We start from the raw sequence: 112849 nt of genomic DNA, 5'->3' as shown, positions 1-112849 counted from the left end.
GACGACCTCTCCGGCGTAGCGCACCTGCACGGTGGCCACCCGTCGCGTGGCCATCACCGTCAGGTCGGTCACCCATTCGGTGTCGGGCTTGTCGAGCCGGGCCGACAGGTCCACCAGGTGGTTGCCGCGCCAGTCGGGCAGCGGCTCCTCGGGCCGGTGCAGCACCCATTCCGGCATGCCACCCCCTCCCGAGGTGGGTGGCGGGTACTGCCACTGTCCTGCTGGGGAGCGCACTACCAGGTAGGTGTCGTCGTAGAGTTCGCTGTCTTCGTGATCGCGGAACAGGACGACGATCGATCCGTAGCGACCCCACCGGCCTGCCGCGGCGATCGCGGCCGAGCCGGGCGGGAGAGTCGCCGGAAGGGGCGGTGGGCCGTGGTCGAGGGCGGCGGACACTTCCTCTTCATCGATGAACCGGTAGGACTCGTCAGAGATCTCCTGTTCTTCGTCTTCCATGTGTCTCAGCGTAACGACGCCCAGGTCACGCGGTCAGGCAGGCTGCGTCTCCCCGCCGTCGCCGCCGCGCGGCGGCAGCCGTACGGCACCATCGCCGAGGGACTGTCGGGATGTCTGCTTGAGCCGTCACGGAACGGGCGCTGCGGGAGCTTTCGTACGGCGGGCGGGCGCTGCTGGTGTGCTGGGATCTGAACGGGCCGCGTGATCTCGGATACGCGGTCAACGGTGAGCACGTCACGGGGCTCGGCGTCACCGTTCCCGGGAAGCGCTGGGGACGTGATCCCCGGATGTCGATGCCGGAGTCCTAGACCGCGTAGACGGGTGCGAGGTCGACGAATATGCGGTAGTCCGAGATCAGGCCGTCGTCGCGGGTGCGCCAGATGGATACGGCTACGGCGCTGACATCCTTGCCGTCGAGCCGCTGATAGGTCACCTCGGTCTCGGCGATGATGTCGGCGTCCACCTGCCAGTTCCTGACGACCCGGTGCCGCAGGCCGCCGATGGTGGAGAAGAACGCCCGCAACCCGGCGGCGATGGCCTCGCGTCCCACCTGCGGTTCGGCATTGCCGAACCGCAGCGTGGCATCCTCGGCCAGCAGGCGGGTGAACTCGTCGGGGTCGAACGAATCGACTGACTGGAAAACGCGTCGCACCATCTCGTCGGTCATGCCGCCCCCTTCTCGCGCGGCCGGGATCACTGGTGGGGACGATACGGGGCGGAGGACGGCGTACAACTATCGCAAGGGTGGGGATCCCGTCGCCGTAGGACTCGTCGAAGCCCTCCGGCTCCGGGCTCGCCCCTCGCGAGGATCCTCGCGGGAATCTAGGTGCGGGGGCCGGTGCGCAGGACGGCGAACAGCCCTCGCGGGCGGGTGCCGTCCGGCAGGCTCCAGGAGCCGGCGACGTGGCCGGTCGCCTCCGGGGGGAGAGGCGCGTCGTCCGGGGCGGGACGCAGGACCCGGTGCAGACGGAGGGCCGCGCCCTGCGATGCGGGCAGCTCGGTGCCCTCCCGGTCGTCGACGGCCGTGACGGTGAAGTCCGCGGGGGTGAGGCCGTCGCCGAGGTAGGAGCGGGTGACCTCCCGGTCGGGGGCGTCGCTGACGTTCTGGTCCTGGGCCTGGACCCGGCCCTCGATCAGGGCCAGCAACTGGGCGACCAGCACCGGGTCGTGGCAGCCGTCGTAGGCCCAGCGCCGTCCCAGCACCCCGTGCTCCATGGTGCCGACGAGGGCGTGCTCCGCCCCGTCGAGCGGGGCGCCGCGATAGGTGAGCGGCACCAGGTAGGCGGCCGGGTGGGCGCCGGAGGTGTCGGTGACCACCATGAACTCGATCCCGACCTCCCCTTCCGGGTCGTCCAGCCGGAAGCCGCCAGCCTTGGCCAGCGCGGGTTCGCCGGCGCCGCCGAGATACCACGGCCGGGAGGGCAGCCAGGAGGTGAGAAGTTCCAGCTTGGTCGGCGTGAGGGTGGTGCGGTGGATGACGGCCATGCCCAGGATTCTCTTCCGTTGATCGGGACGATCTTCGTATCTTTCCATCTGCCTTCGGGGCGGATCGGCGAGGGGTACGGCAGCCGCGCAGGCGGTGCGCGGCGGGGACCGCATAAATAGAGCAATTAGCAAGAAAAGGAAATGGTTGACATTCACGGCGTCGAATGTCGATTATTTCGTTGATCACCTGAATGCTTCGACCAGTCGGCGAGTACTCTCCGGCGCATGCCGGAGACGGAGGAAACGTGCCGCACATCACTCTGGGCTCCGACGAGCCCGGCATTCGAGGGCTGTTCCGCTACCGGCCGGAGACCGCCGGTCCGTTGAACGAGCTGGCCGAGGTGCTGCTGCGCGGGGACAGCACGCTGTCACGCGGGGAACGGGAACTGATCGCGGCATACGTGTCGGGATTGAACCAGTGCCGGTTCTGCTGCTCCTCGCACTCGGCCTTCGCGGCCGCCCAGCTGCCCGAGGGAGCGGCGCTGGTGGAGGAGGTGTGCGCCGACCCCTCGGCCGCGCCGATCCCGGCCAAGCTCCGAGCCCTGCTGGCGATCGCGGCCGCCGTACAGCAGAGCGGGCGGAACGTCACCGGCGAGCATGTCGCCGCCGCGCGGGCGGCCGGCGCCACCGATCGGGAGATCCACGACACCGTGCTGATCGCGGCGGCGTTCTGCATGTACAACCGCTACGTCGACGGCCTGGCCACCGTCGCCCCCGACGACCCGGCCGCCTACGCGCGAGCCGCCGAACAGATCGTGGCGGTCGGTTACACCGGTACGGCGCGGCCCGCCACCTCCTGATCACCGGCGCCGCGTCCGAGAACCAGCCCTCCAGCTCCGGGAGAAAGGCCGCCGATGGCGTCTACCGTCCCCGTTCCCGTCCCCGATTCCCCTCCCGCCGACCTCCCCCGCCGCCGAGGATTGATCATCGTCGCGAGCGTGCTGGCCGGAGCGGCGCTGGCGGCGCTGTGGTCCTTCCACTTCGTCGACAGCGTGATCGGCGACAACGTCGCCAACACGCTGCTCGGCTACGACGCCAAACAGGCCGCGATCGACGGTCTGGCGGCCGGGACGCTCTTCGCCTTCGTCTCGGGGCTGGCCGGCACGTTCACCGCGTGCAACATCGCCGCGTTCGGTGCGATCGCGCCGATGGCCCACGTCCGGAGCGGTGGGGGATCCGCTGCGGCGTGGCCGGGCGGGATCGGGGCGACCCTGCGGCCGATCGGATGGCTCGCCCTGGGCATGACCGCGGTCTCGGCGGTCTACGGCGCGTTCGGCGCGCTCGTCGGGCAGCAGCTGCCCCAGCTGTCGGAGACGCCGGCCGGCTCGGGGATCTCCCCCCGGCTGCTGCAGGCGTCGATCGTGTTCGGCGTGATCGGCCTGGTCTTCGTCTATCTGGGTCTGGCCGCGCTGCGCGTGGTCCCCGATCCCTTCGCCCGGCTGTCGCGCCGCTTTCCCCACCTCCGGCTGGTCGTGATCGGCGCGCTGATCGGCGGGTTCCTCGTCGGACGGCCGTTCCCGCTGTTCCGCAAACTGTTCGAGTACGCGGTCGAGACCCACAACCCCTTCTACGGGGCGGCGGTGTTCGTCCTGCAGTCGCTGGGCAACATCACGCTGGTGGCCCTGCTGTTCATCGTGCTGATGCACGCGACCGGAGGCCGCTTCGCCCGCTGGATGACCGCCTCGCCGTCCCGGGTCGTGACGATCACGGCGGTGGCGTTCATCGCCTTCGGCGCGTTCACCTTCCTGTACTGGGACCTGCGTCTGCCCGCTCGCTTCGGCTACGGCTGGTTCCCCACGGCGCCGTGGCAGTGAAAGCAGCGGCGCCCTGGCGGTGAAAGCAGCGGAGAGGCACCGGCGCGATCGGCGCCGTGACAGCGCTCGCGATCTTGATGGTGAGGTGGAGATGCCGACCCCCGCACGATTTTCGTCCTCCGGGCCGCCCGACACGGCCCGCCCGACGATGGGAGTGGAAGAGGAGTACCTCGTCGTCGATCCGCGGACCCGGGCCGCGGTTCCTCACGCGGCGGCGGTGGTGAAGCGGGCCGAGGCGCTGCTCGGCGATCAGGTGGGTACGGAGATCACCCGGTTCCAGGTGGAGACCAAGACGCTGCCGTGCGCCGATGCCGGGGAGCTGGAGCGGCAGCTGCGGGAGCTGCGGCTGGCGGTGAACGCCGCGGCCCGGGAGGAGGGGCTCGCGCTGGTCGCCTCCGGCACACCGGTGATGGGCGCCGTCGTCCCGCCGCCGATCACCGACCATCCGCGCTACGGGGTGGGGATCGCCACCTACCGGTCGTTGCACGACGAGCAGAGCATCTGCGCCGGTCACGTCCACGTGCACCTGCCCGACAGGGAGCGGGCGGTGCTGGTGGGCAACCATCTGAGGCCCTGGCTGCCGGTGCTGATCGCGATGACGGCCAACTCCCCGTGGTGGGAGGGCCGCGACACCGGGTACGCCAGCTGGAGGACGCTGTGCTGGGGCAAGTGGCCCGTGGCCGGGCCGCCGCCGTACATCGGGAGCCTCGCCGAGTTCGACGAGCTGATCGGTGCGCTGACGGAGTCCGGTGCGCTGGTGGACCCTGGGACGATCTTCTGGGATGTCCGGCCCTCGGCGCGCCTGCCGACGCTGGAGGTGCGGGTGGCCGACGTCCCGCCCACGGCGGCGGAGTCGGCGCTGCTCGCCGCCGTCGTACGCGCGCTGGTGACGGTGTCGTCGGCGCGCGTCGAGAAGGGCGACCCGGGCCCGCGGCTGTCGGGAGAGCGGTTGCGGGTGGCGTACTGGCGGGCGGCCCGCGACGGCCTGGACGGATGCGGCGTCGACCCGGTGACCGGCGGGCTGCGGCCCGCCGCCGACCTGGTCTCCGACCTGCTGGAGCACATCGGCCCGGCGCTGGAGGAGACCGGCGACCTGGACGCGGTGACCCGGCGCTGGGCGTGGCTGCGCGCCGCGGGCACCGGCGCGGCACGCCAGCGGGCCGCCTACGAGCGGCGAGGACGGCCCGCCGACGTGGTCGACGATCTGATCGGGAGGTTCCTGGACTCAGCGCCGTAGCGCCCCGGTCCGCACCGGCTCCAGCTGGGCGGTCAGGAACTCGCGCAGCGGTTGCGCGTGCCGGACCCGATCCTTCCACTCGGCCAGGAGGTCTTCCAGCAGGTGCCGTTCGGCGAGCGGCTCGCCGTGCCGCCAGGCCCGGATCACCGGGTGCAGGAAGGCGCATTCATGAGCCCGGTCCGGAGTGGGATGCCGCTGGATGGCGAACACGTCGGGGTACTCCTGGCGGCCCCAGCGCAGCGTGAGGGTGAAGTACAGGCCGTGGCCGGAGAACCGGTCGCGGGCGTAGTCCTCCGGCAGGTCCTCGTAGTGGTGGATCACCCCGGTCGCTTCGTCGACCGCGTACGCGTCGCACAGGTACTCGAACTGGGTCCACAGGGCCGAGCTGTGGTTGACCCGCCGCAGCATGGCGTCGGTCAGCGCGTCGGGGTCGATCGGGAGCTCCTGCCGGGGCAGGGGCGTGCCGTCGTAGCGCTCGGCCAGCAGGGCGGACATCGTGCGCAGGTTGTACCGGAACCCGTCGATGAACGCCGAGGAGGCGCGCTTGAAGTCGCGCGCCTGCATGAGGGTTCCGGCGAAGTACAGGCCGTCGACGTTGACCGACTGGAAGTCCGGGCCGATGGCCGGGATGCGGCCGCCCGGGGCGAGCTCGGGTCGGCAGGATTCGTCGAAGAGGGTGGTGTCCATGGTGAAACCGGTGCAGCGCAGCACCCGGTCGTACTGCAGGACCGTCTGCTCCCCGTCGGCCAGGGTGTAGGTGATGGCGACTTTGAAACGCCCGTCCTCGCGCCAGATGCGATCGATGTCGCACTCCAGCACCCCGTGCAGGGTTTTGAACCAGTAGCTGTCCAGGAAGGCGCCGTACTGGCCGCGCACGTGGCCGGGGTGTTTGCTCGTCCAGGACAGGCGGACCGGGCGCGGGCTGGCCAGGTGTATCACGGCGGCGTGCGGGAGCAGCTCCTGGGAGGTCTCGAACGCCGAGTTGCCCTTACCGATGATCAGCACGTGCTGGTCGGTGAAATCCTCCCCCCGCAGGGACACGTCCTCGTATCCGGTGGAGAGCTCGATGCCGGGAATGTCGGGTATGTAGGGTCCGCCCCACCCGGTAGCGAGGATGACGCATTCAGCGTGGAAGGTCTGGCCGGCGGTGTGGACGGCGAAGCGGTCGCCGAGCTTCTCGATCCGCTCGACGGGGGTGGAGAAGCGCACGTTGAGACCGTGATGGCGCTGGAAGTCGCCCAGATAGCGCACCAGGTCGTCGGCGTGCGGGAAATACTCGCGAGAGTAGCGGGGGAACAGCAGCTCGGGGGCGTCGTTGAGCAGGGAGTTCCAGTCCCAGCGCAGCGCGATCTCCGGGTCGTCCTGGGCGGTGTGGACTTTGTTGAGCGAGATCAGCCGGCGGTGGCGCGGGTAGTGCCGGAAGAAGGCGCCCGGGGCGCTGTCGCGCTCCAGGGTCAGATAGTCGGCGCCGGCCCGATGCAGGAAATAGCTGATCTGCAGTCCGCCGGGACCGGCGCCGATGACGAGGTAGCGGTGGACGTGGGAATCGGTCTCCGTCGCGGTCACCGGCCCGCACGCTCCGTCGTGGCCGGTGCTGTGGCCGGTGCTGTGGTCGGTGCTGTCAGGCGAGGTCGAGAAGGAATGCGGTCCACCGGCCCGTCGGATTGCAGCACGGACGCTCCTCTGCGAGAGAACGAGGTATATACCGGGGAAGGGCGGGGGCCCGGCCCGTGCACATGATTGTCGCGCTCCCGTCGCGATGTCAACGGCTCGATTCCCCGGCCGGGAAGATTTCTGGAGCGCATTTTTCTCAAGCCCTTTCCTGAAATACCGATGACCTATATGATCTCCGCGGAGTAGTTATCCCTCTCGCCGATTCTCGTTGACAAGTATTGGTTTGCCGAGGTCATCGCGTTAAGGAGTGAACATGCTCGACCACCCCAACAATCTCCTCGCCCGTGAGAGCTACGACGCGCTCGCAAAGGGTGACGTGGCCCATATCCGCGACAACCTTCTCGCCGATGACGTCGTCTTCCACGTTCCGGGCGGAGGCCCGCTGGCCGGCGAATACCGCGGCAAGGACGAGGTGGCGGGCTACCTGACGCGGCTCGTCGAGCTCGCCGGCGGCGCGCTGCGGATGGAGCCCGAGTCGTTCCTCGTCGACGAGGAGCACAGCGCGGCGCTGCTGCGCATCCGGGGGGAACGCGACGGTCGCGTCCTGGACGAGAGGGGGGTCCAGGTGTTCCGGTTCCGCGACGACAAGATCGTCGAGCGCTGGAGCTATCCGCCGGACCCCCGCAGCGGCGACGAGTTCTTCGCCTGACGGCGCACATCCCGCCCACCGCCCGCCGGTACGGCGTGCGGTGGGCGGGATGCGCCGGCCCTCCTTCGCTCGGTTCTCCTTCGTCGGCTCCTCTTGCGTTCGTTCCTCCTTCACCGGGTCCTCTTGCGTTCGGCCCTGCTTCGCTCGCTCCTCCTTCAATGGGTTTTCTCGCGTTCGGTTCTCCTTGGCCGGGTCCTCTTCCGTTCGCTCCTCCTTCACTGGGTCCCGCTTCGTTGGGTTCTTCTCGTTCGGTCCTCCTTCGCTCGGTCCCGCTTCACTGAGCTCTTCTCGTCCGGTCCTCCTTCGTGGGGATGCCGCCGGTACGGCGGTGCGGACGGGCGGGGCGGGCGAACCTCCTTTCCGGAATCGTCATACGGGCTGGAGTTGCACGACCGGAGTCGTCATACGGGCTGGAGCGGAGTCGTCACGCGGGCTGGAGCTGCGCGTCCGCCAGGACGGCCAGATAACCTCCCGTCAGTTGCGCCCGCTCGGCGTAGTGGTCGGGATCGTCGGAGGCCGCGGTGCCCAGTCCGTCGACGTAGCGGTTGAACATGCAGAACGCGGCCGCGATCAGCACGGTGTCGTGTATCTCCAGGTCCGTGGCGCCCGCCTCCCGCGCGGCGGCCACCTGTCGCGCCGTGACCCGCCTCCCGCCCTGCTGCACGGCGCCGGCGATCTCCAGCAGAGCTCTCATCTTGTCCGACACCGGCGCCGCCTCCAGGTCCGTGTGGACCTGCTCGACCAGGGTCATCCCCTCCGGCAGCCGCAGGGCGGCGAACGCGGCGTGGGTGAAGTAGCAGAACCGGCACCGGTTCAGCGCCGAGACGTACGCCGCGATCAGCTCCCGTTCTCCGCGGGACAGGCTGTTCTCCCCGCGCAGCAGCACGTCGCACAGCTGGTTCAGTGGAAGTGCGGTCTCCGGACGGAACCGGAAAAGACCTCGGATTCCAGGTTCATCGGATTTCAAAGTGATGTACGGGCCGCCGGTTCTCCTCTCGTCGTTGTCCGGCCAGGTGGTCGAAAGTGTCATCTTCACTTCTCCTCGGTGTCGGGAAAGGCGGTCGCGGTCCGGCCGCCCGGTGGATCGAATTTATTTCCCTTTCTTTTCCGTGTGTTCAATCTCTGTGTATTAAATATGCGTCACCGCCGGTTTCCGCACCAGCGGCCTGCGATTCATCATGTTGACCGGAGGTGGCCGGTTCCTGCCGTGCGGAAGGTTTGACAGCCGATCGGGATCCAGCCCGGCCGGCGTGTAGAGAACGGGCGGACGGCTCCGACCTCATGGTGAAGGCGGCGCCGGACGGGCGCTGGGAACGCGGGAGGCAGTGAGATGAGCAAGGTCACCTGTGACATGGCGGTGTCCGTCGACGGCTTCGTGGCGGGGCCGGGCCAGAGCCTGGACAAGCCGCTCGGCGAGGGTGCGGAGGAGCGTCTGCACCGATGGATGTTCGACGAGCCCGAGCGGCACGCCGCGGTGATCGAGGACATCACCGCGGCCGGGGCCTTCATCATGGGCCGCAACATGTTCGGTCCCGGCCGCGGCGCCTGGGACATGGCGTGGCGCGGCTGGTGGGGTGAGGAGCCGCCGTACCACGCTCCGGTCTTCGTCCTCACCCACCACCCGCGGGAGCCGCTGCCGATGAAGGGCGGCACGACGTTCTTCTTCGTCACCGACGGGATCGAGGCGGCGCTCGCCCGGGCGCGCGAGGCGGCGGGCGAGCGCGACGTGGCCGTGGCGGGCGGCGCGCAGACGGTGAACCGGTACCTGGCGGCGGGGCTCATCGACGAGCTGCGCCTGCACGTCGCGCCCGTGATCCTCGGCAGGGGCGAGCGGTTGTTCGACGACGTCGGGGACGTCACCCTCGAGCCCGTCGGCGACCCCTCGGGCACCGGTCTCGTCACCCACCTGACGTACCGGGTGATCCGCTAGAGGGCCGCGTCCGGATCAGGTCCGGTCGATCGTCACCGGGTCGTGCAGACGGTCCCGTTGAGGGTGAAGACGGCGGGCAGCACGTTCGGGCCGCTGTAGTTGCCGACGAAGCCGATCGTGGCCGTCGCGCCGGTGGCCAGCGAGCCGTTGCCGGGCTCGTTGACGACCTTGACCTCCCGCCCGTTCTGCGTCCAGACGGCGCTCCAGCCGCTGCCCAGACTCTGCCAGGTCGTGGGCCAGCCGAAGGTCAGGGTCCAGCCGTTGACCGGCGCACCGTGGTTGGTGATGTCGATGGCGCCGACGTAGCCGCTGGCCCAGTCGGTCTGCTTGGTCAGCCGTACCGAGCAGGAACTGGAGGCGGGGGTGCCGGTCGTGAACGTCAGCGGCGCGGAGGGCGCGGAGACGCCGCCGCCGCCGTCCCGCGCGATCACGTTGACCGTGTGGCGGGTGCCCGGCTTCAGGTTGGTCGCGGTGAGAGAGGTGCCGGTGGTCTCGCCGATCTGCTCGCTGACGGCTCCGTTCTGGCGGTAGACCTCGTACTTCACGATCGGGCGCGCCCCGGCGGGGGCGGCGGGCCAGGAGATCGTGGCGTTCTTGTCCGTCACGTCCGAGGCGCTCGGCTGTCCCGGCGCGCCCGGCAGTCCCGCCGGAGCGGAGGCGGGACGCAGGACGATCGTGGTCAGGGAGAGGGGCGGCAGCGTCCGGCCGGTCGCGCTGCCCGTGGCCGAACGGGTGATGCTCGTGGCGCCGTTGGTGTGGGTCAGCACGGTGGGCGCTCCGGACGCCGGGCTGAAGCCGGAGTAGTCGATCTCGACGGGGTAGGAGGCGTCGGACGACGTGTTGATCAGCAGGACGGCCAGATCGCCGTTCGCGCGGCGTACGGCGTGCGCGGTGACCTTCGCCTGGTCGGTCGCGGCCCGGACGAACCGGTCGCCGGGGCGGGCGAACTCGCTCACCATCTGCAGCGCGTAGTACGGCGCGAAGGGCGTGTTCAGCGGCGGTTCGCAGACGCCGCCGTCGGAGGTGCACGTCCCGCTCGACAGCAGGCCGAAGTCGCCGTAGTCGGTGTGTCCCTCGACCTGCGTGACGTTGCCGATGCCGTTGTGGACGTTCCACCAGTCGACGGTGAACACCCCGTTGGCCAGCAGCGTCGCGTAGGCGTCGGCGGCGGCCAGCGCGCCGGGCTGGGTGTTCGTGCCGTTGCTGCTGCTGCCGGTGTTGAACTCGGTCATCGCGATGCCGACCCGCTCGGAGCGGGCCCCGGTGTGCTCGGCGATCTGCCGGCGGACGAGGTGGATCATTTCGGGGATGTGCGCGGTCTTGTCCAGGGCGCCGGGGTACCAGTGCAGGATCACGAAGTCGATCTTCTGTCCGGCGGTGGACAGGACGACCTCGTTCCAGCTTCCGGCGTCGTCCCCGGCGACTATCCCGTCGGGCCAGTTGGCCGGGGTGGTCAGCACCGCGCCGATCTTGATGGTCGGGTCGACGGCCTTCATCGCGTCGGAGTAGGCCACGACGTGGCGCGCGTACTCGGCCGGGCTCTTGTCAGCGTGGTCGTCCGCCTCCCAGGCGGTGCCGTAGTGGCCGTTGCCGTAGTTCTCGTTTCCGATCTCCCAGTACTTGACGCCGTAGCCCTTGGTGACGTTGGCGTGCCGCACCCAGGCCGCGGCCTCCTCCGCCGTGCCGGTGCCGTAGTTGGCGGTCACCATCGGCTGCGCCCCGGTGCGCCGTACGCCGCGCATGAAGGCGTCGAAGTCGGTGTCGGGCGCCACGTAGCCGCCGGGGGCGGTGTGGTCGGCCCAGTGGTAGATGTCGGAGTACGAGCCGCCGGGGTAGCGCAGCAGCTTCATGCCCGCGTCCTTGAGGAGGTCGGCGGTCGCGTCGGTGCCCAGATTGCTGTCCCAGATGGCATGGTTGGTGCCGATGCCGGTCTCGGGGACGGGGGCGAGCGCGGCGCGGGCGTTGACGGTCACCCCGACCGGGGCGACCTCCTCGGCGTACGCGGCGGGGACGTTCAGAACGGCCAGTGTCAGCAGGACGGCGGACGCGGCCCGTAACGGAGATCGTGGCATCGGCGCACCTCGCAACGGATAGCGGTATTCACTCGACGCCCCCCTGACCGAGGCACCATGATCATGGGCGGTCGCCCTCTATCCGTCAACAAACGGTGAAAGTTTCACGCCGGCCGGTCGGCTACGTGTTGCCGGCGTCCGGCGGGATGGGCTCGTTCAGCTCGCGGACGTACTCCAGCAGGTCGGCTTCGTCGATGACCTCGTCGGCGGGCGGGGCGGCGATGACGAGACGGAATCCCCAGCCGGTGTAGCGCGTGTCGCTCCGCTTGACCAGCGGATCTCTGCCCTCTCCCACGGTGTCGGCGGTGATGAGGCGCTTGAGCAGGCCGTCACGACCGGTCCAGAGCTGCCAGGAGACTTTTCCCTTGCTCTTGCTGCCGACGGGCCGGCCCGAGGCCCAGCTGATGAAGGCGCCTCCGGAGATCTTCCTCATCTCCTGGTAGCTCATGGAGCCCCGGTAGAGGAAGCCGCCGGGGACGGGCTTGCCGGTCGAGCACTTCAGCACGGCCTTCAGCACGGACGGGGTGTACACGTCGATCGGCTGCTGGCTGGCGTCCCGGGCCATGTCCCGGGCGGCGGCTCCCCTGTGGTGGTTCGGGAACCTGATCCACTTCTTGCCGTCCGGAACCGGCCCGGGGTACTGGTCGCTGTCGTCGTACACGTCTGCGCCGACGCGGATCACGCGGTAGGACTCGGACTTCTTGGACGGGAGCCCCTTGCCGCCCGGCGGGGGAAGGGTCCGCCAGGTGAAGTCCGCGGCCGCCGGACCCGACGGGGCGAGCTGGAGCCTGCCGTTGATCCGGGTCCCGCTCCCGGAGACCGCCGACTTCCTGCCGAAGAAGTAGCGGTTGGTCTCGGAGATCCGGACGCCGTGCTCGCTCCGGAGCTGCCGCTTGATCGCGTGCGCCGGATCGGGGGGCCCCGTCTGCGCGGTGGCGGGACCCGCGGCGACCGGTACGGATGCGATCAGCACGGTGATCGCCAGGGCAGCCCATCGCCTCATGGGGATTTATCCTTATTTCCGGGCTTTTGGGGGATTTGTTAAAAGCATTCACTGGGATCGAAGCGCGAAACCTGTCGTATCCGGTCTACCAGACCGGCCCGCGCATCCGCACGAACAATCCCTGATGATCCCCGTTCTCGTCCGCCCGCTTCCCCGTTCTCGTCCGCCCGCTTCCGCGCGCCCGCCGCTCCCTACGCGGGCACGAGGCGGGGACGGAGCAGGGCCAGTTCCCTGCGGGAGGATACGCCCAGCTTCGGATAGGCCTTGTAGAGGTGGTACTCGACGGTCCTGGGACTGAGGAAGAGCTGGGCGGCGATCTCCCGGCTGCTGTGGCCCTCCACGGCCAGCCGTACGACCTGGAGCTCCTGCGGCGTGAGGCGGTCGAGCAGGTCGGCGGCGGCGGTCCCGGCGGGCGTGACCGACTCCCCGGTGGCCTTCAGCTCGGCGCGGACGCGCTCGGTCCAGGACGTCGCGCCCAGCCGCTCGAAGGCGCGCAGCGCCGAGTGCAGCGGGATCCTGGCCTCGCTGCGCCGCCTGGCCCGCCGCAGCCACTCCCCGTACAGCAGCTCGGTGCGCGCCCTCTCGAACGGCCTGCCCCCTTGCTCGTGCAGTTGTACGGCCCGCGCGTAAAGGTCGCCGTCGTCTTCCACGAGGGCCTGGCAGCGCAGCGCCACGGCCCGCGCCCACGGCCTGCCGCCCGCCCGCGCCCATTCCCGGAACCTGGCCAGCGGTCGCGCGGCGCGTTCGGGCTCGCCGAGCCGTACGGCGGCCTCGACCTGGTCGGGAGCGGAGGTCATCAGGACCGTGGTGTGGCGGCCGGGGCCGAGCCAGGCGCGCTCCAGCCGTTCGAGGGACGGCCGGTAGCGGCCCAGGCCGAGGTCGAGGAGGCTCAGCCCGCAGTCGGCGGGCACGCCCCCGGCGTCGGGGCGGTTCTCGGTGAGCTCGCGCAGGCGCGCCTCGTCCCCCTCCATCGCGGAGATCCTGGACAGCGTGGTGTTGATCCGGCCGATGCGCCGGTGCTGCCCGGTGTCGGCGGCGATCGCGATCCCCTCGGCGGCGGTGGCCTCGGCGTCGCGGCGCAGGCCGTTGAGGAGCTGGGCCTGCGCGAGCTGGTGCAGGACCCGGGGGAGCCGGCCCGCCAGCCCCAGCCTGCGGCAGCGCGCCGCCTCGGCGGCGGCGAGCTCCTGGGCGACGTCGTCGGCGCCGAGGATCACGGCGGCGTGGACGCGGTGCATCCAGTCCGTGTCGTCCCGGGCCATCAGCTCGGCCAGGAGCGGCAGCCCGGCCGCGTAGTCGTCGTCCACCAGGCGGGCCAGCCCCTGGACCAGGGGGTCGGCGGGGGACAGGACGGACGCCGCCTGGACCGACGGGGCGTCGCCCGCGAACCAGGCGTAGGTGGCGGCGGTGCGCGCCATGGCCTGCGCGCCGTCCGGGGATTCCCGCCCCGCCTGATCGGCGTGGTCGAGGAGGAGACGGGCGGCCGCGAGCGGGTCACCCTGCTCGAACTCGACCGTCGCGTTCACCAGCGCCAGCCGGGCCCGTTCCGCCGGGTCCCGGCTCAGGGCCGTGGCCCGTCCGGCCAGTTCGGCGGCGCGGCGCATGTCCCCGGCGCGCAGGGCCAGCTCCGCCGCGTCGCCCAGCCGCCGGGACCGGGCCGCTGGGGCGGGGGTGAGCTCGGCCGACAGCTCGTACAGCCTGGCGGCCTCGGCGAGGCCGCACTTGGCCCGGGCCCGGAGCGCGGCCCCCTCCAGCTCCGCGGCGACGCTCTCGTCGGGGGCCGTCGCCGCGGCGGCCCGGTGGCGGGCCCGGCAGTCGGGGTCGGTGGCGGCCGCGGCGAGCGCCTCGTGCACCGCCACCCTCCGCGCGAGCGGCGCCCCCTGGTAGGCGGCGGCGAGGATCAGCGGGTGCCGGAAGACGGCGGCGGTGTCCGTGACCCGGCCGGAGATCCGTACCAGCCCGGCCCGCTCGGCCTCCCCGAGGTCTTCCAGGCCGACGCCCATGACCGCGGCCGCGCCCAGGACGCTGGGCAGGTGACCGCGGGCCTCGGCGGCCAGGATCAGCAGCATGAGCCGGGCGCGCTCGGAGAGGCGGCCGATCCTGCCCTGGAAGGAGGCCAGCACCCGGTCGGTCACCGGCAGCCGGCCCAGGGTCCGCGGCTCCTCGCGCTGGGCCGCGCCGAACTCGATGAGGGCGAGCGGGTTCCCCGCGGACTCGGCGATGATCCGGTCGCGTACGGCGGGCGGCAGGGACCGCCCGCCCCGCTCGTCGATGAGCATGCGGGCGTCCTCGGGGCCCAGCCGGGAGAGCGTGATCTCAGGCAGGCCGGAGGCGGGGAATGCCTCGTCATCGCGCGCCGCGAAGATCACGACCACCCCCTCGGCGGCGAGGCGGCGGGCGACGAACGGCAGGGTCTCGGCGGTGGCCCTGTCGAGCCAGTGGGCGTCGTCGATCAGGCAGAGCACCGGGCCGTCCTCGGCGAGGTCCGCCAGGAGCGTCAGGACGGCCAGCCCGATGAGGAACAGGTCGTGCCCGCGGGCGGCGCCCGAGCCGAACGCCTCGTGCAAGGCCCCGGCCTGGGACGGGGGCAGCCGGTCGAGGCGGTCGCGCACCGGCCAGAGGAGCTGGTGGAGTCCGGCGAAGGCCAGGGTCGACTCGGCCTGGACGCCGGTGGCCCGCAGGACGCGCATGCCGTCCCGCGTCTCCGCCCGCACGCCCGCCGGCGTGTTCTCCGGCGTGCCGTCCCGCATGTCCGCGGACATGTCCGCCACGTGTTCGAGCAGCGCCGACTTGCCGATGCCCGCCTCGCCCAGGATGACCAGCGCACCGCTGCGGCGGTGCTCCCGCGCCTCCGCGATCAGCTTGGTGATCGCCGCCAGTTCGGTGGTCCGCCCGTACAACACGGATCAAAGGTACGTGGTTCAGTACCGAAAGATTACGGATTCGCCCGGTAGCTTCCCGCTCGTACCTTCATGACCTGCCGGAACACCACAGGAGGCATGAAGTGAGCGAGTTGTTCGAGCCGCTGACCGTCGGCAAGCTGGACCTGCCCAGCCGTCTCGTGATGGCCCCGATGACCCGCAGCAGGGCGTACGGCGGGCGGGTGACCGAGCTGACCGCCGAGTACTACGCGCAGCGCGCGGGCGCCGGCCTGATCGTCACCGAGGGCACCCAGCCGAACGTGATCGGCCAGGGGTACATCCATACTCCGGGCATCCACTCCCCCGAGCAGATCGAGGCCTGGCGGGCGGTGACGGACGCCGTGCACGCGAAGGGCGGCAGGATCTTCCTGCAGATCATGCACACCGGCCGGGTCGGGCACCCGTCCCTCTACCCGGACGGCGCGCTCCCGCTCGGTCCCTCGCCGATCGCCTCGGGGGAGAAGCTGTTCACCGGCGAGGGGCTGGTCGACCACCCGGTTCCCCGGGAGATGACGCTCGCCGACATCAGCCGGACCATCGAGGACCACGCGGCCGCGGCGCGCAACGCGATCGAGGCCGGGTTCGACGGGGTGGAGTTGCACGGCGCCAACGGCTACCTGATCCAGCAGTTCCTCGCCGACGGGAGCAACCGGCGCACCGACGCCTACGGCGGCCCGGCCGAGAACCGGATCCGCTTCGCCGTGGAGGTCACCGCCGCCGTGGCCCACGCGATCGGGCCCGACCGCGTGGGCCTGCGGATCTCACCGGCGAACACCGGCAACGGCATCACCGAGAGCGACCCCGGGGAGGTCTATCCCGCGCTGGCGCGGGCCCTGGCGCCGTACGGCCCGGCCTACCTGCACGTGATGGAGACGGGCCCGCGGGAGATCACCGAACTGGTCCGGGCCGCGTGGCCCGGCGTGCTCGTCCTCAACCCGGTCACCGCGCCGGACGCCGCCCCGCACACGTCCGTCGAGGCGGGAACGGCCGCGCTGCGCGAGGGCCTGGCCGACGCGATCTCCCACGCCCGGCTCTGGCTGGCCAACCCGGACCTGCCCGAGCGGATCCGTGCGGGCGGGCCGTTCAACGACGCCGATCCCGCCACCTTCTACGGCGGCGACCGGCGCGGCTACACCGACTACCCGGCGCTGGAGGAGTCCCGCGACAGCCGGTGAACCGGTCGATCCACCCGTGTCCCGGCCGCCGGGTCACTCCGGCATCCGGGCGCGCAGGGCCCGGATGGTCCAGTCGAGCACCGGGGTCAGGCTCTCCGGGGCCGGCCAGTCGTTGATCACCGCGAGGCTGCGGAGATACCGCTCCCTGCGGGGATCGTTCGCGGTCTCCAGCCGGGTCAGCAGCCGGCGGCGGAGGGCGGCGTCGTCGGGATGGCCGCAGTCGTGCGCGTACCGGGCCATGACCGCCTCGACGACCGGATCGGCCTGGGAGGAGGACGGGTCGACGCCGGCCGCCAGGACCGGGCCGACCTGTTCACGGACCGCCGCGACGGGGTCGCGGCGCAGGGCGTCGCCGTCGCCCCGCGCCCGGTCGTCCGCGTACTGCTCGACCACGCGCCGCATGACGGCGCGGAAATCCGGGTCCTGGGACAGCCCGGCCAGCTCCACCCACGCCTCGACCTGCTCGGTCCCGGGGTCGTCGGGCAGCTCAGGGGTCATCGAGCGGGCGACCCCCCCGAGCCCCCCGAGTCCGGGACCGGCGTCCAGGTCGCCGAAGACGGCGTCGAGGAAGTCGGCGACCAGGCGCCGGCGTTCGTCCTCGGAGAGCCCGACCAGCTTGTGCATGAGATCCATCTCCTCAGGGGTGGGGTCGCGCCCGGCCACCGCCGTCAGCACCGCGCGCCGCAGGTTCAGCGTGCGGATCTGCACCGTCAGCGCCGCGGCGTGCGCCGCGGCGACCTCGGCGAGCGAGACCTCCCGGTCCAGGACCTTCCGGACGGTGGGGAGGTCCAGGCCCAGAGCGCGCAGTGTCCGCACGAGTTCCAGGCGTGCCACGGCCTCGGCGTCGTAGCGGCGGTAGCCGGCCGGACTGCGGTCGGTCGGCGGCACGATCCCGCGGTCGGAGTAGAACCGGACGGCCTTCACCGTCAGCCCGGTCCGCCGGGCCAGCTCGCCGATCGAGTAGAGCGTGTCGCCGTTCATGCCCCCACCCTCGCGCCTCCCCTTACGGGAGACTCAACCCCGCTCCCCGGACCCCCGGGCCCGCGGACCCCCGGGCCCGCGGGTCGCCGGGTGCCCGGCGAGACGACGGGACTACAGCCAGACGCCGGCGATCGTGCCGAGCACCAGCAGTTTCACCAGCCAGTCTCCGGCGTGGATCACCGCGAGGCGCCACGGGGTGTTCTCGTGGACGATGGCGCCGGTCCACAGGACGGCCGGGAAGCCGATCCACAGGACCAGCCCCAGGGCCAGGCCGCCGGGCCAGGTGTCGATCCCGGCCTGTACGGCCAGGCCGGTCACCACCCCGGCCAGCACGAGGCAGCGTCCGGCCTCGGCCGCGAACGTCCACGGTGGAGCCTTCACCGGTGGAGCGGTCGCCGGGGCGGCGGTCGGATCGGTGGTGGCCGGGCCGGTGGTGGTCCGGCCGGCGGTGGCCGCCGTACGCGCCGCCGTCAGCCGGTCGCCCAGGACGGCGTAGTAGAGACCGCCCAGAACGAACGCCACGACGGTCATGACGGGGACGATGAGGAGGACGGACTCAGGCATCGACGCCACCGCCCTCCGGCGCCGACGCGAGCGCGGTCAGGCGCTCACGCCACCACCGCTCCTCCCGTACGGGGGCCGCGCCGGGGCCCGAGCCGTCCGGGCCCGAGCCGTCCGGGGCCGTGCCGGAACCGGGACCGTCCGGGCCGGGACCGTCCGGCCGGTGGGCCGACAGGAGTACGGCGCGTGTTGTGGTGTGACTCTCGTCCGTCTTGGCCGTGCGCATCCGGACGAGTCGTTTGGAAGATCGTCGCGCAGTCAACGTCTGCTCCTCGTTCACGGCGGCGACCCGCGACTCACGCTCACGAGACCCCGCCGGAAAGGGCATGACATGACCGGCGTCCCGAGGGCTCGCGCCCCCTTTGCCCCCGCTCGGCCGGTGGCGTGAGCACCGGAGGTGGGAGTTGGGCGCGGGACGGCGCCCGATACCGAATATACCCGCGAGCCGCCCGGCGGCACAGTGCTCCGAGCTTCCCGCCGTCGGGCGGCACAGCGCGCCGGACCTTCCGCCGTCAGGCTTCCCGCCGCCGGGCCGGGTGAGGACCGCGCCCTGCCGTACGGGGAGCGCGCCTGCCAGTCGGTCACATGTGGCCTTCAAGCGCCGGGCTCCAGAGTGGGCGGCGTGACCCGCGCGAGGAAGAAGACGAAGAACGCGACGCCGACCCGGTCCCCGAAGGGGGACGCCGCCGGCCGTCCGTCCGGGAAGACCGCCGTGCACGGGCGGCGGGACCGGCCCGGGAAGGCCGGCGCGCCGGATCGGGCGCCCGCTGCGGAGTCGAGGCGTTCCGAGCTCGGAACGAACATCGGGGTGGTGCTGTGCCTGGTCATCCCGCTGGGCCTGCTGGTCTGGGTGCTGGTCGCGGTCGTCGACGTGACCGCGTCGGAGACGAAGACGGTGCTCGACGACGCGGGCGTGACCGGGACCGCGACCGTCGTGTCCTGCGAGGCCTACACCGTGGGGTCGGGACGGTCGAGGCGCACGAACTACGACTGTGAGGCCCGTTTCGTGTTCGATGACCGGTCGAGGGAACCGGTCGTCATCGACACCGTCCCGGAGGTGGAGGTGGGCGAGGTCTTCCCGGCCGTGCTCACTCCCGAGGGGGACCGGGTGCTGCCCTCGGGGGCGCGGGGCGTGTGGCGGGCGATCCTGCCGGTCAGTGCGTTACCGCTCACGTTCGCCCTCGTCGCGTTCCTCACCGCGCTCGTGACGCGCTCCAGGAAGGCGATCATCTGGACAGGCGTGGTGCTGGCGGCCTTCGGCGCCGTGATGATCGTGGGAATCGTCGTCGGGACGTGAGCACGCGGGACGGTGTCCCCGGGGTCAGCGGGCGGGGACGACCGCGCGGGCCAGGCGGCACAGGTCGGTGGGGCGCAGGGGGTCGGAGCGGCGCCACAGTGCGGGATCGAGGCTGTCCGCCTGCCGTACGTGCCCGGCCGTCTCAAGACCGTGCCGCTTCAGTACGGCCGACAGGTCCTCGGGAGCGAAGAAGGTCAGCCAGGGCTCGCCCCGCTCGGCGGCGGCGGGGAGGGCGAAGTCCGCGTAGGCGCTGCTCCGCTCGTCGCGGAGGCCGGGAGGCAGGGCGTACTCCATGATCAGCTCCGTGCCGGGGGCGGAGCGGCCGAGGGCGGCCAGCGTGGCGTCGATCGCGTCGCGCGTGAGGTACATGGACACCCCGAGCCAGCTCACCAGGGCCGGTCCGGACGGGTCGAACCCGGCGGCGGACAGGCTGGACACGAGGTCGTCGGTCTCGAAGTCCACGGGTACGAAGGTCAGGCCGTCCGGGCGGGAGATGCCCGCGGCGGTGAGCAGTTCGCGTTTCCACCGCTGCGTGGCGGGATGGTCCACCTCGAAGACCCTGATCCGGCGGGTCGGCCGGGGGCGGAGGGCGAAGGTGTCGAGGCCCGCGCCGAGTATCACGTACTGCTCCACGCCGTCGCGGGCCAGCTCGGCCAGGCGGCGCTCGGTGTAGTGGCTGCGCGCCGTCACCTGCGCGCGGACGCCGGACAGGATGAGATGGTCGCCGTGTACCCGGTGATAGCCGATGATCTCCTCGGCGAGCGCGCCGAGGAGGGGTGCGGCGACGGTGTCGCGGAAGATGAAGGGCTCGCGGTCCACCACGAGGTGGGCCGCGCGGGCGGCCGCCGCCATGACCGCGGTCTGGCTCGGCTGCGCTTCATGCATGGATCGTCGTTCCTTTCATGGCATTTCACGGTGCCTGGAACGATGATGCTAAATGCATTTTCAGCCTATTCGTCGCCATCATATCAAATGCAAATAAATTTCAAATCGCCGATCGGTGAACAAGCAATCACGGAATTTCTCGTCTTCCGTCGGCGGTCGCACCCGTTTCCCGGGCGGGGGCCGCACACCGGTCGGCGGCGCCGGCATGCGGAGATCGTGGAGATCTAGGATGGGGACTCCGATGAACCCTGAGACGACGCCGGGCCGGACGGCCGCCGAGCACATGATCGAGATCCCCGCCGGAGTGATCTTCCTGCGGGACGAGGGCACGAAGAGGGTCTGGAAGGCTGAGGTGAGGGCCTTCCGGCTGGCGTCGTGTCCCGTGACCCGCGAGCTGTACGGCGCCGTCCGCGGACAGGCGCCCGAGAGCCCGGCCGGGCCGCGGACGCCGGTGACCGACGTCTCCTGGAAGGACGCCGTGCGGTTCTGCAATCTGCTCTCGCAGGAGGCGGGGCTCGACCCCTGTTACTCGACGGGCGACGACCCCGACGGGCACGACGTGGTCTGGGACCGGGAGGCCGACGGCTACCGCCTGCCGTCCGAGGCCGAGTGGGAGTACGCGTGCCGGGCCGGGACCCCGGGCGACCGTTACGGAGAGCTGGACGAGATCGCCTGGCACCGCGGGAACTCCGGCGGCGAGGCGCGCGACGTCGGCACCAGGGCGCCGAACGCGTGGGGCCTCCACGACATGATCGGCAACGTGTGGGAGTGGTGCTGGGACGTCTACGACCCCGAGGTCTACGGCCCGTACCGGGTGTTCCGCGGCGGAGGCGTGCACGACCACCCGAGGGGATGCCGGGCGTCGTGCCGCCGTAAGAGCCACCCGTCCTTCCGCATCGACGACCTCGGATTCCGGCTCGCCCGGTCGTCGTGAGGGGTGCGGCTCCCCCGCCGTCCGGCGGCGGATGGACGCGGCCGGGTGGTCAGCCCCGGGAGACCGGAGCCGCGGAGGGGCCCGCGAGGGTCTCGGCCAGGCGGGAGAAGCTGTCCCCGCCGTGCCCGGCCTCGACCGCGCGCCGGGCGGCGGCCCGGGCGGCGTCCATCACCCCGGTGTCCAGGCCGCGGGCGTGGGAGACGTGGGCGATGTGCTCCATGCTCGCCAGGGCCGAGGCGATGGTGGACGCGTCGCCCGGGTGGACGCCGTCGTCGATGTGCCGCGCGAACTCGTCGATGACGCCCGGCATCAGATCACTGATCCCCCGGGCGAACGGGGCGAGCTCGGCGGCCGTGACGCCCTCGGCCCCGGCCAGGGCGAAGGCGTGCACGAGGCCGCTCATGGACGTCCAGAACAGGTCGAGCAGGGCCACGTCGTACGCGGCCGCCCGGCCCGGGTCGGAGCCGAGGTGGGCGGCGGTGCCGCCCAGGCTCGCCAGCGTCGGCCGGTGCTCGCGGTAGAGGTCCTCCGGGCCGCTGTACAGGACGACGGCCGAGGGACCCCCGATGGTCTCGGTCGGGGACATGATCGCGCCGTCGAGGTAGCCGATGCCGTGGTCGTCGGCCCAGGCGGCCGTACGGCGGGCGCGCTCGGGCGAGTCCGCGGTGAGGTTCACCAGGGTCCGTCCCTTGAGCGCGTCGGCGGCGGGCTCGACGATCGTGTGCACGGCGTCGTAGTCGATCACGCAGGCGATCACCAGCGGGCTCGCCGCGATCGCGTCCGCGGCGGTGAGCGCGCGGGCGGCGCCCTGGGCGACGAGGGCGTCGGCCTTGGACGCCGTACGGTTCCACACGGTGGTGGGGTGGCCGTCGCGCAGGAACGCGCCGGCCAGCGCCCGGCCCATCGGGCCCAAGCCGAGAACCGTCACCGGTGAGCGGTCGCCGTCAGTCATGTGCTTACTCCAAAGAGGTCGTCCGGATGGCCGGAGCCGTCCGGCCAGGAGAGGCCGTTCGGCCGGGGAAGTCGTCAGGTCGGGAGGGGGCGCCCGGTCGCGGGGCCTCAGTTCCCGGCGTGGTCCGTGTGCAGAAGGTCGATCAGGCTCGAGACGGCGCCGGCGCCCCGGCCGGCGGCGACGGCCCGCCTGAGCAGCGCCCCCATGGGCTCCACCAGCTCGGTGCTGACCCCCTGCGCCCTGCTGGCGTCCAGCAGGTTGACGTAGCTCGCCGCCTGCATCTCCACGTTCGAGTCGTCGGCCGAGTGGTCGCCGGAGTCGAGCGCCGCCGCCATGGCGGGAAGGCCGGCGATCATGGCGTTGAGCCACGCGACCACCAGGGGCGTGAACTCCGCCGCCGGGACCTTCTCCGAGCCGGTCATGGCGACGGCGTGGAAGAACCCGCCGAACATCCCGTACATCGCGCTGAGCAGCGCCAGGTCGTACAGCGATGCCCGACCGGCGTCCTCGCCCAGGTAGGTGGCGGTGCCCAGGGCGCCGAGGGTCCGCTCGTGGGCGGTGAAGGCCTCCTGCGACCCGCTGTAGAGGATCAGCGCCCCGTCCTGGCCGATCATCGGGGGCACGGCCATGATGCCGCCGTCCACGTAGTCCACGCCGTGCCCGGCCGCCCACCCGGCCGTCGTGCGGGCCTGCTCGGGCGTGCCGTTGGTGAGGTTCACCAGCGTCCGGCCCGTCAGAGTCCCGGCCACCGGGTCGAGGGTCTCGCGCACCGCCTCGTAGTCCAGCACGCAGATCACCGTGACCGGGCTCGCGGCGACCGCCTCGGCGGCGGTGGCGGCCACCGTCGCGCCCCGGGCCGCGAGCTCTCCGGCCCTGCCCGCCGTACGGTTCCACACGGTCGTCGGGTGCCCGCGGTCCAGGAGGGCCCCCGCCAGCGCCCGGCCCATCGCCCCCAGCCCGATGACGCTCACCGGTGAGCGGTCGCTGTCAGCCATTCCACGCTCCAGTTCGGTTCAGTCGCGCCGCATCGACGTGCGGGCGGCCCGGACCGGGAGATCGGCCGGGCATGTCGATGTTCACGCTTTACTGAACTTCTCTCAAGTACCTACTATTTTTTCAGGTACCCACCTTTTTGTAAGTATGGAGAGCGGGATGAAGAAGCGAAGCTACAACTGCGGGCTCGACGCCGCCGTCGACGTCGTGGGCGGGAAGTGGAAGGCGCTGATCCTGTGGGCGCTCCACCATGAACCCCTCCGGTTCGGGGAGCTCAGACGGACGGTGTCGGGAATCAGCGAGAAGATGCTGATCCAGCAGCTCCGGGAGATGGAGACGTACGGCCTGGTGCACCGTGAGGTCTACCACCAGGTCCCGCCGAAGGTGGAGTACTCGCTGACCGAGTTCGGCCAATCCCTCAACACCGCGCTCATTCCCCTCGGCGACTGGGGCGAGAGGCACATGGAGACCATCGAGGCCATCCCCCGCGACTGACCGGGTACGGCCGCGCCGGCGAAGAGGCGGGGGGCAGTCCGGCGGCAGGCCGGTGGAGGGACCGGCGGACGGGAAATCCCTTCGCGGGATTTGCGTGAATCTGGGACCCATGGGACCGGTGGGAATCCGGGATCCACGGAACCGGCGGGAACCCGGGCACCCAGGAATCCTGGTTCCGCGAGGACGGGGGATCTCTCGTCAGAGCCGGCCGGCGGTCGCGCTCCGGACGGCCCGGACGACCGCCGCGCTTCCGACGGGACCGAGTGTGATCGTGTAGTGGTTGACGCCGTCCACGGTGGACTCGGCGACGCCGGGCAGCCACTCGGCGGCCCGGCCGGGGGAGTACAGCGGCGCGTCCGGTTCGTCCAGCATGCCGCGGGCCGCGCGGAGGAAAACGGCGGGCGCCGGCAGGGGCCGGGGGAGGACGCCGGGCAGCGCGTACACCTCCGGGGCGTCGGCGAGCGCGGCCTCCAGGCGGCACGCCGCCACGAACCCGCTCCCCACGCCCGCCGCCTCCACCAGGTCGTAGTCCGCGTAGGCGGCGCACGCCTCGGTCCAGTCGGCGAACGCCGGATGCGCGCGCCACAGGTCGCGATACTCCTCCCGGGTCGCGAAGGTCCGCCGCAGCCGGGCCAGCACCGGTCCCACGGTGCGCTCGATCGCCTCCGGCACGTCGCCCGCGCCGGGCGGCAGGGGCAGCGGCGCGCCGCCGTCCACCAGGACCAGCCGGTCGGCCAGGTGCGGGTGGCGCCGGGCGGTCTCGGCCACGACGAACCCGCCCATCGAGTGCCCGGCCAGTACGGCGGGCCCGCCCCCGTAGCGGCGGATCACCGCCGCGAGGTCGTCGGCGTGCGCGGCCATGCCGTACGGCGCGGGCAGGTCCCTGCTGCCGCCCCGGCCGCGCAGGTCCACCGCGACGAACCGGTGGTCGCCTCCCAGCTCCGGGCCGACCAGCGTCCACGCCATGTGCGAGGAGGTGATCCCGTGGGCGGCCACGACCAGCGGTCCCCGGTCCCCCCACACGCCGACCCGGAGGTCGCCGCCCCGGACGGGGACGGTCTCCATCCGGTGGCCCGGCTCCCGGCGGCGGCCCGGCGTCGCGTCGCCGCCCCACGGCACGACGTCGCCGCCCCACGGCATCACGTCGTCGCCCGATGGCGCCACACGTCACCACCCCGCGGCACCGCGTCACCGTCCCACGGCGGCGCGCAGCACCTCGGCGAAGTCGGCGGCGCGCTCGATGTGCGGGCTGTGCCCCACCCCGGCGTAGACGATCTCCTCGTAGGCCCCGCCCGCCGCGGCGTACCGTTCGAGCACCTCCCTGGTCTGAGCGACCATCGGCTGCGGCGGGCACAGCTCCTCACCCGGCCAGCCGGGCACCGCGCCGAGTTTGCCCAGGTTGGCCAGGTCGAACAGGGACGCGTCCGAGACGATCTGGTCGGCGTCGCCGCGGACCCAGGTCACCTTCGGCTTGACGGGGACCGTGACCAGGTCGTCGGCGATGCCGAACCAGCGCGGCGCCATGGCGTTGAGCACGCCGTGCTTCCCGGCGCCGACGCCGGGCCACTCCTCGGCGGCGGCCGCGTCACCGGGGTAGTTGCCCTCGGCGACGGCGGTGGACAGCACGGTGTCGAGCAGCAGTTCCTCGTCCGCGCCGAGGCTCGCCGGGTCGGCGACGTAGTAAGTCCGCAGGATCGTGCGGGGGCTGGCGGGGGAGTCGGCGGTGCGGTCGCCGGAGACCAGGCGCTCCACGAACTCGGGGTTGGCCGCGCCCGCCCCGCCCAGGCCGAAGCCGTACGGCGACAGCGGCGCCTCCAGCACCAGTCCGGCGACCCGCTCCGGGGCGTCGATCAGCAGCTGCATCGCCACGCCGCCGCCCATCGAGTGCCCCACCACCACCGGGCGCGCACCCGCCGGGAAGACCTCCTCCGCGTCCAGCAGCGCGGCCAGGTCGTCGGCGAAGTCGCGCAGCCCGCGGGTGGCGTCGACGGGGACCGTGTCGGTCTCCCCGTAGCCGCGCAGGTCGGGGGCGACGATTCGCCAGTGCGCGGGCAGCAGCCGTACCAGCGGCTCCCAGAACGCCCCGGAGGAGCAGTTGCCGTGGACCAGCAGCACGGGCGGGCCGTCGATCGGCCCCCGGACCAGCAGGTTGTGCCGGAGGCCACGTGCGGTGAGTTTCATGTACGGCATCCTGGCAGGCGCGTTCCGGCGGGCAATGTGGCCGGACGCCATAGTTTTCCCGTTCCGATGTCGTTCTCCCCCGGGTCCGGCGGGCCCGGCCGGTGTGTCCGGGGGCGCCTGTGCCCGGAGGGCGGCCGGCGCGCTGCGGGACCAGCCGGCGCGCGGTCGGGTCAGGCGCGCTGCCGCTGGGCCGCGTCGGCGCTCAGAACGCTTTCGAGCAGGCCGGGGAAGAGGGCGTCGAGATCGCCGCGGCGCAGCGCGTTCATCTTCGCGGTGCCCTGGTAGACCTGGCTGATCACCCCGGCCTCGCGGAGCACCCGGAAGTGGTGCGTGGTGGTCGACTTGCTGATCGCCAGCTCGATGGCCGAGCACGCCGCGCCCTCCCCCTCGCCCAGCTCGGCGAGGAAGCGCACCACCTGCAGGCGCATCGGGTCGGACAGCGCGTGCAGCACGGCCTCCAGGCGGATCTCCTCGCGCTCCGGGTGATCCAGGGCCCGGGTGGGTGAGGTCGACACGGCGGCTCCTCCTGTTGCTCCGTCCAATTGTACGACGACCATCGTAGTTTGACACATGCCGTACTACGATGTTTATCGTATTAGGACGCGGATGCACTCGGGGCATCCATCCCCCCTCCCGATCAAGGAGCGTGACCGTGAGCGCGTTGTTCGAGCCCCTGAGGCTGCGGAGCCTGACCATCCCCAACCGGGCCTGGATGGCTCCCATGTGCCAGTACTGCGCGGCGGTCGACGGTCCCGACCAGGGAGTCCCGACCGACTGGCACCTCACCCACCTGGGCGCCAGGGCGGTGGGCGGGGCCGGGCTGATCCTCACCGAGGCCACCGCGGTGACGCCCGAGGGCCGGATCAGCCCCGCCGACCTGGGCGTCTGGAACGACCGTCAGCAGGAGGGGTTCGCCCGGATCACCCGCTTCCTGCGCGAGTACGGCGCGGTGCCGGGCATCCAGCTCGCGCACGCCGGGCGCAAGGCCTCCACCGACCGCCCCTGGCGTGGCGGCGCGCCCGTCGGCCCCGACCAGCACGGCTGGCAGCCGGTCGCCCCGAGCGCGATCCCCTTCGCCGAGGGCTATCCCGTCCCGGCGGAGCTGAGCGTGGACGAGATCCACAAGCTCGTCGAGGCGTTCGGCGCCGCGGCGCGGCGGGCGCTGGCCGCCGGTTTCCAGGTGGCCGAGGTCCACGGCGCGCACGGCTATCTCATCAACGAGTTCCTGTCGCCGCACAGCAACCGCCGCACCGACGCCTACGGCGGCTCCTACGAGAACCGCACCCGGTTCGCGCTGGAGGTCGTGGACGCCGTCCGCGCGGTGTGGCCGGACGAGCTGCCGGTCTTCTTCCGCATCTCGGCCACCGACTGGCTGACGGAGAACCCCGAGGACGACCGGGAGGGCTGGACCGCCGACGATACGGTGCGCTTCGCCAAGGACCTGCTCGCGCACGGGGTCGATCTGCTGGACACCTCCACGGGCGGTGTCGCCCCGGCGGCGCGCATCCCCGCCGCCCCCGGCTACCAGGTCCCGTTCGCGGCCCGGGTGAAGGCCGAGACCGACCTGCCGGTGGGCGCCGTCGGCCTGATCACCGAGGCCCGGCAGGCGGAGGAGATCGTCGCCTCGGGGCAGGCCGACGCGGTCCTCCTCGGCAGGGAGCTGCTGCGCAACCCGTACTGGCCGAACCTGGCCGCCCGCGAGCTCGCGGAGTCCGCGGAGCTCGCGGGCGGCGAGGCCCGGTGGCCCGACCAGTACCACCGGGCCGTCTGACCCGTCCCCGTCCGCGGCGGACCGCGGGGTCGTCCGTTCCCGCCGGATCACGGGACCAGGACGATCTTGCCCCTCGTGCGGCCGCCCGAGACGAGCTCGTGCGCCTTGGCGACCTCGGCCAGCGGCAGGCTCTGGTCCACGTGCACCCGCAGCTTCCCGGCCTCCGCCAGCGCGACCAGCTGCGCCAGGTCCGCCGCGGAGGGGCGCACGGACACCACCTCCAGCCGCACCCCCAGCTCGGCCGCCCGCTCCGGGGTGATGCCCCCCATCGGGCCGCCGAGCGCGCCGACGAGCAGGCCGCCGGGCTTGAGGGCGGCGGCGGAGCGCTCGCCGTACTCGCCGCCCATCAGGTCGAAGACCACGTCCACCGGCCCGGCCTCGGCCACGAAGTCCGCCGTGGTGTAGTCGATCAGCCGGTCCGCGCCGAGGTCGCGGAGGAAGGCGTGGTTGTCGGCCCGGGCGGTGCCGATGACGTACGCCCCGCGTGCCTTGGCGATCTGCACGGCCAGGTGGCCGACGCCACCGGCGGCGCGGTGGATGAGCACGCTCTGGCCGGCCTCGACGCGCGCGATCCCGACGAGCGCCTGCCAGGCGGTCAGGCCCGCCAGCGGGAGGGCGCCCGCCTCCTCGACGGTCAGGGCGGCGGGCCTGCGCACGATCTCGTTGGGCGAGACGAGCACGTAGTCGGCGTGGGCGGCGGCCTCGGCGGGGAAGGCGGGCATGCCCAGAACCTCGTCACCGGGGGCGAACGCCGAGATCCCGGAGCCGACGGCCTCGATCGTGCCCGCGACGTCCCAGCCGAGCGTGAACGGAGGCTCGCCGAGGATCGGGTAGGCGCCGGACCGCACGGCCGCGTCGACCGGGTTGATCCCGGCGGCGCCGAGCTTGATCAGAACCTGTCCGTAGCCCGGCTCCGGGCGCTCGACCTCGACGATCTCCAGTACGGACGGGTCACCGACAGTGGACTGGGTGACAGAACGCATCACGATCTCCTCATCAGGGGTTCAGCACGAACCGTGCGAGGTCAATCGTGAAGGGAACCGGTATCCCTAGGAAAGAAGGCACCTTTCCGATATATAGGTACCTTGTGGATACCAAGTGTGATGCGGGAAACTGGAGCGTCGACGCCTACCTGAGGGGCTGCGCCTCGCGGACGGTCCTGGAGGCGCTCGCCAACAAGTGGACCTGCCTGCTGATCGACGCCCTGCGGCACGGTCCTCTCCGGTTCGGCGTGCTGCGCCGCAAGCTCGACGGGATCACGCAGAAGAGCCTCACCCAGACGCTACGCGTCATGGAGCGCGACGGCATAGTGATCCGCACCGTCTACCCGACGATCCCGCCCCGGGTGGAGTACGAGCTGAGCGACCTCGGGCGGAGCGTGGCCGGGCTGATGGAGGGCGTCAAGCGCTGGTCCGAGGAGCACGTGGACGAGATCCTGACCGCCCGGGAGGCCTACGACCTGCGGGCGCAGGAGGAGCCCCGGCCGGTGCCCGTGGCGTGACGGACGGCGGGAGGGGCGGCGGGCGGTGCGGCGGGTGGTGTGTCGGACGGCGCGTCACGAGCGCGCCGTCTCGCCGAACAGCGAGGCCGGGGGTGTGGTGTAGAGGGCCAGGGCGTCGGCGGCGCCGGCCATGTCGGTCACGGGGTGGCGCTCCTCGGCGGACTGCCAGCAGAAGAACGCGCCCCCGTAGCCGACGAACACCCAGACCGGCAGGTGGGACGCCGGTGGACGGACGACCAACGCCTCCCCGCGCAGATCGGCGGAGATTCCGCGCTCGGCCAGGTGGACGCGGAGGGTGCGCAGCGATTCGACCTCGTCCATCCCGCCATTATCCATCACGGAGCGCTCATGTCTCGTTACCTGGAGTCACAAAACGAGAGTCGGGCGCCGGAATATCGCGACAGTCCCCCAGGCGTACGGCCCTTCAGGCGTCACGGCGCCGCAGCGTCAGGTAACCGCCGACGAGGGCGGCGGCGGCCCAGAGGGTGACGATGCCCATCCCGGCCCACGGGCCGTACGGGCGGCCGAAGTTCGGATCCCCGGACGGGCCGGTGAGATGCATGATCACCATTCCCGCCTGATCCGGCAGATACTGCGTGACGGCCTTCACCTGCGGGATGTTGCCGAGCCCCTGGGAGCCGAGGAAGAGCAGCGGGAGCAGGATGCCGAGCGAGAACGTCGAACTGCGCAGCATCGCCGTCACTCCCGCGGCGAAGACGCAGATGAGCGTCAGGTAGAGGCAGGAGCCGAGGATGGCCTGCGGCACCCCGGCCGCGTCCAGGGACATGCCGTAGGGGCCGAGACCCGCCTGCGCCGCGAAGAAGGTCGCCGGGACGGCGACCGCGGCGACGCCCAGCGCCGTCAGCGCCACGGCGAGCATCTTGCCGCCGTAGAACGCGCCGCGCCGGGGCACCGCCGTCAGGGAGGCGCGGATCGTTCCCGAGGCGTACTCGCCGCCCACGGCCAGGACCGCGAACGTCACCAGGGGAAGCTGGCCGATGGTGAGACTGTAGAAGGTGGCGAAGAGCAGGTCGGGGGAGTCGGGCCGCTCCCGGGACATGCCGGCGAAGTTGCCGCTGAAGCTGAGGCCCAGCAGATAGCCGGGACCGGCGCTGAGGGCGGCGCCCAGCAGCAGGATCGAGACCGTCGATCGAAGGGTTCTGATCTTGACCCATTCGGCGGCGAGGACCGCGCGCGCGGCGACCACGCTCATCCCCGCCTCCCGGCCCGGCGTTCCCCGGAGCGTGGCCCCGCGGCGCGGTGGTCCGCGCGGTCTCCGGTGTCCGATCCCGTGGCGCGGTGGTCCGCGCCGTCTCCGGTGTCCGATCCCGTGGCGCGGTGGTCCGCGCCGTCTCCGCTGTCCGGCGCCGCCGTCCCCTCCCCGGTGAGCCGCATGAACGCCTCCTCCAGCGACGCCGTCTCCATGCCGATCCCGTGCACCGCCAGGCCGCTCGCCGCGGCCAGATCGCCGACCCTCGCGGCCTCCGTCCCGTACGCCTCCAGCGTTCCGTCCGCCGCCTGCCGTACCCGGACGCCGGCCGCGGCCAGCGCCCGGCGCATCCGCTCCGGCTCGGGCGTGCGGATCCGGACGCGGGAGTGCGAGTTGGCCTCGATGAACTCCCGCGTGGAGGTGTCGGCGAGCAGCCGGCCGCGGCCGATCACGACGAGGTGGTCCGCGGTGAGCGCCATCTCGCCCATCAGGTGGCTGGAGACGAACACCGTCCGGCCCTCGGCGGCCAGCCCTCTCATGAGGTTCCGGATCCACCGGACCCCCTCGGGATCCAGCCCGTTGACCGGCTCGTCGAGCAGGAGCACCGGCGGGTCCCCCAGCAGCGCCGCGGCGATGCCGAGCCGCTGGGTCATGCCGAGCGAGAAGCCCCGGACCCGCCGGCGGGCGACCTTCTCCAGCCCGACCAGCTCCAGCACCTCCCGGACGCGGGAGGCGGGGATCCGGTTGCTCCGCGCCATCCAGAGCAGGTGGCCGTACGCGCTGCGGCCGGGATGCACCTCCCCCGCCTCCAGCACGGCCCCGACCCGGCGCAGCGGGTCGGCCAGCTCGCGGTAGCGGCGGCCGTCGATGAGGGCCCGGCCCCCGGTGGGGTGGTCGAGGCCCAGGGCCATCCGCATCGTGGTGGATTTGCCGGCCCCGTTCGGGCCGAGGAACCCGGTCACCCGGCCCGGCCGCACGGTGAAGGAGAGCCCGTCGACCGCGACCGTGTCCCCGTACCTCTTGCTGAGGTTCTGTATGTCGATCACGCGGCCCACGCTAGGAATCGGGACCGCTCCCGCGCAGTCCTCGAAAGTGCCCGGTTCCCGCCGACGAAAGTCGACGGGGCGGCCGGCACGGCGACCGGGAGCGGACCGGGACGTAGTCTGCGCGGTATGGGCCGATACCGCAGCATGGGCCGACATCTTCTCGCCGTCGTCGTGGTCCTGGGCGACACGGCGCTCGTGGTGGCCGCGGGGCGGGGCGCCCCGCTCTCGTGGGGGACGGCGGGGTACGCGCTGGCCGTGGGGCTGGTGATCATGCTGTGCCGGCGGTCCCCGGCGGGAGCGTTCGCGTCCGCGCTGACTCTCGCCTCGCTGGCCGGCGGCACGTATCTCCTCCTGCTGTGGACCGCCTACCACGCCGGGCGCGGGATCACCTCGCCGCGGAGCCTGGCCGTGGCCGTCGGCGCGGCGTGCGGCGGCCTCGCCGTGCAGTTCGTGCTCCTGCCCCCGTCCGTGGCGGAGGCTCCTTTCTTCGTGTACGCCTACCTCGTGTTCGTCGCGCTGCCGCTGCTGGCCGGCCGGTACCTCGCCCAGCACGAGCGGCTGGTCTCCACGCTCGACCGGCACAACCGGCGGCTCCGGCAGGAGCGGGAGCTCCTCGCCGAGCGGGAGCGGCTGCGCGAGCGGCTGCGGATCGCCCGGGACATGCACGACTCCCTCGGGCACCGGCTCAGCCTCGTGTCGGTCCAGGCGGCGGCGCTGGAGGTGTCGCCGCTGCCCGCACCGGAGCGGCAGGCGGTCCGGCAGCTGGCGGGAGCGGCGCGCGCCGCGATGGACGAACTGTACGAGCTGGTCGGGACGCTCCGGGCGCAGGACGAGCCGCCGGTGCGGTCATTCGGCGCGGAGACGCTCGGAACGCTGCTGGAGGAGTTCCGGGCGGCGGGGGTCACGGTGGTGGAACCGCGGTGGCGGGGGGAATCCCGGGCGTTGTCCCCGGCGGCCGGGGAGGCGGTGTACCGGGTGGTCGAGGAGGGGCTGACCAACGCGGTCAAGCACGCTCCGGGCCTGCCGGTCACGGTGAACGTCGCGTGGGAGCCGGACGCGCTGCTGGTCACCGTGTCCAACCCCGTCCCGGACGGCCCGGCCGCCGTGAGCTCCGGGAACTCCGCGAGCTCCGCGGGCTCCGGCGGTTCCGGACACGGTCTGGCCGGGCTGGGTGAGCGGGTGCGGCTCGCCGGCGGTTTCCTGGACCACCGCCGGTCGGCCGAGGAGTTCCGGCTCTTCGCGATGGTGCCCGCCAGCGGTGCGGAGACGGCCGTCACGGAGGCCCCCGGAGAGATCCCCGGCGACGGGCCGTCCGGGGCGGAACGCGTCCGGACGGTCGCGCTCGGTCTCGCCGCGGCGATCGCGATGATCGGGATCCTGTCCGCGGGCGTGGTGGTGGGGGTGAGATGAGTTGATCAAAGTCCTGGTCGCCGACGACGAGCCGCTGATCACGGCCGGCATCCGCACCGTGCTGGAGTCGGCGGGCGACATCGAGGTGGTCGCCGAGGCGGCGGACGGCAGGGCGGCCGTCGAGGGGGCGATCAGGCACCGGGCCGACGTGGCGCTGGTCGACATCAACATGCCGGTGCTGGACGGCCTGGGCGCGGCCGAGGAGCTGCGCCGCCGGATGCCCGGCCTGCGGACCGTGGTGCTCACGGCCTTCGGCGCGGAGCCGAACGTGCTGCGTGCCGTGCAGAACGGCGTGGCCGGCTTCGTGCTCAAGAACTGCACGCCCGATGAGCTGATCCGCGCGGTCCGGGCGGCGCACCGCGGGGACGCCTACCTGTCCCCCGCGGTGACCCGGACGGTTCTGGACATGGTCACGCCGGCAGAGGCCCTCCGCCGGAAGGAGGCGGCCGACCGGCTGGCGGCGCTGGCGCCCCGCGAGTCGGAGGTGGTGGGCCTGCTGGCCGAGGGGCTGTCCAACGCCGAGATCGGCCGCCGGCTGTACATGAGCGAGACGACCATCAAGACCTACGTGAGCCGGATCCTGGCCAAGCTCGGCTGCTCGAACCGCGTGCAGGCCGCGCTGCTCGTCCGCGACGCCGGTCCGCGCGGCTGACGCGGCGTCGGTTCGCGCGGCTGACGCGGCGGGCGGGCGAGAAGCGGGCGGGGCTGGCGCGGGCGTCAGGCGGGGATGGAGATCCCGACTCCGCCGCGCGTGCGCGCGCCGTACCGCTCCTTCTCCCCGGCGATGTCCAGCGGCTTGATGCGTGAACGCCCGGCGAGGGTCTCCTCGGTGATGAGGTGGGCGGGGACCAGCCAGGAGACCTCGAACTCCAGGCCGTCGGGGTCCTTGGCGTACAGCGCCTTGGTGGTGGAGTGGTCGGAGGCGCCGACCAGCGCGCCGAGCGCGCCGAGCTTGGCGGCGATCCGCTCCAGTTCCTCCAGCGTGTCGACCTCCCAGGCCAGGTGGTAGAGCCCGACGGTGGAGCGGCCGGCCGCGGAGGGGCCCGCCTGGGCGCCGATCTGGAACAGGCCGAGGTCGTGGTCGTTGGTGGATCCGGACGCCTGGAGGAAGGCCGCGCCGGGCATGCCCATGACGGCCTCGAAGCCGAGGGCGTCCCGGTAGAAGGCGACGCTGCGCTCGACGTCGCGCACGTACAGGACCGCGTGGTTGAGGCGCTGGATGGGCATGGTTCCCCCTGGAGCCGACAAGAACTTGAACTCTCAAGTACCGTACCTCGTAGAACTTGAGAGTTCAAGTAAACTGGTGTCATGACGAGATGGCTGGATGAGGACGAGCAGCGGACCTGGCGGGCCTTCCTGGCGGCCTCGCAGCGGATCCAGGAGGATCTCGACCGCCAGTTGCAGCGGGACTCAGGCATGCCGCACGCCTACTACGCCATTCTGGTACGGCTGTCGGAGTCGCCCGAGCGCAGGATGCGGATGAGCGAACTGGCTGCGGCGGCCAACTCCTCGCAGAGCCGGCTCTCGCATGCGGTGGCGCGGCTGGAGGAGCGCGGCTGGGTCCGGCGCGAACCGTGCCCCGCCGACCGGCGGGTGAGCTGGGCCGCGCTCACCGACGAGGGGTTCGCCGTGCTCGCCGCGGCCGCCCCGGGCCACGTCGGAGCGGTGCGGCAGAGCCTGTTCGACCGGCTCTCCGCCGATCAGGTCGAACAGCTCGCCACGATCTGCGCGGCAATCCTGCGGGAGCCCGGCTCCTGACGTACCGTTGCCCCCGACCATTCGACCCAGCCGACTCGACAGGGGGAAACGGCGAATGACGGAGGCTTCTCTCGCCCGGACGGAAGTGATCGGGAGGGACACCGGATACGACGCGGAGCGCGCGCTCTTCCGGATCGTCCACGAGGTCGCGGTGGAGTACGCCGGGGCGGCCGTGCCCGAGGTGGTCGCCGTGCTCCGGCGCCGGCTGGGCGGGGTGCCCGGCCTGGACGGGCCGGACCTCCGCCGCGTCGCCGAGGAGATCAGCGTGGGCCGGGACCCCTCCGGCCTGTAGTCATGTGACCGCCCGGGTCGGCGATGACCCGCTGCAGGACGCTCCCTGCGGCGCCGAGGGCCGCCGCGTCGGCGCCGAGCCGTGAGACGGCCAGCTCCGGCACGGCCCGGCGCATCGCCCCCAGCCGGTCGGCCAGGGCGGCGCGGGCCGGGCTGGAGATCCAGGGGAAGAGCGGGGCGAAGACGCCGCCCAGCACGATCGTGCCGGGGTCGAGCAGGTTGATCGCCGAGGTGAGGGCGATCCCCAGCGCGTCCCCGGCGCGCTCGCAGGCCAGCAGCGCGGCCGCGTCGCCCTCCTGGAGGCGGCGGACCAGCTCGGCCAGGGCGGGGGAGCCGCCGGGCCCCGCCCCGGGCGCGGCGGGGGGGAGGGCGCCGGGCGCGGAAGAGGGCGGCAGGTCCAGGCCGGCCGTGGAGGAGGCCGACAGGTCAAGGCCGGTCGCGGGGGAGGGCGGCAGGTCCAGGCCGGCGGTGCGGAGCAGGGCCTCTTGACCGGCGTACTGCTCCAGGCAGCCCCGGCCGCCGCAGCGGCAGGCGGGGCCGTCGGGGGTGACGATCACGTGGCCCAGCTCCCCGGCGAGGCCGCGGGCGCCCCGGAAGAGCGTCCCCCCGACCACCAGCCCGGCGCCGATGCCGATCTCGCCCGACACGTGCAGGAAGTCGTCGGGCCCCGAGCCGAACCAGAGCTCGCCCAGGGCGGCGAGGTTGGCCTCGTTCTCCACCTCCACGGGGAACTTCCCGCCCGCCTCCACAGGGAGGCCGTCCAGGAGGTCGCCGACGCGGACGTCGCGCCAGCCGAGGTTCGGCGCGCTGTGCAGCAGGCCGCCGTCCACGGGGCCGGGGACCGCGAGTGCGGAACCGGCGATCACCAGGCCCGCCGTGCGCGCTTCATCCACAGCCCTGTGGATAAGTTTCCGCAGGTGGGTAAGGGTCTCCAGGGGTGTGCACGCCCTGTTGTCCACAGCCTGTGCATAGCGCAGCCGTACGGTGAGCGTGAGGTCCACGACGCACACGGAGAGGTAGTCGACGTTGATCTCCAGTCCGAGTGCCGCGACCCGCTCGCCGCTCAGGGCGAGCGTCGTGCCCGGCCGGCCGCGCTCGCCGTCCCGCAGCGTCCCCGTCTCGGTCACCATGCCCGCCGCGATCAGGTCGCCGACCATCTTGGAGACGGTCGTCTTGGTCAGCCCGGTGATCTCGGCCAGCGCGGCGCGGGTGACGGGCCCGCTCCGGCGCACCTCGGACAGGACCACCCCGAGATTGCGCGCGCGCATCGAGTCGTGCCGTACGGCCTGCGTCATGGAACCCCGCGTCGTCATGGAACCCGTCGTCATCGCATCCGGTGTCATGGAACCACCTGTGGAACCCGGCCGGGTCATCCGGAACCCGACCCCTTGACGTTCTCACTCCCTGGACTCATATTAAATCCATAAAGTGGATTAAATCGGAGGAACGCCTCATGAACGCCTACACGCCCACCCCGCAGGACCGCTTCACCTTCGGCCTGTGGACGGTCGGATGGCAGGCCCGCGATCCGTTCGGCGACGCCACCCGGGCCGCGCTCGACCCGGTGGAGACCGTCCACAGGCTGGCCGAGCTCGGCGCGTACGGCGTCACCTTCCACGACGACGACCTGCTGGCCGTCGAGCCCGACCGGGACAAGGCGATCGAGCGCTTCAAGGGGGCGCTGGCCGAGACCGGGCTGAAGGTCCCGATGGCCACCACGAACCTGTTCACCCACCCCGTCTTCAAGGACGGCGCGTTCACCAGCAACGACCGCGACGTCCGGCGCTACGCGCTGCGCAAGGTGATCCGCAACATCGACCTGGCCGCCGAGCTGGGCGCGACCACCTACGTCTGCTGGGGCGGCCGGGAGGGCGCCGAGTCCGACGCCGCCAAGGACGTCAAGGCCGCGCTCGACCGCTTCCGGGAGGGCTTCAACCTGCTGACCTCCTACGTGATCGACAAGGGCTACGACATCCGGTTCGCCATCGAGCCCAAGCCGAACGAGCCGCGCGGCGACATCCTGCTGCCGACCGTCGGCCACGCGCTGGCCTTCATCAGCGAGCTGGAGCACCCCGAGCGGGTCGGCCTCAACCCCGAGGTGGGCCACGAGCAGATGGCCGGGCTGAACTTCGTGCACGGCATCGCCCAGGCCCTCTGGCACGGCAAGCTCTTCCACATCGACCTCAACGGCCAGCACGGTCCCAAGTACGACCAGGACCTGATCTTCGGTCACGGCGACGTGAAGAGCGCGTTCTTCCTGGTGGACCTGCTGGAGAACGAGGGCTACGACGGCCCCCGGCACTTCGACTACAAGCCGCTGCGCACCGACGACGCCGCCGACGTCTGGGAGTCGGCCGCCGCGAACATGCGCACCTACCTGATCCTGAAGGAGAAGTCGAAGGCGTTCCGCGCCGACCCCGAGGTGCAGGCGGCGCTGGCCGCCAGCCGGGTCGGCGAGCTGGCGCAGCCGACGCTGGCCCCGGGCGAGACCCTCGAGGACCTCGCCCGCGACGACTTCGACCTCGACGCCGCCGCCGAGCGCGGCTTCCACTTCACCCGCCTGAACCAGCTCGCCCTGGAGCACCTGCTCGGAGTGCGCGGATGACGCTCGTGGCCGGGGTGGACTCCTCCACCCAGAGCTGCAAGGTGGTGATCCGGGACGCGGACACGGGCGTCCTGGTGCGGCAGGGCAGGGCGGCCCACCCCGAGGGCACCGAGGTCGATCCCGAGGCGTGGTGGACGGCGCTGGGCGAGGCGGTCGACCGGGCGGGCGGGCTGGACGACGTCGCGGCGGTCAGCGTGGCGGCGCAGCAGCACGGCATGGTCTGCCTCGACGAGTCCGGAAACGTCGTGAGAAAGGCGCTGCTCTGGAACGACACCCGGTCGGCGCGCGCCGCCGTGGACCTGGTGGACGAGCTGGGCGGGCCGGCGAAGTGGGCCGAGGCGGTCGGCAGCGTGCCGGTCGCGTCGTTCACGGTGAGCAAGCTGCGCTGGCTGGCCGAGCACGAGCCGGACAGCGCCCGCCGCACCGCGTCGGTCTGCCTCCCGCACGACTGGCTGACGTGGCGGCTGGGCGGGGCGGCCGGGGAGCTCGTCACCGACCGGGGTGACGCCTCCGGGACCGGCTACTGGTCCCCCGCGACCGGGGACTACCGGACCGACCTGCTCCAGGCCGCCTTCGGCTCCGTCCCGCAGCTCCCCAGGGTGCTGGACCCCCGGGACGGCGCGGGCGAGGTCCGCCTCGCCCGCGACCCCGGTCCGGACGCGCGGCTCGCGCCCGGCACCGGGGACAACATGGCCGCCGCCCTCGGGGTCGGGGCCCGGCCCGGGGACGTGGTGGTCTCGATCGGGACGTCCGGGACGGCGTTCGCGGTGGCGGAGAGCCCGAGCGCGGACCCGACCGGGGCCGTGGCCGGGTTCGCCGACGCCACCGGGCGGTTCCTGCCCCTGGTGTGCACGCTCAACGCGGCCCGGGTGCTCGACGCCGCCGCCCGGCTGCTGGGCGTGGACCTCGACCGTCTGGGCGAGCTGGCGCTCTCGGCCCCCGCCGGAGCCGGGGGACTGGTCTGCGTGCCGTACCTGGAAGGGGAGCGCACCCCGAACCTGCCCGACGCCACCGGGTCGCTGCACGGGCTGACCCTGGCCACCTCGACCCCGGCCCACCTGGCCAGGGCCGCGGTGGAGGGCATGCTCTGCCACCTGGCCGACGCCTTCGACGCCCTGGGGCTGGACCCGGCCCGGGTGCTGCTCATCGGGGGCGGGGCCAGGTCGGAGGCGGTACGGCGGATCGCCCCCGCCGTCTTCGGGCGGCCGGTGGCGGTGCCCGAGCCCGGGGAGTACGTCGCCGACGGCGCGGCCCGCCAGGCCGCCTGGCTGCTGGCCGGGGGCGACGAGCCGCCCGCCTGGGAGACGAGCCCGGCCGGGCATTACGAGGCCGACGCCGTCCCCGAGATCAGGGCACGCTACGCCGAGGCCCGCGACCGGGGCTGATCCCCCGGAGCCGCCTCCGGACCCTCCACACCCGACTGGTGCGCGGGGGTCCCTGCCCGGGACCTCGGTGCCTGGCTGGTTTCGGGGGGTTCCCGCACCCCCGTCCTCGGCGCTTGGCCGGTGTGGGGGTTTCCGAGGCCGGGGCCGAGGGCGGGCGGGCGGGTGCGCGGGGCCGCTGCGGCGGGTCTCGGGGTCACGGGGGTCAGGGGTGGGATCAGGGTCGGGTCAGGGGTCACTCCGGATGTTCGGAGGGGCCTTTCCGGGACAGGGTTAGATCATGCTCCGGTTGAAGACGTTCCTCCCCCTGATCGCCTGCGCGGGAATCGTGGCGGCGGCCGTCGCGGCCGTGGTCGGACAGATCGACCCCGACCCGTACCTCGACCCGCTCAACCTGACGGTCAGCGAGTACGCCGTGCTGGACCGGGGCGGGGCCACCGAGTTCTCCATGATGGCGCTGGGCGTCGGATCGCTCGCGCTGGTGGCCGGCCTGCGGATGGCGCAGGCGCCGGTGGGGGCCCTGGCGGAGCGGCTGATGCTGGTGTGGAGCGGGGCGCTCCTGCTCATCGCGATCGTGCCCACCACCGCACCGGGCCTGGCCCTGGACCTGCCCGCCCAGGTCCACCGCTACGTGTCGATCACCGCGTTCGTGGTGATGCCGGTGGCGGGGGCGCTGATGGCGGCGCGGTTCGGCCGGGACGAGCGATGGCGGGCGGTGGCCAGGCCGCTGGAGTGGCTGGCGCTGGCCGGGGGGTTCGGGCTGCTGGCGATCACCTACGTGGCGCTGCCGGGTGACCGGGTGCTGATCGGCCTGGTCGAGCGGGTGCTGCTGGGCACCGAGGTCGCGCTGGTGGGCGTGCTGGCCGTACGGCTCGCACAGCTGACCTGGCCGCGGGCCGTCCGCCTGCCGTGGAACGTGCGGGCCGTCCGCCTGCCGCGGGGAACGCGGGGCTCGCGGAGCTCGCGGATCGCCGTGGGGTGACCCCGGCCCGTCCCGGGTCGACTCACCCGTGGCTCGTCTGATCCGTAGCTCGCCTCACCCGTCGTGGCTCAACTCACCCATGGCCCGTCTGATCCGCAGCCCGCCTCACCCCGCGACTCGCCGCGGGGTGATTCACTTGTGACCCGCGGCGTGACGACCCGCCCGTCCTTCAGCGTTCACCCCGGGATCGCCCCGTCGTGGCCTGCCGTTCAGACCCGTCCGCTCCGTTTGTGCCCACCGGCACCCTCAGGCCGACTTGTCACTTTGCATGACTATTTCATGACATGTCACAAATAGGACACAGATATCTGGACTAGTCAGTGCTATCCTCATCGCCGATCTAGTGCCGCGAGCGGGGCACTCACCGATCGCCCGGAGGGGTCCCCTCCTCCGGGGCTTCCGGACCGAACCGTCGAGGTGACATGGCATCGAGCAGGTCCATCCGGTTCAAGGTCTCCGCGCTCCTGGCGATCCCGCTGACCTCCCTGGTGGCGCTGTGGGCCTTCGCCGCCACCACGACCGTGGGGGCCGCGGTCGAGCGGTTCGACGTGGTCGCGCTGAACGGGGCCATCATCAAGCCCGGCGACGCGCTCCTGGGCAACCTCCAGCGTGAGCACCTCCTCTCGGCCGAATACCTGGCGACCCGATCGGAAGCGGACCGCTCCACGCTCATCGGCCAGCGCCTGGCGACCGACCAGGCCCGCACCCGCCTCCGCGAGGAGTCGTCGGACGAATCGGTGCAGTCGTCCCTCCCCCCGCACCTGAAGAGCCTCCTCGACACGATGATGGAGCACGTCGAGCGGCTCGACGTCGTCCGCGCCCGGGTCGACGAGGGCCGGATCGGGATCGTCGAGCTCTCCGAGGAGTTCGGGAAGATGCCCGACGTGTTCCAGCGGCTCACCACCGGGGTGACGATCGGGAACGCCGTCGAGGCACGCGCCGTGATCTCGCTGGCCTACGCCAAGGACTACCTCACCAGGCAGCGCGCGGTCGCGGCCGGGGCCCTGGCGATGGAGCGGCCGCTGACGAAGGAGGAGGCGGACCTGTTCGCCCGGCTCTCCGTCACGCACGGCTTCCTCATGCGGCAGGGGCTGGCGGACCTGCGCACCGAGGAACTGCGCGCCCCCTTCGTCGAGGTGGCGAACTCGCCGCTGCACTCCCGCTTCGACGCCCTTCAGGAGCGCCTGCTGGCCGGCGACGCCGTACGGCACGGCGAGTGGCGCTCCGTCACCGACCAGCTGGATGCGGCCTTCCAGACCCAGATCAGCGTGGCCAACGCCCTGATGGTCGAGCGGGCGACCCCCGCGGCCGTCTCCATCTTCGTCAGGGCCGGCGTCGCGGGCGTCGTCGGGCTCATCGCGGTCGTCGCATCGCTGATCATCTCCTACCGGGTGGGCCGCGGGCTCACCCGGGAGCTGGCCGGGGTACGGCGGGCGGCGGCGGAGATGGCGGAGGTGCGGCTCCCCCGCGTCATGGAGAAGCTCCGCCGCGGCCAGGAGGTGGACGTGGAGGCGGAGGTGTCCGTGCTGGAACGGCTGGGCAGCACCGCCGAGGTCCACGACGTCGCCGCAGCCTTCGACAGCGTCCAGCGCCGCGCCCTGGACGCCGCCGTGGAGCAGGCCAAGCTGCGCGAGGGCGTCGCCCAGTCCTTCCAGAACCTGGCCCGGCGCAAGCAGAGCCTGCTGCAGCGCCAGCTCAAGCTGCTCGACGCGATGCAGAAGCAGGCCGAGGACCCCGAGACGCTGGAGAACCTCTTCAAGCTCGACCACCTCACCACCCGCATGCGCCGGCACGCCGAGGGCCTGGTGATCCTGGCCGGTGGGGCGGCGGGCCGCAAGTGGCGCGCGGCGGTCCCGATGGAGGACGTGCTGCGCGGCGCGGCCGCCCAGGTCGAGGACTACGCCCGGGTCCGGATCTACCCGATGCCGGACAGCGCGCTGACCGGCGGCGCGGTGGCGGACATGATGCACCTGTTCGCCGAGATCATCGAGAACGCGGCGGTCTTCTCCCCGCCCGGCAGCGAGGTGTCGGTCCGGGGCGAGCGGGTGAGCCGGGGCTTCGCGGTCGAGATCGAGGACCGCGGGCTCGGCCTGGACCGGGAGAAGCGCGACTCGATCAACAAGCGGCTGGCCACCCCGCCGGAGTTCGATCCGGCGGAGACCGATCGCCTGGGCTTCGCGGTGGTCGGCCTGCTGGGGGCGCGGTACGGAGTCAGCGTGGCCCTGCGGTCCTCGCCGTACGGAGGGACCGCGGTGGTCGTCCTGATCCCCGAGACGCTGCTGGGCGAGCGGGAGCCGGCGCGGCCGGGGACCGGCGGGCTCACGAGGCGCTCGGAGAGGGCGGGGAACCCCGGGAGAGGGGAGTTCCCGAAGGTCGTGGAGGACGCCGACGGGCCTGCGGCGGAGCCCGGGAGGGGTCCGGGGAACGGCGAGGACCCCGGGCGCACCGAGCACCGCGAGCTCGCGGAGCCCGTCCCGCTGACCGGGCAGCTCCCGGCGCGGGCGCACTCCGCGATGGACGGCCGGCGGGTGCCCCAGCGGCGCGGCGGCGGGCTGCCCCGCAGGGTGCGCCAGGCGAACCTGTCGCCGCGGTTGCGGCAGGGACCCGAGGCGGTCGCCCCGGCCGGGGACGAGGCGCAGGCCTCCGCTCCCGTGGTCGAGGCGGAGCGCCCCGGGTCCGGAGAAAGATCGCCTGAAGAGGCGAGGGCATTGCTGAGCTCGCTGCAGTCGGGGTGGCGTCGCGGGCGGTCGGAGAGCGAACACACTGGTGGGGAAGGGGCTTGACCACGTGCCGGGTGAGCTGTACTGGCTTCTGGATGATTTCGTCACGAGCGTGGCGGACGTCTCACACGCGCTGATCCTGTCCAACGACGGGCTGAAGGTGGCCTCGTCGAGAGGGCTGAGCAAGGAGGACGCCGACCACTTGGCGGCGGTGGCCTCTGGTTTCCAGAGCCTGGCCAAGGGGACGAGCCTGCAGTTCGGCGGTGGTGCCGTACGGCAGACCATGGTGGAGATGGACTCCGCGTTCCTGTTCGTCACCGCGGCGGGTCAGGGCAGCTGCCTGTGCGTCATGACCACCGGCGCGGCGGACGTCGGCCTGATCGCCTACGAGATGGCCCGGCTGGTCGGCAGAGTCGGGCAGCACCTGGCCACCGAACCCCGGAAGGCGGGCCAATGAGCGGCGAGTTCGAGTGGATCGACGAGGAGGCCGGACCGGTCGTCCGCCCCTACGCGATGACCGGCGGGCGGACCAAGCCGTCCTCGACGGCGTTCGACCTGCTGTCGATGGTGGTGGCGACGGGGGCGGAGATCTCGCCCCGGGCGCACCTCAGCTCGCAGCACCGGCAGCTGCTCGGGCTGGTCAGCCGGGCCCGGCCGCTCGCGGAGATCGCCTCGGACATCGAGCTGCCGGTCGGGGTGATCCGGGTCCTGCTGGGAGACCTGCTGGACCAGGGACTGATCCTGGTCCGCCCGCCGATGCCCGCGGCGACCTCTCCCGCGGAGAGCCTGCTCCTGGAAGTGATCAACGGTCTCCGCGCCCTGTAGGGCGGCTCGGCGACGGTCCGCGGCGGTTCCGGGTCCGGGTTCACCGGGCCCGCGCTGCGCCGTCACGCGGCGCCCGCGGGGTGGTGCGGGGGCGTCCCCGATCGGGGGGACCGAGGACGCCCCGCGGTGGCCCTGAGGCCCGCGGCCGTCAGGACTGGTTCGCGGTCAGCACCTTCAGGGAGTGCTCCACGAGCGTGACCAGCACGGTCTTGGCCGACGCGCGGCGCCGTACGTCGCACATGAGGACCGGGACGTCCGGGTCCAGGTCGAGGGCGGAGCGCACCTCCTCGACGTCGTACCGATCGGCCCCGTCGAAGCAGTTGACCGCCACGATGAACGGCGTGCCGCGCTGCTCGAAGTAGTCGATCGAGGGGAAGCAGTCGGTCAGCCGCCGGGTGTCCGCCAGCACCACCGCGCCCAGCGCGCCGTAGGACAGCTCGTCCCACATGAACCAGAACCGCTCCTGGCCGGGCGTGCCGAACAGGTAGACGACCAGCCCCTCCCGGATGGTGATGCGGCCGAAGTCCATCGCCACGGTGGTGGTCGTCTTGCCCTCCACCCCCTCGACGTCGTCGATGCCGATGCCGCGGTCGGAGAGCACCTCCTCGGTGCGCAGAGGGCGGATCTCGCTGATCGCGCCGACGAGCGTGGTCTTGCCCACACCGAAGCCGCCCGCGATGAGAATCTTGAGCGCGACGGGCTCGTCAGAGGGCTCGAAGTCCATTGATCACTTCCTTGAGAATGCGCTCACTCGCCGAGGCGCGTCCGATCGAGATGAGACCGTGGTCCTGCAGGTCGCCCAGGAGGACGCGGACCACGCCGAGGGGCAGGTCGAGTTCCGAGGCGACGTCGGCGACCGGGGTCGCGGTGCCGACCATGGAGAGGATGCGTTCCTGTTCCGGGCCGGGGACGAAGTCCCCGCGCGGAGCGTCCCCGGTCGCGACGACCAGGGCGACCAGGTCCAGCGTGTCGCCGGAGGACCGGGTCCGGCCCCCGACGAGCGCGTACGGCCGGACCACGGGCCCGGCCTCCTCGTCCATCCAGCGTGTCATGACGGGCCTTGGCGTGGGCTGGTCGAGAGGTGCTGGCCGACCCGCTTGACCAGCATCGCCATCTCGTAGGCGATGTGGCCGACGTCGGCGTCGGAACTGCTGAGCACGGCGAGGCAGGTTCCCTGCCCGGCCGCCGTGACGAAGAGGAACGCCGACTCCATCTCCACGATGGTCTGGCGGACGTCGCCGCCGCCGAAGTGGCGTCCGGCGCCGCGCGCCAGGCTCTGGAACCCGGCGGCGACGGCCGAGAGGTGCTCGGCGTCCTCGCGGCTGATGCCCGAGGAGAAGCCCATGGCGAGCCCGTCGGTGGACAGGATCACCGCCTGCCGCACCGCGCCTACCCGGCCGGTCAGGTCGTCGAGGAGCCAGTTGAGTTCGCCGGTGTTGCTTACTTTTCCGGCCATATGACCTCCTCCGTAGGACTCATGACCGTGATGCCGTCTTTGACGCCCTCGCTGCGTCTGGTCACTTGTCCTCCTTTTCGCCTGTGCTGTGCTGTGCGAAGTCGTTCCCGTACTCCTCGCGCCCCCGCCGCGTGCCCGCCTGGAAGGCCGAGAACAGCGCGCGAGCCTGCTCCGGGCAGCGCTCGGCCGTCCCGGACTCCCCCGAGCTCCCGGGCTCCGCGAGCTCCGGGGAACCCGCCGGGCCTCCGGACCCCTCGGAGCCGTTGGAGCCGTTGGAGCCGTTGGAGCCGTTGGAGCCGACCGTGGGCTCCGCGGGCTCCGGTCGTGCCGCTCCGGCGGGCGTGGGGGCGTCCTGGAACGTCTCCGCGCCCCGGTCCTGGGAGTCCTGGGGGTCCTGGGGGGATTGTGAGGCCTGGGCGCCCTGACGGAGCTGCGGGGCCAGGTTCGCCTGCCGTACGCGCCGGGGCAGCCTGCCGGGACCGGTGGTCTCGCGGGCCGGGGCGTCCGTTCCTGCCCCCGGGCCGGCCGTCACCGCGTCGTCGGCCACCGGGTCGACCGTCGTGCCGGCCGTTTCGATCGCCGTGTCGCGGGCCGTCGTGCCGGCCACCACGGTGAGCGTCGGCGCCGCCAGGGGCTGGGCGCCCTGCGCCGCGGGGGTGCGGGAGACCGTCCTGGTACGGCGCGGCAGGCCGCCGGACCGGCCGGGGAGCAGCGCGGCCGCGGGGGCGGACTCGGCGAGCGCCCCGCGCCGTCCCGCGGACGGCTCGGTGAGCCGCTCGGCGGTGACGGACAGCGCCGCGGGCTCGGCGAGCACCGCGCGGGGCAGGAGCATGATGGCGGTGGTGCCGCCGAACGGCGAGGCGCGGAGCACGACCCGGATCCCGTGCCGGGTGGCCAGCCGGCCCACCACGAACAGGCCGAGCCGGTCGCTGTCGGCCAGGTCGAACTCGGGCGGGTCGGCCAGCCGCGCGTTGATCTCCGCGTACTCCACCGGGCCCAGCCCCAGTCCCCGGTCCTCCACCTCGACGGCGAACCCGTTGGCGACCAGGTCGCCGCGTACGGTGACCATGGTCTGCGGGGGAGAGTAGATCGTGGCGTTCTCGACGAGTTCGGCGATCAGGTGCGTGATGTCGGCGACGGACTCCCCGTCGAGCAGGACGTCGGGCAGCGGCGCCACGCTCACCCGCTTGTAGTCCTCGACCTCGGCGATCGCCGCCCTGACGACGTCGATCACCGGAACCGGCCTGCGCCAGGCGCGGCCGGGCTCGGCGCCGGACAGGATGATCAGGCCCTCGGCGTGCCGGCGCATGCGGGTGGTCAGGTGGTCCAGGGCGAACAGGTCGTCGAGGTTGTCGGGGTCGGTCGCCCGGCGCTGCATGTTGTCCAGCAGGGAGAGCTGGCGGTGGAGCAGGCTCTGCTTGCGGCGGGCCAGGTTGACGAAGACCTGGCTGACGCCGCGGCGCAGGTTGGCCTGGCCGACGGCGGCCTCGATCGCGGTGCGCCGCACCGAGCCGAACGCCCGGGCCACGTCGCGGACCTCCGCCGAGCCGCGCTCCTCGATGAGCGGCGCCTCGGTCTGGACGTCGACCTCCTCACCGCGCCGGAGCCGCTTGACCAGGCGCGGGAGCCGTACGTCCGCGAGATCGAGCGCGGCGGAGCGCAGCCCGGCCAGCTCGTCCGCCAGGCGGCGGCCGAAACGCACCGAGATGACGATCGAGGTGATCACGGCGATCAGGCCGACGCCGGCCGCCACCGCGATCCGGACCACGATGCCGGTGGCCAGCGCCCCGGACTGCTCCGCCAGCCTCCCGGCGGACTCGGTGGCGAGCTCGTCGAGCCGGGCGGACAGCGGGTTCGCGGTCTCCCGCCACTTCTCGGCCTCGACGGGCAGCCGGTCGCCGGTCCCCGAGACGATGGCCTTCTCCATCGTGGTGAAACGCTCGAAGTCGGGGGAGTTGAAGGTCTGCCGATACGGCCCGCCGAGGGCGGCGTCCAGCGCGGACAGGGCACGTTCGTGGAGGAAGGCCCGGTTCGCGGCGTAGTCGGCGAAGGCGGCGCGCTCCTCGGGCGAGAGCCGCAGGTCGATCAGCGCGCCGTTGATCAGCGCGTTCTCCCGGGCCATCATCTCGCGGGCGTTGCCCATCGACTGCATCGCCGTGGCCTGCTGGAAGATCATCAGATCGGGGACGGCGACCAGCTGGTCGTACAGGAGGAAGACCGCGTCCAGGATCTGGTTGTAGCCCGTCAGCACGGCCAGCCGGGTGCTGCGTCCCTGGTCGATCCCGGCCCGGATCTCCGCGAGCCCGCCGAGCCTGCGCTCGGTCTCGTCCAGGGCGGCGCGGAGTTCGGGGGAGCTGCCCGCCCGGTGCTCGGCGAGAACCTCGCGGAACCGGGTGACCGCCTGGTCGGTGCGGCCGCGCTGCTGGCCGAAGCCACTGGTGATCAAGCGCGAGGTGATGGCCACCGACGACTGCGCCCGCTCGGCCTGGAGTTCCGTCCCCAGTTCGGTGGAGGCGACACCGACCGTCTCGTAGAGGCCGTTCGCGCGCAGCAGCGCGGTGCCGTCGCCGACGGTGATGTTGAGCACGAATCCCCACAGCGCGCTCAGGGTGAGAAGGGGCAGGAGCAGCAGCAAGAAGATCTTGAACCGAATCGAGCGGTTTCCAGAGCCCATGCCCACTCGTCCCAACTTCTGAGTGTGTGGAGGCTTGTGTGGTTAGGGGATGGAATGTGCCTCCGGAAGATCGGACAGGAGACTAGCACTGATAACGCTGCGGCGCAGGTGACGGATTGGCATCCGCGGCGTTTCCGCTGACGGCCGGGGCGTCTGTTCATCGCTTCCCGACCTGTTCCGAACCTCGCCGGGCGGTCTCCGGGAGGAGGAGTTCTCCGGGCTTTCATCCCACGTTGGCCGGTGATTCGCGGCGGCATCGTTAGAGTCCGGGGGCTGTGAGCGTCACCGCACCCGTCCGGATGGCCTTTCCCCGGGAGTCCGTCCGCGATCCGTTCTTCGACAACGCCAAATTCCTGGCGATCACGCTGGTGGTCTCCGGGCACCTGATCGAGGACCTGCGGGACGTGCCGGTGGCACACGCGGCGTACTTCTACGTTTATGTGTTTCACATGCCGTTGTTCATCGTGCTCAGCGGCTACTTGTCGAGGAATTTCACCTTTTCCTCGGGTAAGGCGCGCAAGCTGATCAGCGCGCTCGCCGTGCCGTACGTCATCTTCGAGGTGGCCTACGCCCTGCCCCGGCTGATCATGTACGGCAAGCTCGACATCAGCCTCCTCGACCCGTACTACCTGACCTGGTTCCTGATGTCGCTGTTCCTGTGGCGGCTGTCCACACCGGTCTGGCAGCAGCTCAGGTGGCCGCTGGCGATCGCGGTGGGGCTCTCGCTGGTGTCCGGGACGAGCGCCCTGCCCGACGAGCTGTCGATGAACCGCACGTTCGGGCTGCTCCCCTTCTACGTGCTCGGCCTGATGCTCCGGCCCGACCACTTCGCCTGGCTCAGGCGGCGGGCGGTGCGCGCGGCGGGGGCGGTCACGCTGGCGGCCGGGGCCGCGGTGGCGCTGCTCGTGCACACCGAGGTGAGGACCGAGTGGATCCGCTGGCGGCACGCCAACGAGGCGATCGGGGTGGACGACCTCACCGGGAGCCTGATCCGGCTGGGCATGCTGGCCGCGGGCGCGCTGCTGGTCGCCGCGTTCCTCGCGGTCACCCCGTCCCGGCGGACCTGGTACTCCGGCCTCGGCGTGGCGACCATGTACGCCTACCTGCTCCACGGCTTCGTGGTGAAGATCGCCGAGCGGTTCTACGGCGACTGGGCGGTCACTCCCTGGGGCGTGGCGGTCGTGGCGCTCTCCGGGGTCGGGCTCGCGGCGGTGCTGTGCACGCCGCCGGTGCGCGCGGTGACCCGCTGGGCGGTGGAGCCCAGGATGAGCTGGGCCTTCACCCGGCTGCGGCGGCCCGCCTGAACCGCGTGCCCCGAGGGGGCGATTCCAGGAACGCGGGGACGGACCCACTCGTTGTCGGGGCGAAGACGAAGAAAGCGGGCCGAGACGGGGGTCGGCCGTGCCCGTGCTCTCCGCCGTACCGTTCCACGGTAGGTGGTGAAGTCGGACATGTCGGAGTAGCGTCCGCATTCGGGATTCCGTTCGGTGACGTGGCGGGGAGTTGCGTGTGATCGGTAAGCAGGGCAGGGTCACCGGCAAGATCGGCCCTGGTCTGGTCGGAGAGGTGATGATTCCGATCCGCGGGGGCGTCGAGGCGTTCTACGCGCATCCCACCGTCCCCGACGAGGAGATCACCGTCGGCTCGATCATCGTCGTCGTCGAGTACTTCCCGCCCCGGACCGTCTACGTCGCCCGCGCCCTCGTCTGACTCCCCTCTCCCGCGCCGTGGAGGTCGCGATGCCTACGGAGTACTTCATCATCGGGGGTGCGGTCCTCGCCGCAGTCCTTCTCCTCATCATGTTGTTCAAGGCCATCTGGCGGGTGGCCGAGCCCAACGAAGCGCTGATCATCTCCGGCCTCGGGGCCCGGGGGAAGAGCGAGACGGCCGACAGCCTGGGATTCAAGATCGTAACCGGCAAGGGCACGGCCGTGCTCCCCGGCTTCCAGACCGCCCGCAGGCTCCGCCTGGACAGCCGCGCCGCCAACCTCCAGGTCTCCTGCGTCACCCAGCAGGGCATCCCGGTGGTGGTGAAAGGCGTCGTGATCTACAAGGTCGGTGACGACCTGCACTCCATCGCCAACGCCGCCCGCCGCTTCCTCGACCAGCAGGACTCGATGAACGGCGCCATCCACGAGCTGTTCACCGGCCACCTGCGCTCCATCATCGGCAACCTGACCGTCGAGGACCTCATCCTCAACCGCGAGCGCCTGACCGGTGAGACCCGCGCCTCGGCCGCCGACGAGATGATCAAGCTCGGCCTGATCGTCGACTCCCTGCAGATCCAGGAGATCGACGACGAGACCGGCTACATCACCAACCTCGGCAAGCCGCACGCCGCCAAGATCGCATCCGCCGCCCGCATCGCCGAGGCCCAGCGCGACCAGGAGGCCACCGAGGCCGAGCAGGTCGCCGCGGCGAACAAGGCCGCCGCCTGGCGCGACTCCCAGATCAAGCAGGCCTCCTACCAGGCCGAGATCGACCAGGCCCAGGCCCGCGCCCGCCAGGCCGGTCCGCTCTCGGAGGCGTCGGCCCGCCAGGAGGTCGTGGTCCAGGAGACCCGCGCCGCCGAGCTGGAGGCCGCCCTCGCCGAGCAGCGTCTCCAGGCCCAGGTCCGCAAGCCCGCCGACGCCAAGGCGTACGAGACCGTCACCCTCTCCCAGGCCGAGCGCGACGCCCGCATCGCCCAGGCCGAGGCCGAGGCCCGCGAGACCGAGCTCCGCGCCACCGCCCAGGCCTCCCAGGTCAAGCAGGCCGCGGCGGCCGAGGCGGAGTCGGTGCGGCTGCGCGGTGAGGCCGCCGCCGCGGCGACCAAGGCCACCGGTCTCGGCGAGGCCGAGGCCGCCAAGGCCCGCGGTCTGGCCGCCGCCGAGGCCGCCAAGGCCCAGGGACTCGCGGAGGCCGAGGCCGCCCGGGCGAAGGGCCTGGCGGAGGCCGAGGCGATCCGCGCCCGCTCCGAGGCGCTCACCGAGAACCAGGAGGCGGTCATCGCCCAGCAGCTCGCCGAGAACTGGCCGCAGATCGTGGAGGCCGGATCCAAGGCCTTCGGCAACGTGGATCACATGGTCGTCCTCAACGGCGCCCAGGGCATCGAGGAGATGCTGGCCAAGGCCCTGACCCTCGGCGGCACCGGCCTCGGCCTCGCCCGCTCCCTCCTGAACGGCGGCTCCCCGGTCCCCGCCCCCGTCCCGAACGGCTCCACCCCCGAGGTCGCCCAGAAGGCCGCGGAGGGCTAGAACCTGCCGAACACGACGGGATGGCCGGCGTCCTCCTCGACCTCCACGGGGCGGACGTCGCCGCTCTTGACGTCGATCAGGCGGTAGCCGCCGTGGTGCATGCCGACGATACAGATCTTGTGTGTTATGCGGTAGATCACTCATTTGCGACCGAAAATTGATGTCCGAAAGCTTCCATAATGGGGCGTCTGATTCCCGCGAGTATGCGGGGAAGTGCTCGGACTACCTTCGTGATCACAACGAGAGCGAAGGGAAAATTCCTATGGATATGCAGCTTTCCGGCAAGGTGGCCGTCGTCACCGGGGCTTCCAAGGGGATCGGCCTGGCCGTGGTGCGCACGTTGCTGGCCGAGGGGGTCCGCGTGGTGGCGGCCTCCCGGAAGACCGCCGCCGGGCTGGACGCGCTGGCCGGTGCGGACCTGGTGCACGTGCCCGTCGATCTGATGGACCCCGAGTCGCCCGGCCGGGTCGTGGCCCGCGCGGCCGAGGAGTTCGGCGGGCTGGACATCCTGGTCAACAACGCCGGGGGCCCGCCGCCCGGGGTGAGCCTGCCGCGCTTCGGCTTCCTGACTCCGGACGACGCCGCCTGGCGGGAGATGTTCGAGTTCAACCTCTTCTCCGCCGTCCGCGCGATCCGGGCCGCCGTCCCGCTCATGCTCCGGCGGGGCGGCGGCGCGATCGTCAACGTCTCCTCGGTCCTCGCGCGGCAGCCCGCCCCGATGAACGTCGACTACAACGCGGCCAAGGCCGCTCTGAACACCCTCACCAAGGCGCTGTCCGAGGAGTACGGGTCCCAGGGCATCCGGGTGAACACGGTCTCCCCGGGGCCGGTGCGCACGGCGTGGTGGACCGAGGAGGGCGGCGCGGCCGACATCCTCGCCGCGGCGACGGGCGCCGACCGCGACGCCGTGATGGAGAGCGTGGCGCCGGAGATGATGAAGCTGACCACCGGGCGCCTGGTGGATCCGCAGGAGATCGCCGACGTGGTCGCCCTGCTCGTCTCGCCGCGCTCGGCCAGCACCACCGGCGCCGAGTTCGCCGTCGACGCCGGTTTCCTCAAGGCCGTCTGACCGTACGGCGGCGGCGGCCCGGCGGGCCGCGGCCGGCCACGTCCCGCCGGGCCGCCCGCGGTCACGTCCCGGCGGGGCCGAGCCGGGTCTGCAGGCCGTCGAGGAGGCGGTCGAGGCCGTAGACGAACTTCCTCTCGCGGATCTGCCGGGGGTCGTCGTTCCGCCAGGCTTCCAGCAGGGGGTGGCCCGGCGCGGCCTGCTGGGCGGCAGCCCGCAGTTCCTCGGCCATTTCCTGCTCGGTGCGGCCGCTGCGGGCGAGCATCGACAGGTAGGCCGCCTCGTTGACGGTCATCCCGACGACGTAGGCGATGAGGGCGCTGATGGCCTGATCGGCCTCGTCGGGGGCGAAGCCCGCCGCCTGGAAGAGGGCGAGCATGCGCTCGGACTGCCGCGTCAGGTTCGGCCCGAGCTCGATGAGGCCGACCTGGCCGAGCACGGAGGCCACCCAGGGGTGGCGCAGGATCATCGAGCGCAGGCTGTGGGCGCACTCGGCGACGGCGGCCCGCCAGGCGTCCGGGCCGCCGTCGGCGTCGGGCACCCGCACCTCGCCGTAGACCTCGTCCACGACCAGCTCGATGAGCTCGTCCTTGTTGGCCACGTGCCGGTAGAGCGAGGTGGCGCCGGCTCCCAGCCGGGCGCCGAGGCCGCGCATGCTGAGGGCGTCCATGCCCTCCTCGTCCAGGAGGCGGACGGCCTCGGAGACGATCCGGTCCTGGCTCAGCGCCGGCTGGTCGCGCCGTTGCCGCCGGCGGGCCCAGACCGAGGGGATGGGCGGTTTCTCGGCTGACATGGGATCTCCTCTCGCGGCCACGGTAGCGCACGGTGTGCGCAATTGCGTACAGGCAGCCTCACAGGAAGGGGCGACGGGTGGAGTACGTCGTACGCCATTGCGCACACTGTTCCCTATGCGTACAGTGTTCGCATCAAGAGCACGACGTACGCACCGTCCGCTGAGAGGTCCCGATGGAGACGACACAAGTCCGCAACCCGCGCCGCTGGCTGATCCTGGTGGTGCTGTGCCTGAGCACGCTGGTGCTGGTCATCGACAACATGGTGCTCACCGTGGCGATCCCGCCGCTGGCCGCCGACCTCGGGGCCGGCGCCCAGGACATCCAGTGGATCCTGGACTCCTACATCCTGGTCTTCGCCGGTCTGCTGCTCACCTCGGGAAGCCTGTCGGACCGGTTCGGCCGCCGGAGAATCATGGTCATCGGGTTGGTGCTGTTCGGGGTGGCCTCCCTGGCCGCGGCCTTCGCCGCCGACGCGGCCCAGCTGATCGCCGCCCGTACCGCCATGGGGGTCGGCGGAGCGCTGATCATGCCCAGCACCCTGTCCATCCTCATCACCGTCTTCGACGAGGAGGAGCGGCGCAAGGCCATGGGCGCCTGGAGCGCGGTCGCCATGCTCGGCCTGATCGGCGGTCCGATCCTGGGCGGTGCGCTGATCACCTGGTTCTGGTGGGGCGCGGTCTTCCTGATCAACGTTCCCGTGGCGGTGCTGGCGATCATCGCGGCGCTGGCGCTGATGCCCGAGTCCAAGGGGCCGTGGAGCAAGCCCGACCCGCTGGGCGTGGTCCTGTCCGTGGTCGGCATGACCGCCCTGGTCTGGACGATCATCGAGCTGCCGCACGGGCTCTCCCGGCCCGGCCTGGCCGTGACCGTCGTCGCCCTGGCCGCCTTCGTGGTCTGGGAGCTGCGCACGCCGTACCCGATGGTCCCGCTCCGCCTGTTCCGCGATCGCACCTTCAGCGGCGCCAGCCTCTCCCTCACCCTGGTCCAGGTCGGCAACGGCGGCCTGCTGCTGGTCCTCACCCAGTACCTGCAGTACGTGCTCGGCTACACCCCCACCCAGGCGGGCCTGGCGTTCATCCCCATGTTCGTGTCCTCGCTGGTCTTCAACGGGCTCGGCGCCACCCTCGGCGCCAAGATCGGAAACCGGGCCATGGTCGTCACCGGGCTGGCCGTGATGGCCGCCGGGTTCGGCCTGCTGACCACCCTCTCGCAGGACACCGGCTTCACGACGGCGGCCGTCGCGCTGGCCGTCCTGGGCGCCGGCGGCGGGCTGGCGATGCCCGCGGCCATCGCGGCCCTGATGGGCACCATCCCGGCCGAGCACGCCGGTGTCGGCTCCGCGCTGAACGACACCATCCAGCAGGCGGGCGCCGCGCTCGGGGTCGCCGTCCTGGGCAGCATCCTGTCCGGCGCCTACGCCGGCGCCATCCCCGCCGGCGCGCCCGAGGCGGCCAGGTCGTCGATCGGCGACGCGCTCGCCCTCGGTGACGGCGGGATCGCCCGGGCCGCCCGCGAGGCCTTCACCGCGGCCATGTCCTCCGCCTTCACGATCTGCGCGAGCGGGGTGCTGGCGGCGACCCTCCTCGCCTTCCTGGTGATGCGCGGCGGCAAGCCCGGAGCGGCGCAGTCCGGTACGGCGCAGCCCGGTACGGCCACCGAGCAGGGGCAGCCCTCCACGGCCGCGACCTCCTGAACCCGGGCCGTGACCCGATCCGGGTCCGCGACCTCCTGACCCGAGAGCCGAGCCCTCCGGATCGTGCCCGGCGCACGACCCGGAGGGCTCGGGCGTGTCCGGGGATGGGCGGAATCCCTTGACGGCTGCCTAACGCCGTACGAGACTCCTAATTGTGTTAGGAGAAACGATGAGAGATAGGAAAGCCGAACGTCATCAGAGCACCAAGGCCGAGATCCTCGGGGTGGCGTGGGAGATCGCGCGCGCCGAAGGCCTGGCGGGGCTGACCCTGCGTGACGTGGCACACCGGGTGGGGATGCGCCCTCCGTCGCTGTACTCGTACTTCGCCTCCAAGGACGCCGTCTACGACGCGATGTTCGCGCAGGGCAGCCGGGAGTTCCTGGAGTGGCAGGCGAAGGTCGAGCTGACCGGCGACACGCTGACCGATCTGAAGCTCATCGCCCGCTACTTCGTCGACTTCTGCACCGAGAACCCCACCCGCTACCAGCTGCTGTTCCAGCGGACCGTTCCGGGGTTCGAACCGTCCGCCGAATCCTTCGCCGTCTCCGTGGAAGGACTGGAGGAGCTCCGGCGGACGCTGGCCGGGATCGGAATCACCGGCCCGGAGGCGCTGGACCTGCTGACCGCCCTGGTCACCGGCCTGACCGACCAGCAGATCTCCAACGATCCGGGAGGCGATCGCTGGATCCGGCTGATCGACCAGGCCATGGAGATGTACTTCGCCCACGTCTCGAAACGCATGAAAGCAGGTGATGAACCATGACCATCACACAGGCTCCTCGGATCGAGCACCGGCATGCGGCGGTCATGACCGCCGCCGAGAACGACCGCTTCGTCGAGCTCGCCCGCTCGCTGAGTCCCGGCGACTGGTCCGAACCGACCGACTGCCCCGCCTGGGACGTCCGCGCGATGGCCGGCCACGTGCTCGGGATGATGGAGTTCACGTGTTCGGTGCGGGAGTTCGTCCACGTCCTGCGCGCCGGCGGCAAGGCGGCGGGCGACCGGCCCGCCATCGACGGCATGACCGAGGTGCAGGTCGCCGAGCGCGCCCACCTGACCTGCGGCGAGCTCCTCGACCGGCTGGCCGGCGCGGCCCCGCGCGCCTCGCGCGCCCGCCGGAGGCTGCCCGCGCCGCTGCGGCGGATCCCGACGCCGCAGGAGTTCGACGGCGCCAAGGAGAGCTGGCGGCTGGGCTACCTGTTCGACGTGATCCTCACCCGCGACACCTGGATGCACCGCGTCGACATCTCCCGCGCGACCGGGCGCGAGATGGTCCTCACGCCGGAGCACGACGGCCGCATCGTGGCCGACGTGGTCGAGGAGTGGGCGCGCCGCCACGGCCGGCCGTACGTCCTGACCCTGCACGGCCCGGCGGGAGGTGACTTCCGCGGCGGCGACGGCGGCGAGGAGATCTCCCTCGACGCCGTCGAGTTCTGCCGGATCCTGTCCGGCCGCGGCACCGGCGCCGGACTGCTCGGCCAGCCGGTTCCCTTCTGACGAGCCCGAGCCCGAGTCCGAGCCTGCGTCCGAGCCCGAGCCTGCGTCCGAGCCCGATCCCGAGCCCGCACCAGGCTCCGTGTCCACGGGCTGAGCCGCCTCACATGAGGCGTCTCACGCGTCGCGGGAGCCGACCAGCAGCAGCGACTTGCCCACCGTGGCGCGTTCGGCCAGCGCGCGGTGGGCGTCGGCGGCCCGCTCCAGCGGGTAGGCGGCGCCGATCGCGGGCCGGAGCCGTCCCTGTGCGGCCCGTTCCAGCGCCAGGTTCATCAGCCCGTCCACGGTCTGCCGGTCCGGAGGGCCGTCCATCAGCGGGGTGAACACCCGGATACCGCGGCGCGCGACCAGTTCCGGGTCGGGGGCGGCGAAACCCTCGGCGGTGCCGTAGGTGACGAACCTGCCGCCGTCGGCCACCGCGTCCACGGCGGCCGTGCCGAGCGGGCCGCCCGCGCCGTCGTAGACCAGCGCGGCGCCGCCGCCGGTCGCTTCCCGCACCCGCTCGATCCAGTCCGGCCGCGTGTAGTCGACGGTCGCCTCCGCGCCCAGGTCGCGGGCGAGCGCCAGCTTGGCGTCACTGGAGGCGGCGGCCACCACCCGGGCACCGGCGTCGACGGCCAGCTGCACCAGCAGCGACCCGGCGCCGCCGGCCGCCGCCGACACCAGCACCCATTCCCCCTTCTCCGGCGCGCCCAGCCGGTCCAGGCTGAGCGCGGTCACGCCGTCGTGCACCAGCGCCGCCGCCGTCTCGTCGGCCAGCCCGCCGGGGATCGGCGTGATCTCTCCGGCGTCGGCGACGACCCGTTCGGCGTAGCCGGTGCCGGTCCGTACGACCACGCGCCGGCCGACCCACGCCGGGTCCACCCCCGCACCGGTCTCCAGCACCTCACCCGCTCCGCCGCCGCCCGGTATGTACGGCAGCTCCCGCGGGAAGAAGTCCTGGCCCCAGCCTCCGCGCAGCAGGGTGTCGAGGAAGATGACGTCCGCCACGGTCATGCCGACGACGACCTGGCCGGGGCCGGGTGCGGGGTCGGGCAGTTCCACGGGGGACAGGACATCGGGGCCGCCGAACGAGGCCACCTGGATCGCACGCATGGGGAGCGCCTTTCGCGAGACAACGTCCCGATCAGTGTTCAACCTCAAGCAATATCGAGGTCAAGGCGCGCGACGACGTTTTCCCGGTATGACGGGTCCGCCCGCGGAGTGGCGCTGATCACGCTGGATGTGTGGATTTCTGCACAGTTGATCGTCGGGCTTCTCCCTAACGTTCAGGGTGCCGCCGGGGGGACCGGCGGCACCGACCAACGGAGGAATCCCGATGCGCAAGACCCTCACGACCGCCGCCCTGGCCGGCGCGATGGCCCTGACCGCCCTCACCCTCGGCCCGGCCGCCGCCCAGGCGGCTGCGCAGCCGGCCGCGCAGCCCGCCGCCTCCGCCGCGACCACGGTCGTGAAGTGGGGCAAGTTCTTCTCCGGCGACCGCAAGGCCTACACCTTCGGCAAGACCTGGAAGGCGCACGGCAAGGTCTACACGAAGTGGTACGGCGTGGACCGGGTCGGCGGCAAGAAGGGCTGGGTGTGGTTCGAGGTCTACCGGAACGGCGGCTGGCACAAGTTCAACAAGTCCTGGGACGGCAAGACCGTCGGCACCTGGAGCGGTCACGGGATCGAGAAGGTGTACACCTACACCTGCTGGGCCGGGAAGTTCGAGAACTGCGGCAAGAAGTACCGCATCTACTAGGCCCGTGCGGACTCCGGATCCCCGGGCGGGTCGAAGGCTCCGGATCCGTGGGACGGATCCCCGCGGATGCAGGCCGGCTCATCAGGTCTTGCCGGCCTGCTCCCGGATCGCACGGTTGATCCGGTTGAAGAAGTTGGTCAGCGCGATCTCCAGATCGATCGCGGACAACTGCTTCTCGTCGAAGTGGGCGTGGGTCTCCCACTGATCCACAAGCCGCCCACCAGTAGCGACTCCTAATCTCTCCTGCGCGCCTCACGCCTGAAACGAGGCGGCGGGAGCGAATCAAGGTACATGCGCGACTTCGGGAGGAGCGGCTTTGAAGAGGCTCGGATACGACGAGAAGGTCGTCAGAGACGAGATCGAGAGGTGCCTGAGCACCGGGTCGACCGTGCTCGACCTCTCCTGGCAGCACATCGACGTGTTGCCCGAGTCGGTGGACGACGACCTCACCCATGTCACCGAGCTGAACCTGAACAACAACCGGCTGACGGTCCTACCCGAGTGGATAGGCGACCTCACCGGCCTCATAGAACTGGACCTGAGCCTCAACCGGCTGACGGCTCTGCCCGAATCACTGGGCAGCCTCACCGAACTGAACGTGCTGGCAGCGTCCAACAACCAGTTGACCGCTCTACCGGAGTCGATGGGAAACCTCGTCGAACTCGATTGGCTCAGCCTCGTCTCCAACCAGTTCACTACCTTCCCGGAGTCGCTGAGCCGCCTTACCTGCCTCACCGACCTGGATCTGAGCAGGAACAAACTGGAGGTTCTACCGGAGTCGCTCGGCAACCTCACCGGCCTCACCTACCCGGATCTGAGCGACAACCGGCTGACGGCTCTGCCGGAGTCGCTCGGCAACCTCACCGGCCTCACCAGGTTGTACGTGGGCGACAACCGGCTGACGGCTCTCCCTGAATCACTGGGCAACCTCATCAAGCTCACCGAGTTGCGCGCGTTCGACAACCAGCTCACCACCCTGCCGAGATCGGTCGGCGGCCTTACCAGCCTCGTCAGCCTCGCCCTGTCCGACAACAAGGTGGCCGCCCTGCCCGAAACGCTGGGTGAGCTCGTCAATCTCGCCTACCTCAACCTGTGCCACAACGAGATCACCGCCCTGCCCGCATCGCTGAGAAGCCTGGCCGACATCACGCGTTTCTGATTCGTGCCGGCAGGCGAGCCCACCACGGGGTTACGGGTCCCACAGTCGTCGTCTTCGATGGAAGGGAAAGCTCAGGGGCCCGTACAAGGCGACCGCCGTACCGGATCGGTCCAGGACGGAAGACTCCGCCGAAGCGGCCGGGCAACCATCCCGCCCGTCCCGGAACCCGGGTCGCGCACCGTACAGCGGCGCCGGGTCACGCCGTAACCGCGGACACGCGCCGCGCCGGCACGACGGCGGGGTCAGATCATGACGTGGGCCTCGGGGTGGCCGACGAAGGAGAACTGGGCGCCGCGGGTGAGCTTGTGGTCGTCGGGCTGCCAGGTGTGCATCGAGGGGTCGCCGCTGCGCCAGTAGACGAAGTTGAACCGGTCGGCGGAGTAGATCTTGACCCGGTCCTCCCGCAGCCGCTTGACCAGGCGGGTGTCCTCGCCGCGGGTGACGTCCTCGAAGCCGTAGTGGCGGAACATGTCAGCCTTGCCGAGGAACGTGCCGCCCTGGACCAGCCAGGCGTAGCGGTGCTCCAGGCCGGGCATGCGCAGCATCGTGGTGTTGCGGCTCTCGAAGTAGGCGTAGTGCGCGCCCTTGCCGACCAGTTCGGCCTCGGAGTAGTCGTACGCGCGGACGAGGTCGGACAGGTAGTGCTCGCCGTAGAGGTTGTCGTCGTCCATCTTGGCGATCAGCTCGCCCTCGGCCGCCGCGATCCCCATGTTCATGCACGCGCCCAGCGTCATCGACGGGTCGGCCGCGAGCACCACCACGTCGGAGATACCGGCCATGCGGGCCTTGTCGGCGACGACGACCGGGTCGATGTCCAGGCCGTGCAGGACCATCACCAGCTGCAGCGGCCGGTGGACCTGCCGGGCGACCGAGGAGATGGCGTGCTCGATCTGGGAGGCGCGGTTGGTCGGCAGCACCACGGAGATCGACCGGGTCCGCGGCGTGACGGGCTTGCCGAGGAGCCGGAGGATCTGGTCCACGCGGTGGGAGAACAGGTGCTTGTCGAAGACCTCGCGCATGGCGAGGTGGCCCTGGCGGGCGCGGAGCTCGGGGCTGTTGATCAGGTGGAGGACCTGGTTGTAGGACTCCAGCTCGTCGTGGGCGATCGGGATCAGGTCGCCGAAGGTCTCCTCGATGGCGCGGGACCAGCCGGAGACCACCGAGGTCGAGCAGGCCGACAGCTCGAAGACGCGGCGGGCGCACATGGTCGGCGAGTCGAGCACCGAGTTCACGTTGAGGAAGACCTTGTACATCTTGTACGCGGCCAGCATCCGGTCGTACGGCAGCTCGCCCACGATGTGCGGGACGTACTTCTCCGGCCAGGCGTACTTCTCGTCGACCGTGCCGTTGCGGGCGAAGATGTGCAGGCCGAGCTCGCGGATGGGGTTGAGGACGGTCTCCATCTGCTCGCGGCGCTCGGGGTGCTTGTCCCGGAAGTACATGCCCGCGAAGACGACGTCGTGCAGGCGGCCCTGCTTGTCCTGGATCGGGTTGTGCACCCGGGGCTGGGCCGCGAACTGGAGGACGTCGATCCGGTCGTGTCCCAGGATTTCGCGATATTTCGGCACCATGTCGCCGTCGCACGTGAACACGTAGTCGAACAGCTTGGCCGTGTCGATGAAGAAGTCGAAGTTCGGCGGGTCCTCCTTGTTCCAGAAGACCGTCGGGACGCCCTCCTCGCGGCACCATTCGATCAGCGCGCGCAGCTCGGGCTTGGGCGCGTTGGTCCCGGTCATCTGGTAGCGCCAGCGGCCCTGGTTGCCGTGCCAGGCCGACTCCACGAAGAGCATCTCCGGCCGGCGCTCGGCGAAGATCTCCGGCCAGTCGCGCAGCCCGAACTCGATCTGGTCCCACTCGTACTTGAACGCCATCCGGGAGAAGTCGTCCAGGATGACCGCGACCTTCATGTCGGGCCGCACGATCGGCCCGTCCGGCCACTTCACCTGGGGCACGTCCGCCGACGGGCCGCGGTTGTCGAGCTCGGCGACGACCTCCGCCACCGGCCGCGGCGCCTGGGGCCCCTTGCGGGGCCGCATCGCGGCCTTCAGCTTCCCGGGCAGCCGGACCAGCCCCGGCGCCCCCCTCGACCCGGTCAGGGCCTCGGCCACCCGGTAGGGCCGCTGGACCTTGGTGGACTCCAGCTTCCACTGGGCGTAGTCCGCGCGGGCCTCGGCGATGGCCAGGCGCCGCTCCAGATCCCGGACGCGCTCCTCGTAGCGCTCGATGACCTTGCGCTCCTCGGGCAGCCAGTTGACCGGTCCGAGGCGCTGGAACGCCGGCTCTTCAGGGGTCTCTTCACTCACGGGGGCAGTCATGCGAATCGCCTTTGTCCGGGGTCGTGCCAGAGTACGGCTTCCCACCTGGGAGCCGTGCCGAAATAGCGGTTTTATCGGTTTTGGGGAGGTACGGCCTGCGACGCCGGAGAGAGGTTCTCCCCCTTGAGCCAGGCCGCGATCACCCGGGCGATCCGGGGGCCGGCCTTGCCGTCCCAGAGCGGGGGCAGCTCGCCCGAGGGCGTCGCCGCGCTGTCGGCCAGGGCCTTGTCGGCGGCGGCCGGGAGCAGGGCCGGGGTGACCAGGCGGTTGGTGCCGTGGGTGACGGTGATCGGCCGCTCGGTGTTGGGCCGGACCGTCAGGCAGGGCACGCCCAGCATCGTCGTCTCCTCCTGCACGCCGCCGGAGTCGGTGACGACCAGGGACGCGCCGCGGACCAGGGAGAGGAAGTCCACGTAGCCCAGCGGATCGACGATCAGCAGGTTCCCCCCGGTCACCAGGCCGGCCGCGGCCAGGCGCTCGCGCCCGCGCGGGTGGATCGGGACCACGATCGGCAGGCGCTCGCTCACCTGCAGGACGGCGTCGACCAGTTCCTTGGCCGAGGCCGGGTCGTCGACGTTGGCGGGGCGGTGCAGGGTGGCCACGCCGTACCGCTCGGGCAGGCTCAGGCGCTCCCGCACCGGCGCCGGGTCGAGGCGGTCGAGCGCGGAGAACAGGCTGTCGATCATCGGGTTGCCGACGAGGTGGACGCGCGCCGGGTCCACGCCCTCGTTCGCCAGGTAGGACAGGGCGTCCGGCGAGGTGGCGAACAGGATGTCCGACAGGGCGTCGGTGACGATCCGGTTGACCTCCTCGGGCATGCCCCGGTCGAAGGAGCGCAGGCCCGCCTCGACGTGCGCGGTCGGGATGTGGAGCTTGGCGCAGACCAGGATCGCGGCCAGCGTCGAGTTCACGTCGCCGTAGACGACGACCAGCGCCGGGTCGTGCTCCAGCACGACCTCCTCCAGGCCGGTGAGCAGGGCCGCCGTCTGACGGGCGTGCGAGCCGGACCCGACGCCCAGGTTCGCGACCGGCTCGGGGAGACCGAGGTCGGCGAAGAACACATCCGACATCAGCGCGTCGTAGTGCTGGCCGGTGTGGATGATGCCCTGCCGCACGCCCAGTTCGGCGAGGGCGCGCACGACGGGGGCCGCCTTCACGAAGTTGGGACGGGCGCCCAGCACGTGCAGGACGAGGGGGTTCTCGGGGGCCGGATTCGCCTGCGAAGGGGCGGAGTCCCTCATTGACCTCGCCTTTCATAAGGGAGTGGGGCAAACGTTGCCTATGGTACGGTCACGACCGTGGTACCTGACGCCAGTCGGCCGGAGTCCCCCAAGGTTTCCGCGAAGTCGGCGCGTGCCGGTTTCCGCGGCCTCCTCAAGGGGTTCGCCCAGCATCCGATCATCGTTTCCCGAGTCGTCGCGACCAAGGTCAAGACCGACCCCATGCGCGTCGCGCACGCGGCCGCGGAGGCCCTTCCGCCGCGCATGCGCCCCGTCGTGGGCAAGGTCGCCTGGCCCGTCGCGCGCCGCGCCAAGATCGTCGTGCGCAAGCTCGGCATGCGGATGGTCCGGGGACCGTGGAACGAGGCGAAGGAGCACTTCGACGCCGGCCGGATGACCGAGGCCGCCGAGGTGCTCAAGGCGCACGGCAAGTACCCCTTCATCAAGCGCCGGGCCGCCTACTACGCCGGCGAGCTGGCCGCCATCCAGCCCAACCCGATCCCGCCCAAGGCCAAGGTGATCGTGGGCGAGCGGGTCGAGGGGCGGGTGATGCACCTGGTCACCAACGCTCTGCCGTACACGCAGGCCGGCTACACCGTGCGCACGCACCGGATCGTCACCGCGCAGCAGGCCGCGGGCCTGGACCCGCACGTCGTCACCAGCTGGGGCTGGCCGATGATGCAGGGCCACGCCGACGCCACGCCGTACGAGGAGCTCGACGGGATCCCCTACCACCGGCTGCTCCCCAGCGGCGATGTGCCGTTCGAGAGCCAGGGCCGGATGATCCGCGGCGCCGGCGAGGTGACCGAGCTGGTCAGGACGCTCCGGCCGCAGATCCTCCACGCCGCCACCGACCACCGCAACGGCTCGGTGGCGCTGGCCGTGCGGGAGCGGACCGGCACGCCCATGGTCTACGAGGTCCGGGGCTTCCTGGAGGAGACCTGGGCCTCCCGCGACCCCAAGCGGATCGGCAGCCAGCGGCACGTCCTCCAGCGCGACCGCGAGGCGTTCATCATGCGCTCCGCCGACGCCGTGGTCACCCTCGCCGAGACGATGGCCGCCGAGATCGTCGAACGGGGCGTGCCGCGGGAGAAGATCCACCTCGCGCCCAACGCGGTGGACGACGCGCTGCTGACCGCCTCCTACGACGGCGCGGCCTTCCGTGCGGCGTACGGCATCGCGGACGACGAGATCGTCATGGGCTCGGTGTCCAGCATCGTGGCCTACGAGGGCTTCGCGACGATGATCAGCGCCGCCGCGCTCCTGCGCGACCAGGGCGCCCCGGTCAAGGTGCTGCTCGTGGGCGACGGCGCGGAGCGTCCGGCGCTGCTGGAGCAGGTCGAGGCGCTGGGCCTGACGGACATCGCGATCCTGCCCGGCAGGGTCGGCCCGGACGAGGCGCTCCAGGCGCAGTCGGCGATCGACATCTTCGTCTGCCCCCGCGAGGACCTGCGGGTTTGTCGACTTGTTACGCCATTGAAACCCGTCGAGGCGATGGCTCTCGGCAAGCCCGTCGTGCTCAGCGATCTGCCCGCCCTGTCGGAGCTCGTGGGCTCGGACGGCGCGGGGCTGCTGGTCCCGCCGGGAGACCCCGAGGCGCTCGCCAAGGCGATCGCCGGGCTCCGGGACGACCCGGAGCGGCGGGCCCTGATGGGCGAGGCGGGACGCGCGGAGGTGGCCGCCAAGCGCACATGGAGCCGGATCGCGGAGACCTATCGTGACCTCTATAGATCCATTCTCGCCTGACGGCCAGGCGACATTCATGGACAACCCTCATGTTTGCCATGCGTTTAGTTGCATCAGGCGTGGCTTGTGCCGAGTTGAGATAACCTTTGCGACCATGAAGTGTTGTTTCCGTGTCCCCAGGGTCTCCCAGTGACCGGCTACGACCTGGCCGTGATCGGTCTGGGATACGTCGGAATGCCGCTGGCCAAGGAGGCCGTCGCGGCAGGGCTGCGTGTCGTCGGATTCGAGGTCGACCCCCGCAAGGTGGACGCCCTCAACGCCGGCCGCTCCTACATCGACGATCTGACCGACGCCGACCTCGAGCACATGCTGGCCGGGGGCTTCCGGGCGACGCTGGACGAGAGCGTGCTGGCGCAGAGCCGCACCATCGTCATCTGCGTCCCCACCCCGCTGGACGAGGACCACCGTCCCGACCTGTCCGCCGTGGAGGGCGCCACCGCCACCGTCGCGCGCAACCTCAGCGCGGGCGCCCTGGTGGTCCTGGAGTCCACCACCTGGCCCGGCACCACCGACGAGGTCGCCCGTCCCCTGCTGGAGTCCTCCGGGCTCACCGCGGGCAAGGACTTCCACCTCGCCTTCTCGCCCGAGCGCATCGACCCGGGCAACCCCAAGTTCGGCCTGCGCAACACGCCCAAGGTCGTCGGCGGCTACACCGGCGCCTGCCGCGACGTGGCCACCGCGTTCTACGCGCAGTTCATCGAGCAGGTCGTGCCCGTCAGCGGCACCCGCGAGGCCGAGATGGCCAAGCTGCTGGAGAACACCTACCGGCACGTCAACATCGCCCTCGTCAACGAGATGGCGATCTTCTGCGACGAGCTCGGCATCAACCTCTGGGAGTCCATCGAGGCGGCGGCCACCAAGCCGTTCGGCTTCCAGAAGTTCCTGCCCGGGCCGGGCGTGGGCGGCCACTGCATCCCGGTCGACCCGTCCTACCTGTCCTACACCGTGCGCAAGCTGGGCTACCCGTTCCGGTTCGTGGAGCTGGCCCAGGAGATCAACGAGCGGATGCCGTCCTACGTGGTGGCCCGCGCGCAGCGGTTGCTCAACCGGCACAAGAAGGCCGTGAACGGCGCCAAGGTGCTGATGCTCGGCGTCACCTACAAGCCCGACATCGCCGACGAGCGCGAGACCCCGGCCCTGCCGGTCGCGCGGGCGCTGCTGGAGCTCGGCGCCGATCTGGCCTTCGTCGACCCCTACGTCAAGGAGTGGGCGGTGGACGGCACCCCGGTGCCGCGCGAGGAGAACCTCTCCACGGCGGTCGCCGAGGCGGACATCACGTTGCTGCTCCAGCAGCACGCCGCCTTCGACCTGACGGTCATCGAAGACCACGGCAAGCTCGTGCTCGACACCCGAGGCGTGCTCGCCGAGGGTGAACGCGTCGAGCGGCTCTAGCGACGAAGGGGCTGCGCGCAGTGCACGTGCTCGTCATGACGGTGGTGCATCACCCCGAGGACGCCCGGATCCTGCACCGGCAGATCCGGGCGCTGGTGGATGCCGGTCATGAGGTCACGTATGCCGCGCCGTACACCGCGCGCGGCGTCATGGCGCGACCCTGGGTGAACGGCATCGACCTGCCCCGCGCGGCGGAGCGCAGGCGGCTGGCGGCCGTGCGCGCCGCGCGCAAGGTGTTCAGGCGCATGCGCGACCAGGTCGACCTGGTCGTGATCCACGACCCCGAGCTGCTGCTCGCCGTGGCGGGCGTGCGCAAGCGCCCCCCGGTGGTCTGGGACGTGCACGAGGACACCCCGGCGACGTTGTCGCTCAAGCCCTGGCTGCCCGCGTTCCTGCGTCCGCCGGTGCGGTTCATGGCCCGCCTCCTGGAGGGCACGGCCGAGCGTCACCTGCACCTGCTGCTGGCCGAGAGCGCCTACGCCGGGAGGTTCCGCCAGGCGCACCTGGTGGTGCCGAACGAGACGTGGGTGCCCGACGACGTGGTCGCGCCGGGCGACGACCGCATCGTCTACCTCGGCTGGCTGTCGGAGGCGCGGGGCGTGCGCGAGGCCATCGAGGTGGCCCGCCTGCTCCAGCCGTACCGGGTGGCGGTCGAGCTGATCGGCTACGCCGACCCGCAGTCGCGGCCCGCGCTGAACGAGGCGGTCACCGAGGGCCTGCTGGAGTGGCGCGACTTCATGCCCAACGACGAGGCGCTCAAGCGGCTCGACGGCGCGCTGGCCGGGTTGTCGCTCCTGCACGACGAGCCCAACTACCGGCACTCCATGCCCACGAAGATCGTGGAGTACATGGCCCACGGCATTCCCGTGATCACGACTCCCTCGCCGCGCGCGGTGGAGCTGGTCGAGCGCTACAGCAGCGGGATGGTCGTGCCCTGGCGGGACCCCAAGGCGGTGGCCCAGGCCGTGCTCACTCTCAGAGACGACGTCGAGGAGCGGCATGCCCAGGGCGCTCGAGGGTATGCGGCGGCCCGTGCCAACCACCACTGGCCGAACTCGGCCCGCCGTTTCGTCGCCCAGCTGGAGGCATGGGCGGGGGTCAAGGACTGACGCCGTGCGCGGCTCGCACGCCTGGCACGGTCCCGGCGTCCCTCCCGGCCGCCCGAGCGGTCCGCGCGTCCGGTGCGCCGGGCTTCCTTACATCGCTCTGATCACGAGAACGGTAGTGTCCTGAACGTGCGCTGGTTCACGGCTCTGCTCGGCGTGGCGATCCTCGCCGCTGTGGCGGCGGTCATGCTGGTTCTGCCGCCCGACGACTCCACTCCCTCCAGTGACAGCTCGCCGATCGCCTCCCCCTCCGCCCCGGCCGCCTCGCCCACCCCCGCGGTCAGCGCGTTCACCGACCCGTGTGGAACGTTCGACACGGCGGTGAAGGCGCCGTACGCGGTGACGGGCTACTGGCTCATCCCGACCGCCGACCACTGCACCTGGCGCGGACAGTTCCGCGCCATCCACCAGGTCGGCGGCGACACCGTGATCCGGATCGGCTGGGGCCTGCAGGCCCGGCAGGTCGACGAGGAGGGCAAGGTCCTCGACAAGGAAGGAGCGGTGGACAACCGCTACGCGCCGTGCGAGGAGGACGGCGTGCCCTGCGTGGCCGCGGCCGAACGCGACCTGGCGGCGCTGAACCCGGGCAACCGGATCAGCTGGACGTTCGTCTACCGGACCGACGAGGCGTTCGGGCCCGGCGTCTTCCGCTGCCCCGAGGTGGAGAAGAAGATCGAGGTGGACGACGACACCGTCTTCTACCGGATCATCGCTCCCGAGGACGGCAGCGACGACGCCACCTGCGAGAACCTCCGCTCCCGAGGCCGGGCCTACCACGTGATCCTGATCGCCGCCGCGAAGGAGGACAGCCTCACCGAGCTGCTCGACCTCGGCGACCAGTTCGGCATGAAGGTCTTCCCCGCGCTGCCGCTGGCCCCGCGCGACCCGGGCCAGGCCACCCGGGCCTCCGAGCGCGGCGTCGAGACCCTCACCACGCTCACCCGGCGCATCCTGCAGGACTACGGCAACCGCTTCCAGGGCCGCGCCTCGCTCGGCGGCTTCTACCAGCCGTTCGAGCTCCAGATGCGCGACATGGCCTACTCCGGTTCGGACGACCCCGAGGTCGCGGCCAAGGACAATCCGACGCTCAAGGTCTACGCCTCCCAGCACGAGATCGTCCAGCAGGTGATGCCGGACAAGCCGATCCTGGTCAGCCCCTACCTGGAGGCGCGCAAGGACAAGGCGTTCAGCGCCACCCCCAGGGAGGTGGCCGCCGGGTTCGAGGCGCTGGCCAGGACCGGCGTCGGCATCGTCGCGCCGCAGGACAGCCGGGGCACCGGCAAGGTCGGGCTGTTCTGGCCGGACGAGCGCGACGAACCGGTGGACGAGCGGCTCCGGCCGGTGGTCGGGGAGGGCCTGGACAACGGCGACGCCTATCACGGCTCGACCCGCGACTACTACCGGGAGATGGCCGCGGCCCGGACCCGGATGGTCGAGCAGGGCTACGACGTGCAGCTGTGGGCCAACGTCGAGGCGTTCGAGCCCTCCGGGGCCGAGCCCTGCGGCACCCGCACCGGGACCCGGGGGCGCACGGACAAGGAACGGCTCGACCGGGCCGTCACCCAGGTCGGCCGCTACGTCTCCAAGGTCGTCTCCTACATGTGGAGCGACTTCTTCACCTGCGCCGCCCCGGGAACCCCGTCGCTGGCCGAGGAGATCGCCCGCGACCACGACCGGCCCATCCCGGTGGACGCCGTACGGCTCCCGCGTGACATCCAGGACGGCATAGAGATCCGCGGATACAACATCCCCATGGGGACGAAGGCGGAGATCGGCTGGGAGGGGCAGACGCCCAGGACGGTCGAGGTCGCCGGGGTGAACCTCGCGCCGCCGCCGGAGGGCACGCCCGCCGGGATGACGACGGCGTGGGTGCCCTTCGACTGGACCCAGGTGCCCGCCGACGCCTGGGTGCGGATCCGGGTCACCGGGCCCGACGGGCGCGAGGCGGCCGAGCCGTTGCACGTCCGCATATCCCTGTGACCGGTGTAACGTGCCTGCCGTGACCTCTCCTGTGCCGCGCGTCCCCGTCAGCGTGGACCTGGTCGTCCTCACGGTGCGGGGGCAGGAGTTGAGCGCGCTCGTCTGGCTGCGGGACAAGCCGCCCTACGAAGGGCGCTGGGCCCTGTCGGGCGGTTTCATCCAGCTCGACGAGGATCTGCCGGCCGCCGCCGCCCGGGTTCTCGCCGAGCGGGCCGGCCTGCCCGGCGCCCCGGTCCACCTGGAGCAGCTCCAGACGTACGGCTACCCCGACCGCGACCCCCGCCAGCGCGTGCTGAGCGTCGCCTATCTGGGTCTCGCCCCCGATCTGCCCGCCTCCCGGGAGGCGCACATGAGCTGGCAGCCGGTCAAGGACCTGGCGACGATGGCCTTCGACCACCGCCGCATCATGGTGGACGGCATCGAGCGGGCCCGCGCCAAGCTGGAGTACAGCTCGCTGGGGGCCGCCTTCTGCCCGGCCGAGTTCACCGTCGCCGACCTGCGCCGGGTCTACGAGATCGTCTGGGGCCGGTCCCTGGACCCGCGCAACTTCCATCGCAAGGTCACCAACGCCGAGGGCTTCCTCATCCCGACCGGGCGGACCACCACCCGCGACGGCGGCCGCCCCGCCAAGCTCTACCGCCGCGGCCCGGCGGAGCTGCTGCACCCCCCGATGCTCCGCTCGCTCAAGGACTGACCGCTCACTCAAGGAGCGACTGCGGGCTCGGGGTCTGGGGCGGCGGGGTCGGGGACGGCGGGGGCGCGGGCCCCGTCGAGCGGGTGGTCCAGGAAACAGTGGGGGGCGTCGTTGCGCTCGTCGTACACCACCCGCCCCCGCACCCCGAACACGGCCGCCAGCAACTCCTCGGTGACGACCTCGCGGGGCGGGCCGTCGGCGGCGACACGTCCGCCGGCCAGGGCGACGATCCGGTCGGCGAAGCGGGCCGCGTGGTCCAGCTCGTGCAGCACGGCCAGCACGGTGAGGTCCCGGCTGTCGCGCAACCGGCGGACCAGCGCGAGCACCTCCAGCTGGTGGCGGACGTCCAGGTGGGCGGTCGGCTCGTCCAGCAGCAGGATCGGGCTGCGCTGGGCGACGGCCAGCGCCAGCCGTACCCGCTGGCGCTCCCCGCCGGAGAGGGTGTCCAGCACCCGGTCGGCCATGTGGGCCACCCCGGTGAGTTCCATCGCCTCCTCGGCCACCCCGTCGCCGGGCGCGCCGAGCATGCCGAGCGGGCCCCGGTGCGGGTATCCGCCCTGCCGTACGAGCTGGCGCACGGTCAGGCCGGGGACGGGCGCCAGGGCCTGGTGCAGTACGGCCAGCCGCCGGGCCACCTCCCGCCGGGACAGGCTCGCCAGGTCCGTCCCGTCGAGGCGGACGGCGCCCCGGCGCGGGGTCAGCAGCCCCGCGATGAGCCGTAGCAGGGTGCTCTTGCCGCAGCCGTTCACACCCACCAGCGCGACGAGTTCGCCGTGCCCGACGGTCAGATCGATCCCGTCGAGCACCGTGCGGTCCCCGTAGCCGAACTCCAGCCCGCTGACAGCGATCATCCCGGTCATCTCTCTCCTGTCGTCGTCATCACCCGGGGACGTGGGCGGCCCTGCGCGCCACGGTCACCAGTACGGCGGCTCCCGCCAGGGCGGTCACCACGCCGGTGGGGACACCCAGCCGCTGGGTGACCTCCGCGCCGGCCATCAGGCGGTCGGCGAACTGGGCGACCGCGTCGGCGCCGGCGATCGCCGCGGCCCCGGCGACGGCCGCCACCGGCACGGTCCTCCTCGGGTCGGCCCCCGCCAGCCACCGGGCCGCGTGCGGGACGACCAGGCCGACGAAGGCCACCGCCCCGGCCAGGCTCGCCGCGCCCGCCGCCAGCGCGGTCGCCGCCGTCAGCGCCGCCGCGCGGGCGGCTCCCGGGCGCAGGCCCAGCCCGGCGGCGTGGTCGTCGCCGGGGGCGAGCACGCCGAGCACCGCCGATCCGGCCCAGATCAGCAGGATCCATCCGGTGATCCACCACCAGGTGAACCCCAGGTGCTCCCAGACCCGCCCCTGGACCGACCCGACGAGCCAGCGCAACGCGTTGCCGAAGCGGCTGGGCTGGTAGGCCAGCAGGAGGGTGACCAGCCCGGCCAGCAGCGCGCTGCCGAGCAGGCCGTACACGACGGCCCTGCCGGGGTCCCGGGAGGTGAGCAGCCAGGTCGCCGACCCGCCCAGGGCGCTCCCGGCGAGCGCGGCGGCCAGCGCGCCGCCCGCGGAGTCGGCCGGGAACAGCCCGAACGTCAGCCCGGTCAGGATGCCCAGCACCGCGCCGGGGTTGACCCCGGTCAGCTCGGGGGCGGCCAGCGGGTTGCGGAGGGTGAGCTGGAGGACCAGCCCGGACACGCCGAGCGCCGCACCGGTCAGCAGCGCGGCCAGCAGCCGGGGCACGCCCAGCTCCCACATGATCCGGTGCTCCAGGGTGCCGGCGGGTCCCAGCAGCGTGCCCAGGTCCCCGATGCCGGGAGCCAGCAGGTGCGCCAGCACGGTCGCGGGCAGGGCGATCACCAGGATCGAGGCGAGCCGTCTCACCGCGATCCCCCCGCTCGTCCGTCCCGCGCCGCGGCCGTGCGCGGACGCGCCGCCTCCCCGCGCAGCAGGACGGCCCCCGCCAGAACGCCGAGCAGGGCGGTCCACGCGCCGAGCGGCGTCTCCACCGGGGCGAGGGCGAGCCGGGCCACCAGGTCGGCGGCCAGGACCACCAGCGCGCCGAGCGCGGCCGACCAGGGCAGCCACGTCCCGGCCTCGCCGCGGGGCCGCAGCCGGCGCGCCAGCAGCGGCGCGACGAACCCCACCCATGCCAGCGGCCCGCACGGTCCGGTCACGCATCCGATCAGCAGCGAGGCCACGGCCAGCACGCCCAGCCGGGCACGGCTCACCCGGCTGCCGAGAGCGGCGGCGGTGTCGTCGCCGAGCCGCAGCAGCCCGAGCACCGGCACGCAGAGGACCACCAGCGGGATCGCGAGGAGGGACCAGGGCAGCACGTGCGCGGCCTGCTCCCACATGACGCCGGTCAGGCTGCCGACGAGGTAGCGGAACAACATGTCGTACTGGATGCGTTCGGCGGTGGCCATCACCGCCAGCAGCAGCGCCTGGATCGCGGTGGAGACCGCGGCGCCGACCAGCAGCGTCGCCGAGGCGCTGCGCGCGGTGCGGGCCGCGACCAGGCACAGCGCCCCGCCGCCGGCCGCGCCGGCCAGTCCGAGCAGCGGGTGCAGCCCGTACGGCACCGGCAGCGCCCACACCACGCAGACCGCCACCGCCAGCGCGGCCCCGGAGGACACCCCGAGCAGCTCCGGGACCGCCAGCGGGTTGCGCAGAGCCTCCTGCAGCAGCAGCCCGGCCGCCCCGATCGCCGCGCCGCCGAAGACGGCGACGGCGAGCCGGGGCACCCGCAGCTCCCACAGCACCACGAATTCCACCGAGGCCCGGTCGCCCAGCACGGCGGGCAGCCGGTGCGGCGGGATCACCGGCTGCCCCAGGCAGACGGCGGCCAGGGCCAGGACGGCGACGGCCGCCGCCACGATCAGGACGGCGCGCCGTCCTGTGCGCGGGCCTGCGGACAGGCGTCCGCGCGCGCCTCCGGGCGGGGCGGTGACGCGGGGAGGTGACGCCTGGCTCAACCGGCGACCTTGGCGAGGGCCTCGTCGAGGATGATGCCGAAGGCCCTCGTCCCGCGGCCGGAGGCCCACAGCTCGGGCTGGACCTCGAAGGCCCTGTCGTTGGCCACGGCGGGGACCCGCTTCCACACGGGGTTGTCCTTGAGCGTCTCCGTCACCGTCTTGGAGTCGGGGCCGAAGGTGAAGGACTGGATGAAGATCACATCAGGCGCCTTGGCGAGGATCTCCTCCACACTGTAGGCCTGAGCGGTTTCGAAGCCGCCTCCCTTGCTGGGCCAGGGGTAGGAGAAGAACTCCGACATGAAGTCGCCGAGCACGTCGTCGGTGGTGTTCACGCCCACCGAGCTTCCGCCGTACATGGCGAGCACGGTCGTGCCGTCGAGCTTCCGGGCCTTCGCGGTGGCCGTGCCCTCGGCCAGTTTGGTACGGAACCTCAGCTCGGCCCCGGCCTGCTGAGCGCCCCGGTCGGTGAGCCGGGCGAGGGCGCGCAGGTAGCCGACGGAGTCCTCGTAGCTCTTGACCTCCACCACCCACAGCGGGGCGAACTTCTCCACCGCGGTCCTGAGCTGGTCGTGCACCCCGGCGAGCCCGATGACCAGGTCCGGCCGCTGCTCGGCGATCTTCGCGACGTCCTCGCCGCCGAAGCTGCCCGGGATGACCGGGACCCGTCCGGCGGCGGCGCCCAGGTAGTCGGGGCGGGCCAGGAGCTTGGGCGTGGTCGTCGCGGCGGGGGTGAGGCCGAGCTCGACGAGCATGTCGTCGCAGAGGCCGGTGAGGCAGACGACCCGCTCCGGCTTCTTCGTGAGGGTGACCTGCTTGCCCGCCGGGTCGGTGACGGTCAGCGCGGCCGTCACCGGGGTGACCTGGACGGCGGGCGCGCCCGATGCCGCAGCGGTCGTCTTCGGCGCGCCCGATGCCGTCGCCCCGGCCTCCTGCGAGGGGGAGGCTCCGGCGCCGCATCCGCTCAGCAGGGCGGCGAGGAGGAGGGCGGGCACGAATCCACCGGACGGGAACCTGCGGGAGGAGAACCTGGCAGAGGGGAACCTGCCGGAGGGGAATCTACGCAGCATGCTGCCGTGCTCCTCAGCGGCCGACGGTGTCGGCGTCGGACCGGCCGGGGGTGACGACGGTCAGGGCGCCGCCGCCGTCCAGCCGGGTGGGGGTGGTGATGGCGCCCACGGTCCGGCCGTGGTCGGGGGAGATCACGCTGATCCGCCCGGTGCCGCCGCCGCTGACGTAGGCGAGGGCGCCGGTGGGGTCCAGCGCGATCCGGCGGCCCTGCGTGCCCCAGGGGGACGAGCCGACGGCCGGTCCGCCCGGCAGGGAGCCGAGCTGGACGTTCGCGGTGATCTTTCCGTAGTGCGACGAGCCGGGACGGACGTCGACGAAGGAGACCTTGTCCCCGCCCGGCTGCTGGAGCACGTAACCGGCGTACCGGTCGGACAGTCCGAACCGGAACAGGAACCCGGAGCCCAGGCGGGTGGTGACGGACCGGCCGGTGGCCGGGTCGACGAGGAAGGCGTCGTGCAGCCAGTTCTGCCAGTCGTCGCCGGACTCGTTGGAGGTGTAGGTGACCAGGTTCCGTCCGTCGGCGCTCAGCCGCACGTAGAAGGCGCGACCGGTCTCCGCGGGCCAGGGCACGGTCCTGACCGGGGTCAGGGAGCCCGCCCGGAGCCGGGCCGTGTCGAGACCGGCGTCGGTCGCCGTCATCGCCAGGTCGCCGGCCAGGGCCTCGCCGTGCCCGGCGGCCCCGGTCGGGACGCTGGAGGAAGGCTCCAGGTGGCCGCCCGCACCGGCCAGGATCGCTGAGACGGGGAAGGTCTCCAGCGTGTTGTCGGCGTCGTTGCGGTGCAGGACGGTCAAGGGCTCCCCGCCGAGCATGACGCCGGGGTGGCCGCTGTGCACCTCGACGCTGGAGGGCGCGTAGGTGCGCAGGTCGACGAGGGTGAGGATGCCGTGCCCCTCCTCCTCGCCGGTCTCCTGGGACTCCTCCTCGTGGTCGTGCTCCTCGGCCGCGGCCACGACGGCGTAGCGGTTGGCCGGGTCGACGGCGATGTGCGTGACCTCCCCCTCGGGCAGCGGGACCGCGCCGACGATCCGGGGGACGCCCGTCACCTGCAGGGCGACGAGCTCGTGGTGAGTCTCGTCGACGAAGAGCACCCGGCCGTCGCGCAGGGAGAGCATGCCGGCGTGGCTCGACGGGGTCCGGCCGGTGATGGTGGCGGCCCTGCGGTGGGACGGGATCGCGTAGATGTGCACCTGGCTCGCGGCGGGGTCGGCGACGACCAGGCGGGACCCGGTTCCCGTCCGGGTGTCGTAAGCCTGGTCCGTCGCTCCGGGCGAGGCGGCCCGGGCGGCTTCGGTTTCCCCGCTCGTGACCTGATCGCCGGGGTGCGGGGGTGCGGACGCGGCTGCGGCGGCGGTGGGGGCGAACAGAGCCAGGGCGAGCAGGCCCACGGCTCCGGCGCGGCCGACGAGCTTGTCGGGCATCTGACCTCCAAGGAGAACGAAAATCATTTTCTAAGCATAGACATGAAAATCATTATCATTTACGCTGGCTCCGCGCCAAGGGCCCGAGAGCGCAAAAGTCCAGAAATCTCAGGAGGTAGCCCATGGAGTCCTACGACGACGTGCCGGTGTTCTCGGCGATCGTGAACCCCGCCCCCGCGGCGGCGGCTCACCCGACCTGCAACCACGCCCTCGTCGCCGACCTGTTCGACGACGAGGCCTGATCCCTGTGGGGTGCCGCGTGTCTCTCGGGATGCGCGGCGCTCCCTTCGCAGACAGGAGAGCCGATGGCGCTGCGGACCTTCGCGCCAGGCGTGGAGATCTTTCCGGTGGCCGGTGAGACGGTGCTGAGAACGCCCTCCGGAGAGTTCCTCCGCGTCAACCGGGAGCTCGGCGAGGACCCGGACCTCATGGACCGGGAGACCCTCGGCGCGTTCGAGGCCAGAGGACTGGTCACCGACCGGGAGCCGCTGCGGTGGCCCGGCCCCGTGGCGGTCGTGGGCGAGGGAGCGATCGCCGCCGCGCTGGGCGAGCTGCTCGGCCGGATGGGAGCGGATGTCCTGCGCACGGACGTTCTCCGTGTGGACGGCTGTGCGGATGGCCTGCGTGTTGACGGCCTGCGTGCGGACGCGCCCGGCGGGGCGCCCGTCCCCGCCGCGCCCTCCGACACGGAGCCCGTGCCCACCGGCTACGCGGCCGTGACCTGGTGCTGCGACGGCCATCCGCCCGCGGAGTGGACATCGCTCGACGCCCTGCTCACCCGGCGCGGGATCGCCTGGCAGCGCTGCTCGGTCGAGGGCGCCACCATCGTGGTCGAGCCCGTCGCCCTCGGCCCGGACGACGTCACCCACGCCGACGTGCGGGCCCGTCGCCTGGCGGCCAGCGAGTCCCCCGAACACCTGCTGGCCTACTGGACGGCCTCCGGGGAGGAACGCCGCAGGGGCCCTTCCCCGATCGGCCCCGCCCAGGCCGCCTTCGTCGCCGCCGTCCTGGCCGCCGACCTGGCGGATCAGGTGGCCCGGGCGGACGGGGCGGGCCGCCGCGCGGTGACCGGGGCGCGGAGGCTGCGGCTGGTCGACAGCGTGGAACTGACGGTGACGGACCACCCGATCCTGCCGCTGCCCCCCGTCGAGCCCCGGAGGTCCGCATGACCGTGCTCCACGGCGCGGTGCGGGTCCCCGGCCACGACGGGACGGAACTGGTGGCCGATGCCGTGCTCCCCTCCGCGGACGGGCGGCACCCGGTGATCGTGATGCGCACGCCGTACGGCAGGACACGGCACCTGGCGGAGGCGCACGGGTGGGCGCGGCGCGGGATCGCGGCGGTGGTCCAGGACGTCCGGGGCCGGTACGAGTCCGGCGGACGGTGGGAGCCGTACGTCCACGAGCGCGAGGACGGGCGGGAACTGCTGCGGTGGGTGCTCGGCCGGCCGTGGTGCGACGGACGGGTGATCCTCTACGGGTCGTCGTACGGGGCGTTCTGCGCGGTCGAGGCGGCAGCCGGGGAGCCGGAGGGCGTCGCCGGGGTGATCTCGGCGGTGCCCGCGCTGGGGGCCGTCGCCAGGGAGCCGGGAGGGGTGCCGAAGCTGTACTCCCATGCCTGGTGGTGGACGACCTACGGCGACGGACGCACCGAGCGCGTGGGCCTGCTCGACACCAGGATCGCCGACGACCCGGACGCCCTGCGGCACCTGCCCGTCACCGACCTGCCCGCCCGGCTCGGCGTGCCGCTCCCCGGATGGGAGCGCGCCTGGCGTGATCCGGCGCCTCCGCGCGCCGACGTGCGGGTGCCGCTGCTCAGCGTCGCCGGGCTGCACGACCCGTTCCTGGACGACGCGGTGGACCTGTGGCGCCGGGCGCGCGGGCCGCGCACGCTGGTCGTCGGGGCGTGGCAGCACGACCTCGGCCTGGTGAACCGGGAGCGCAACGGCGACCGGCCGATCGCCCCCGGACACCGGGTGCCGGCGGCCCGGCTGATCATGACGTGGATCGACCGCCTCCTGGCGGGCGACCCGCCCTCGACCGTGCTGCTGGCGGCCGAGGGCGACGACCGCTGGCTGGCGGGGCAGGGGCCCGGGGAACCTCCGTGGCTCCGGCGGATCCGGGCCACCGGAGGCGAGGGGGCACGGACCCCAGTCGGTCAGGTCCGGGATCACGGGGACGAGTGGCCGGGGACCCGGATCGCCGAGATGGACCTTCCCGGCGGCGGCGCGTTCGTCGCGGACCCCGGCGACCCGTTCCCCTCGCGGATGGGACCGGTGGACGTCACCTCCGACGCGGGAAGGGCCGATGTCGTCGTGTTCCGTACGGATCCGTTCGAGCGGGCGGTCACGGTGGCGGGCCGGCCGGCGGTGACCTTCGCCGGAATCGGGGAGGGCCACTGGGCCGTACGGCTGGCGGAGGAGCACCCCGACGGCAGGGCCGTCCAGCTCGGCCACGCGGTGGCCGACCATGAAGGCGGTGGCCTGAGCTCCGGTGACCATGAAGACGGCGGCCTGCGCCCCGGTGATCACGACGCCGTGGGCCCGCGTCCCGGCCGTACGGCCGCCGGGCGGGACCGGGCCGGTCTCCAGCGGCTCAGCCTGCCGACGATCGTGCACCGCTTCCCCGAGGGCGCCCGGCTGCGCGTGGAGGTCGCCGGGCACCACTTCCCCCTCCACGTGCGCCACCCGCACACCGCCGAGGATCCGCTCACCGCCCGCACGCTGCTCCCGTCCGCCCGGAGCGTCACCGGAGCCCGGCTCCTCCTCCCGGTCGTCCCGGATCCGGCGTGGACCGCCGATCCCGTCAAAGAGCTCCAGGAGGCTCCCTGATGATCACGCCAGAGGCGCTCGTCGACCCGGTGTGCGGCGTGATCCGCCGGATCGTGCCCTACCCGCGCCTGGACGGCATGCCCGACTCCTACCGCTGCCTGATCGCCGAGGTGTCCGACACGCGCAGGGTCGGCGTCTGGCTCGCCGACCAGGTGGCCGCCGGGACGTCGTTCGGCGACGAGGAGAGCGCCCGGCGGGCCGCCGTCGGCGAGGCCGTCGAGCGCTACTGCGGCAACAACATCCCCGCGGACCTGCGCCGGGCGAGCGTCGCCGAGCTGGTCCGGCGGGGCGTGCGGCACCTGGGCCCGCAGGACCTGCCGGGATTCGCGCCCGAGCAGTACGGCAGGACGGCCTTCCCCTACCGGCCGTGGGCCGAGGGCGAGGAGATCCTCTGGGCGGAGGGCGTCGAGCTCGACGCCGCAGGGCCCGCAGCGGGAGGAGACGGGATCCGGGGCGTGCCCTGCCTGGTCCCCGGCTCGTGGACGTACCTCAACTGGCACCAGGGCCCCCGGCGCCGCGAGCCCCGCCACCACCATCTCAACTACGCGGGCGTCGCCTGCGGCGTGGGCCTGGCCGACGCCGCCCGCCGGGCGTTGCTGGAGGTCGTCGAGCGGGACGCCGTCACCCTGTGGTGGGGGCTCGACCTGCCCGCCCGGGGAATCGGCGTCGATTCGGTGCCGGGGCTGCGCGAGGCGTGGGCCGGGTCCCGGCTGGAGCTGAGCCTGGTCGAGGTCCCGGGAGGGCAGGGGGTGCCGGTGATCGCGGCTCTCGCCTACGATCCGGAGCTCCGCATCGCCGCGGCCGGGTTCGCCTGCCGCAGCGACCCCGCCGAGGCCTGCCACAAGGCGGCCATGGAGGCGGTGCAGGTGTGGATCGCCTCGCGAGGGCTGCTGTCGGAGGACGGCGCGGCCTTCGAGGCGATGAAGCGCGGCATCCTGGCCAGGCACGCCTACCTGCCGTGGCGGGCCGACCGGCGTTACCTGGACGACGTGGGCGAGGACTTCGCCGCGGTCCGCGACCTCGCCGCCCAGGCCCAGGTCTGGCTCGACGAGCGCATGCATCCGATGTTGCGCCGGTTCACCCGTCCCGCGGCCGGGACCGTCGGCGTCGACGAGATCCCGGCGGGCGCCGATCCCTTCGCCGCGCTGTCCGGCCACCGGATCGTCGTCGTCGACCTGACCACCCGGGACATCGCCGAGACGCCGCTGCGGGTGGCGCGGGTCGCGGTGAGCGGCCTGCTTCCCAACAGCCCCGCCGCCTACCCCTACCTGGCCTCCCCCCGGTGGACCCGGCCGCTGCCCGAGATCACCCTGGCCCCGCCCCCGCACCTGTGAGGACGCCGTGAGGACTTCTGAGGACGCCGTGAGGACTTCGACGTTGCGGGAACTCCTGCGCCTGTCCCTGGCGGCGGCCGGTCCCGCGGTGGGATCCGTACGGCTGCGCCGGGTGCCCTCGGCGGGAGCGCGCTACCCGGTCGACGCCCACGTCCTGACCTCGGGCGGCCGCTTCTTCTACGACCCGCTCGGCGACGACCTGACCGGGCGGGGCAGCGGCCCGGCGCCCGCCGGCGGGGCACTGATCGTCCTGGCCCTGGTCCCGGAGCGCACGGAGCGCAAGTACGGCTCCCGCAGCCTGCCCAGCCTCCTGCTCGACCTCGGCCACGCGCTGGGAGCGGTCGCCGCCGCGGCGGCCGTGCTCGGGGTCGGCTGCCGGGTCCTGCTGGAGACGGACGGCTCGACGCTGGAGCGGCTCACCGGGCCGGTCGAGGGATACCCGCTGGCGGCGGCCTGGGTGGGGGACGGCCCGCCCCCGGCGCTCGCGGAGGCCGGGAGGCGCCGCGGCGCGGCGCGGTCGTGGTCCCACCCGGATCTGGCCCGCCTCGGCCCGGGAACCCGGGACGCGGTCTGGGAGGCGCCCGAGACGGCCCACGTCGAGACCGAGACGATCACGAGGCGCAGGAGCGCGTTCCCGCCGTTCACCGGCGAGGTCGATCCCGCGCCGCTGCTGGCGGGCACCCGCCTGGTCGCCGCCCTGCCGGACGGGCTGTACGACGCGACCGGACTCGTCGGCCGGGGGGACGCCCGCCCGGCCCTCGCCGTATGGGCCCATGGCCAGCCCTTCCTGGCCGACGCCGCGGCCGTGCTGCTCTACACGACCCCGCACGCGGCGGCGGAGAGGACGGGATGGCTGGCGTACCGGGTGGCGTGCCTGCGGGCCGGGATGGCCGTGCACCGGGTGCTGCTGCTGGCCCAGGCCCGGGGGTTGCGGGCCAGGGCGATCGGCAGCTGGGGGGAGGCCGACCTGGGGGCCGCGCTCGGCGGGACGCCGGGGGAGCGCGTGATCGTGCACGGCGCCGTCGTGGGACCCGGCGGGGACGGAGCCTGCCGGGACGGGGCCAACGGAGCCAACGGCGCCCACAGGGACGACGGGGTCGGATCCGGGACGGACGCGGGCGGCCCGGCGGGGCCGGGGAGGGATGCGAAGTGATCGTTCATCGGAGGCTGATCCAGCTCGCCGGAGACGTCAAGGGGCCGATCGCGGTGTGCGTCGGTCTCGGCCTGGCGGTCTCCTCGGCCTACGCGGCCCAGGCGCTGCTGCTGGCGGGTTCGCTCGCCGCGCTGGCCCGGGGCCGCTGGGACGAGGCGGTGACGCTTCTCCTGTGGGCCTTCGCGGTCATCGCCGCGCGCGCGGCCCTGATCTGGCTGCGGGAGACGGCGACCGTGTGGGCGGGGGCGCTCATCCGGGCGAAACTGAGGGACCGGCTCATCACCAGGCTCGGCGAGCTGGGACCGGCCCATCTCACCGGGACCAGGACCGGGCAGACGCAGACCACGCTGGTGGACGGCGTCGAGGGACTCGACCCGTACTTCAGCCGCTACCTCCCGCAGGTGGTGATCACCTTCACCGTGCCGACGGTCCTGGTCGCCTGGTTGGCCACGGTCAACCCCACGGCGGCGGCCGTGCTCGGCGCGGCGGTCGCGGGGGTTCTGATCATTCCCCGGTTCTGGGACGCCACGCTGCTGCGCCGCGGCCGTACCCGCTGGACGGCCTTCGCCGACCTGGCCTCCGACTACCTGGAGGCCATGCAGGGCATGGCGACGCTGCGGGCGTTCGGCGCGGTGGGCCGGGTCGGCGCACGGCTGGCCACGCGGGCGCGCGAGCTGTACGAGACGACGATGCGCCAGCTCAAGGTCTCGCTGGTGGAGACGGGCGTGAGCGCGTTCCTGATCCAGGCCGGTACGGCGGGCGCCGTGCTGGCCGCGGCCGCGGCGTTCGCCGCGCCGGGCGCCGGAACCCCCGGACCCGGCGCCTGGGAGGTGTTCGCGGTCCTGATGGTGGCGGTGGAGTGCTTCCGGCCGGTGAAGAACCTCTCCGAGTACTGGCACGCCGGGTATCTCGGGATCACCGCGGTGGACGGCATCGAGGACCTCCTGTCGGCCCGGCCCGCCGCGCCGGACACCGGTACCCTCGCCGCCCTGCCGGGACGGGCCGGGGGCGGCGCCCCGGAACTGCGCTTCGAGGGCGTCACCTTCACCTATCCGGGGCGGGAGCGGCCCGCCGTACGGGACGTCAGCGTGACCGCCGAGCCGGGACGGACCGTCGCCCTGGTCGGCCCGTCCGGGGCGGGCAAGTCCACCTGCGTCTCGCTGCTCCTGCGCCACCTGGACCCCCAGCACGGCCGGGTCACCCTGAACGGCGTCGACATCCGCACCCTCACCCTCGCCGCCCTGCGCGCGCAGATCGCCGTCGTCGCCCAGGACACCTATCTCTTCCACGGCACGGTCGCCGACAACCTCCGCCTGGCCCGGCCCGGCGCCACCGATGAGGAACTGGCGGCCGCCGCCCGGGACGCCGGCGCCCACGACTTCATCGCGGCCCTGCCGGACGGCTACGCCACCGTGCTGGGCGAGCGCGGCGCCACGCTCTCCGGAGGCCAGCGCCAGCGGGTCGCGCTCGCCCGCGCGCTCCTGGCCGACGCGCCGCTCCTGGTGCTGGACGAGGCGACCTCGCACGTGGACGCCCGGGGCGAGGCCGTCATCGCCCGGGCCCTCGCCCGCGCCCGGAACGGCCGTACCTGCCTGGTCATCGCCCACCGCCTGTCGACCGTCCGGGACGCCGACCACATCGTCGTCCTGGCCGACGGCGCGGTGGCCGAGTCCGGCGGCCACGGCGACCTGCTCGCCGCCGGCGGCGCCTACACCCGTCTCGTCACCGCCCAGGAGATCCCCGCATGACCGCCGGTGTCCCGACCCCCTCCCCGGAGAAGACCGCCGCGGACCGGCCGCCGCTCCCGGACGGCACGGCCGCCCCGCCGCCCGGGGGCGACCCGCGCGCGGGCGCTCACCCGATGGTCTGGCTGGCCTCGGCCGTCGCCGGGCACCGGCGGGCGTTCGCCGCCACGCTCCTGTCCAACCTGCTCGGCCAGACCGCGGCTCTGGCCGCCGCCGTCACCGGGGCCTGGCTGCTCGGCCGGACGGTCGCGGGGCAGGCGGCCCCGCTGGACATGGCGGCCGCAGTGCTGGGCGGGCTGGTGGCGGTCGTCACCCTCGCCACCTGGTGGGAGATGTACGTCGCGCACGACCTGGCCTACCTCGTGCTGGCGCGGCTGCGCGGCCGGGTCTACGACGCGCTGGCCCGCATCGCCCCCGCCCGGCTGCTCGGCAGGCGCAGCGGGGACCTGTCGGCCGCCGTCCTGTCCGACGTCGAGACCCTGGAGTGGCTGTTCGCCCACACCCTGGCCCAGTTGATCACCGCGGCGACCGTGCTCGTCTGCGGGGTGGCGGGGGCGGCCCTGCTCGACCCGGTGCTGCCGGCGGTCTCGCTCCCGCTGGCGCTGTGCGTGCTGACCGTGCCGTTCTGGCTCCGCAGGACCTCCTCCCGGCACGGCGAGGAACTGCGCGCGGCCACCGCGGAGCTCACCTCCGACGTCGTGGACACCGTGCAGGGACTGCGGGAGATCACCGCGTTCGGCGCGCTGGAGCGGCGGCGGGACCTGCTGGCCGCCAAGACCCGCCGGCTCGCGCGGGCGCAGGCGGCCAACGCCTCCCGGGGCGGCCTGGAGGCCGCGCTCACCGACGCGCTGCTGGCCGTCGCCGCCGCCGGGACCCTGCTCCTGGTCGCCGCGCTGGTCCGCTCCGGCGAGCTGGCGGTCGCCCACGGGCCGGTCGCGATGGTGCTGGCCGCGGCCTCCCTCGGCCCGGCCTCGCAGGTGGCGCTGCTGCTGAAGGAGTACGGCACGCTGCGGGCCGCGGCCGGGCGGGTCCACGCCCTGGTCGCCGCCCCGCCCAACGTGACCGAGCCCGCCGCGCCGCGACCGCCGCTGGAGGGCGAGGTGGTCTTCGAGGACGTGCGCTTCCGCTACACCCCCGACGGGCCCGAGGTCCTGCGCGGGGTGTCGTTCACCGTACGGCCCGGCCGGACGGTGGCGCTCGTCGGCCCGTCCGGGGCGGGCAAGTCGACCTGCGTCTCGCTGCTGCTGCGGTACTGGGACCCCGACCACGGCCGGATCACCGTGGGCGGGATCCCGCTGAGCGAGCTCGCCGACGCCGACCTGCGGCGGCTGGTCACCGTCGTGCCCCAGGACGTGCACCTGTTCGCGGGCTCCCTGGCGGAGAACGTCCGCCTGGGCGCGCCCGGCGCTCCGGTCGAGGAGGCGCTGCGCGACGCGCAGATCGGCCCCGGGGAGCTCCCCGACGGACTGGACACGGTCGTCGGGGAGCGCGGCGTCGCCCTCTCCGGCGGCCAGCGCGCCCGGGTCGCGGTCGCCCGCGCCCTGGTCGTGGACGCGCCGGTCCTGGTGCTGGACGAGGCCGTCGCCAACCTCGACGCCGAGAACGAGGCCCGCCTCGCCGAGGCTCTGGAGGCCGCGAGCGCGGGACGGCGGCAGGCCGGGGGCGAGGATCACCGGAAGGACGGGACCGGGGGCCGGGCCACCCTGGTCGTGGCCCACCGGCTGTCCACCATCCGCAGGGCCGACCACGTCGTGGTCCTGGAGGAGGGCCGGGTCACCGAGCAGGGCGCCTTCGCCGACCTGGCCGCCGACCCGGGCAGCCGCCTGTCGTGGCTGCTGGCCCACCAGTGATCAGGTCCGGGTGGCCTCCGTCAGATCGATGTCGACCTCGAAGGGAAGCGAGAGCGTCAACCGCTCGCGGTGGGTCCCGGTGAGCCGGTAGACGCCATCGGCCTGATCGAGTTCGTGGACGTACACGGCGGGGCAGTCGTTTTCGTATTCGACCCGCCAGAAGTGGGGGATGCCCGCCTCGGCGTACAGCTGGGGCTTGCGCTTGCGGTCGCGCTCCGCCGACTCCTCCGAGACGACCTCGACGGCGAGCAGGACGTCGGCCGCTTCGTAGAAGGTGCACATCGGATCGGTGGCGGCGTGCGCATGAAGGACGACGACGTCGGGCTCGGGGCGCTGGCGCGGCCCCAGCTTCACCGTCATCTCCCGCTCCACTCGCATATGGGCGGGTGCTGCCGTGCTCAGCGCCCGCTCCAGCAGGGAGAGCATGCGCGTGTGGAAACGGGTCTGGGGGCTCACGAAGACGAGAGTGCCATCGATCAGCTCGGTGTGCGGGGGGAGCCCGCGAAGTCTGTCCAGGTCACCGGCGGTGAAGCCGCGCTCCGGCGGGATCAGCCAGTCGGGGACGGAGTCCGAGGGCGACGGCGGCTCCTCAAGCGGATCAGGAATGAGCGGATCCGGAAGGCCCGGATCCAGGATGAGCCAATCGGTCTCGGACAGCGGCGCGGCGCTCACGTCGTCCTCCCGGTCGGGCATGCTCTCACCTCCAGTCTTGCAGGATGATGCCCCATCCGCCCGCTCCTCTAAAGTAAGGCCATGCCTCGTTTCCGCGCGATCCTGGACACAATGCCTGCTTACAAGGCGGGCAAGGCCGTGGTGTCGGCCGACGGCCGGTCCTACAAGCTGTCCTCCAACGAATCCCCCTACGACCCGCTGCCCTCGGTCGTCGAGGCGATCGCGAAGGCGGCGACGGAGATCCACCGCTATCCGGACCCGGCGGCGACCGAGCTGACCGACGCCATCGCCGAGCGGTACGGCGTGCCGGCCGAGCACGTCGCGCTCGGCGCGGGCTCGGTCACCGTGGCCCAGCAGCTCTTCGAGACCGTCAGCGAGCCGGGCGCCGAGGTGGTCTACGCCTGGCGGTCCTTCGAGGCCTACCCGCTCCTGGCCGACCTGGCCGGGGCGACCTCGGTCCGGGTCCCGCTGGTGGAGGAGACCCACCACCTGGAGGCCATGGCCGAGGCGATCACCCCGGAGACCCGGATGGTCTTCGTCTGCAACCCGAACAACCCCACCGGCACGGCCGTGCACGCGGCCGAGCTGGAGGCGTTCCTGAACCGGGTCCCGGAGAACGTGCTCGTCGTGCTCGACGAGGCCTATCGGGAGTACGTGCGGGACGCCGACGTCACCGACGGCCTGACGGTCTACCGCGACCGGCCGAACGTGGCGGTGCTGCGGACGTTCTCCAAGGCGTACGGCCTGGCCGGGCTCCGGGTCGGCTACCTGATCGCCAACGAGCCGGTGGCCTCCGCCGTGCGGAAGACGATGGTGCCCTTCGCGGTCAACCACCTGGCCCAGGCCGCCGCGGTCGCCTCCCTGGCCGCCGAGGAGGAGCTGCTGGAGCGGGTCGAGGCCGTGGTCAAGGAGCGCACCCGGGTCCGCGAGACCCTCATCGCCCAGGGCTGGACGGTGCCCGCGACCGAGGCCAACTTCGTCTGGCTCCGGCTGGGCGAGCGCACGCTGGACTTCGCCGCGGCGTGCGCGGCCGAGGGCGTCGCGGTGCGCCCGTTCGCGGGCGAGGGCGCGCGGATCTCCATCGGCAGCCCGGAGGCCAACGACACCTTCCTCGCGGCGGCCGCCGCCTTCAGGGGCGCCTGACCGCCTTGAGATCGTCCGGCCGGGACATCGCTCCCCGGCCGGGCGGCCCGTCACGCCGTGCTCGTGGCCTCCGCGACCACCGGCTCCCCGTCCGCGGGCGCGGGCTGCCTGCGGCGCTCGGTGGAGACGACCAGTGCGACGCCGACGACGATCACCAGGCCGCCCGCCAGCATCGGGACGGTCACCGGCTCGCTCAGGATCAGCGCGCCCAGGACGACCGCCACGACCGGGTTCACGTAGGCGTAGGTGGAGACGAGCGAGATCGGCGCGTTGCCCAGCAGCCACACGTAGGACGTGAAGCCGACCAGCGAGCCGATCAGGATCAGGTAGGCCAGCGCCGCCCAGGAGCGGCCGGAGACGGCGGCGAGGTCCAGCCGCTCGCCCATCACCGTGGCCGTCGCCGCCAGTCCGGCCGCGCCCGCCACCATCTCGATCGCGCTCGCGGCGAAGGGGTTGGCGGGCATCGGGATGCGCGAGGACAGGAACGACCCGATGGACCAGGACAGCGACGCGAGCAGGATGATCACGATGCCCGCGGTGGTCCCGGCGCCGTTCCCGCCGGTCAGCGAGAGCGCGGCGACTCCGGCGAAACCGACGAGCACCCCGGTCAGCGTGAGCACCCGCGGCCGGTCCCGCGTGACGATCCGGAAGATCACCAGCCAGAGCGGCACCGAGGCGACCAGGAGCGCGGCCAGCCCGCTGGAGATGTGCTGCTCGGCCAGGGCGACCATGCCGTTGCCCGCGGTCAGCAGGAGCAGCCCGACCACCGCGGCGCCGCAGAACTCCTTCCACGTCATCCGGAACGCCTTCGGCCCGCCGAACAGCAGGACCGCGGCGGCCAGGACCAGGGCGGCCACGGCGAACCGCATGGCCCCGCTGGTCAGCGGCGGGATCGTCTCGATTGTGATCATGATGCCGAGATAGGTGGATCCCCACACCACGTAGACGATCGCCAGAGCGCCCCAGACGAGGAGGGACGCGCGCTTGTCAGCAGTGTCAGGGCTCATGACACATGACAATACCGGTCAAGGCTGACATTCCGCTCGCGGATATCGGTCCTTGAGACGGCTCTCCGGCCAGGTCCGGAGCACGCGCCCCGCCGGGCCCGCGTCTCCGGAGACGCGACCCCGGAGACGCGACCCCGGAGACGCGACCCCGGAGACGCGACCCCGGAGACGCGACCCCGGAGGCGCGCCCCGAACCGGCGTCGCCGCGCCCCGGCCGGCTTCAGCGGCTCCCCGGGACGACCAGCCCGGACTCGTAGGCGTGCACGACCAGCTGGGCCCGGTCGCGGGCGCCCAGCTTGCCCATGATCCGGCTGACGTGGGTCTTGGCGGTGGCCTGGCTGATGGTCAGGTGCAGGGCGATCTCCTCGTTGGACATCCCGGTCGCGATCAGGGCCAGCACCTCGCGCTCGCGGTCGGTCAACCGCTCCAGACCGGGCCCGGGCACGGGCCGGGGCGGGGTGGAGACGTACTCCTCGATCAGCCGGCGGGTCACCGAGGGCGAGAGCAGGGCCTCGCCGAGGGCGGCGACCCGCACCGACTGCAGCAGGTCGGCCGGTTCGATGTCCTTGAGGAGGAAGCCGCTGGCCCCGGCGCGCAGCGCGGCGAAGACGTACTCGTCGAGCGCGTAGTTGGTCAGGATCACCACGCGCACCCCGTCCAGCCCGGGGTCGGCGCCGATCCTCCGGGTGGCCTGGATCCCGTCGAGCAGCGGCATCCTGACGTCCAGCAGCGCCACGTCCGGCCGCAGCGCGCGGCAGAGCTCGACGGCCCCGCCCCCGTCGCCCGCCTCGCCGACGACGGAGATGTCGCCGGCCATCTCCAGCAGCACCCGGAACCCGGCGCGGATCAGCGGCTGGTCGTCGGCGAGCACCACCCGGATCACGGATGCCCCACCGGAAGCTCGGCCCCCGCGGGGCCCGCGACCCCTGGAGCCCTTACGGCAGCCGACGGCTCGACCCCTGCGGCAGCGGGCAGTTCGGCCCGTACGGCGAAGCCTCCCCCCGGCCGCGGCCCGGCGGTGAACGACCCGCCGACGGCGACCGCGCGCTCGCGCATCCCGATCAGCCCCATCCCGTTCCCGGTCTCCCCGGGGCGTGACGTCCCGTCGTCCTCGACACCCAGCACGATCATGCCGGGACGATACTCGGTCGTCAGCGTGATCGACGCGGCCCCGGCGTGCCGCAGCACGTTGGTGAACGCCTCCTGGACGATGCGGTAGGCGGCCCGGTCGACCTCCGCGGGGAGCTCCCGCCGCGCGCCGACGACGACCGTCCTCACCGGCAGTCCGGCGGACTCGGTCCTGGCCACCAGGCGGGGCAGCCGGGCCAGGCCCGCCTCGCCGTCCGGCTCGGCCTGCCGGAGCACGCCGAGGGTGGCGCGGAGCTCGTCCATGGCCTCGTGGCCGGCCTCCTTGATGGCGGTCAGCGCCGCGCGGGCCAGCTCTGGCCGGTGATCGAACGTCTGGAGGGCGACCGACGCCTGGACGTTGACGACCGAGATGGCGTGGGTGAGCGAGTCGTGCAGCTCCTGGGCGATCCAGAGGCGTTCCTCGCCCGCCCGGCGCAGCGCCTCCTCCTCCCGGGTGCGTTCGGCCTCGGCGGCCCGCCGCTCGACTTCGCGGACGTAGGCGCGGCGGTTGCGGACCATCTCGCCGACCACGACCGCGGCCATCAGCCAGCCGCTGAGCAGGGTGAGGCCGCCGGGCTCCGGATCGCCCTCGGCGAGCGCGACCGGGACGGAGACGCCCACGGCGAGCGCGACGGCCAGCACGATCGCCAGGCGGCGCCGTCCGAGGACCGCCGCCGTGTAGATCGAGACCAGCGCGGGCCCGGTGGCGAAGACGCCCGGATACCGGGCGCCGTAGTAGGCGATGCCGCAGCCCACCGCGATCACCCCGACCGGCACGGGGGCGCCGCGCCGGAACGCCAGCGCGAGCGAGGACACCAGGAGCAGCGCGAGACCAGCCGTGTCCAGGGGCCGTTCGACCAGCCCCGAGGCGGACAGCCGCCCGTAGGTGTCCGCGACGCCCAGCGCCAGCACGACCGCGGCGATCAGCGCGTCGGCTCTCCAGGCCTGCCAGGTATTCACGATCTTCACCAGCCTCACAGCTGAAACGGTAGGCCACCGGGCCGGCCGCGCCCACCGGCCGGGGAACGAGACCGCGCCTGCATCCCGGGGTGTATCCGGGCCCCGTACGGCCGCGCCGTACATCCCCGGATGTACGGCGAAGTGCCGTCGCCGGTCCGACGACCGCCCGGCGGCGTCGCACCACCATGGCGGTCATGAAGATCCCACCCTCCGCGGAGCAGGGCCGCGTCCCATCCCCTGGAGCGCAGGGCCGCGTCCCACCCCCTGGAACGCAGGGCCGCGTCCCACCCTCCGCGGCGCGGGCTCGCGGTACCCGCGCACCCGACGACCGCACGCGCACACCCGGTGCACCGGCCGGCCGTACCCGCGCACCCGGCTGGGCCGTCTGGTCGCTGCGCTCCACCGCCGTCCTGCATCTGCTCGGCGTGTTCGGTCAGGCGGTTCTGGCGGGGCTGTTCGTCACCGGCGACGTGGACATGCTCCTGTGGCACCGCGACAACGGCGGGTTCACCGCCGCCATGCTCTTGTGCCAGCTGGTGGCCGCGGTCCTGCTGCGGCGTCCGGGCCGGGGACCGGCCTGGCCCGCCGGGGCGACCGCCGCGCTCGCGGTCGCCGAGACGCTCCAGGTCGTGCTCGGGCAGGAACGCGTCCTCGCCGCGCACTTCCCGCTCGGGGTGACCATCTTCGGCGTCTCCGCCGCGCTGACCGGGTGGGCCTGGTATGGCCTGCGGACGGAGGACGCGTGATCTCCCGTCACGTTCCCCATCGCGTCCCCTACCGCGTCTCCCGTCGCGGCTTCCTCGGACTGCTCGGCGGCGCCGGGCTCGCGGCCGCCGGATGCGGCGGCGCGGGCGGCTTCCTGACGGCCGAGGTCTCCGGGGAGACCCTGACGAGCGCGCTGCCGCTGCCCCGGCCGTTCACCGTTCCGCTGCCCGTCCCCGCGACGGCGCGTCCCGTGCGGCCCGGCCACTACGAGGTGGTCCAGCGCGCGGCCAAGGTGGAGATCGTCCCGGGTGTCCTGACCGAGGTGTGGGGATACGACGGGACCTTCCCCGGGCCGACCTTCGACCTGCGCCGCGGTGACCGTACCGTCGTGCGGGTCCGCAACGAGCTGCCCGTGCCCACCTCGACGCACCTGCACGGCGGGGTCACCCCGCCCGGCTCCGACGGCTACCCCACCGACCTGGTGGTGGCCCGGGGCCGGGGGTTCCGCCCGGCGCCCGGGGCGCACGCCCACCACGACCCGTCGCTGTGGACCCTCCACCCCGGGGCCAAGGACTACGTCTACCCGCTGGACCAGCGGGCCGCCACGCTCTGGTACCACGACCACCGCATGGACTTCACCGCGCCGCAGGTGTGGCGCGGGCTGGCCGGGTTCCTCCTGGTCCGCGACGACGAGGACGACGCCCTGCCGCTGCCGAAGGGCGAGCGGGACATCCCGCTGATGATCTGCGACCGGGCCTTCGAGGAGGACGGCTCGTTCCGCTACCCGTCACGCGACCGGAGCCTGCTGGTGACCCCCGGGGTGGAGGACGCCTACATGGAGGGCGTCGAGGGCGACGTGATCCTGGTCAACGGGGCGCCGTGGCCGGTGCTGGAGGTGGACGCCGCCCGGTACCGGCTCCGGCTGCTCAACGCCTCCAACGCCCGCCGCTACCGGCTGGCGCTGACTCCCGGCGGCGGGTTCGTCCAGGTCGGCGGTGACCAGGGGCTGCTCGCCGCGCCGGTGGCGCACGAGGCCGTCACGATGGCGCCCGGCGAGCGGTTCGACGTGGTCGTGGACTTCTCCGCCCATCCCGTCGGAACCGAGGTGACCCTGGTCAACACCCTGGGGACCGGTCCGGCCCGCGGCGTCATGCGCTTCCGCGTCGTCCGCAGGGCCCGCGACGACAGCGCGGTCCCGGGACGGCTGAGCCGGGTCGATCCGCCCGACCGCTCGGCGGCCGTCGCGACCCGGCTCTTCGACTTCCGCCGGACCGGTCAGGGCGGCGGCGGGTCCTGGACGATCAACGGGCGGCCGTACCGCCCCGGAGTCCCGCTGGCCACGCCGCGCCTGGGCACCACCGAGCTGTGGCGGTTCACCGGCGACTTCCACCACCCGGTCCACGTCCACCTGGCCCGCTTCCAGGTGCTCGCGCGCAACGGCGGGCCGCCCGCGCCGACCGACGCGGGCTGGAAGGACACCGTGGACGTCCGGCCCTACGAGGTCGTGGACACGCTGGTCCGCTTCGAGGGCTACCGGGGCCGCTACATGATGCACTGCCACAACCTCGAACACGAGGACATGGCGATGATGGCGGACTTCGACGTGGTCTGATGCGTTCTGCTCTGACCTGACGGACCTCCCGTGCGCCGTGGCTCTCCTGCCGTGCGTCGTGATGCTCGTGCCGGTCGCCGGACTTCCACCGGTCGCCGAGCTTCTACCGGTTGCTGAGCTTCTCGACGATCAGGCGGTAGAGCTGCCGGGGACGGCCCGGCTGGGGGGTGCGGTTCGGCGGGAGCGGCCACGCGAGTCCCTCGTCCACCAGCGTGCGCAGCAGTCGCCGTGCCGTACGGGAGGTGACGCCGAGCATCTTGCCCGCGCTCTCCGCGTCCACCACCGTGTCCCCGCTCTCCAGTTTCGCGGCCAGCCGGGCCAGCACCTCCACGCCCTTGGGCCGGACCGCCCCGGTGCCGTGCGGGGGCGTCCTGGGCGCCGGGATCAAGGCCCGGCCCTCGCGGTCCACCGCGAAGCCCTGCGCCTGCTTGCCCGCCTGGGTGCGGGCCAGCGCGGCCCTCGCGTGGGATTCGGCGTCATGGGTCGTCCGTCCCATGCCGACGCCGACCTCCACCGCCAGCCCCAGCTCCTCCCGCACCCGCGCGGCGAACGGCAGCACCCGGAAACCCTCGGTGGCCGAGGCGACCGAGCCCCGGGTGGCGATGACCATGTAGCTGTGGTCGTCGATCGGGGTCACCGTCGCGTTGATCCGGTTCGCCTCCTGCACCAGCAGGCGGTGGAGCGAGAGGCGGAGTTCGTCGCGCCAGTGGCGCGGCGCGGCCCGGCGGACCGGCTCGCGCAGCGTCGGCACCTCCACCAGGACCACCGTCAGCTGCGACTCCTCCAGCCGGTGGTGCGCGCCGAGCAGGGCGGCGGTGTGCAGCGCCGTGCGGACCGCGGCGGAGGTCGGCCGGACCCTGACCACCGGGACGTCCGCCGCCCGCAGGCGGTCGGCGACCGCGGACAGGCAGGTGAGCGCCCCGCTGGTGGCGCCCTGGCGGGCCAGCCGCTCGTGGAAGGCCGCGATCGTGCCGGTGGCGCCCGGCTCGTCGCGGCTGTGCACATTCTCGACCGGCAACCCCAGGTCGGCGTAGGCCTCCTCGACGTCCGCCCGGCCCAGCACGTCCACGCTGATCCGGCGGGGGTCGATCCGCTCGTCGAGCGCCGCCCGCGCCAGCGCGGCGATCAGCGCGGCCCCGCCGAGCTGAACGTACGTCGCCGGCATGGTCAGCACCCCCGAGCGCCGGGCCAGATCGTAGGGGACCGGGCTGGCGAACAGGCAGGCGTCCACGCCCGCCCCCAGCCGGGTGACCTTGTCCGGGGCCTCTTGCTCGTCCCGGTAGGCGGCGGCCACGAGGCGGCAGGGGAGAGGCGCCGCCGCATGACCCATCAGCATCACTCGCTCGACGAGATCATGAGGGCCCACCACACCGATAGTGAGATCCGGTGTCATGGCACCCGGGCGTGACACTCGTGGAGCTTCTTCGACCCGCTCTACCAATGTTCGTTCCCATCCTGCCGTCCGATGATTTCGGCTCTCTTTTGGAACGATCGCTCGTGGGGGCCATAATGTCACGCCCGATTTTCTGTCCACCAGTGGCCAACCGGTGGCGCTAAACCCGTGAATCCCACCATTTACACAGGTAGTCGCAGTTCTCGACGGATGAAACCCGTTGATTATGGCGCAGAAATCTCCTGCTCCACATCGGCGCCCAGCGCCTGCATGCGCTCGGCGAGATATGAGTGGCCCCGGTTGATGAGATAGCCGGACTCGATCACCGTTTCGCCTTCGGCGGCGAGGCCCGCGAGGACGAGGGCGATTCCGGAACGGAGATCGTGCGCGGTCACCTCGGTCCCGCGCAGCGGCGTCGCGCCCCGCACGACCGCGCTGTTCTCCTTGACCTCGATGTCGGCGCCCATCTTGTTGAGTTCGCTGGCCAATGCGAACCGCCCGTCGAAAATGCGCTCATGAATGTAGCTGGCGCCGTCGGCGAGACAGGCGATCGCCATGATCGGCGACTGGAGGTCGGTGGCGAAACCGGGGTAGGTGTCGGTGATCACGTTGATCGGGCGGAGCGGGCGGTCCCGGCGTACGTGGAGCACCGCGCCGTGGTCGGCGAACTCCACCCCCATCTGCTCCAGCTTGTAGCGGACCACACCGAGGTGGTCGAGGTCGGCGCCGACCAGGTTGACCTCGCCGCCGGTGATGGCCGCCGCCATGGCGAACACGCCCGCGTCGAGCCGGTCGGGCATCACGGTGTGCTCGACGGCGTGCAGCTCCTCCACGCCCTCCACGGTGATGAACCCGGTGCCGCCGCCGCTGATCTTCGCGCCCATCCGGGTCAGCATGTCGATGACGTCGAGGACCTCGGGCTCCAGTGCCGCGTTCTCGATCACGGTGGTGCCGCGCGCCAGGGAGGCCGCCATGATCAGGTTCTCGGTGCCGGTGTGCGAAGGCGTGTCCAGGTACAGGGTCGCGCCGGTGAACCCGGCGGCCTTGACGTGGATGACGGCGTCGCCCTCGTTGACCACGGCGCCCAGGCGCTTGTAGCCGAGGTAGTGGAAGTCGAGGTTGCGGCTGCCGAGGTTGCAGCCGCCCACGCCCTCGATGACCGCCTCGCCGAGGCGGTGCAGCAGCGCCGGGACGAACAGCACCGAGCCGCGGAAGCGGCGCGCGATCTGCGCGGGCAGGACCGGGCTGGTCAGCTCCGAGGCGTCGATGACCAGGGTGCGCTCCTTCTCGTGGAGCTCGACTTTGGCCCCGACGGCCTCGGCCAGTTCCACCGCGCGCCGTACGTCCTCGATGATCGGGACGTTGCGCAGCACCGTACGGCCCCTGGCCGCCAGCAGTGCCGCGCCGATCATCGGCAGCACGGCGTTCTTGGCGCCCTGGATGAAGGCGGTTCCGCGCAGTGCGTTGCCACCGCGCACGCGGTAACGGACCATGCGTCATGCTCCTTGGAAATGGAGAGGTGGGAATCGTGCGACGAGGGCGGCAGCCTGAGCGTCGGCCCAACAGTAGCCGTTGCGCACCTTCTGAACCTGGCACTTCGGGGAGGAACTACCCCCTGAAGGATTGACCAGTCAGTTTCTCGTAAGCCTCCACGTATCGGTCGCGAGTGCGTTCTACCACGTCATCCGGGAGAGGGGGCGGAGCCTCACCCGAGGCGCGGTCCCAGCCGGACGCCGGAGAGGTGAGCCAGTCGCGGACGTACTGCTTGTCGAAGGAGGGCTGCGAACGGCCGGGCTCCCACTGGTCGAGCGGCCAGAAGCGGGAGGAGTCGGGGGTCAGCACCTCGTCGCCGAGGGTCAGCGCGCCGTCGGCGTCCCAGCCCAGCTCGATCTTCGTGTCGGCCAGGATGATCCCCCGCTCCAGGGCGATCTCCGCGCCGCGCCGGTAGACGGCGAGCGTGATCCGGCGCAGCTCCTCGGCCGTGTCGGCGCCGACCTCCGCCACGACCCGCTCGAAGCTGATGGGCTCGTCGTGCTCGCCGACGGCCGCCTTGGTCGAGGGGGTGAAGATCGGCTCGGGGAGCCGGGACCCGTCCACCAGGCCGGGCTCCAGCCGCACCCCGGAGACCTCGCCGTCGCGGCGGTAGTCGATGAGCCCGGAGCCGGTCAGATAGCCCCGGGCGACGCACTCCACCGGGACCATCCGCAGCGGCCTGCACAACACGCTGCGCGAGTCGGGGCCGGGGGCCACCACGTGGTTGGGCACGACGTCGGCCAGCTGCTCGAACCACCACAGCGACATCTGGGTGAGGATCGCGCCCTTGTCCGGGATGTCGGGGGTCAGGACGTGGTCGAAGGCCGAGATGCGGTCCGAGGCGACCATCAGGAGCAGGCCGTCGTCGGTCTGGTAGAGGTCACGGACCTTGCCGGAGTGCAGGTGCTTCACGGACCAAGTCTGCCAGGAGGGTCTAGACCTCTTCGACGAGGGGAAGGCTCCGGAGCCGTTCCCCGGTCCGGCGGCATCGGCGGCCGGTGCGCAGGCGCCGGATTCCTCCGTGGAAGCCGGCGCCCCGACGACGGCGTCCGGGAGACGGCCGGGGTGTCCGCGCCGCGGACGCCCCGGGCCCGCCGCTACAGCGCCTGGTGGGCGATGTCGGTGCGGTGGTGGGAGCCGCGCAGGCGGATGCGGCCGACCGCCTCGTAGGCGGCGTCACGGGCGGCGGCCACGTCGGGGCCGGCGCCGACCACGCTGAGCACCCGGCCGCCGCTGGAGACGATCCGGTCGCCGTCGAAGGCGGTCCCGGCGTGCAGCACGTAGGCGCCCTCGACCTCGTCCGCCTCCGCGAGGCCCTCGATCACGTCGCCCTTGACCGGGGTGTCCGGGTAGTTCTCCGCCGCGACCACCACGGTCACCGCCGCGCCGCCGCGGTAGGAGATCGGCCCGAACGCGTCCAGCGTCCCCTCGGCGCAGGCGAGCAGGAGGCCGGCCAGCGGGGTCTGGAGGCGGTCCAGCACGACCTGGGTCTCCGGGTCGCCGAAGCGGGCGTTGAACTCGATCACCTTCGGGCCCTTGGCGGTCAGGGCCAGCCCCACGTAGAGCACCCCGGTGTACGGCGTGCCGCGCCGGGCCAGCTCGGTCACCGTCGGGATGACGGTCTCGGACATGACCTGCTCGGTCAGGCCCTCCGGGGCCCAGGTCAGCGGGGTGTAGGCGCCCATGCCGCCGGTGTTGGGGCCGGCGTCGCCGTCGTAGGCGCGCTTGTGGTCCTGGGCGGGCTGGAGCGGGACGGCGGTGCTCCCGTCGCAGAGCGCGAAGAGCGACACCTCGGGGCCGTCCAGGAACTCCTCGATGACGACCCGCTCGCAGGCGGCGGCGTGCCGGAGCGCCTCGTCGCGGTCGTCGGTGACCACCACGCCCTTGCCGGCCGCCAGACCGTCGTCCTTGACCACGTACGGCGCGCCGAACTCGTCCAGGGCGGCGGCGGCCTCCCCGGGGGTGGCGCAGGTGCGGGAGCGCGCGGTGGGCACGCCCGCGGCGGTCATGACGTCCTTGGCGAAGGCCTTGGAGCCCTCGAGCATGGCGGCCCGGGCCGAGGGGCCGAAGCAGGGGACGCCCGCCTCCCGGACCGCGTCGGCGACCCCGGCCACCAGCGGCGCCTCGGGGCCGACCGCGACCAGGTCGGCGCCCAGCTCCAGGGCCAGGGCCGCGACCGCGGCCGGGTCGGTCGGGGTCACCGGGTGAAGGGTCGCCACCCGCGCGATCCCGGCGTTTCCGGGAGCACAGTGGACCTCGGTGACCTGGGGGTCTGCTGCCAGCGACCGGCACAGGGCATGCTCACGCCCGCCGGATCCGATTACGAGAACGCGCACGCCGAAGAGCCTAGTGGAGGGCTGTGGACGGCCGTCGGGCGTCTCACCGTACGGCGGCGCCGGAGGGGTCTGTGCGAGGCGTCGCCGTACCGGCGCCATCGGAGGAGGCGGCGCGGGGCGGCGGGAGCGGGCGTCGGGGCCGGCGGAGAGGCGTGGGCGGGACATACAGGGCTGAAGTGACGAGTTTCCGGTCGGGGGCCCGGAGCTGGGAGTACCCTGGGAGCCGTACTTCTATCCTGTGATAGATTCGTACGACTTTGTGTGCCCGCTGCCGATTGGAGGTGGTTTGGGAATGTCCTCTGGCGATCCCAGCAGTACGTGCTCGCGCACGCTGCCCGTGCGCCCTCTCAACCACTCCGCATCGGTGCCCGATCGGTCTTGCGCGCATTCCTGATTCGAACTGAGGTGACATCGCGTCGCGCGCAGAGAAGTGCCGGATCGGGCGGGAAGGCATGTTATGCGCTCCTCGCTCCTGTTTCCTCGTATCAAGCACGCACGTGCTGCCCGTATTCCTCACATTTCCGCTCCCATGATGCGTGACCGGCGCGGGAGCGCCTGCGTCCCGCCGAGCGACTCACTCGTCGAGTACGCCGCCTACATCGGCGGCAAGAAGGTCGAGGCTCTGGGCATCCCCGACGCCCTGGAGCTCGTCCGCGAGCACAACGCCGGCAAGGAGAAGGCCGACGGTTTCGTCTGGGTCGGCCTGCACGAGCCCGACGCCCCCGAGGTCGAGTGGTTGGCCGAGGTCTTCGACCTGCACCCGCTCGCCGTCGAGGACGCCGTCAAGGCGCATCAGCGGCCCAAGGTGGAACGTTACGACGACTCCCTGTTCGTGGTCCTGAAGACCATCGCCTACCTGGAGCACGCCGAGCTGACCGCGACCAGCGAGGTCATCGGCACCGGCGAGATCATGGTGTTCGTCGGCCCCGACTTCGTGGTGACCGTGCGGCACGGCGAGTACTGCCCGCTGTCGCTGGTGCGCGAGCGCCTGGAGGACAAGCCCAAGCTGCTCAACCGCGGCCCGACCGGTGTGCTGCACGCCATCGCCGACCACGTCGTGGACAAATACCTGCACGTGGCCGACGAGATGCAGACCGAGCTGGAGGACGTGGAGGCCATGGTCTTCGCCGACGTCAGCGCCCGGGACATCGGCCGGATCTACAACCTCAAGCGCGAGATGATCGAGATGAAGCGGGCCGTCACCCCGCTCCAGGCGCCGCTGTCCACCCTGGCGCAGCGCCGGATGATCCCCTCCGAGATGCGGGAGTACTTCCGCGACGTCGTCGACCACCTCGCCCGCGTCTGCGAGCAGGTGGAGTCGTCCAACGAGCTGTGCAACTCCGTCCTGCAGGCGGCGCTCGCCCGCTCCAACGCCCTCGCCAACGAGGACATGCGGAAGATCTCCTCGTGGGTCGCCATCATGGCCGTCCCCACGATGATCGCCGGCATCTACGGGATGAACTTCGACCACATGCCGGAGCTGAACTCCGTCTACGGCTATCCGGCGGTGATCGGCGTCATGGTGCTGGTCTGCTCGCTGCTCTACCGGGGCTTCCGCCGCAACGGCTGGCTGTAGGAAGCCGCGGACGCCGTCAGACGCCGACGGCGCGCCGGGCGGTGATCGGGGCGGGGAGGGGCAGTCCCCGCCCCGCCCACAGCTCGCGCATCCGGTCGGGGTAGTCGGTGACGATCCCGGCCACGCCCAGGTCGAGCAGTTCCGCGGCCCTGGCGGGCTCGTTGACCGTCCACGGGGCCACCGGCAGCCCGGCCCGCTCCGCCTGCCGGGCGAACCGCTCGTCCACCATCACGTGCTCGGGCGAGACCGTGGTGCCCCCGGCCGCCGCCGCGGCGGCCGGGACGTCGCCGTCGAAGTCCGCCAGGTCCAGGCCGTCCAGCCAGACGCCGTCCAGGGTGTCCAGCTCGATCAGCGCGTAGCGCTGCGTCGCGGGGGCCAGCTCCCGCGCGATCCGCAGGACGCGCCAGTCGAAGCTGAGGATCGCCGCGCCGCCGAGCCTGCGGTGCCGGTCGAGCTCGGCGACCACCATCTCGGTGAACTCGCGCGGATCGGCGGACAGGTCCGGGCGGGTGGGGTCGGACTTGAGCTCCACGTGCAGGCGCACGCCGTCGGCGCCGTAGGCGTCCACCAGGCCCAGCACGGCCCCCAGCGTCGGCATCCGGGTGTCCGGCACGGGCATCTGGGTCGCGGCGAAGCGGTCGCCGGGATGGAGCGGGAGCCGTACGCCGCAGTCGAGGGTGCGCAGCTGCGCCAGGGTGAGCGAGCCGACCGGCCGGCCCACGTAGGGGAACAGGGGGTCGCCGCGGAAGGCCGGGCGGGTGTCGGCGCTGGTCACCTGGGACACGGTGAGATCGTGGGTGAGCACCAGGCGCCGGTCGGCCGTCATGGCGACGTCGAACTCCAGCGCGTGGACGCCCAGTTCGAGGGCGTGGGCGAGACCGGGCAGCGTGTTCTCCGGGCGGAGCCCTCGGGCTCCCCGGTGACCGTGAATCTCGGCAGGCACAGGGGGACTTTACCGACAACAGACCCGGATTCCCCGCATGCGGCGCGCCGCATGCGGGGAATGTGATCCAAGGATCGGACAGGGACCGGGCAGGATCAGATCAGCGGGCGGAGCTGGAGGGTCTCGGTGCGGCCGGGGCCGACGCCGATGGCCGAGATCGGGGCCCCGCTCATCTCCTCCAGGGCCTTGACGTAGGCCCGGGCGTTGGCGGGCAGGTCCTCGAAGGACTTGGCGCCGGAGATGTCCTCCTGCCAGCCGGGGAACTCCTCGTAGACCGGCGTGGCGTGGTGGAAGTCCGTCTGGGTCATCGGGATCTCGTCGTGACGCACGCCGTCCACCTCGTAGGCGACGCAGACCGGGATCTTCTCCAGGCCGGACAGCACGTCCAGCTTGGTGAGGAAGAAGTCGGTGACGCCGTTGATCCGGGTGGCGTAGCGGGCGATGACCGCGTCGAACCAGCCGCAGCGGCGGTTGCGGCCGGTGGTCACGCCGTACTCGCCGCCGGTGGTGCGCAGCCACTCGCCCATCTCGTCGTCGAGCTCGGTGGGGAAGGGGCCGGAGCCGACGCGCGTGGTGTACGCCTTGAGGATGCCGATCACGCGGGTGAGGCGGGTGGGCGGGATGCCCGCGCCGGTGCAGGCGCCGCCCGAGGTGGGCGAGGAGGAGGTGACGAACGGGTAGGTGCCGTGGTCGATGTCGAGCAGGTTGCCCTGCCCGCCCTCCAGCAGCACGACCTTGCCCTCGTCCAGCGCCCGGCTCAGGATCAGCGAGGTGTCGGCGATGTGCGGGCGCAGGCGCTCGGCGTAGCCGAGGTACTCCTCCAGGACCTGGGCCGGGTCGAGCCCGCGCCGGTTGTAGATCTTGGTGAGGATCTGGTTCTTCTCGCCGAGGGCGATCTCGATCTTCTTCTGCAGGATGCCCGGGTCGAGCAGGTCCTGGACCCGGATGCCCATCCGGTAGATCTTGTCGCCGTAGGCCGGGCCGATGCCCCGGCCCGTCGTGCCGATCCGCGCCTTGCCGAGGTAACGCTCGCTGACCTTGTCGATGGCCTTGTGGTGCGGCATGATCAGGTGCGCGTTGGCGGAGATCAGCAGTCGCTCGGAGGAGACCCCGCGGGCCTCCAGCCCCTCGATCTCGCTCAGCAGCACGCCGGGGTCGATGACGACGCCGTTGCCGATGACCGGGATGACGTTCGGCGAGAGCACTCCCGTGGGGAGCAGGTGCAGGGCGTACTTCTGGTCGCCGATGACGACCGTGTGGCCCGCGTTGTTGCCGCCCTGGTATCGGACGACGTAGTCAACCTGGTCGCCGAGCAGGTCGGTGGCCTTACCCTTGCCTTCATCGCCCCACTGGGCGCCGAAGAGAACGACAGCCGGCATCGTTAGTCTCCCACTGCAAAAACGAAAACCCCTGGCGCAATCGCGACAGGGGCTCTTGCGAGGAGAGAATACCCGACGAGGTCGGGAAAGGGGATCTCCCGTCACAGGACGGGAGGTTTCTCCAGGCTGCGACGGCTCTCCGGTGACCCTGTGTCAGCCGCCGGGCTCCGCCGCGGCCTCGGAGCCGGGATCCCTGTGTCAGCCGCCGAGCTCCGCCGCGGCCTCGGGGCTGGAGTCCCGCAGGAACTGCGCGCAGCGCTCCGCCTCGTCCTTCTCGCCGATCGCCAGGGCGGCCCGGGACAGCGCGAACAGGCAGCGCAGGAAGCCGCGGTTGGGCGCGTGGTCCCAGGGGATGGGACCGTGGCCCTTCCACCCGGCCCGGCGCAGCTGGTCCAGCCCCCGATGGTAGCCGGTGCGGGCGAACGCGTACGACGTCACGGCGTGCCCGGCGGCGAAGTACTCGTCCGCGAGCGCGGCCCACGCCGCGGAGTAGGAGGGAAAGCGCGCGGCGACGTCGGACGCCTTGTCGCTCTGCTCCAGCGCCTCCCTGGCCTCCGGGGTGTCCGGCAGGAGGGTGGGCGGTGGTCCGGCGAGGAGGTTCTCGTGCGATTCCATACTGAAGTCCTATCCTGTGGCCTGCGTCGAGCCAAGATCGGCCCCGGGAGTCGCCGCGGCCGGCCCCGGACGGGGCGCGGTCCCGCGCCGGTCTCCCGCCCGTCTCCCGCCGGTCCGGGCCGCGCGGGGAGGCGGCCCGGACCGGCGGGAGGGACGGCGAAGCGCGCCCGGCGGATTCGCGGCGGAGGCGGGATCCGTCCGGGCACGCCCCGGTCGAGCTTGATGCTACGTGGTGTCCTGCGCGGAACGCCGCTCAGGCGAGCTTGGTGCCCGCGGACTTCAGGTGCCGGCACGCCTCCACGATGCGGGCCGCCATGGACGTCTCGGCGGCCTTGCCGTACGAGCGGGGGTCGTAGGCCTTCTTGTTGCCGACCTCGCCGTCCACCTTGAGCACGCCGTCGTAGTTGGCGAACATGTGCGCGGCGATCGGGCGGGTGAAGGCGTACTGGGTGTCGGTGTCGATGTTCATCTTGATCACACCGTAGGAGATCGCCTCGTGGATCTCCTCCAGCAGCGAGCCGGAGCCGCCGTGGAAGACCAGGTCGAACGGCTTCTCCTTGCCGTACTTGGCGCCGACGGCCTCCTGGATCTCCTTGAGCACGCTCGGGCGGAGCTTGACGTGGCCCGGCTTGTAGACGCCGTGCACGTTGCCGAAGGTCGCGGCGAGCATGTAGCGGCCCTGGTCGCCGACGCCCACGGCCTCGGCGGTCGCGAGGGCGTCCTCGGCGGTGGTGTAGAGCTTCTCGTTGATCTCGCCGACGACGCCGTCCTCCTCACCGCCGACGACGCCGATCTCCATCTCCATGACGATCTTCGCGCGGGCGCACTTCTCCAGGAGCTCCTTGGCGATCTCCAGGTTCTCCTCCAGCGGTACGGCGGAGCCGTCCCACATGTGCGACTGGAAGAGCGGGTCCTGGCCCTTGGCCACGCGCTCCAGGGAGATGTCGATCAGCGGGCGCATGAAGCCGTCCAGCTTGTCCTTGGGACAGTGGTCGGTGTGCAGCGCGACCGTCACGGGGTATTTCGCCGCGACGATGCGGGCGTACTCCGCCAGCGCCGTCGCACCGACCACCATGTCCTTCACCGTGGCGCCGGAGAGGAACTCGGCGCCGCCGGTGGAGACCTGGATGATGCCGTCGCTCTCCGCCTCGGCGAAGCCGCGCAGCGCGGCGTTCAGAGTCTGGGACGAGGTCACGTTGATCGCCGGATAGGCGAAACCGCCCGCCTTGGCTCGGTCGAGCATCTCGGCGTAGACCTCTGGGGTGGCGATGGGCATCTGTCATCTCCCTGGAGACGTCGGCTGCGGATCGGCGGGCCCGGCGACGCGTGGCCCCCGGGCCAGTATTCCTGGTTCCTACCCGCCCGGGTAGCTCCTGCCCGGCGGATCTGCCCTCAGACGGAACGGATCTGCCCTCAGACGGAACGGATCTGCCCTCAGACGGAAAAGGCGGGGGTGGTCGTGAGACCTCCTCACCTACCGCTACCCTCCACCGTGTGGGACGCCACAGGTCTGATCCGATGGGCATCGCCCGCCTCGCGCTCGCCGTACTGGGAGCGCTGGGTCTGCTCGCCCTGATCGTGCTGGGCGCCATCTCGCTGACCGGCGGGTTCGGCGCGGAGCCCGAGGCGGGCTCCGCGACCCCGCCCGCGACCAAGCCCCTCTCCGCCCCCTCCGACTCGCCCTCGCGGGCCCCGACGGTGTTCGTCGAGTGCGTGCAGGAACGCTGCCCGACGGTCTTTCTGAAGGTCACCGGTGGGGATGTGCTGTTCGACCGGGAGATGACCCGGGGGGAGCAGGCCCAGTCCTTCGACGACAAGGTGGACGTGGTGCTGACCGACGCGTCGGCCGTCCGCGTCCGCGTCAACGGCGCCGAGCACCCTCCGGGCAAGGTCGGGGAACGGCAGGAGTTCACCGTCCCCCGCGAGTGACCTCACCGTCCCCGCGAGTGGTCTCTCTGTCCTCGCGAGTCGCCTCACCGTCCCCGGCGAGCGGACCGGCCGGGCGCCCGCCCCGGCCTCCGGGATGTTCTCGCAGGTCCCCAGGGCGCTTCCCGAGCTCCGGGGCGTTCTCGCGGGCCTCTAGGCCAGGTCGAGGTCCTCCAGGGTGTAGGCGGTCAGGTACGGCAGACCGGCCCCGTCGACGGCGGCGGCGGCCCCCCGGTCCACGATCGTGGCCACCGCCACGACCTCCGCGCCCGCCTCGCGCAGCGCCTCCACCGCCGTCAGCGGGGAGCCGCCGGTGGTGGAGGTGTCCTCCACCACCAGGACCCGGCGCCCGGCGACCTCCGGCCCCTCGATCCGGCGCTGCATGCCGTGCGCCTTCTGCGCCTTGCGGACCACGAAGGAGTCGAGCGCGCGGCCCCGGGCCGCCGACGCGTGCAGCATGGCCGCCGCGACCGGGTCGGCGCCCAGGGTCAGCCCGCCCACCGCGTCGTAGTCCAGGTCCTCGGTGAGGTCGAGCATGACCCGGCCCACCAGCGGCGCCGCCGTCCCGTCGAGGGTGATCCGGCGCAGGTCGATGTAGAAGTCCGCCTCCTTGCCGGAGGACAGCACGACCTTGCCGTGCACCACCGCCTTCTTCTTGATCTCGGTCAGCAGGCTCTCGCGATCGCTCATGCCGACAAGATTAGGGCCGCTCGGGCGGCGGGCCCGCGCCGCCCCGGGACCGGCCGGCGAGGTGCCGGCGAGGTAAAGAGCCCATCCCGGTTTAGCCCTGGCATGGAGTGCGGAATGAACCCGCGTGGCAACGCTGGGTAATCGTGAGGTCACAATGAGTATGGACATGCTCCAAGGGGACGCCGGGCTGCTCGCCGCGATCAGAGGCGGGAACGCGGCGGCCTATGTCGGCCTCTACGAGCGGCACGTGGCCGCGGCACGGGCTCTGGCCAGGCAACTCGTCCACACGCCCGCCGAGGTCGAGGACGTGGTCGCGGAGACGTTCACCAGACTCCTCGACCTGATCAGGCGGGACGGCGGCCCCCGGGAGTCCTTCCGGCCGTACCTGCTCACCGCGCTGCGCCGTACGCTCTACGAGCGCGGACGGAACGAGGGCGGGCACGGCGCCGGGACCGAGATCGAGCTCTTCGACCCCGGTGTGCCGTTCGTGGACCCCGCGCTGACCGGCCTGGAGCGCTCGCTGGTCGCCAGGGCCTTCCTCTCGCTGCCCGAGCGGTGGCAGCTGGTCCTGTGGCACACCGAGGTGGAACGGGCCTCGCCCGCCGAGATCGCGATCCTCCTCGGCCTGCCGCAGGACGCCGTGGCGGCGTTCGCCTGCCAGGCGCTGGAAGGGCTGCGCCAGGCGTGCCTGCGCGCCCACCTCGCCGGCGCGCCCCGGCACGGATGCCGTTCGGTGCTGGCGAAGATGGGCGCCTACGTCCGGGGCGGGCTGGCCAAGCGCGAGAGCCGCTCCGTCGACCGGCACGTGGCGGACTGCGCGGACTGCCGCGTCGTGTTCATGGAGCTGAACGACGTCAGCCAGGGCCTGCGCGTCATCGTCGGTCCCCTCATCGCCGGCCCCACCCTGAGCGGATATCTCACGGCGCTGGGCAGGAACGACCGCGGCGGAGGGCTCCTCGGCGGCGTGATCGGGTGGGGGCGGGAGCCCGGCAGGTGGCAGCAGATCGCCGCGACCGTCGGCGCCGCCGTCGCGCTCACCGTGGCCGTGGCCCTGGTGGTGACGGCGATGGGCGACCCGGCGCTGTTCAGCCCGGCCCACACGTCCACCCCGATACCCGCGCCGATCGTCGCGCAACCCGGCCCGGACGCCCCGTCGCCTTCGGACGTCCCGTCGCTGCCGGACGGCACGCCGTCGCCGGGCGATCCGGGGTCCTCACGGGAGGGGACGCCGGATCCCCACAGGTCCGTGGTCGTGGTCCCGCCGTTCGGCCGGCCTTCGGAGCCGGCCCCCCGTCCCGGGCCGGACTCCGCCCCCGCTCCGCGCCTGGTCGCCCGGATCGACACGCTCGGCGCGCTGGTCAGGTCCGAGCCGGGCATGGTGGCCGTACGGCTGCGCAACGCCGGCACGGACCGGAGCGGGAGGCTCGTGGCGCGCGTCATCTTCCCGGACGGGGTGACGCTGCTCCCCACGGCGGGACGGAACCGGACGATCTCCGCCGTCGGCCCCGTCGCGCTGGCCGGTCCGGTCGTGGTGACCGCCTCCGCCGATGGAAGGACGGCGACCGGCATGAGCACGGCGGCCGGTGTGAGCACGGCGGCCGGGCGGGCCTGGGCGGATGCGGGGCGTGACGGCACGGAGCCCGCCGAAGGGGGTCCCGCCAGGGCCGGGCTCGCCGACGCGCGCCCCGCCGACCCGGGGCCGGCCGGGGTGCGCAACGGACCCGTCGGCACGGTCGACGGCTGGTCCTGCCGGGCGGCGCCCGCGGGCGCGCGCTGCGTCCGGGGGCCGCTGGCGGCGGGCCGGTCCACCGCGATCTTCCTGCGGGTGCTGGTCTCGCCGGAGGCCGCCGAGGGCGGGACGTCCTCGGTCCGGATCACCGCGGGGGACACGAGGACGACGGCCACGTCGGCGGGCGGGGTGCGGGCCGCCGGGGCCCCGGCGCGCTTCGCCACCGACGGCCGGGTGACCACCGCCGCGATCGGCAACACCCTTCTGACGCGCGCGCCCACCGGCCCGAGGCGTTCCACCGGCCCGACACGCTCGGGTCCGGCGCGCTCCAGCGGCCTGACGCGCCCTCTCGACCTGGACCGGGATCCGTCGACGAAGAGTTCGAGCGCGGCGCGGCTGGTGCTGCCCAAGCGCAGCAGGATCGTCTGGGCCGGGCTCTACTGGTCGGCGAGCGCGCCGGCCTCCGGGCACGTCAAGTTCAAGGCGCCCGGAGACGAGCGCTACACCCGGGTGAGGGCCGCGCGGACGGCGGAGCGGAGGCTGCCGACCGGCCGGGCGTACCAGGCGTTCGCCGACGTGACCCGGCTGGTGCACCGGCTCAGGGGCCGCTACTGGGTGGCCGACGTCCCGGTGCGGGGCAGGGCCGCCCGGTACGCCGGATGGAGCCTCGTGGTCATCGCCGCCGATCCGCGGCGGCCGTACAGCCAGGCGGTCGTCGTCGACACCGTCACCGCGGTCGGCCGCGCGACGCCGGCGCAGGTCCCGCTCGGCGGGCTGACGAACGCCGCGCCCGCCCGGATCAGCCTGGTGACCTGGGACGGCGAGGCCGGCGTGCGGGGAGACCGCGTGACGCTGGGACGCGGCGCGCTCCGGCCGGAGGGCGGGAGCCGTGACCCGGGCGACGTCTTCGACGGCTCCGCCACGGGGGCGCTGGGCACCCGTTCGACCCCCGGGGTGGACGTCGACGACTTCCGGGCTTCCCTCGGTCGCGCCCCGGTGCTGAGAGTGAGCAGCCGCCGCGACGCCCTGCTGTTCGGAGTGGCTGCGGTGCACGTGCAGGCCCGTTCGTAATGAACGGTTTCAAGAACGGGACGAACTGGTACGGTCTGCGTAAACGCTCCGGCGGATGGTCGGGCGATGGTGGAATCGTCAGGATTCACCTTCGGACGATCAGTTGCTTGATTACCCTGAGGAAGGGCTGCCTGCCCGGTCTCTCAGGGCGTTCTCGAGCATGTCTGAGCCGTAGGGTCGGGCCGCGTAGAAAGGGCGGTGTCGCGTGGATCGCTGCGCGCTGTTCGTGGACGCTGGCTACCTTCTGGCGGACGGCGCGATGGCCGTGCACGGGACCCGTCGCCGAGAGGCGGTCGCCTGGGACTACCCGGGCCTCATCCAGCTCCTCACCGATCTGTCCAGAGAGCGCACCGGGCTGCCGGCGCTGCGCTGCTACTGGTACGAGGCGACCGTCGAGGGCCGCCACACCCCCGAGCACGACGCCCTGGCCGACATCCCCGGCCTCAAACTCCGCCTGTCCCGCATCCGCCCGGGCCGCCGCGAGGGTGTGGACGCCCAGGTCCACCGCGACCTGATGACGCTCGCCCGCAACAACGCGATCTGCGACGCCGTGGTGGTCAGCGGTGACGAGGACCTGGCCCAGGTCGTCTGCGACGCCCAGGACCTCGGCATCCGGATCACCCTGGTGCACATCGCCGCCGACGGCGGCTGGGCCGTCTCCCGCTCCCTCCGCCAGGAGTGCGACGACCTGATCGAGATGAGCGGCGGCCACCTGCGGCCGTACGTCACCCTGAACACCGGCGTCACCGAGCTCCCGGCGCTGGGCAACGGCTCCGCGGCGAACAACGGCCACCAGGCCGTGACCGGCTCCACCCCGCTGAGCGCCCCCGCCCCGCTCGGCAACGCGATCTCGTCCGGCGCCACGCCGAGCAACGGCATCACCCCCGTCGCCCCCGCCTCACCGGTCCAGACGTCCAGGTCCAGCGCCTCTCCTCCCGCGCTGCCCGCCTACCCGGGCTACTCCCAGGAGCCGTCCCCGGCCGCCCCGCCCGCTCCGCCGTCCTCGTCCGCCGCGCCCCCGGCCGCCTCCTCGGCGCCCTCCCCGCCCGCGGGTCACAGCAACCCGACCGGCCCGATGTCCACGGCCTCGCCGTACTCCTCGGCCTCCTCGGCCTCCTCGGCCTCCTCGGGCTCTTCCGGATCCTCCGCGCCGTACTCCTCGGGCGGCACCGGGGCCATGGCGAGCTACCAGCCCGTCGGCCCCTACACGGGCCCGCAGCCCGCCGGCCCCTACACCGGCCCGCAGGCGGCCCCCGTCCCGATCCAGAACGCCGCCACGGGCGGCACGACCACGCTGGCGGACGCGGTGAAGGCCGCGCACACCGAGGGCCACGACTTCGGCGAGTCCGTGGCCAAGGACGCCCCGGCCCTGTGGCTGGAGGCGGTCCTGGCCCGCAAGCCGCGCATGCCCTCCGACCTGGAGGCCCGCCTCCTGCAGGGCTCCTCCCTGCCGATCGACTTCCTCCTCCACGACGAGGTCCGCCACGCCCTGCGCCGGGGGTTCTGGGACGCCCTGGAGCAGGCCCGCCGCTGACCCGCGGCGGGCCCCGGCACACGGCCCGCCGGTTATCCGAAGGCGCGCCGTGCGGAGAAGAACGCGACGGCGCCGTCGCGATCGACGTCGATGTCGTCGAACCCGCCGGCGGAGAGCCAGGACGACAACTCCTGCGCCGTCCCCACGGTCCCGAACGCCCCGACCCGCCGGAACAGCGAGATGATCGCATCCTGGCGCAGGCCGCCCCCGCGCACGATCGAGGTTCCCCGCAACCGCCCGCCGGGCCGCAGGACGCGGCCCATCTCCGCCAGGGCCGCCGCCGGATCGGGGAAGCAGTGCAGGCCGAAGTAGCTGACGCACAGGTCGAAGGCGTCCGGGGGGTGGGGCAGCGCGGACACGTCCCCCCGCAGGAAGACGATCTCCCGTAGCCCGTTCCGCGCCGCGTTGGCCCGTGCCCGCCCCACCATCACCGGGGAGAGGTCGAGCGCCACGTAACGGTAGGGGCCCTTCTTCGGCAATCCCCGGAAGGCGATGCCCCCACCGCAGGGGACGTCGAGCACGTGCCCGCCGTCCACGAGCGTCCGCAGCTCCTCGATGCCGCGGTAGAAGCGGCGCAGATCCGCTCCCCACAGCAGCCTGCCGCCCATCGTGCCGATCCGCTCGTGCTCGACCCCGACGTCGTACACCACGGGGACCAGCCCGGCACGCCGCCAATCAGTCATACCCCAACTTCTCCCGCCTCGTGGCCCCCGTCAACGCGCCACCGCCCATCCCGTACGGCGGGCCGTGCGGGCGCGGGCCGTACGGGAGGCGGAAAGGCGGGAGCGGGCGGTCGCCGTTCTGGCCGGATGGTTCCGGATCATGGTAGGGCCGGTCGGTGGAGCGGCGGATGCGGGCACGGCGGGTGGAGAACCGCACGTGAGCCGGTGCGCCGGACAGCAGGGAGGCACTCGGCGTGGCGGAGAGACGCAGGGCTGTGGAGAGAGGCGCGCGGTGCCCGGCCCCGGCCCGCTGAGCGCGGGCGACCCGGAGCGGATCGGCGGCTACCGCCTGACCGGGGTGCTGGGCGAGGGCGGTCAGGGCGCGGTCTACCTCGCCGAGTCGCCGAGGGGCCACCGGGTGGCCGTCAAGGTGCTGCACGCCAGGATGGCGGCCGATCCCGTGGCCCGGGAGCGGTTCCTGCGGGAGGCGGAGGTCATCCGGAGGATCGCGGTGTTCTGCACCGCCAGGGTCCTCGACGCGGGCATCGTCGGTGACCGGCCCTATCTGGTCAGCGAGTACATCCCGGGGCCGTCCCTGCACGACCTGATCGCCGATGAGGGGCCACGGGCGGGGAGCGGCCTGGAACGGCTCGCGGTCACCACCCTGACGGCGCTGGAGGCGATCCACCGGGCGGGCGTCGTCCACCGCGACGTCAAGCCCAGGAATGCGATCATGGGGCCGGAGGGGCCCGTGGTCATCGACTTCGGCATCGCCCGGACGCTCGACCGCACCTCCACGAGCTCGGAACTGGTGGGCTTACCGGCCTACCTGGCGCCCGAGCAGCTCAACGGGGCGGAAGCCGGTCCGGCGTCGGACGTGTTCAGCTGGGCGGCCACCATCGTGTACGCCGCCACCGGGCACCCGGCCTTCCCCGGGAACGTCCAGGCGGCGGTGATGAACGCCGTTCTGAACCGCGAGCCCGACCTGACCGGGACGCCCGGCCGTCTGCGCCCGCTGCTGGCCGCCTGCCTGGCCAAAGACCCGGCGGCCCGGCCCGCCGTCTCCGACGTGCTCGGCGAGCTCACCCGCCGGGAGCCCGGGAGCGGGAGTGGAGCCGGTGCCGGAAGCGGGACCGGAACTGGCACCGGAAGTGGAACCGGCGTCGGCGCCGGGAGCGGGCTCCCTGCGGGCTTCCAGCGCCCGGCCGCCGAGCCCCGTCCCGTCCCGCGCCGCCTGCTGACGGCCGCGGGCTCCGTCGTCACCGCTCTCCTCCTGGTCGGCGGGGTCGTCTGGTTCCAGCAGCCGGATGTCTCCGGATCCCCTCGGTCCGGCGCTTCCGGCGCTTCCGGCGCTGCCGGCTCGTCCCGGCCGGATGTCTCCGGCGCCCCTGACCGGGCTTCCGGCGCCTCCGTCGTGTCACTCGAACACGGCGGCACGGTCTGGACGATGGCGGCGGCACGACTGGACGGCCGTCCGGTGATCGTCTCCGGTGACGAGAAGACCGTGCGGGTCTGGAACCCGACCACGGGGGAGCCGATCGGGACACCGTTCCCCGGCCATGCCGGCGGGGTCTCGTCGGTGGCGGTCGCGGAGCTGGAGGGGCGGCCGGTGGTCGTCTCCGGCGGTCACGACCGCACGGTGCGGGTCTGGGATCTGGCGACCGGGGAGCCGGTCGGCGCGCCGTTCACCGGCCACACCGGCGGAGTCGTGTCGACCGTGGGCCCTGGGCAACAAGGTCGCCCCGTGGTGGTCTCCGGCGGCGACGACCGCACCGCCCGGGTGTGGAACCCGCTCTCTCCCCGCCCGTCGCCTTCCTCCTGACCGTCGGCCGTCCTGCCCGGCGCAACGCCGTACGGCGGCGCCGGGCAGCGGCGCCATGGCGGTGGGACGGCGGGGGCGGGGAGGGGAGGAGGGCCTCAGGTGAGGGCGTCGAAGCCGGAACGGAGGTGGTTGAGGCGGTCGGCGAGATCGGAGAGGGGGCCGGTGAGGGTGGGGTCGTTGGACTTGCGGGCCAGCTCGCGGACGCGGGCGAGCTCGCTCTCGACGGCGGTGAGGCGGCGTGAGAGCTCGGGCAGCACGGCGGCCTGGTCGCCGGCCCGGCCGGGGGGGAGTTCGGCGGTCAGGCGCTCGCGGAGCATGCCGGCCTGCTCCGCCAGGCGGCGGTTCATGTTGTACAGCTCGACGAAGACCGAGACCTTGGCCCGCAGCACCCACGGGTCGAAGGGCTTGGTCAGGTAGTCGACCGCGCCGGCGGCGTAGCTGCGGAAGGCGTAGTCGGGCGCGCTGTCGACCACCGTCAGGAAGATGATCGGAATGTTCCGGGTGCGTTCGCGGCGTTTGATGTGCGACGCCGTCTCGAACCCGTCCATGCCGGGCATCCGCACGTCCAGCAGGATCAGTGCGAACTCGGTGCTGAGCAGGGCCTTCAGGGCCTCCTCACCGGACCGGGCACGGACGGGGACGAGGTCGAGGGAACTGAGGATGGCCTCGAGGGCGATCAGGTTCTCCTCGCGGTCGTCGACCAGGAGAATCTTGGCTCTGTCGGGCATCGATCACGCCCCTTCACGTGTGTCACTGGCCGCCCGGCCACGGCTGAGCCAGCCGCGCAGACGCTCCAGCAGGCGGTCGACGTCGACGGGCTTGGGCACGTAGTCGGAGGCGCCGGAGGCGATGCTCTTCTCCCGGTCGCCCTGCATGACCTTAGCGGTAAGCGCGATGATCGGCAGATCGGCGAACTGGGGCATCCGCCGGATCGCGGAGGTGGTCGCCCAGCCGTCCATCTCCGGCATCATGATGTCCATCAGGACGAGGGCGACGTCCTCGTTCCGTTCCAGCTGCTCGATGCCCTCCCGGCCGTTCTCGGCGAAGACCACCGTGGCGCCGTGCCGCTCCAGCACGCTGGTCAGCGCGAAGACGTTGCGGATGTCGTCGTCCACGATGAGGATCTTGGCGCTGTTGAGCGGATCTTCCCCCGTCCACGCCTGCCCGTCGTACTCGGGGAAGTGCGGCAGCGGCATGGGCGGCATGACCTCGGGCAGCGGGATCTCCGGCAGCTCGGGGCCCTCCTCCAGGACGCCGGTGGACACGGCCACGACGTCGCGCGGGGCGGCGTCGGCGACCGGGGGCGCCGCGCCGCCGTCGCGGGAGGCCAGCGGGCCCCCGTAGGCCGCCGGAAGGTACAGGGTGAAGGTGCTTCCCCGGCCCACGGCGCTGACCACGTGGATCTCGCCGCCGAGCAGGCGGGCGATCTCGCGGCAGATGGACAGGCCCAGGCCGGTCCCGCCGTACTTGCGGCTGGTGGTCCCGTCGGCCTGCCGGAACGCCTCGAAGATGACCTCCAGCTTGTCGGCCGCGATGCCGATGCCGGTGTCCACCACCTCGAAGGCCAGGATGTCCTCGGCGTCGCGCAGGGTCTCGTCCACGAAGGAGATGCCGGGCTGGGCGCGGAGCACGCGGAGCCGCACCTCGCCCTTGGGCGTGAACTTGATCGCGTTGGAGAGCAGGTTGCGCAGCACCTGCTGGATGCGCTGCTCGTCGGTGCGGAGCTCCTGCGGGACCGACGGGTCCACCTCGACCGTGAACGACAGGCCCTTGTCCTGGGAGAGCGGGGTGAAGGTGGTCTCGCAGTAGTCGACGAGCTTGGACAGGGGGATCTGCTGCGGGTGGATGTCCATCCGCCCGGCCTCGACCTTGGACAGGTCGAGGATGTCGTTGATCAGCTGGAGCAGCGCGGAGCCGGCGCCGTGGATGGTCCGGGCGAACTCGACCTGCTGGGGGGTGAGGTTGCCCTCGGCGTTCTCGGTCAGCAGCTTGGCCAGGACCAGCAGGCTGTTGAGCGGGGTGCGCAGCTCGTGCGACATGTTGGCGACGAACTCGGACTTGTAGCGGGAGGAGACGACCAGCTGCTCGGCGCGCTCCTCCAGCGTGCGGCGGGCCTGCTCGATCTGGAAGTTCTGGATCTCGATGGCCCGGTTCTGCTTGGCCAGCAGCGCGGCCTTGTCCTCCAGCTCGGCGTTGGAGCGGCGCAGCTCCTCCTGCTGGCGCTGGAGCTCGTCGGATCGTTCCCGCAGCTCGGTGGTGAGCCGCTGCGACTCGGTGAGGAGGTCCTCGGTCCGGGAGTTGGCGATGATCGTGTTCATGGTGACGCCGATGGTCTCGACGAGCTGGTTCAGGAAGTCGTGCTGGATCTCGCTGAAATCCTCGAACGCGGCCAGCTCCAGCACGCCGAGAACCTGGCTCTCGAACAGGATCGGCAGGACGACGATCTGCGCGGGGACCGAGGTGCTGAGGCCGGTGTCCACGGTGAGGTACTGGGCGGGGACCTTCGGCAGCAGGATCCGCCTGCCCTCGAGGGCGGCCTGGCCGACGATCCCCTGGCCGATGACGAACCGCTTGCGGGGGCTGGTGGCCGCGGTGGTGCCGTACCCGGCGATGAGGTGCAGGTCGTGGTCGCCGGTGGCGCCGGCCAGGTAGAACGCGCCGTATTGGGCGGAGACCAGCGGGGTCAGCTCGCTCATGATGAGCCGGGCGACCTCCATCAGGTCGCGGTGCCCCTGCATGAGCCGGGAGATCCGGGCCAGGTTGGACTTCAGCCAGTCTTGTTCCTGGTTGGCCGTGGTGGTGGCGCGCAGGACGGACACCATCGTGTTGATGTTGTCCTTGAGCTCGCCGATCTCACCCTCGGCGTCGATGCTGATCGAGCGGGTCAGGTCGCCCTGGGCGACGGCGGTGGTGACCCCCGCGATCGCGCGGACCTGGGTGGTGAGGCGGCCGGCCAGCTCGTTCACGCTCTCGGTGAGGCGCTTCCAGATGCCCTCCGCGCCCTCCACCCGGGCCTGGCCGCCGAGCTTGCCCTCCGAGCCGACCTCGCGGGCCACGCGGGTGACCTCCGCGGCGAAGCTGGACAGCTGGTCGACCAT

At 72.5% G+C, this 112849-nt stretch carries 102 protein-coding genes (1 of these 102 cut by a window edge); 49 read left to right on the top strand and 53 right to left on the bottom strand.

The features are described from left to right. From Plo01_RS07715 to Plo01_RS07705, 3 genes are all read right to left on the bottom strand, one after another. Positions 1-456, bottom strand: partial view of a hypothetical protein gene (locus Plo01_RS07715; protein ID WP_203889825.1) — the 5' portion only. The gene continues 183 nt to the left of window position 1, outside the view; the window shows 456 of its 639 coding nt (coding positions 1-456); the start codon lies at positions 454-456; its stop codon lies off the left edge, out of view. 304 nt (positions 457-760) lie between these two features. Further along, positions 761-1123 carry a nuclear transport factor 2 family protein gene (locus Plo01_RS07710; RefSeq protein ID WP_203889824.1) on the bottom strand — a complete coding sequence of 121 codons (363 nt, stop codon included), beginning with the start codon at positions 1121-1123 and terminating at the stop codon, positions 761-763. 155 nt (positions 1124-1278) lie between these two features. Beyond that, entirely contained in the window at positions 1279-1941 is a 663-nt protein-coding gene (locus Plo01_RS07705) for a maltokinase N-terminal cap-like domain-containing protein (protein ID WP_203889823.1), read from the bottom strand. A gap of 245 nt (positions 1942-2186) precedes the next feature. Between Plo01_RS07705 and Plo01_RS07700 the strand changes: the two genes are divergently transcribed. The 3 genes from Plo01_RS07700 to Plo01_RS07690 all read left to right on the top strand — a co-directional run bounded on the left by Plo01_RS07700 (position 2187) and on the right by Plo01_RS07690 (position 4992). Next, on the top strand, positions 2187-2741 hold the full coding sequence (locus Plo01_RS07700; RefSeq protein WP_203889822.1) for a carboxymuconolactone decarboxylase family protein: 555 nt from the start codon (positions 2187-2189) through the stop codon (positions 2739-2741). Between the two features lie 54 nt (positions 2742-2795). Continuing rightward, on the top strand, positions 2796-3755 hold the full coding sequence (locus Plo01_RS07695) for a hypothetical protein (protein WP_203889821.1): 960 nt from the start codon (positions 2796-2798) through the stop codon (positions 3753-3755). A gap of 148 nt (positions 3756-3903) precedes the next feature. Then, positions 3904-4992 carry a carboxylate-amine ligase gene (locus Plo01_RS07690; protein WP_239316000.1) on the top strand — a complete coding sequence of 363 codons (1089 nt, stop codon included), beginning with the start codon at positions 3904-3906 and terminating at the stop codon, positions 4990-4992. On the opposite strand, the gene Plo01_RS07685 is transcribed toward Plo01_RS07690, so the two are convergent. Next, positions 4981-6558: an NAD(P)-binding domain-containing protein gene (locus Plo01_RS07685; RefSeq protein ID WP_203889819.1), complete on the bottom strand. Its 1578-nt coding sequence runs from the start codon at positions 6556-6558 to the stop codon at positions 4981-4983. The two genes, Plo01_RS07690 and Plo01_RS07685, sit on opposite strands and share 12 nt — an antisense overlap. Before the next feature lie 361 nt (positions 6559-6919). Between Plo01_RS07685 and Plo01_RS07680 the strand changes: the two genes are divergently transcribed. Beyond that, positions 6920-7315, top strand: a complete 396-nt coding sequence (locus Plo01_RS07680) for a nuclear transport factor 2 family protein (RefSeq protein ID WP_203889818.1) — start codon at positions 6920-6922, stop codon at positions 7313-7315. 424 nt (positions 7316-7739) lie between these two features. Here the strand turns inward: Plo01_RS07680 and Plo01_RS07675 are convergent, their stop codons facing one another. Further along, the gene (locus Plo01_RS07675) at positions 7740-8345 is read right to left on the bottom strand and encodes a carboxymuconolactone decarboxylase family protein (protein ID WP_203889817.1); all 606 of its coding nucleotides are present in this window, start codon (positions 8343-8345) and stop codon (positions 7740-7742) included. A 300-nt stretch (positions 8346-8645) separates the two neighbouring features. Between Plo01_RS07675 and Plo01_RS07670 the strand changes: the two genes are divergently transcribed. Further along, positions 8646-9245, top strand: coding sequence for a dihydrofolate reductase family protein (locus Plo01_RS07670; protein WP_203889816.1), 600 nt, complete (start codon positions 8646-8648; stop codon positions 9243-9245). A 32-nt stretch (positions 9246-9277) separates the two neighbouring features. Here the strand turns inward: Plo01_RS07670 and Plo01_RS07665 are convergent, their stop codons facing one another. From Plo01_RS07665 to Plo01_RS07655, 3 genes are all read right to left on the bottom strand, one after another. Next, positions 9278-11317 carry a cellulose binding domain-containing protein gene (locus tag Plo01_RS07665; RefSeq protein WP_203889815.1) on the bottom strand — a complete coding sequence of 680 codons (2040 nt, stop codon included), beginning with the start codon at positions 11315-11317 and terminating at the stop codon, positions 9278-9280. 121 nt (positions 11318-11438) lie between these two features. Continuing rightward, entirely contained in the window at positions 11439-12320 is an 882-nt protein-coding gene (locus Plo01_RS07660; protein ID WP_203889814.1) for a hypothetical protein, read from the bottom strand. A 191-nt stretch (positions 12321-12511) separates the two neighbouring features. Then, a complete protein-coding gene (locus tag Plo01_RS07655; protein WP_203889813.1) occupies positions 12512-15220 on the bottom strand; it encodes an ATP-binding protein in 2709 nt (902 codons plus the stop codon). A gap of 101 nt (positions 15221-15321) precedes the next feature. Here Plo01_RS07655 and Plo01_RS07650 point away from each other — a divergent pair, with 101 nt between their 5' ends. Next, a complete protein-coding gene (locus Plo01_RS07650; RefSeq protein ID WP_203889812.1) occupies positions 15322-16413 on the top strand; it encodes an alkene reductase in 1092 nt (363 codons plus the stop codon). 33 nt (positions 16414-16446) lie between these two features. On the opposite strand, the gene Plo01_RS07645 is transcribed toward Plo01_RS07650, so the two are convergent. The 3 genes from Plo01_RS07645 to Plo01_RS07635 form a co-directional block, all read right to left on the bottom strand. Further along, a complete protein-coding gene (locus tag Plo01_RS07645; RefSeq protein ID WP_203889811.1) occupies positions 16447-17394 on the bottom strand; it encodes a MerR family transcriptional regulator in 948 nt (315 codons plus the stop codon). A gap of 111 nt (positions 17395-17505) precedes the next feature. Next, the gene (locus tag Plo01_RS07640) at positions 17506-17958 is read right to left on the bottom strand and encodes a DUF1761 domain-containing protein (protein ID WP_203889810.1); all 453 of its coding nucleotides are present in this window, start codon (positions 17956-17958) and stop codon (positions 17506-17508) included. Then, positions 17951-18217, bottom strand: a complete 267-nt coding sequence (locus Plo01_RS07635) for a hypothetical protein (RefSeq protein WP_203889809.1) — start codon at positions 18215-18217, stop codon at positions 17951-17953. Before Plo01_RS07635 ends, Plo01_RS07640 begins: the two co-directional genes overlap by 8 nt. Before the next feature lie 360 nt (positions 18218-18577). On the opposite strand from Plo01_RS07635, the gene Plo01_RS07630 reads away from it, so the two are divergent. Further along, complete coding sequence (locus Plo01_RS07630; protein WP_203889808.1) at positions 18578-19252, top strand: hypothetical protein; 675 nt, start codon at positions 18578-18580, stop codon at positions 19250-19252. A gap of 24 nt (positions 19253-19276) precedes the next feature. Here the strand turns inward: Plo01_RS07630 and Plo01_RS07625 are convergent, their stop codons facing one another. Beyond that, positions 19277-20137: a class I SAM-dependent methyltransferase gene (locus Plo01_RS07625; protein WP_203889807.1), complete on the bottom strand. Its 861-nt coding sequence runs from the start codon at positions 20135-20137 to the stop codon at positions 19277-19279. A 241-nt stretch (positions 20138-20378) separates the two neighbouring features. On the opposite strand from Plo01_RS07625, the gene Plo01_RS07620 reads away from it, so the two are divergent. Beyond that, positions 20379-21071 carry a formylglycine-generating enzyme family protein gene (locus Plo01_RS07620; RefSeq protein ID WP_239315998.1) on the top strand — a complete coding sequence of 231 codons (693 nt, stop codon included), beginning with the start codon at positions 20379-20381 and terminating at the stop codon, positions 21069-21071. 49 nt (positions 21072-21120) lie between these two features. Here Plo01_RS07620 and Plo01_RS07615 read toward each other — a convergent pair whose 3' ends face one another. After that, positions 21121-22023 (bottom strand): NAD(P)-dependent oxidoreductase, encoded by a 903-nt coding sequence (locus tag Plo01_RS07615; protein WP_203889806.1) that lies wholly within the window; start codon positions 22021-22023, stop codon positions 21121-21123. Positions 22024-22130: 107 nt separating this feature from the next. Continuing rightward, positions 22131-23018, bottom strand: coding sequence for an NAD(P)-dependent oxidoreductase (locus Plo01_RS07610; RefSeq protein WP_203889805.1), 888 nt, complete (start codon positions 23016-23018; stop codon positions 22131-22133). A 157-nt stretch (positions 23019-23175) separates the two neighbouring features. Here Plo01_RS07610 and Plo01_RS07605 point away from each other — a divergent pair, with 157 nt between their 5' ends. After that, entirely contained in the window at positions 23176-23511 is a 336-nt protein-coding gene (locus Plo01_RS07605) for a winged helix-turn-helix transcriptional regulator (RefSeq protein WP_203889804.1), read from the top strand. A 198-nt stretch (positions 23512-23709) separates the two neighbouring features. Here Plo01_RS07605 and Plo01_RS07600 read toward each other — a convergent pair whose 3' ends face one another. From Plo01_RS07600 to Plo01_RS07590, 3 genes are all read right to left on the bottom strand, one after another. Then, positions 23710-24675, bottom strand: coding sequence for an alpha/beta hydrolase (locus Plo01_RS07600; protein ID WP_203889803.1), 966 nt, complete (start codon positions 24673-24675; stop codon positions 23710-23712). Positions 24676-24699: 24 nt separating this feature from the next. Further along, positions 24700-25692: an alpha/beta hydrolase gene (locus Plo01_RS07595; RefSeq protein ID WP_203889802.1), complete on the bottom strand. Its 993-nt coding sequence runs from the start codon at positions 25690-25692 to the stop codon at positions 24700-24702. A gap of 170 nt (positions 25693-25862) precedes the next feature. Continuing rightward, positions 25863-26249 (bottom strand): ArsR/SmtB family transcription factor, encoded by a 387-nt coding sequence (locus Plo01_RS07590; protein ID WP_203889801.1) that lies wholly within the window; start codon positions 26247-26249, stop codon positions 25863-25865. A gap of 95 nt (positions 26250-26344) precedes the next feature. Here Plo01_RS07590 and Plo01_RS07585 point away from each other — a divergent pair, with 95 nt between their 5' ends. Beyond that, the gene (locus tag Plo01_RS07585; RefSeq protein WP_203889800.1) at positions 26345-27463 is read left to right on the top strand and encodes an NADH:flavin oxidoreductase/NADH oxidase; all 1119 of its coding nucleotides are present in this window, start codon (positions 26345-26347) and stop codon (positions 27461-27463) included. A 47-nt stretch (positions 27464-27510) separates the two neighbouring features. Here the strand turns inward: Plo01_RS07585 and Plo01_RS07580 are convergent, their stop codons facing one another. Further along, positions 27511-28446, bottom strand: coding sequence for an NADP-dependent oxidoreductase (locus Plo01_RS07580; protein ID WP_203889799.1), 936 nt, complete (start codon positions 28444-28446; stop codon positions 27511-27513). Positions 28447-28550: 104 nt separating this feature from the next. On the opposite strand from Plo01_RS07580, the gene Plo01_RS07575 reads away from it, so the two are divergent. Continuing rightward, complete coding sequence (locus tag Plo01_RS07575; RefSeq protein ID WP_203889798.1) at positions 28551-28964, top strand: winged helix-turn-helix transcriptional regulator; 414 nt, start codon at positions 28551-28553, stop codon at positions 28962-28964. A 54-nt stretch (positions 28965-29018) separates the two neighbouring features. On the opposite strand, the gene Plo01_RS07570 is transcribed toward Plo01_RS07575, so the two are convergent. The 3 genes from Plo01_RS07570 to Plo01_RS07560 form a co-directional block, all read right to left on the bottom strand. Beyond that, positions 29019-29285 (bottom strand): hypothetical protein, encoded by a 267-nt coding sequence (locus Plo01_RS07570; RefSeq protein WP_203889797.1) that lies wholly within the window; start codon positions 29283-29285, stop codon positions 29019-29021. Between the two features lie 103 nt (positions 29286-29388). Next, a complete protein-coding gene (locus Plo01_RS07565) occupies positions 29389-30177 on the bottom strand; it encodes an ABC transporter permease subunit (protein WP_203889796.1) in 789 nt (262 codons plus the stop codon). Further along, complete coding sequence (locus Plo01_RS07560; protein WP_203889795.1) at positions 30174-31220, bottom strand: ABC transporter ATP-binding protein; 1047 nt, start codon at positions 31218-31220, stop codon at positions 30174-30176. The genes Plo01_RS07565 and Plo01_RS07560 overlap by 4 nt, the downstream gene beginning before the upstream one ends. 126 nt (positions 31221-31346) lie before the next feature. Here Plo01_RS07560 and Plo01_RS07555 point away from each other — a divergent pair, with 126 nt between their 5' ends. After that, on the top strand, positions 31347-32630 hold the full coding sequence (locus Plo01_RS07555; RefSeq protein ID WP_203889794.1) for a sensor histidine kinase: 1284 nt from the start codon (positions 31347-31349) through the stop codon (positions 32628-32630). A gap of 1 nt (position 32631) precedes the next feature. Further along, positions 32632-33282, top strand: a complete 651-nt coding sequence (locus tag Plo01_RS07550; RefSeq protein ID WP_203889793.1) for a response regulator — start codon at positions 32632-32634, stop codon at positions 33280-33282. Positions 33283-33347: 65 nt separating this feature from the next. Here Plo01_RS07550 and Plo01_RS07545 read toward each other — a convergent pair whose 3' ends face one another. Beyond that, complete coding sequence (locus Plo01_RS07545; RefSeq protein WP_203889792.1) at positions 33348-33857, bottom strand: VOC family protein; 510 nt, start codon at positions 33855-33857, stop codon at positions 33348-33350. An 81-nt stretch (positions 33858-33938) separates the two neighbouring features. Here Plo01_RS07545 and Plo01_RS07540 point away from each other — a divergent pair, with 81 nt between their 5' ends. Further along, complete coding sequence (locus tag Plo01_RS07540) at positions 33939-34388, top strand: MarR family winged helix-turn-helix transcriptional regulator (RefSeq protein ID WP_203889791.1); 450 nt, start codon at positions 33939-33941, stop codon at positions 34386-34388. Positions 34389-34443: 55 nt separating this feature from the next. Then, a complete protein-coding gene (locus tag Plo01_RS07535; RefSeq protein WP_203889790.1) occupies positions 34444-34680 on the top strand; it encodes a hypothetical protein in 237 nt (78 codons plus the stop codon). Here the strand turns inward: Plo01_RS07535 and Plo01_RS07530 are convergent. Continuing rightward, positions 34649-35992, bottom strand: a complete 1344-nt coding sequence (locus Plo01_RS07530) for an ROK family transcriptional regulator (protein WP_203889789.1) — start codon at positions 35990-35992, stop codon at positions 34649-34651. The genes Plo01_RS07535 and Plo01_RS07530 overlap by 32 nt on opposite strands. A gap of 140 nt (positions 35993-36132) precedes the next feature. On the opposite strand from Plo01_RS07530, the gene xylA reads away from it, so the two are divergent. The 6 genes from xylA (at position 36133) to Plo01_RS07500 (ending at position 43193) form a co-directional block, all read left to right on the top strand. Beyond that, a complete protein-coding gene (gene xylA, locus Plo01_RS07525; RefSeq protein WP_203889788.1) occupies positions 36133-37284 on the top strand; it encodes a xylose isomerase in 1152 nt (383 codons plus the stop codon). Further along, the gene (gene xylB / locus Plo01_RS07520) at positions 37281-38669 is read left to right on the top strand and encodes a xylulokinase (protein WP_203889787.1); all 1389 of its coding nucleotides are present in this window, start codon (positions 37281-37283) and stop codon (positions 38667-38669) included. The genes xylA and xylB overlap by 4 nt, the downstream gene beginning before the upstream one ends. Positions 38670-38946: 277 nt before the next feature. Further along, complete coding sequence (locus Plo01_RS07515) at positions 38947-39648, top strand: DUF998 domain-containing protein (RefSeq protein ID WP_203889786.1); 702 nt, start codon at positions 38947-38949, stop codon at positions 39646-39648. Between the two features lie 422 nt (positions 39649-40070). Beyond that, positions 40071-42431: a sensor histidine kinase gene (locus tag Plo01_RS07510; RefSeq protein ID WP_203889785.1), complete on the top strand. Its 2361-nt coding sequence runs from the start codon at positions 40071-40073 to the stop codon at positions 42429-42431. Positions 42432-42435: 4 nt separating this feature from the next. Continuing rightward, positions 42436-42825 (top strand): roadblock/LC7 domain-containing protein, encoded by a 390-nt coding sequence (locus Plo01_RS07505; RefSeq protein WP_203889784.1) that lies wholly within the window; start codon positions 42436-42438, stop codon positions 42823-42825. Further along, complete coding sequence (locus Plo01_RS07500; protein WP_203889783.1) at positions 42822-43193, top strand: DUF742 domain-containing protein; 372 nt, start codon at positions 42822-42824, stop codon at positions 43191-43193. Before Plo01_RS07505 ends, Plo01_RS07500 begins: the two co-directional genes overlap by 4 nt. 148 nt (positions 43194-43341) lie before the next feature. Here Plo01_RS07500 and Plo01_RS07495 read toward each other — a convergent pair whose 3' ends face one another. From Plo01_RS07495 to Plo01_RS07480, 4 genes are all read right to left on the bottom strand, one after another. Next, positions 43342-43917, bottom strand: a complete 576-nt coding sequence (locus Plo01_RS07495) for a GTP-binding protein (protein ID WP_203889782.1) — start codon at positions 43915-43917, stop codon at positions 43342-43344. Next, positions 43898-44245 (bottom strand): DUF742 domain-containing protein, encoded by a 348-nt coding sequence (locus tag Plo01_RS07490; protein ID WP_203889781.1) that lies wholly within the window; start codon positions 44243-44245, stop codon positions 43898-43900. Before Plo01_RS07490 ends, Plo01_RS07495 begins: the two co-directional genes overlap by 20 nt. After that, the gene (locus Plo01_RS07485) at positions 44242-44649 is read right to left on the bottom strand and encodes a roadblock/LC7 domain-containing protein (RefSeq protein WP_203889780.1); all 408 of its coding nucleotides are present in this window, start codon (positions 44647-44649) and stop codon (positions 44242-44244) included. The genes Plo01_RS07490 and Plo01_RS07485 overlap by 4 nt, the downstream gene beginning before the upstream one ends. 61 nt (positions 44650-44710) lie before the next feature. Then, positions 44711-47323, bottom strand: coding sequence for a sensor histidine kinase (locus tag Plo01_RS07480; protein ID WP_203889779.1), 2613 nt, complete (start codon positions 47321-47323; stop codon positions 44711-44713). A gap of 275 nt (positions 47324-47598) precedes the next feature. Between Plo01_RS07480 and Plo01_RS07475 the strand changes: the two genes are divergently transcribed. From Plo01_RS07475 to Plo01_RS07460, 4 genes are all read left to right on the top strand, one after another. After that, entirely contained in the window at positions 47599-48627 is a 1029-nt protein-coding gene (locus tag Plo01_RS07475; protein ID WP_203889778.1) for an acyltransferase family protein, read from the top strand. Between the two features lie 205 nt (positions 48628-48832). Then, positions 48833-49033: an NfeD C-terminal domain-containing protein gene (locus tag Plo01_RS07470; RefSeq protein ID WP_203889777.1), complete on the top strand. Its 201-nt coding sequence runs from the start codon at positions 48833-48835 to the stop codon at positions 49031-49033. A gap of 29 nt (positions 49034-49062) precedes the next feature. Next, the gene (locus Plo01_RS07465) at positions 49063-50559 is read left to right on the top strand and encodes a flotillin family protein (protein WP_239315997.1); all 1497 of its coding nucleotides are present in this window, start codon (positions 49063-49065) and stop codon (positions 50557-50559) included. Positions 50560-50821: 262 nt separating this feature from the next. Further along, positions 50822-51628, top strand: coding sequence for an SDR family NAD(P)-dependent oxidoreductase (locus Plo01_RS07460; RefSeq protein WP_203889776.1), 807 nt, complete (start codon positions 50822-50824; stop codon positions 51626-51628). A gap of 61 nt (positions 51629-51689) precedes the next feature. On the opposite strand, the gene Plo01_RS07455 is transcribed toward Plo01_RS07460, so the two are convergent. Then, entirely contained in the window at positions 51690-52418 is a 729-nt protein-coding gene (locus Plo01_RS07455) for a TetR/AcrR family transcriptional regulator (RefSeq protein ID WP_203889775.1), read from the bottom strand. 173 nt (positions 52419-52591) lie between these two features. Here Plo01_RS07455 and Plo01_RS07450 point away from each other — a divergent pair, with 173 nt between their 5' ends. The 3 genes from Plo01_RS07450 to Plo01_RS07440 all read left to right on the top strand — a co-directional run bounded on the left by Plo01_RS07450 (position 52592) and on the right by Plo01_RS07440 (position 55609). Next, positions 52592-54112, top strand: a complete 1521-nt coding sequence (locus Plo01_RS07450; protein ID WP_203889774.1) for an MFS transporter — start codon at positions 52592-52594, stop codon at positions 54110-54112. 169 nt (positions 54113-54281) lie between these two features. Further along, complete coding sequence (locus Plo01_RS07445) at positions 54282-54875, top strand: TetR/AcrR family transcriptional regulator (protein ID WP_203889773.1); 594 nt, start codon at positions 54282-54284, stop codon at positions 54873-54875. Further along, a complete protein-coding gene (locus Plo01_RS07440) occupies positions 54872-55609 on the top strand; it encodes a maleylpyruvate isomerase family mycothiol-dependent enzyme (protein WP_203889772.1) in 738 nt (245 codons plus the stop codon). Before Plo01_RS07445 ends, Plo01_RS07440 begins: the two co-directional genes overlap by 4 nt. A gap of 114 nt (positions 55610-55723) precedes the next feature. Here the strand turns inward: Plo01_RS07440 and Plo01_RS07435 are convergent, their stop codons facing one another. Further along, positions 55724-56701 (bottom strand): zinc-binding dehydrogenase, encoded by a 978-nt coding sequence (locus Plo01_RS07435; RefSeq protein WP_203889771.1) that lies wholly within the window; start codon positions 56699-56701, stop codon positions 55724-55726. A 223-nt stretch (positions 56702-56924) separates the two neighbouring features. Between Plo01_RS07435 and Plo01_RS07430 the strand changes: the two genes are divergently transcribed. Beyond that, a complete protein-coding gene (locus Plo01_RS07430; protein WP_203889770.1) occupies positions 56925-57347 on the top strand; it encodes a hypothetical protein in 423 nt (140 codons plus the stop codon). A gap of 81 nt (positions 57348-57428) precedes the next feature. Here Plo01_RS07430 and Plo01_RS40890 read toward each other — a convergent pair whose 3' ends face one another. After that, positions 57429-57557 carry a carboxymuconolactone decarboxylase family protein gene (locus Plo01_RS40890; protein WP_275415370.1) on the bottom strand — a complete coding sequence of 43 codons (129 nt, stop codon included), beginning with the start codon at positions 57555-57557 and terminating at the stop codon, positions 57429-57431. Positions 57558-57663: 106 nt separating this feature from the next. On the opposite strand from Plo01_RS40890, the gene Plo01_RS07425 reads away from it, so the two are divergent. Then, a complete protein-coding gene (locus Plo01_RS07425) occupies positions 57664-58506 on the top strand; it encodes a leucine-rich repeat domain-containing protein (protein WP_203889769.1) in 843 nt (280 codons plus the stop codon). 242 nt (positions 58507-58748) lie between these two features. Here the strand turns inward: Plo01_RS07425 and Plo01_RS07420 are convergent, their stop codons facing one another. Beyond that, entirely contained in the window at positions 58749-60809 is a 2061-nt protein-coding gene (locus Plo01_RS07420) for a glycosyltransferase family protein (protein WP_203889768.1), read from the bottom strand. A gap of 83 nt (positions 60810-60892) precedes the next feature. Then, positions 60893-62062, bottom strand: coding sequence for a non-hydrolyzing UDP-N-acetylglucosamine 2-epimerase (wecB, locus tag Plo01_RS07415; protein ID WP_203889767.1), 1170 nt, complete (start codon positions 62060-62062; stop codon positions 60893-60895). Between the two features lie 57 nt (positions 62063-62119). On the opposite strand from wecB, the gene Plo01_RS07410 reads away from it, so the two are divergent. The 5 genes from Plo01_RS07410 to Plo01_RS07390 all read left to right on the top strand — a co-directional run bounded on the left by Plo01_RS07410 (position 62120) and on the right by Plo01_RS07390 (position 68959). Then, complete coding sequence (locus Plo01_RS07410) at positions 62120-63787, top strand: glycosyltransferase family 4 protein (protein ID WP_203889766.1); 1668 nt, start codon at positions 62120-62122, stop codon at positions 63785-63787. A 129-nt stretch (positions 63788-63916) separates the two neighbouring features. Beyond that, positions 63917-65179 (top strand): nucleotide sugar dehydrogenase, encoded by a 1263-nt coding sequence (locus Plo01_RS07405; RefSeq protein WP_203889765.1) that lies wholly within the window; start codon positions 63917-63919, stop codon positions 65177-65179. A 20-nt stretch (positions 65180-65199) separates the two neighbouring features. Then, positions 65200-66288, top strand: coding sequence for a glycosyltransferase (locus Plo01_RS07400; RefSeq protein ID WP_203889764.1), 1089 nt, complete (start codon positions 65200-65202; stop codon positions 66286-66288). Between the two features lie 126 nt (positions 66289-66414). Then, positions 66415-68265: a DUF4434 domain-containing protein gene (locus Plo01_RS07395; RefSeq protein ID WP_203889763.1), complete on the top strand. Its 1851-nt coding sequence runs from the start codon at positions 66415-66417 to the stop codon at positions 68263-68265. 19 nt (positions 68266-68284) lie between these two features. Continuing rightward, positions 68285-68959 carry an NUDIX hydrolase gene (locus tag Plo01_RS07390; protein WP_239315996.1) on the top strand — a complete coding sequence of 225 codons (675 nt, stop codon included), beginning with the start codon at positions 68285-68287 and terminating at the stop codon, positions 68957-68959. Between the two features lie 8 nt (positions 68960-68967). On the opposite strand, the gene Plo01_RS07385 is transcribed toward Plo01_RS07390, so the two are convergent. The 5 genes from Plo01_RS07385 to Plo01_RS07365 are packed head-to-tail and all read right to left on the bottom strand — an operon-like array spanning position 68968 to position 74403. Beyond that, positions 68968-69810: an ABC transporter ATP-binding protein gene (locus Plo01_RS07385; RefSeq protein ID WP_203889761.1), complete on the bottom strand. Its 843-nt coding sequence runs from the start codon at positions 69808-69810 to the stop codon at positions 68968-68970. A gap of 28 nt (positions 69811-69838) precedes the next feature. After that, positions 69839-70825, bottom strand: coding sequence for an iron chelate uptake ABC transporter family permease subunit (locus Plo01_RS07380; RefSeq protein ID WP_203889760.1), 987 nt, complete (start codon positions 70823-70825; stop codon positions 69839-69841). Beyond that, on the bottom strand, positions 70822-71916 hold the full coding sequence (locus Plo01_RS07375; RefSeq protein WP_203889759.1) for a FecCD family ABC transporter permease: 1095 nt from the start codon (positions 71914-71916) through the stop codon (positions 70822-70824). The genes Plo01_RS07380 and Plo01_RS07375 overlap by 4 nt, the downstream gene beginning before the upstream one ends. Next, positions 71913-72983 (bottom strand): ABC transporter substrate-binding protein, encoded by a 1071-nt coding sequence (locus Plo01_RS07370; protein WP_203889758.1) that lies wholly within the window; start codon positions 72981-72983, stop codon positions 71913-71915. Before Plo01_RS07370 ends, Plo01_RS07375 begins: the two co-directional genes overlap by 4 nt. A gap of 13 nt (positions 72984-72996) precedes the next feature. Then, positions 72997-74403, bottom strand: a complete 1407-nt coding sequence (locus Plo01_RS07365; RefSeq protein WP_203889757.1) for a YncE family protein — start codon at positions 74401-74403, stop codon at positions 72997-72999. 305 nt (positions 74404-74708) lie between these two features. On the opposite strand from Plo01_RS07365, the gene Plo01_RS07360 reads away from it, so the two are divergent. Genes Plo01_RS07360 through Plo01_RS07335 form a run of 6 tightly spaced genes read left to right on the top strand, consistent with a single transcriptional unit; the run spans position 74709 to position 83315 of the window. Further along, positions 74709-75572 (top strand): hypothetical protein, encoded by an 864-nt coding sequence (locus Plo01_RS07360; protein WP_203889756.1) that lies wholly within the window; start codon positions 74709-74711, stop codon positions 75570-75572. Then, positions 75569-77233 carry a CocE/NonD family hydrolase gene (locus Plo01_RS07355; protein ID WP_203889755.1) on the top strand — a complete coding sequence of 555 codons (1665 nt, stop codon included), beginning with the start codon at positions 75569-75571 and terminating at the stop codon, positions 77231-77233. Before Plo01_RS07360 ends, Plo01_RS07355 begins: the two co-directional genes overlap by 4 nt. Then, positions 77233-78567, top strand: a complete 1335-nt coding sequence (locus Plo01_RS07350; RefSeq protein ID WP_203889754.1) for a YcaO-like family protein — start codon at positions 77233-77235, stop codon at positions 78565-78567. The genes Plo01_RS07355 and Plo01_RS07350 overlap by 1 nt, the downstream gene beginning before the upstream one ends. A gap of 28 nt (positions 78568-78595) precedes the next feature. Next, on the top strand, positions 78596-79720 hold the full coding sequence (locus tag Plo01_RS07345) for a nitroreductase family protein (protein WP_203889753.1): 1125 nt from the start codon (positions 78596-78598) through the stop codon (positions 79718-79720). Next, positions 79717-81468: an ABC transporter ATP-binding protein/permease gene (locus tag Plo01_RS07340; RefSeq protein WP_203889752.1), complete on the top strand. Its 1752-nt coding sequence runs from the start codon at positions 79717-79719 to the stop codon at positions 81466-81468. Before Plo01_RS07345 ends, Plo01_RS07340 begins: the two co-directional genes overlap by 4 nt. Further along, a complete protein-coding gene (locus Plo01_RS07335; protein WP_203889751.1) occupies positions 81465-83315 on the top strand; it encodes an ABC transporter ATP-binding protein in 1851 nt (616 codons plus the stop codon). Before Plo01_RS07340 ends, Plo01_RS07335 begins: the two co-directional genes overlap by 4 nt. Here Plo01_RS07335 and Plo01_RS07330 read toward each other — a convergent pair whose 3' ends face one another. Continuing rightward, positions 83316-84008: a Uma2 family endonuclease gene (locus tag Plo01_RS07330; RefSeq protein ID WP_203889750.1), complete on the bottom strand. Its 693-nt coding sequence runs from the start codon at positions 84006-84008 to the stop codon at positions 83316-83318. A gap of 60 nt (positions 84009-84068) precedes the next feature. Between Plo01_RS07330 and hisC the strand changes: the two genes are divergently transcribed. Further along, on the top strand, positions 84069-85130 hold the full coding sequence (gene hisC / locus Plo01_RS07325; RefSeq protein WP_203889749.1) for a histidinol-phosphate transaminase: 1062 nt from the start codon (positions 84069-84071) through the stop codon (positions 85128-85130). A 50-nt stretch (positions 85131-85180) separates the two neighbouring features. Here hisC and Plo01_RS07320 read toward each other — a convergent pair whose 3' ends face one another. The 3 genes from Plo01_RS07320 to Plo01_RS07310 all read right to left on the bottom strand — a co-directional run bounded on the left by Plo01_RS07320 (position 85181) and on the right by Plo01_RS07310 (position 88243). Further along, on the bottom strand, positions 85181-86137 hold the full coding sequence (locus Plo01_RS07320; RefSeq protein WP_203889748.1) for an EamA family transporter: 957 nt from the start codon (positions 86135-86137) through the stop codon (positions 85181-85183). 220 nt (positions 86138-86357) lie between these two features. Further along, on the bottom strand, positions 86358-87020 hold the full coding sequence (locus tag Plo01_RS07315) for a response regulator (protein ID WP_203889747.1): 663 nt from the start codon (positions 87018-87020) through the stop codon (positions 86358-86360). Beyond that, positions 87017-88243 (bottom strand): sensor histidine kinase, encoded by a 1227-nt coding sequence (locus Plo01_RS07310; RefSeq protein WP_203889746.1) that lies wholly within the window; start codon positions 88241-88243, stop codon positions 87017-87019. Before Plo01_RS07310 ends, Plo01_RS07315 begins: the two co-directional genes overlap by 4 nt. A 176-nt stretch (positions 88244-88419) precedes the next feature. Between Plo01_RS07310 and Plo01_RS07305 the strand changes: the two genes are divergently transcribed. Continuing rightward, positions 88420-88971, top strand: a complete 552-nt coding sequence (locus tag Plo01_RS07305; RefSeq protein ID WP_203889745.1) for a hypothetical protein — start codon at positions 88420-88422, stop codon at positions 88969-88971. Next, positions 88968-90542 carry a multicopper oxidase family protein gene (locus Plo01_RS07300; protein WP_239315995.1) on the top strand — a complete coding sequence of 525 codons (1575 nt, stop codon included), beginning with the start codon at positions 88968-88970 and terminating at the stop codon, positions 90540-90542. Before Plo01_RS07305 ends, Plo01_RS07300 begins: the two co-directional genes overlap by 4 nt. Positions 90543-90645: 103 nt before the next feature. Here Plo01_RS07300 and Plo01_RS07295 read toward each other — a convergent pair whose 3' ends face one another. The 4 genes from Plo01_RS07295 to purD all read right to left on the bottom strand — a co-directional run bounded on the left by Plo01_RS07295 (position 90646) and on the right by purD (position 95804). After that, the gene (locus tag Plo01_RS07295; RefSeq protein WP_203889744.1) at positions 90646-91935 is read right to left on the bottom strand and encodes a GTP cyclohydrolase IIa; all 1290 of its coding nucleotides are present in this window, start codon (positions 91933-91935) and stop codon (positions 90646-90648) included. A 224-nt stretch (positions 91936-92159) separates the two neighbouring features. Then, positions 92160-93428, bottom strand: coding sequence for a UDP-N-acetylglucosamine 1-carboxyvinyltransferase (gene murA / locus Plo01_RS07290; protein WP_203889743.1), 1269 nt, complete (start codon positions 93426-93428; stop codon positions 92160-92162). Positions 93429-93543: 115 nt separating this feature from the next. Further along, entirely contained in the window at positions 93544-94380 is an 837-nt protein-coding gene (locus Plo01_RS07285) for a phosphoribosylaminoimidazolesuccinocarboxamide synthase (protein ID WP_203889742.1), read from the bottom strand. A gap of 185 nt (positions 94381-94565) precedes the next feature. Continuing rightward, the gene (purD, locus tag Plo01_RS07280; protein ID WP_203889741.1) at positions 94566-95804 is read right to left on the bottom strand and encodes a phosphoribosylamine--glycine ligase; all 1239 of its coding nucleotides are present in this window, start codon (positions 95802-95804) and stop codon (positions 94566-94568) included. 532 nt (positions 95805-96336) lie between these two features. On the opposite strand from purD, the gene corA reads away from it, so the two are divergent. Continuing rightward, positions 96337-97380 carry a magnesium/cobalt transporter CorA gene (gene corA, locus Plo01_RS07275; protein ID WP_239315994.1) on the top strand — a complete coding sequence of 348 codons (1044 nt, stop codon included), beginning with the start codon at positions 96337-96339 and terminating at the stop codon, positions 97378-97380. A 16-nt stretch (positions 97381-97396) separates the two neighbouring features. On the opposite strand, the gene Plo01_RS07270 is transcribed toward corA, so the two are convergent. From Plo01_RS07270 to fbaA, 4 genes are all read right to left on the bottom strand, one after another. Then, positions 97397-98323, bottom strand: coding sequence for a glycerophosphodiester phosphodiesterase family protein (locus tag Plo01_RS07270; RefSeq protein ID WP_203889739.1), 927 nt, complete (start codon positions 98321-98323; stop codon positions 97397-97399). A gap of 95 nt (positions 98324-98418) precedes the next feature. Continuing rightward, on the bottom strand, positions 98419-99702 hold the full coding sequence (locus Plo01_RS07265) for an adenylosuccinate synthase (protein WP_203889738.1): 1284 nt from the start codon (positions 99700-99702) through the stop codon (positions 98419-98421). 198 nt (positions 99703-99900) lie between these two features. Continuing rightward, positions 99901-100317 (bottom strand): DUF3151 domain-containing protein, encoded by a 417-nt coding sequence (locus tag Plo01_RS07260; RefSeq protein ID WP_203889737.1) that lies wholly within the window; start codon positions 100315-100317, stop codon positions 99901-99903. A gap of 253 nt (positions 100318-100570) precedes the next feature. Further along, entirely contained in the window at positions 100571-101593 is a 1023-nt protein-coding gene (gene fbaA, locus Plo01_RS07255; protein WP_203889736.1) for a class II fructose-bisphosphate aldolase, read from the bottom strand. Between the two features lie 218 nt (positions 101594-101811). On the opposite strand from fbaA, the gene Plo01_RS07250 reads away from it, so the two are divergent. After that, positions 101812-102246 (top strand): hypothetical protein, encoded by a 435-nt coding sequence (locus tag Plo01_RS07250; protein WP_203889735.1) that lies wholly within the window; start codon positions 101812-101814, stop codon positions 102244-102246. 150 nt (positions 102247-102396) lie between these two features. Here Plo01_RS07250 and pyrE read toward each other — a convergent pair whose 3' ends face one another. Beyond that, positions 102397-102933 (bottom strand): orotate phosphoribosyltransferase, encoded by a 537-nt coding sequence (gene pyrE / locus Plo01_RS07245; protein ID WP_203889734.1) that lies wholly within the window; start codon positions 102931-102933, stop codon positions 102397-102399. Between the two features lie 166 nt (positions 102934-103099). Here pyrE and Plo01_RS07240 point away from each other — a divergent pair, with 166 nt between their 5' ends. Both Plo01_RS07240 and Plo01_RS07235 read left to right on the top strand, forming a co-directional pair. Further along, on the top strand, positions 103100-105733 hold the full coding sequence (locus Plo01_RS07240; protein WP_203889733.1) for a sigma factor: 2634 nt from the start codon (positions 103100-103102) through the stop codon (positions 105731-105733). A 205-nt stretch (positions 105734-105938) separates the two neighbouring features. Next, entirely contained in the window at positions 105939-107267 is a 1329-nt protein-coding gene (locus Plo01_RS07235; RefSeq protein WP_203889732.1) for an NYN domain-containing protein, read from the top strand. Positions 107268-107299: 32 nt separating this feature from the next. Here Plo01_RS07235 and Plo01_RS07230 read toward each other — a convergent pair whose 3' ends face one another. Beyond that, a complete protein-coding gene (locus Plo01_RS07230) occupies positions 107300-107950 on the bottom strand; it encodes a class I SAM-dependent methyltransferase (protein WP_203889731.1) in 651 nt (216 codons plus the stop codon). Between the two features lie 271 nt (positions 107951-108221). Between Plo01_RS07230 and Plo01_RS07225 the strand changes: the two genes are divergently transcribed. Next, on the top strand, positions 108222-109751 hold the full coding sequence (locus tag Plo01_RS07225) for a serine/threonine-protein kinase (protein WP_203889730.1): 1530 nt from the start codon (positions 108222-108224) through the stop codon (positions 109749-109751). A gap of 95 nt (positions 109752-109846) precedes the next feature. Here Plo01_RS07225 and Plo01_RS07220 read toward each other — a convergent pair whose 3' ends face one another. Both Plo01_RS07220 and Plo01_RS07215 read right to left on the bottom strand, forming a co-directional pair. Continuing rightward, positions 109847-110479 (bottom strand): response regulator, encoded by a 633-nt coding sequence (locus Plo01_RS07220; protein ID WP_203889729.1) that lies wholly within the window; start codon positions 110477-110479, stop codon positions 109847-109849. Between the two features lie 3 nt (positions 110480-110482). Continuing rightward, the coding region (locus Plo01_RS07215) for an ATP-binding protein (RefSeq protein ID WP_203889728.1) at positions 110483-112849 on the bottom strand (2367 nt) is incomplete at its 5' end.

It is taken from the genome of Planobispora longispora (genome assembly GCF_016863135.1).
Lineage (GTDB): Bacteria > Actinomycetota > Actinomycetes > Streptosporangiales > Streptosporangiaceae > Planobispora > Planobispora longispora.
The sequence above is the reverse complement of the archived record's forward strand: the minus strand, read 5'-3'. Positions and strand labels throughout refer to the sequence as shown.

Excerpts from the sequence above, each read along its gene's own strand:
- Plo01_RS07710 (WP_203889824.1), bottom strand. The coding sequence starts at position 1,123 with ATGACCGACGAGATGGTGCGACGCGTTTTCCAGTCAGTCGATTCGTTC.
- Plo01_RS07705 (WP_203889823.1), bottom strand. The coding sequence starts at position 1,941 with ATGGCCGTCATCCACCGCACCACCCTCACGCCGACCAAGCTGGAACTT.
- Plo01_RS07695 (WP_203889821.1), top strand. The coding sequence starts at position 2,796 with ATGGCGTCTACCGTCCCCGTTCCCGTCCCCGATTCCCCTCCCGCCGAC.
- Plo01_RS07690 (WP_239316000.1), top strand. The coding sequence starts at position 3,904 with ATGGGAGTGGAAGAGGAGTACCTCGTCGTCGATCCGCGGACCCGGGCC.
- Plo01_RS07680 (WP_203889818.1), top strand. The coding sequence starts at position 6,920 with ATGCTCGACCACCCCAACAATCTCCTCGCCCGTGAGAGCTACGACGCG.
- Plo01_RS07675 (WP_203889817.1), bottom strand. The coding sequence starts at position 8,345 with ATGACACTTTCGACCACCTGGCCGGACAACGACGAGAGGAGAACCGGC.
- Plo01_RS07670 (WP_203889816.1), top strand. The coding sequence starts at position 8,646 with ATGAGCAAGGTCACCTGTGACATGGCGGTGTCCGTCGACGGCTTCGTG.
- Plo01_RS07665 (WP_203889815.1), bottom strand. The coding sequence starts at position 11,317 with ATGCCACGATCTCCGTTACGGGCCGCGTCCGCCGTCCTGCTGACACTG.
- Plo01_RS07660 (WP_203889814.1), bottom strand. The coding sequence starts at position 12,320 with ATGAGGCGATGGGCTGCCCTGGCGATCACCGTGCTGATCGCATCCGTA.
- Plo01_RS07645 (WP_203889811.1), bottom strand. The coding sequence starts at position 17,394 with ATGAACGGCGACACGCTCTACTCGATCGGCGAGCTGGCCCGGCGGACC.
- Plo01_RS07640 (WP_203889810.1), bottom strand. The coding sequence starts at position 17,958 with ATGCCTGAGTCCGTCCTCCTCATCGTCCCCGTCATGACCGTCGTGGCG.
- Plo01_RS07625 (WP_203889807.1), bottom strand. The coding sequence starts at position 20,137 with ATGCATGAAGCGCAGCCGAGCCAGACCGCGGTCATGGCGGCGGCCGCC.
- Plo01_RS07620 (WP_239315998.1), top strand. The coding sequence starts at position 20,379 with ATGAACCCTGAGACGACGCCGGGCCGGACGGCCGCCGAGCACATGATC.
- Plo01_RS07615 (WP_203889806.1), bottom strand. The coding sequence starts at position 22,023 with ATGACTGACGGCGACCGCTCACCGGTGACGGTTCTCGGCTTGGGCCCG.
- Plo01_RS07610 (WP_203889805.1), bottom strand. The coding sequence starts at position 23,018 with ATGGCTGACAGCGACCGCTCACCGGTGAGCGTCATCGGGCTGGGGGCG.
- Plo01_RS07605 (WP_203889804.1), top strand. The coding sequence starts at position 23,176 with ATGAAGAAGCGAAGCTACAACTGCGGGCTCGACGCCGCCGTCGACGTC.
- Plo01_RS07595 (WP_203889802.1), bottom strand. The coding sequence starts at position 25,692 with ATGAAACTCACCGCACGTGGCCTCCGGCACAACCTGCTGGTCCGGGGG.
- Plo01_RS07590 (WP_203889801.1), bottom strand. The coding sequence starts at position 26,249 with ATGGTCGTCGTACAATTGGACGGAGCAACAGGAGGAGCCGCCGTGTCG.
- Plo01_RS07580 (WP_203889799.1), bottom strand. The coding sequence starts at position 28,446 with ATGCGTTCTGTCACCCAGTCCACTGTCGGTGACCCGTCCGTACTGGAG.
- Plo01_RS07570 (WP_203889797.1), bottom strand. The coding sequence starts at position 29,285 with ATGGACGAGGTCGAATCGCTGCGCACCCTCCGCGTCCACCTGGCCGAG.
- Plo01_RS07565 (WP_203889796.1), bottom strand. The coding sequence starts at position 30,177 with ATGAGCGTGGTCGCCGCGCGCGCGGTCCTCGCCGCCGAATGGGTCAAG.
- Plo01_RS07555 (WP_203889794.1), top strand. The coding sequence starts at position 31,347 with ATGGGCCGATACCGCAGCATGGGCCGACATCTTCTCGCCGTCGTCGTG.
- Plo01_RS07545 (WP_203889792.1), bottom strand. The coding sequence starts at position 33,857 with ATGCCCATCCAGCGCCTCAACCACGCGGTCCTGTACGTGCGCGACGTC.
- Plo01_RS07540 (WP_203889791.1), top strand. The coding sequence starts at position 33,939 with ATGACGAGATGGCTGGATGAGGACGAGCAGCGGACCTGGCGGGCCTTC.
- Plo01_RS07535 (WP_203889790.1), top strand. The coding sequence starts at position 34,444 with ATGACGGAGGCTTCTCTCGCCCGGACGGAAGTGATCGGGAGGGACACC.
- Plo01_RS07530 (WP_203889789.1), bottom strand. The coding sequence starts at position 35,992 with ATGACGACGCGGGGTTCCATGACGCAGGCCGTACGGCACGACTCGATG.
- xylA (WP_203889788.1), top strand. The coding sequence starts at position 36,133 with ATGAACGCCTACACGCCCACCCCGCAGGACCGCTTCACCTTCGGCCTG.
- xylB (WP_203889787.1), top strand. The coding sequence starts at position 37,281 with ATGACGCTCGTGGCCGGGGTGGACTCCTCCACCCAGAGCTGCAAGGTG.
- Plo01_RS07515 (WP_203889786.1), top strand. The coding sequence starts at position 38,947 with ATGCTCCGGTTGAAGACGTTCCTCCCCCTGATCGCCTGCGCGGGAATC.
- Plo01_RS07510 (WP_203889785.1), top strand. The coding sequence starts at position 40,071 with ATGGCATCGAGCAGGTCCATCCGGTTCAAGGTCTCCGCGCTCCTGGCG.
- Plo01_RS07500 (WP_203889783.1), top strand. The coding sequence starts at position 42,822 with ATGAGCGGCGAGTTCGAGTGGATCGACGAGGAGGCCGGACCGGTCGTC.
- Plo01_RS07495 (WP_203889782.1), bottom strand. The coding sequence starts at position 43,917 with ATGGACTTCGAGCCCTCTGACGAGCCCGTCGCGCTCAAGATTCTCATC.
- Plo01_RS07490 (WP_203889781.1), bottom strand. The coding sequence starts at position 44,245 with ATGACACGCTGGATGGACGAGGAGGCCGGGCCCGTGGTCCGGCCGTAC.
- Plo01_RS07485 (WP_203889780.1), bottom strand. The coding sequence starts at position 44,649 with ATGGCCGGAAAAGTAAGCAACACCGGCGAACTCAACTGGCTCCTCGAC.
- Plo01_RS07480 (WP_203889779.1), bottom strand. The coding sequence starts at position 47,323 with ATGGGCTCTGGAAACCGCTCGATTCGGTTCAAGATCTTCTTGCTGCTG.
- Plo01_RS07465 (WP_239315997.1), top strand. The coding sequence starts at position 49,063 with ATGCCTACGGAGTACTTCATCATCGGGGGTGCGGTCCTCGCCGCAGTC.
- Plo01_RS07460 (WP_203889776.1), top strand. The coding sequence starts at position 50,822 with ATGGATATGCAGCTTTCCGGCAAGGTGGCCGTCGTCACCGGGGCTTCC.
- Plo01_RS07455 (WP_203889775.1), bottom strand. The coding sequence starts at position 52,418 with ATGTCAGCCGAGAAACCGCCCATCCCCTCGGTCTGGGCCCGCCGGCGG.
- Plo01_RS07450 (WP_203889774.1), top strand. The coding sequence starts at position 52,592 with ATGGAGACGACACAAGTCCGCAACCCGCGCCGCTGGCTGATCCTGGTG.
- Plo01_RS07445 (WP_203889773.1), top strand. The coding sequence starts at position 54,282 with ATGAGAGATAGGAAAGCCGAACGTCATCAGAGCACCAAGGCCGAGATC.
- Plo01_RS07440 (WP_203889772.1), top strand. The coding sequence starts at position 54,872 with ATGACCATCACACAGGCTCCTCGGATCGAGCACCGGCATGCGGCGGTC.
- Plo01_RS07435 (WP_203889771.1), bottom strand. The coding sequence starts at position 56,701 with ATGCGTGCGATCCAGGTGGCCTCGTTCGGCGGCCCCGATGTCCTGTCC.
- Plo01_RS07430 (WP_203889770.1), top strand. The coding sequence starts at position 56,925 with ATGCGCAAGACCCTCACGACCGCCGCCCTGGCCGGCGCGATGGCCCTG.
- wecB (WP_203889767.1), bottom strand. The coding sequence starts at position 62,062 with ATGAGGGACTCCGCCCCTTCGCAGGCGAATCCGGCCCCCGAGAACCCC.
- Plo01_RS07385 (WP_203889761.1), bottom strand. The coding sequence starts at position 69,810 with ATGATCGCTGTCAGCGGGCTGGAGTTCGGCTACGGGGACCGCACGGTG.
- Plo01_RS07370 (WP_203889758.1), bottom strand. The coding sequence starts at position 72,983 with ATGCTGCGTAGATTCCCCTCCGGCAGGTTCCCCTCTGCCAGGTTCTCC.
- Plo01_RS07365 (WP_203889757.1), bottom strand. The coding sequence starts at position 74,403 with ATGCCCGACAAGCTCGTCGGCCGCGCCGGAGCCGTGGGCCTGCTCGCC.
- Plo01_RS07360 (WP_203889756.1), top strand. The coding sequence starts at position 74,709 with ATGGCGCTGCGGACCTTCGCGCCAGGCGTGGAGATCTTTCCGGTGGCC.
- Plo01_RS07355 (WP_203889755.1), top strand. The coding sequence starts at position 75,569 with ATGACCGTGCTCCACGGCGCGGTGCGGGTCCCCGGCCACGACGGGACG.
- Plo01_RS07350 (WP_203889754.1), top strand. The coding sequence starts at position 77,233 with ATGATCACGCCAGAGGCGCTCGTCGACCCGGTGTGCGGCGTGATCCGC.
- Plo01_RS07335 (WP_203889751.1), top strand. The coding sequence starts at position 81,465 with ATGACCGCCGGTGTCCCGACCCCCTCCCCGGAGAAGACCGCCGCGGAC.
- Plo01_RS07330 (WP_203889750.1), bottom strand. The coding sequence starts at position 84,008 with ATGCCCGACCGGGAGGACGACGTGAGCGCCGCGCCGCTGTCCGAGACC.
- hisC (WP_203889749.1), top strand. The coding sequence starts at position 84,069 with ATGCCTCGTTTCCGCGCGATCCTGGACACAATGCCTGCTTACAAGGCG.
- Plo01_RS07320 (WP_203889748.1), bottom strand. The coding sequence starts at position 86,137 with ATGAGCCCTGACACTGCTGACAAGCGCGCGTCCCTCCTCGTCTGGGGC.
- Plo01_RS07305 (WP_203889745.1), top strand. The coding sequence starts at position 88,420 with ATGAAGATCCCACCCTCCGCGGAGCAGGGCCGCGTCCCATCCCCTGGA.
- Plo01_RS07295 (WP_203889744.1), bottom strand. The coding sequence starts at position 91,935 with ATGACACCGGATCTCACTATCGGTGTGGTGGGCCCTCATGATCTCGTC.
- murA (WP_203889743.1), bottom strand. The coding sequence starts at position 93,428 with ATGGTCCGTTACCGCGTGCGCGGTGGCAACGCACTGCGCGGAACCGCC.
- corA (WP_239315994.1), top strand. The coding sequence starts at position 96,337 with ATGCGTGACCGGCGCGGGAGCGCCTGCGTCCCGCCGAGCGACTCACTC.
- Plo01_RS07265 (WP_203889738.1), bottom strand. The coding sequence starts at position 99,702 with ATGCCGGCTGTCGTTCTCTTCGGCGCCCAGTGGGGCGATGAAGGCAAG.
- Plo01_RS07260 (WP_203889737.1), bottom strand. The coding sequence starts at position 100,317 with ATGGAATCGCACGAGAACCTCCTCGCCGGACCACCGCCCACCCTCCTG.
- fbaA (WP_203889736.1), bottom strand. The coding sequence starts at position 101,593 with ATGCCCATCGCCACCCCAGAGGTCTACGCCGAGATGCTCGACCGAGCC.
- pyrE (WP_203889734.1), bottom strand. The coding sequence starts at position 102,933 with ATGAGCGATCGCGAGAGCCTGCTGACCGAGATCAAGAAGAAGGCGGTG.
- Plo01_RS07240 (WP_203889733.1), top strand. The coding sequence starts at position 103,100 with ATGCTCCAAGGGGACGCCGGGCTGCTCGCCGCGATCAGAGGCGGGAAC.
- Plo01_RS07230 (WP_203889731.1), bottom strand. The coding sequence starts at position 107,950 with ATGACTGATTGGCGGCGTGCCGGGCTGGTCCCCGTGGTGTACGACGTC.
- Plo01_RS07220 (WP_203889729.1), bottom strand. The coding sequence starts at position 110,479 with ATGCCCGACAGAGCCAAGATTCTCCTGGTCGACGACCGCGAGGAGAAC.